A 115343-nucleotide genomic window follows, 5' to 3' on the forward strand; every position below is an offset into this window, starting at 1 on the left:
CCGCCCTGAAGCGTTCGCCCTCGAAATCCAACATTGACCATGATCGCAAGGTCGCATAATCTATGCCGCACCCGCCGTCCCAACCTTCAACTGTCTGTGGGACATTGCCGAGACCCGTGTTGCGCGGGTCTTCGCGCGTCACCTTCAGGTCCGCGCGCGGCAACGTATAGTCGTAATCGACGCTTGTCACCGCGCCCGTGGTCAGCGCATGGGAAACCGACAGGTCGTGGATGTGCTCCTCGTCGATGCGTCGACCGGTCGGCGGCTCGTAGCGGATGGCGGCATAGGCATCACCGAGCGGCTTGAGTGCGCCCATGGTGTCACACAGGACGAGCCGGTGCTTGCCGTCGCTATGTTCGAAGAAATAGAAAATCCCCCATTCTTCCCACAGCCGCTGAAGGAATGTCCAGTCGCTCTCGAAATGCTGCCGCTGGATGTCGCGCTTCGGCCATGTCTTGTTCGGGCGCGGCGTGGTCAGCCGTTTCTCGACGGGGAACGGGTACGCCGAGAGCACCGCATCGGTGATGTCGATCACCGACATGTCCTGGAAGATGCGACAGTCACTGTTCTTCGTGGCCTGCCAGAGCCACGGGCGCAGCGTGAGCGCGTAGACAATCGAGCGACCGTCTTCGCGAAGCATCCGCGCATCGCTCACGATACCGGTGATCTCGCGCGTGCCCGCGCCGATGTTGGCCACGCCCGCGTTACCCGCGAGGCCGGGAATGAAATGCCCCTTGCCCTCCAGCTGGATCGAGACCGTCACCTCGGTCCCGACGAACCTGTCAAGTTCGACGTTCGCCGCGATGCTCTGTGAGAACGCGAGCGCATCGGGCGTCTTCAGCTCGATTGTGTATTCGAACAGCTCGCCGATCGTCTCGCGGCCCGTGAGTTTGACCGGCGTGAGAATCGGCTGGCCGCCATACATCGGCAGCGCCGCGCCGGAAACCGAGAGTGTCCGTGGTGCATCAAACAAGGCCATTCCGGCATCTCCATTGAATCGGTCGGATCATTGACCGTCTGTCATGTATTGGACATGTGACGGATGCCCTTCCTTATTTCCAACCATTAACGTGCAAACAACCTGACAACATCACCAGGAAAACTAGATAAGTGATCGCTACCACAATCTTCTTGAACATATATCCTCACTTCAGTCGCGCTTATGCGCGCACGCCCCACAGTTCGAGTTTGAGCGACGGGAAGTCGCCCGCCACGTGCAGCGCGATCCCGCCGTGGCGCACGACTTCCTCCCAGAGCGGCCCGCCCTGGGTGAGCTCGTAATAGATGTAGCCCGCGTTGAACGGAATCTGCCGGGGCGGCACCGGCAGCGCCTGCAAGCCGATGCCCGGCAGGTGGCTACGCACGAGGCTCGGCAGCTTGTCCGACGGACCGGCCTTCGCCTGCGCGACGAACTGCTGCTGCAGCACGTCCGGCGGCATCGCAGCATGCACGGCCAGCACGAGCGCCGTGAAGCCCTGCATGTCGACCGGATCGACCACCGCGTTACGCATGCCGTGGCCGCGATCCTCCAGCGCGATGCTCTGCGCGCTGCGGACCAGCACCGCATTGAGCAGACGATGCGTGTCGTCGACCACCGGCTTCAGGCACAGGTGCGGCGTCGTGTGCTGATACGGCGGATGCGTGTCGAGCGGCCGACGCGTGTCGGTACGCAGATGCGTCGACAGCTCGCCCGCCATGCTGATCAGTAGCGCGTAGACATCGGCTGGCGATGTAGCCGGCACCCGCAGCAGGTGCTGCAACAACGGCTCGTAACGGTTCAAAATCTGCAGCAGCAGGTAATCAGTGACCGTCGCCGCGCTTGCAGTCGTGTCGTCGGTGCCGGCGAGCCGCTGTGCGAGGGCGTTGGCGCGCAGCCGCGCGAGGTCGTGGATCTTCGTGACCCAGCCCGTTAGCAAATCGCTTGCGCCATAGCCGGACACTGGCGGCACGAGCGTGTCGTCCAGCTCGATGCTGCCGTCCGCGCGGATCGTCTTCACGCGCGTGAGCGCGAGACCGATCCACGCATCGCCCAGTTCCTTTTCGGGCAGCAGGCGCACGCGCAGGCTCGACAACTGCACCGGTTCAGGCGCGAGGCCGATCGAATTCGTGTCGCGCAACTCGGTGTCGAACACCAGATAGCGCGCAAGCGAATCCGCCGTGTTCTCGAAGGTGGTCTCCTCGCAATTCGGCAGCCGCACGGGCACGGCCAGATAGATGACCTGGTCGAGATGTTCCGGCCGGATCGTCAGCGGCGGCGGCAATGGCGTGTTACCCGGCGCATCGAACGGCGTGCCGTCGGCAAACACGCCGACGGCCGACTTGACGATCACCTTGCCAAGCGCCAGCGCCTCGATGTCAAGCGCGAAATGCGTGAAGCCGAAGAAGAACGGCGACAGCGGTGCCGCGCGCATGTGCGCGTACTTCTCGAAATAGCGGTCCTGCTGCTGGAACAGCTGCGGGCGGAAAAACAGCCCTTCCTGCCAGGCGACCTTGGCGTACCAGCTCATGCGGACCTTCCGTTTCGTTGCGCAAAGAGTTTCATTTTTTTGTTTCGGTGATCTTGACGGCGTTCGTCTCGAGATCGATCGTCAGTTTCAGCTTCGGCGTCGAGAAGCTGTACCAAGCCTTGTCCATGGTGACCGGCATCGTGTAGACCGTGCGCCACACCGAATTCGGCAGGTCGCGGTAGGCCGCAATCACGCCGATGGCTGTCGTCGCCGCGTCGGGCCGCCGAACGATCGTCTGATGCTCGCCGGGGCGCAGTTGCAGCTCGTCGCGCTTCACGACGTCGTCGGCCAACACCGTCTTGTCCTGGGTCTGCAGCGTGAAAAAATCGGCTGCCTTGAAGGCGCCGTCGTTCTTCAACTCGTAAATCCGCACCACGATCGGCGCAGCCCGCCCACGGTCGTCCGGATTCACGCCGGGCAGCGCGTTCACGCTCATGTCGAGCCGGATCGGCTCCTTCGGCTTCGGCTCGCCGCTGCCCGCGCAGGCGGAAAGCGCGAGCGCACAGGCGAGCGTGGTGACGGTCGGTATCGGACGCATGCAGAAATGAACCATGATTGACGGCACCGGACGCAACACACCCGGTGGAGGCTATGCCCCTTCACCGAGTGCGTGCGATCCGAGCGATTACGCTTCCTTGTTGCCCTTGATGTCGAAGCTGGCCGTGACCGCGCCGCCACTACCGCCCTGGGCGTTCTGCACGACGTATTCCTGCTTGACCTTCGCGAACGACAGCGACACCGACTCGCGGCTCTTCTCCGCGTCGGTCTTGCTGCCCGACGGCTTCACGCGCGTGACGATCACGTCGCTCATCGTGAGCTTCAGGTATTCGAGCGGATTGCCGCCGGCCTTGCGCATCACGAGCGTCGCCTGGTCGATGTGCTTGCCCGTCAGCGCGTACTTCATCAGGTTCGGACTCGCGCGATCGATGTTGTGCTCGAACGTCAGATCCTTGACGGTCGCCTTGCCGGCGCCGCCACCGCTACCAGCGTGCATCGACGATTCCTGCTGGATTTCCCAGTCCCAGTTCAGAACTTCGATTTCATCCTTGTGCTTGTCGTCAAGCGACTCGCCGTTGATGCCGTCGATTTTCAGGAAGATGTCCTGTGCCATTGCAATGCTCCTTCAGGTGGAAGAGAAGACGCCGAAGTCCGTCCATGCGGCTCAAATGAACTCCGGCGAAACGGGGAAATGCGCGGGAAGCGAATCAGGCTGCTTCCTTGATCGACGGCAGCTTCGTGACGAGCCGCAGCGAGACGGTCAGGCCTTCGAGCTGGAAGTGCGGACGCAGGAAGAATTTCGAGGTGTAGTAACCGGGGTTACCCTCGACCTCTTCCACTATCACTTCGGCGGCTGCGAGCGGCCGGCGCGCCTTCGTCTCCTGCGACGAGTTGACCGGATCGGCGTCGACGTAATGCATGATCCATTCGTTGAGCCAGCGCTGCATGTCCTCGCGCTCCTTGAACGCGCCGATCTTGTCACGCACGATGCACTTCAGGTAGTGCGCGAAGCGCGAGCACGCGAACAGGTACGGCAGGCGCGAGGACAGGTTCGCGTTGGCCGTCGCGTCCGCATCGTCATACTCGGCGGGCTTTTGCAGCGACTGCGCGCCGATGAACGTGGCGTGGTCGGTGTTCTTGCGGTGTACGAGCGGAATGAAGCCGTTCTTCGACAGCTCGGCTTCGCGGCGATCGGAGATCGCGATTTCCGTCGGGCACTTCATGTCGACGCCGCCATCGTCGGTCGGGAACGTATGGCAAGGCAGATTCTCGACCGTGCCGCCCGACTCGACGCCGCGGATCAGCGAACACCAGCCGTACTGCTTGAAGGACCGGTTGATGTTGACGCCCATCGCATACGCGGCATTGGCCCACCCATAGCGGTTGTGGTCTGAGCCGTTGGTGTCTTCCTCGAAATCGAATTCGTCGACCGGGTTCGTCTTCGCGCCATACGGCAGGCGAGCGAGGAAGCGCGGCATCGCCAGACCCACGTAGCGCGCGTCTTCAGTGTTGCGCATCGAGTTCCACGCGGTGTATTCGAGGTTCTGCGTGAAGATCTTCGTCAGATCGCGCGGGTTCGCCAGCTCCTGCCACGATTCCATCTGCAGCACCGAAGGCGCGGCGCCCGTAATGAACGGCGTGTGCGAAGCAGCCGAGACCTTCGCGATCGAACCGAGTAGGTCGACATCAGGAGGTGTATGGTCGAAGTAGTAGTCTGCAACAAGGCACCCATACGGCTCGCCACCGAGCTGGCCGTATTCCTCTTCGTAGACCTGCTTGAAGAGCGGGCTCTGATCCCAGGCAAGGCCCTTGTAGCGGCGCATCGTGCGATGCAACTCGGTCTTCGAGACATCCATGAAACGGATCTTCAGATGCTCGTCGGTCTCGGTGTTCGAAACAAGGTGGTTCAGGCCGCGCCAGGCCGATTCGAGCGCCTGGTAATCCTCGTGGTGCAGGATCAGGTTGATCTGCTCGGAGAGCTTGTGGTCGATCTGCGCAATGATCGCGGCAATGCTCTTGTAGGCATCGTCGCTGATCGTGACCGTCTGAGCCAGCGCCTGCTCGGCGAGCGTCTGGACCGCATGCTCGACGGCTTCACGCGCTTCGTCGGTCTTGGGACGGAATTCTCGCTCCAGCAGTTGCGTGAAATCGGACTGGGTCTGCTGGGTCGTGGACTGGGCCGCAACGGCCCGGGCTTCCTGTTTCGCCATAATGTTCTTCCTGAATCGTTTTGCGGTCAGTTCGCGGTGGTGTCGTCAGTACCCTGGCGTTCAAGCTTCGGTGCAGCCGCCAGCGATTTGAGCAGGGCCGGGTCCTGCAGCAGCTGTGTGACGAGCGTCTCGGCGCCCGACTTGCCGTCCATGTAGGTCTGCAGATTCGCGAGCTGGGTGCGCGCTTCGAGCAGCTGGCGCAGCGGCTCGACCTTGCGCGCGATCGCCGCGGGCGAAAAATCCTCCATGCTCTCGAAGGTCATGTCGACCATCATCTGGCCTTCGCCCGTCAGCGTATTCGGCACGGCGAACGCCACGCGCGGCCGGATCGCTTTCATGCGCTCATCGAAATTGTCGATGTCGATTTCCAGGAAGCGCCGGTCGGTGACAGCCGGTAGCGGCTCGATCGGGTGCTTGCCCGAGAGGTCGGCGAGCACGCCCATCACGAACGGCAGCTCGACCTTCTTCTCCGAGCCATAGACCTCGACGTCGTACTCGATCTGCACACGCGGCGCACGGTTGCGCGCGATGAATTTCTGCGAACTGCTGGAAGCGGACATGAAAGAGGCTCCTGAACGGTGGTCAATGGACGGCGAGCTCAGCGGACCGGCTCGTCTGAATGAAGGGGGATCGCCTCGAACGTGAGCGCGCAAGCCGGTGCGGCAGATGCATCGGACACTGCGATTGCAATGCGCAAGAGCGTGGCTTTCGCGACGAAGGCGTCGAGCCAGAGCGCGGACAGGCGCGGCAGTACGTGCTGCTCGATGAAACCGATCAGTACGCGCGCGCCGGTCTCCTGCACAAGGCACCGGCCAACGACGTAATCGACGACCGCGTCGTCGTATGTGAGCGCGATGTCGTGGCTGTCGGCCATGCGCTTCACAACCCGGCCCAGATGCAGGCGCACGATGCTGGCGAGCGCGTTATCGGCCAGCGGCCGGTACGGCACGACAGCGACGCGCCCGAGGAACGCCGCCGGGAAGGCCTTGAGCAGTTCCGGCGTGAGCGCCTCGCGCAGTCCCTCCAGGTCCGGCGCGAGCGAAGGATCGGCGCACAGGCTCGCGCTCAGATCGGAGCCCACGTTGCTCGTGAGCAGAATCGTCGTGTTGCGGAAATCGATGTAACGGCCGTCGCCATCTTCCATGTAGCCCTTATCGAACACCTGGAAGAACATCTCGTGCACGTCGCGGTGCGCCTTCTCGATCTCATCGAGCAGCACCACCGAATACGGGCGACGGCGCACGGCTTCAGTCAGCACCCCACCCTCGCCGTAACCGACATAGCCGGGCGGCGCACCTTTCAGGCCCGACACCGTGTGGGCTTCCTGATACTCGCTCATGTTGATCGTGATCAGGTTCTGCTCGCCGCCATACAGCGCTTCGGCGAGCGCCAGCGCCGTTTCGGTCTTGCCGACACCGGAGGGACCGGCGAGCAGGAACACGCCCAGCGGCTTCTTCGGGTCCGTGAGACCGGCACGCGCGGTCTGCACGCGCTCGCCGATCTGGCGCAGCGCGTCGGTCTGACCGATCACGCGAGATTCGAGCGTGGCGGGCAGTGTGCGCACGGCCGCCACCTCGTCCGTGACCATGCGGCCCGTTGGAATTCCGGTCCAGTCCGACACGATTTCCGCGACAATGGCCTCGTCGACCTCCGGAAAGACGAGCGGTGCATCGCCCTGCAATTCGGCAAGCTTGCGTTCGAGATCCTGCAACGTCACGACCGAAACCGGCACCCGGTCCGGCCCACCGTCGATCGGCACGATACATTCACGCGCCGCGAGCAGTTCCTGCGCTGCGGCAGCCTGCTCCCGCCAACGGGCCTCAACCGCCACCTCTTCCAAAGCCAGTGCATCCATGCGCGAACGAACGCCTGTCAGCGTCTTGTCGGCATCGAGGCCGATGCGCGCTTCTTGCACGAGCAACGCTTCCTCGGCCCGTGCGGCTGCAAGACGCTGCCGTACATCGTTCAGCTCGCGTGGCGCTGCATGTTGCGACAGCGCGACTCGCGCACATGCGGTGTCGAGCAGGCTGATCGCCTTGTCCGGCAACTGACGCGACGGAATGTAACGGTGCGAGAGCGTGACCGCCGCGCGGATCGCCGCGTCGCGCACCACGACGCCGTGATGCGTCGAAAACGTTTGCACGAGACCGCGCACCATATCGACGGCAGCCGCTTCGGACGGCTCTGCCACCTGCAGGACCTGAAAGCGGCGCGTGAGTGCCGGGTCTTTCTCGATGTGGCGCTTGTACTCCGTCCAGGTCGTCGCGCCTACGGTACGGATTGTGCCGCGCGCCAGCGCGGGCTTCAGCAGGTTTGCCGCGTCACCCGTGCCGGCCTGACCACCCGCCCCGATCAGCGTGTGGATCTCGTCGATGAAGAGGATCACGGGCACAACCGACTTCGCGGCCGCTTCAAGCAGCCCTTTCAGACGCGCTTCGAATTCCCCCTTCATGCTCGCGCCCGCGAGCAATGCGCCGACATCGAGACTCAACAGCCGCACATCGGCCAGTTTCGGCGGCACGTTGCCCGACGCAATGCCATGCGCGAGCCCTTCCACGACGGCGGTCTTGCCGACCCCGGCCTCACCCGTCAGAGCGGGTTGTTCTGCCGGCGGCGCAGCAGCACATCGATCATCGTGCGGATCTCGCGCTCGCGGCCAATCACCGGATCGATCCCGCCATCACGCGCGCGGGCCGTCAAATCGGTACAGTACTGCTCGAGTGAGGCGCCCTTCGATGCAGTGGGCATCGCGCCGGACGCCTCGCCGGGTGTGGCTGCCGAAAAATCACTGTGGTCATAGGGCGCATCGGCGGCTTCGGGGGAGCCGTCGATCCACGCGGGCAGCACGTCGTCCAGTGCGTCGACGGGGATCTTGCCGAACGCCGAAGAAATCGACAGCAGTACGCGCCGCAGTTCGGGCGTCGACACGAGCGCAGCAACGAGCCACGCACCGCGCACACGGCGGTCGCCATGTCTGAGCGTCGCAAGCACCCACGCACGTTCGATGGCCGACTCGATATGCCACGAGAAATCGCTGATCGAGCTGGCGCCAGCGGGCAGCGCCGCGAGCGCCCGTGCGAAGTCGCGATCGAGCACGTCGCGGTCGATGCCCGCGTGCCGCACGATGCGATGCAGATCGCTGTCCGGTTGCTGCAGCAGCTGGTGCAGCCAGTGGATGAGTTCCACGTGCGGGTTGCCCCGCAGCTTGCAGAACTGCGTTGCCGATTCGATGCTGCGGTAAAGCTGAACCCCGAGCTTGCCGAACAGTGCCCGGCGTGAAATCGTCATGCGTACCTTCTTGTTGTCCTTCGGTGTTTTCCTGGCCCCGCCAGAGCGATCAGGAGTCCTATTCAGGCGGCAGATGCGCCAACTCTGCTGGCATGCAATTGCGGCCTTAATCCACTGCCCCGTTTCAAACCGTGAGAACGAGAAAAATCTCCCAAGGCGCGCATTATTCTCACGAATACGCGTCGCCGCCAACTTACGCGCAGAGGCGAATCCGAGTCGAATCGTACCTCACGCCATCACATCCCGACCAATACCCTACTGCAATCATCGGATTCGCCGCCCAGCGAACCATACACAAGCCTTACAACCATCAAGTCATTGTTAATGTTAGGAAATTTAGATTTATTTACAGAAACTTTGACACTTTTTCTGCAAGCACTGATTATCATGATGTTTTATCTTTATTGACTTTTACATTTGACGTTATCTGACATTTATTGACCACAAAAATCCCCTTATCTCAAATTCCTGATAATTCACCACTAGATCAGGATGACTCAACCGGGGGATAGACGGGTCCCTGCGACTCATGTTTAAAATGCGGGCTTCCTGTCACCGGACACCGCCGATGCGCTCCCTACGCCTGCCCTGGCGCCGCCAACCGGAAGTCGCGCACACCGAACCTGTGCTGCGCGACGGGCGCGGGCGACGCTCGGCCAGCATCCCCGAATCCGACCTTCCAGCACGCGAAGCGCCTGACCGTTCGCCAGGCGATGACGCCGTGCTCGGCCTGATCGGCATCGGAAGCATAGACAGCGCCGCGGCGAATGCACGCGCTCCGGCCCCCTGCCCCACCCGGCGACGCCGACAGCGCCGAGGCGCTTGTCGATGCACTGCATGCACAGTACTGGCGCGCCCTTGCCGATCCCCAAGCGTCCCTAAGCGGTTCGTGGGCGCCGCAAGTGGACGAGCCGTCAGCACACGCGGCAACACACGACGCGCCGGACGAGTGGCACGCTCAGGACGTTCATCGCGAATCCTCGTCAATCGAAGCCCTGCTTTCGGGCGAACGCACGCTCGACGATGTGTTCGGCCGGCTGGAAGGCAACCCCGCGCTCGAAGAAGCGTCCGTTCCGGAAGTGCTGCGGCTCTTTGCTCCCCCTGAATATCACGCGGCCGAGGCACGTCGCGCACCTGCCCTGCCGCCTGCGCTCACCCGGCGCGAGCACCACGCGCTGTCGGTCGACAGCCCGCTTGCCGCACCTGCACGTGAGGAAAAAGAATGACCCGGCTGAATGCTTCCGATTCGCCTCACACCCATCGCCTGAGCAACACCCCACTCATCGAGCAGATTGAGCGCATCGAGACGCGCGTGCGCGCCCAGCCGACCACCGCCTCGCATCGCTGGGCGCTGTTCCAGTTGCTGTGCGTGACAGGTGACTGGGCGCGCGCCATGCAGCAATTGCAGACGTGGGCAAAGCTCGACCCGCAGCAGGCACCGACCGCGCAGGCCTGCCGCGACCTGATTCGCGCCGAACGCTGGCGGGCAAGAGTTGTCTCGGGACAGGAACGCCCGGGATTCGTCCACGAACCGGCCGAGTGGGTCAAGGAATTGGTCGGCGCGCTGCGGCTTACGGCAGATGGGCAAAGCGAGGCCGCCGACAAGGCGCGCGAACGGGCGCTGGAGGCGGCGCCGCTCATCGCCGCCCGTACGCCACAGGGAGTCGCGAACTGGATTGCAGATAGCGATTCGCGCTTCGGTCCAGTCTGCGAAGTCATCACGGCGGGGCACTACCGCTGGGTGCCATTCGCCGATCTGGCTGCATGGCGCGTGTCGTCACCTGCGAACCTGATCAATCTCGTCTGGGCACCGTGTGTGCTGACGTTGACCGACGGCAGCGTCGTACGTGGCTTCATGCCTGCGCGCTACCCCGGTTCTGACACTGCTGCCGATACGCTGCGGCTCGGTCGCGAAACGGTCTGGCACGAAGCGGGGCGTACCGCCGTCATCGCCCTCGGACAGAAAACCTGGACGACCGAACAGGGCGACTTCGGTCTGTTCGAGCTGGCCAACACGGAGTTCGGCGCGCACGTATTGCCGATGGCGGCAGACGGCGCGACCACCGAGGAGCAGGTTGATGACCGGGAATAAGAAGCATCCCGCGCCCGTCGACACGCTGGCCGCACGCACACCGCGGCGGGCCAACGCGCACATGATGCCAACACTGCTCGACCGGCTGCGCGATGATGCGCCCTACCGCCCGATCGAAGCGCCCGAGGAATACACGGTGACGCGCAAGCAGATGCGCGACATCGTGCAGCGCGATCTGGCCTATCTGCTCAACACCACGAGCATCGAAGACCAGCTCGATCGCGAGCGCTATCCGCAGGCGGCCGCATCGACGGTCAACTTTGGCGTGCCGCCCCTCGCGGGCACCTTTCTGGCGTCGCGCCAGTGGAACGACATCGAGCGGATGATCCGGCAGGCCATTACCGATTTCGAGCCGCGGCTGATCCCCGATTCGCTGGTGGTGGCGCCCCGTCATGCGCTCGACGCCAGCGACCATCACCACGTCCTCGCGTTCGAGGTGCGCGGCATGGTTCACATGGACCCGTATCCGCTCGAATTCATGGTGCAGAGCTCGCTCGATCTGGAGACGAGCGAGATCCAGATCACCGGCATGCGCGCCAGTTGAACGCGACGCACCACAACGACAACAACGAGACCCATCCGATGGACCCGCGACTGCTCGACTATTACAACCAGGAACTCATCTACATGCGCGAGCTCGCCACAGAGTTCGCGCAGGCGCACCGGAAGATCGCGCGCCGCCTCGGCATGCAGGCGGGCGAAGTGGCCGACCCTTACGTCGAGCGCCTGATCGAGTCGTTCTGCTTCATGGCCGCACGCATGCAGATCAAGCTCGACGCGGAGTTTCCCCGCTTCACGGGGCGGCTCCTGGAAGTGATCTACCCGAACTACGTCGCGCCGACACCGTCGATCGCGGTCGCGCGCCTCTATCCGGGCCGGGCCGAAGGCAATCTCGCCGAGGGGTATCGCATCGCGCGCGGCACGTCGTTCACCGCTCGAGTTCCCGACGGCGAGAAAACCGCTTGCCAGTTCACCAGCGGCCAGGACGTGACGCTGTGGCCGCTCACGATCACCGAAGCTCGCCTGACCGGCATTCCGCCCGACATTCCGGCGCTCGACCGCTATGTGCCACCCGACACGCAGGTGCGTGGCGCACTGCGGTTGCGGCTGTCGACCACCGGCGACATGCGCATCGCGGACCTGAAGGGACTCGACCGGCTGCCCGTGTATCTCTCGGGCGACGAGCAGGTTGCCTCGCACCTGTTCGAGCTGCTGCACGTCGCGGGCGTCGCGTCCGTGATCGCCGCGCCTGGCGAATTTGGTGCACCGGGCCGTCCGCCCGCGGCCGTCACGCAGAGCGCGGTCGAACATGAAGGGTTACGCACCGATCAGAATCTGCTGCCGCTCACCTGGACCAAATTCCATGGGCACAACCTGCTGCATGAGTACTTCGCGTGTCCGGCGCGGTTCTGGTTCTTCGCGTTGAATGGGCTTGCCGAAGGCCTGTCCCGCGTGAACGGTCGCGAAGTCGAAATCGTCGTACTGCTCGACCGGGCGCCGGGCCAACTCGCGAACCTCGTCGACGCGTCGCGCTTTGCGCTCTTCTGTACCCCTGTCATCAATCTCTTCAATAAGCATACTGATCGCATCGAAATCTCGCCGCGCGACACCGAGTTTCATCTGGTGCCCGCACGCCTTGCGCCACTCGACTACGAGGTGTTCTCGGTCGAGACGGTGTACGGACAGGTGGCGGCGACCTCGGATGAACAGGAATTCCGCCCGCTCTACCAGACGCTGAACAACGACGAAGGCAATCACGGGCGGTACTTCTCGACCCGGCGCGAGCGGCGGCTCGTGTCGGATTCGGCGCGCCGTTACGGCACGCGCACACCCTATGTCGGCACCGAAGTGTTTCTGTCGCTCGTCGACCAGCACGAAGCGCCCTATGGCGAAAACATCCGATTTCTGTCGGTCGATGCGCTGCTGACAAACCGCGATCTCGCGACGCTTGTGCCGCGCGACGGCGTGCGGGACCTCGAGACGGCGCAATCCGCGCCTGTCGACAGCATCGGGCTCATTCGCCCGCCGAGTCCACCATTGCCACCGTATGCCGAGCGCGAGATGGCGTGGCGTCTGATCCGCCAGCTCAATTTCAACTACCTGCCGCTCGACGAGCTCGATCACCGTGAGGGCGGCCAGAGCCTGCGCGATCTGCTGCGCCTTTATCTTGCGGACAGCGATACAGGACACAGCCGCCAGGTCGAAAGCCTCGTCGGCGTGAAAACGCGCCCTGTGACGCGCAAGCTGCCGGGTACCGGCCCGATGACCTTCGGGCGCGGCATCGAGTGTGCGCTGACCGTCGACGAGACGGGTTTCTCGGGCGTGAGTCCCTATCTCTTTGGCGTGATCCTCGAGCACTGGCTCGCGCGCCACGTGTCGATCAACAGCTTCACGCAGACCGAGCTGCACTCGATGCAACGCGGCCGCATTGCGCGCTGGCCGGTGCGCACGGGCACCCGCGGAGTCCTGTGATGAAGCGTGCCAGCCTGCCCGCACTAGTGCGCGACAGCACACTCTCGCCCGAGCTGCTCGAACGCCTGCAGGCCGAGCCGTGGCGCTTCGGCTTCCTGTCACTGCTGCGGCGCATTGGCGCAAACGCGGCCATCGATCCGGTCGGCACCGCCCGCCGACCCCAGGCGGAGCCGTTCCGGCTTGGGCAGCAGCCGAGCCTCGCGTTCGCGCCGCGTGAAGTCGCGAGCGTGCAGGAAGCCGCTGGGCGACTCAAGGTGCGGCTGTTCGGTCTCGGCATGCTTGGACCTAACGGGCCGCTGCCGATCCACGTGACTGAGATGGCGAAGGATCGCGAGGATAGTCGCCGCGACATGACGACGGTCGACTTCTTCGACATTTTTCATCACCGGTTCTTCACGCTGTTCTATCGCGCGTGGTCGTCGGCACAGGCGACGGCTGGCCTTGACCGGAAAGACGACGAGCGGTTTTCGTTCTACATCGCAGGCCTCACCGGGCAGGACACGCGTGAAATCGCGGATCGCCCCCTGCCCTCGCATGCCCGTCTGGCGGCGTCGGCTCACCTTGTGCGCGAATCGCGCAATCCGGACGGACTGCGCGCCACGCTTGCACACTACTTCGGCGTGCCGGTCGCGATCGAGGAGAACGTGTTCCACTGGATCGAAATCGATCCGGCCGACCAAGGCCGTATGGGCCGTCCCGGCCCCGCCTCGACGATGGGCCAGGCCGCGATGCTCGGCCGCGTCGCGCCGGATCGTCAGCACCGATTCCGCATCGTTATCGGCCCGGTTGATCTCAATGCGTATCTGCGCTTCACGCCCCAGGGCGAGGATCTTCCGCGGCTCGTCGAATGGGTGCGCGCGTTCGTCGGCTACGAACTGGAATGGGAGCTCGAATTGCGCATCAAGCCCGAGAGCGCGCCGCCGGCGGTGATGGGCGGTCAGCAGCGCATGGGATGGTCCGGCTGGCTGGGCCGCCCGAGTCTGGACAGGCCGATTACCGGTATGCGGTTCGAACCCGAACGCTACGCGAAGTCTTTCAATCGCCGCGACACTGAATCCGAAAATCGACAATGAGCAAAAAAACATCCGCGCAGCGGCTCGAATCCGGCAAGGACCCCATCAAGGGTGCGCCGCATCACGACTGGCTCGCACCTGTAAGCGACGCCGCGCCCTGCGGCTCGGACCTCGAATACGACCACGACTTCGTCGTGTTGTTTGCGAGTGCAGCGCCGAAACAGGACGTGCAGTACGGCGCGTTTGTCGGCGCGCCTGATCCTCTTAACTGGAGCGAAACCGAACGCGACTGCCGACGACTCATGATCCGCACGAAAGACATGCGGGTCGCGGTGCTCTACACGCGGTGCCGTACGCGGCTCGGCGGTGCGGCGGGTCTCGCCGAGGGCACTGGGCTGCTGGCCGCCTGGCTGGAGGCGTTCGCCGCGCACGTGCATCCGCAGCCCGACGTCGACGGCGAGCACGACGCGGCACTCGAAATGCGGATGAATGCGCTGCAGGCGCTCGCCGATCCCGAGGGGTTGCTCGCGGACGTGCGAGAAATCGTCCTCACGAAGTCGACGCTGGCACGACTGCAGGTGCGCGACGTCGAGCGCGCGTTCGCGCATCCGCGCGCCGCCGATGCGCTCGCGCCCGAGTCCGTTGCGCAGCAGTTGCAGGATCTGCGCACGCACCAACCCACAGTCTTGGCGGGCTTCGACGAGGCGGTCGCGAATCTTGCCGCGATCGACGACTGGTGCACCCGTCATCTCGAAGCGTACCAGCCAGACCTGTCGCCGCTGACGCGGCTGCTCGGCAGGTTAGGCGCGCCCGCGCAGGTGACCGCGTCCGAACCGGTCGACGCATGCGCGGAACGCGTTCCTGAAACGGACGAATCACTGGAAAGCGACGCGGCAGCCGTGCCCGAACCGTTAAATGCCGCACCTGTTGCTGTTCCCGAAAGCACGACGGCGCAATCCGGCTCTGCACCGGCTGATCGTCAGGCGGCGCTTGCCATGATCCGCACGGCCCGGACGTGGTTCGAAACGCACGAGCCGAGCAGCCCGATTCCGGTGTTGCTCAGGCATGCCGAGCAGTTCGTCGGCAAGCGCTATGCCGAGATCGTGCGTGCCATTCCCGCAGAGTTGCTGGCTGAATGGGAGCAGGCGGATGGCGCGTCGTGACCGTACGCATGTGGGAAGGAAATTAGCCGATTGCGTTACGAACCCATATTCCACCGGTTGCCGCCATGTAACCGGCTCATTGCCACTTATCTTGAAAGTATGGAGATACGAATGCACATGCAACTGACCCGACTTGCCGTCATAACACTCGCCTCCAGTCTTTTGCTCGCCGCCTGCAACTGGCTGCATCAGGGACCAGGTGCAGCCGATATTGACGGCGCTGTGCGTCGGGCGCTGGATGCGGAAAACAGAGGCGGTCTGAATGCGCTTGCCGGCAGCCCGCTGCCCACATCCGACGGTGTCGCGTCGGTGAAGCCCGATGGCGACTGCGCGAAAACGGGAAGCACAAACGGTGTCGAGGCCTTCACCTGCGGCGTCAGCATCGTCCTGAAGCGTGGTGGGTCCGGCGATGCGGGCACAACCCTTCACGCCGAACTGCAGTTTGCACGCGACAGCGATGGTCACTGGCAGACCTCCGGTGTCGACCGCGCGATTGCGGTCGGCACGGCGACGTCGATTATTGACCAGGCAGGGCGCGCGCTCTCGGGGCAGCCTGCCACGAATCCGCAGTGACGCTCGTCGCAGACGAGAGCATGGTATCCGTTTTGGAGACCATGTGCGGACGATGCCCGTAAAACCCGGCGCGCCCCTGATGCGGGCAACGGGCAGATTGAAAGCAGCCAGATCTTTGGAGAAGAGTTGGCTGCCGCTTGAACAATGACAACCGGTATTGGCCGCATTTGCGCTCGAGGCTGGCATAGGGAGAAACGTGGGATGTTTAAACGCGGGATTGTGTTGGTATTCATGGCGCTTGGCCTGCTCGCCGCCGGCTGCGCGACGGTCGTATCGGATGACTATTCGCCGGAGTTCAGTGGCGATTTCACCGTTACCGATAATTCGGGCGACCAGACCCTGAACCAGAAAGTACTGAAAATCACATTGCATGACGGTTCGGGCAACGTGATTGCAGTGGGCTCGGACAGGCCTGAAGTATGGCTCACCCGATGTCGCTCGCAGATTGGCAGCTTCGGGCACAGCGATGACGGCCATGAAATCCACGAAATGTGGTGTCTTGGTTCAGACAGGTTCAGCTACCTGTTTGTACATGGAAAACCTGGGCTGGAGGTACCGGAAGCGCTGATGATGAAGATGTTCAAGGACAGGCACGATGTGAAGTCCGGTTCCGGCTACGTCCTGCGCCGTTACATCCCCAACATGATCACGGTGACATACGCGCTGGAAAGGCAGGTTCCCCGTGATTAAGGTCTGCCCGCCTCGCCACTCACTGTAGGTATCGGCAATGCCTTGCACAGTGGGAAGAAGCAGATAGCTCGTGAAAGCGCTGCAAGACAAACGTATGCGACGGGACGGAAGACAGGAGCATGAGCGACCAACACTATTCGGCTGGCATCGGCGACCTAAAGCGAATGGTCTGGCGACAGCCGCGCAAGCCGGTTGAGAAAAAAACACCGCGGACAGGGCCGCGCTCGTTGCTGCGCGCGTCGATAGTAGCGATCGTCGTATCAGTGTTTGCCACCTGGGTGTGCCTCGACGCAATATTGAGTGACGCGCCTCGTACGGTTCCCGCCCACCATACCGGGAAGTGACGATGACACGACGAACGATTTCGATGGCGATCGTCTTGATCGTCATGGCTTAGATGCTGCAGTACGGTAGTGGCGCGCGCGCCGAGTACCGTGAGCAATGGATGGGCGCGGAAGAGCTGCAACACGAAACACAACGGCATGCGCCCGCCTCGACCAAAACGCGCAACGCCACGCATGGCCCGGACAGGCAGGCCGATGCGGCAACCGTGGGCTGCCCTCATACGCGGCAGCGCACGCAACCGATGGAAAACGATCCGATCGCGGCATTTGCGGCCCACACGGGAAAAACAGCATGATGAAGTCCTGCCAGACGACCGGCAGGCGAGTCCCGTCGTGACCGACGGTTTCATCGAAACCAGCAAGCCGCGCCCCATGAGCCTTGAACACGAGTCACACGAAAACGAAAAACCGGCTCTGTGCTCCGCGGAAACACGGGTCCGGTATTCGACGACGCTCGATCGCCTTGCTAAACGTTGTGGTTAGCAGCCGGCGACCCTAAGAACATTTCATGGCGCTCGCCACTAAACATTGCTGTCCACTCAATATCACTGCTGTCGCCGTCATGCCGGTACTCCGTCGCGGAGAAGACGATCTGAAAACCATAGTCGTGGCCGAATCGCTTCAACTCGTTGATATACCGGCCCAGGTCGATATCGTGAATTTCGTGCTGCTTGGGCGTGTCGAGAATCAGGAATTGCAGGGGTACCTCGCCGTTGAGTTCCGCCAGAGCCTGAATGACGGCCGCATGGTAGGCGAGGACCACCCGTACTTTCGTGCTGCCTTTGAGTTGGGCCAGTGACTCGGAACCAAACGTTGGTATGAAATCATCCTTGAATCGAATATCGTCCGAGACGTTGCTTGTCTGCAGAATGTCCAGCCACTTCAACAGAGCGTCCTTGATGGCGACGCGAAGCTTCACCACCCCGGGAGTCATCTCAGCGTCACGCGTCAGCGCCTGAACCCTATCGATGGCTTTGTCACGCTGCTCGATCGCCTCGGCGAGTCGCTTGCCCAGCAATTCCGCCCGTTCGATATCGCGTTTTCGCATTTCAAGATCGAGTACTTGGGAGGTCAGCGAATCGAGCGCAGATCGAGTCGCCTGCGCGACTGAGCTGTTCGCCGACGTATCACGCTGATTCTCGAGATCACTGATATGTAATCGGACCTGCTGCTGTTGCTGGAGAAAGGACTCTTTTCGCAGCGCATTGTGAACCGAGATCCGCTCCAGATCCTTGATCTGATCCCGGAGGTACAGCAAGTTCTTTGCGTAAGACTCGGTGCTGAACGCAAACAGTCCGCACCCCTCCACGCCGCAGATCTCGTTGAATGACGCAAATACGCGCTTCGCTTCTTCGTTCAAGTTCAGCGTCGCGACTTCCTCCTCGATCTCCGAGACGATCTGTGCCATGTTGACGCTGCGCTTGTCGATCTCAGCCACCTCAGCCTCAAGATCACGCAGATTCCTGCGTCGTTCTCCAATAAGCTGCTCCAGGGCGGCGACCGCCGCAGTGTTGGTAACTCCGGTCTGTTGCAGGCGGTCCATCTCGGTTCTGAACTTCACCAGCTTGCCCGTCACGTCCTGCAGCGAATCTGGATCGCCAGTCGTGGCTGAGCCGTCGGCCGCTCGGCGCCTGTCCAGCACCGGAGCAAGAATCTTCCGCGGTCCTTCGCTGAACCGAACTGGAACACGCAACGCGGCGCGTCAACGCTGCCACCCTTCATCGCTTGAGCGATGGGCCAAAATCGACAGCGGACAGACCAATGCTCGATGATGGGCTCGGTGATGGGCTGAAAAACAAAAAGCCCCGTAAGTCCTTGAACTTACGGGGCTTTTTCACCGCTTTTGGCGGAGACGGAGGGATTCGAACCCTCGATCCAGGTTTTGGCCCAGATGCTCCCTTAGCAGGGGAGTGCCTTCGACCTCTCGGCCACGTCTCCCAAACTTTCGCTCGCGCAGGGAGTCAGCGCGACGAAGCCAAGATAATAGCGGGCCGAACCGCCAAGGTCAATGTCTGACGAACATTTTTTGTGCCAATTTCGTCATTCACGGAGAATTTTTTCACACGGCCGCACTAACACCACTCACGAACGGGACGCTCCTGTACGCCCCGCCCTTTACATCGAATTACGCCTGATCCAGTTCGAAAGCCTTATGCAGCGCGCGCACGGCGAGCTCCATATACTTTTCGTCGATCAGCACCGAAATCTTGATTTCGGAGGTCGAGATCATCTGAATGTTGATGCCCTCTTCCGACAGCGTGCGGAACATCGTGCTTGCAATGCCCACGTGCGAGCGCATACCGACGCCCACCACCGACACCTTCGACACCTTCGGATCGCCCAGCACCTGCTCGGCTTGCACGTGACCCTTCACCTGATTCGTGAGAATGTCCATGGCGCGCTGATAATCGCCGCGGCCCACGGTAAACGTGAACGCCGTTTTGCCTTCGACGCTCTGGTTCTGGATGATCATGTCGACGTCGATATTCGCGTCTGCCACCGGGCCGAGAATCTGATACGCGATGCCCGGCTTGTCGGGCACACCCATCACGGCAATGCGAGCTTCGTCGCGCTGAAACGCGATGCCCGAGATGACTGCTTTTTCCATAGTCTCGTCTTCTTCAAAAGTAATCAGGGTGCCCGACTTCATTTCAGCGTCGAGCGGGATGAGCGGATCGGTCAGGCTCGACAGCACGCGCGTCTTGACCTGATATTTGCCGGCGAACTCCACCGAGCGGATCTGCAGCACCTTGGAACCCAGGCTTGCCATTTCCAGCATTTCTTCGAACGTCACGCGATCGAGCCGGCGCGCTTCTTCCACCACGCGCGGGTCGGTGGTATACACGCCGTCGACGTCCGTGTAGATCAGGCACTCGTCGGCCTTCAGCGCAGCCGCGACCGCGACCGCCGACGTGTCCGAACCGCCGCGGCCGAGCGTCGTAATGTTGCCCTCCGGGTCGATACCCTGGAAGCCCGTGATCACCACGACCTTGCCCGCTTCGAGATCGCGCAGCACGCGCTCGCCGTCGATTTCGCTGATGCGCGCTTTCGTGAACGCGCTATCCGTTTTGACCGGCACTTGCCAGCCGGCGTAGCTGACCGCGTCGACGCCGGCTTCCTGCAGCGCGATGGCGAGGAGGCCCGAGCTGACCTGCTCGCCGGTCGCGGCGATCATGTCGAGTTCGCGCGGGCTCGGCTGGGTCGTGATCTCTTTCGCGAGGCCGAGCAGGCGGTTTGTTTCGCCGGACATTGCCGACGGCACGACCACCATCTTGTGACCGGCCTTATGCCATTTCGCGACGCGCTTGGCGACGTTCTTGATGCGCTCGACCGAGCCCATCGAAGTGCCGCCGTATTTATGTACGATGAGTGCCATTGTCGTTCTGAACTGAAGGAGAAACCGCGCTGGCGCTTGCGACGACCGCACAAAAGCACAGGGGCGCAACGTCTCGTGAACGGCGGCAAAGTGTGTGGCGGCGTAGATGCAGCGCGTGCAGCACGCGCGGATTTGCCCGTGATTGATCGCTAATGGCTTACCGGAAAACTCGGATCACGATCGGAAAACCGACAAAAGCGACGGCAAAAGCGGGTCGGGCAAACAAGTTAACGTACCTGAAGAGGCGCAAAAAGACAAGCCGCAAAGGCCTCGGCGCCACTCGCGGACCACGCTCGGAACGCCTGTCGGAACTGGGCGGAAGGCGTTATTTGCGGGCACAATCGCACCCTGTTTCGCATGCGGCCAGGTCGCCGCAACGGTAGCCGGCCGGCCGGTCAGGCAATCAGCAGGTCCTCGCGCCACACAATCGTCACACGTGCTTCGTCAGGCGCCGCTGGTGCCGGCAACAGCGCGCGATTCACGCCGAGCAAAGGCACGAACAGCAGCTCATCGCCGAGAAAAAGCAACGGCACGTCGCGCTTCCACGCGGGAATGCCACGCTCCTGAAAAAGGTTCTTCAGCGTTCGACTGCGCGCGCCCGGCGCGGCGCTCGTACGCATGCGCTCGCCGCCCCTGCGCGAACGCGCGCTCAGCACTGCTCGTCGAAGCAGGCTCGCGGGAATCGCGTCGTCAGCCGCGGGGTTGGGCGTGTTGGCGCTGTCGGCCGTGTTTGCGCGGTCCGTGATCGAGGCGTCGACCGGCTGGAAGATGAACGTGCCGCGCCACTGCGGCAAGCGCCAGATCGCTTGGCCTTGCCAGGCCAGTTCGCTGATCTCCCGCTCGGTGAATGCGCTTTCGTCGGCGGGATCGCGGCTGTCGCCCGCTTCCCAATGCACGAGTCCGCGATAGCTGCGCAACGCATGCCCCGCATGGTCGATGCGCAGTCGATGTCCGTCGCCGTCCGCGCCGACTTCACGCAGTTGACGCAGCGCATCGCCAAGACGCGCGCTCGACGCCGCGATAAAGCCTTGCTGGCGCATCCAGTAGCGCAGCAGATTGAGCGCGCGGTCGTCATCGAGCGCGATCAGCGCGTCATGCGCGAGCGCGCGCCCACCGTCGCGCGAGACCGCCTCCAGGTCGATGCGCGCAAGCGCGTCGAGCAAGCGCTGCGCCGCCGCCGCATGCGCCGCCGTCCGCGCCAGCGCATCGCGAAAGCCCGGGAAGTGGACCGTCAACGCGGGCGTGACTTCGTGGCGCAGCGCGTTGCGCGCATAGCGCGTGTCCGCGTTGGATTCGTCGTCGATCCAGTGCAGATGCCGGGCGCTCGCATAATGCTCGATCTGCGCGCGCAGCACATGAAGCAAGGGCCGCACGCGCTTTGCCGCGGCGCCCTCGGGCGAGAGCTCCGGCGCCATTGCCGCGAGGCCCGCCAGGCCCGCGCCGCGCAACAGTTGCAGCAGCACCGTTTCGGCCTGATCGTCCGCGTGCTGCGCGAGCCATAGCGAATGAATGCCGCGCTCCGCGCACAGCGCGTCCAGCGCGCGATAACGCGCGTCGCGGGCGGCGGCCTCGACGCTCACGCCGGCATCGCGCGATACGTCGACGCGACGCGCCGCGAACTCGACGCCACGCTCGCGCGCGAACGCCTCGCAATGGACGAGCCACGCGTCGGCGTTCGGACTCAGGCCGTGATGCACATGAAGCGCCACGCAACGCGACGCCCCGGCGACGCGCGCGGCGGCATCCAGCAATACGCTCGAATCGACACCGCCGCTCAACGCAATGCCGATGCGCGCATCCGCGGAAAGCGCGCGAAGCGCTGCGCCGACCGCCTCGAGAACGAGGCGGTCGGCAGGCGATTTCGCAGTGGAAGTCACGTCGCTAGCGCTGTAGGAACGCGTGTGCGCCGATGGACGAAAGAAAAGGCGCGCGGGCTCAGGCGCCCGGCGTCGTTTCCTTGAACTTGCCGTACGCCATGAGCCGTTCGAAACGGCGCTGACGCAGGTCGTTGATACTCATGCCCTGGAACTGGCGCAGCGAATCGGCGAGCGCGCGGCGCAGCAGCGCAGCCATGCCCTTCGGATCGCGATGCGCGCCGCCGAGCGGCTCGTTGACGATCTTGTCGATGAGACCGAGCGCTTTCAGCCGATGCGCGGTGAGGCCCAGCGCCTCGGCCGCTTCCGGCGCCTTGGCCGCGCTCTTCCACAGAATCGACGCGCAACCTTCCGGTGAAATTACCGAATAGGTCGAGAATTGCAGCATCAGCACACTGTCGCCGACCGCAATGGCCAGCGCGCCGCCCGAACCGCCCTCGCCGATGATCGTCGCGATGAGCGGGGTCTTCAGTTCGGCCATCACATACAGATTGCGGCCGATGGCTTCCGACTGCCCGCGCTCTTCGGCGCCGATGCCCGGGTAGGCGCCCGGCGTGTCGATGAACGTGAAGATCGGCAAGCTGAACTTTTCGGCGAGGCGCATCAGCCGTTCGGCCTTGCGATAGCCTTCGGGACGCGGCATGCCGAAGTTGCGCAGCGCGCGCTCCTTCGTGTCGCGGCCTTTCTGATGACCGATCACCATGCAGGCCTGGCCATTGAATCGCGCCAGACCGCCGACGATGGACAGGTCGTCCGCATAGCTGCGGTCGCCGTGCAATTCGTGAAAGTCGGTGAAGAGCTCGTTCACGTAGTCGAACGTGTACGGGCGCTGCGGATGACGGGCAATTTGCGAAACCTGCCAGGGCGTGAGGTTCGCGTACAGATCTTTCGTGAGCTGCTGGCTTTTCTTGGACAGCCGCTCGATCTCTTCCGAAATATCGACGGCCGAATCGTCCTGCACGAAGCGCAATTCTTCGATCTTCGCTTCGAGTTCAGCGATCGGCTGTTCGAAATCCAGAAAGGTGGTCTTCATTGGTTTTAATCCTTGGACTTACCGGCAGCGCGTATTCTAACCGCGCTCGCCGATGTCTAAACCACTTCGCAACTATCAGAACCTAACGTTTGATAGCCTTGAAAGCGGCAACGCTTCTCTTTTTCAGTAGTCGACCGGCAGCGGGTCGAGGCTACGCCACATATACCAGGTGGCGACGGTGCGCCACGGCTCCCAGTTCGCGGCGACCTCGCGCGCTTCGCTGCGCGTGACCGGCTCGCCGCTGAAGTAATTGACGCTGATGGCGCGAATCAGACCCAGGTCGTCGAGCGGCAGCACGTCCGGACGCGACAGGTTGAAGATGAGGAACATCTCCGCCGTCCAGCGGCCGATGCCGCGAATCTGTGTGAGCTCGGCGATCACCGCCTCGTCTTCCATGGACTGCCACTTGCCGACGTGCAGCGCACCCGACACGAAATGCTGCGCGAGGTCGAGCACATACTCCGCCTTGCGCTTCGAGAGACCGCACGCCGTCAGTTTTTCCTGGCCCAGCTTGATGAACTGCTGCGGCACGAGCTTCGGGCAGGCCGCCGCAACTTTCGTCCACACGGCCTGTGCGGACGCGACCGAAATCTGCTGACCGACCACCGAGCGCGCGAGCGTGACGAACGGATCGCCGCGGCTTAGCAGATGCACCGGGCCGAACTTCGGAATCAGCTTCTTCAGAATGCGGTCGCGCTTGACGAGGTCGGCGCATGCCTTGTCCCAGTAATCGGGACGCGTGGCCTCAGGCGCGAGGCCGGCGATCTGCACCGGCACCGCGACCTCGGTCGCGCTCGCCGCTTCCCCGCCCGCCGGCGAGGAAGCGCGAGTCTTGCGCACGATTTCGCCTTCCTGGCCTTCTTGCGTCTTTGCAACGCGCGCGAGTTCCTGCACGTCGCCTGCGAGTTCGGGAGGCAACGCGCCGTTGCCGCTCGTCGCCTTTGCACGCGCAGCCGTGGGTGACGACGCTTTCGCGCGCTTCGTGGCCGCCGCGCGAGGCGCGAGCACAGGCGCGGATGCGCCGTTCAGCGCGCGCTTGACGGTGCTCTTCTTCGACGCGCCAGCCGCGCTCTTCGCCGCCCCCGCGCCTTTCGACGATGCTGCCTTTACCGCGCCGCTTGCCGTGCGCGCCGACGTTCGAGTCGGCTTTGCCGCGGCTGCCGCGCCTGTTTGAGACGCGGCCCGTTTAGCCGGCGTCTTCGTGGCCGTTGCCATCCTGCCTCCTGCCTGGCGAGTCGTTCAGAGGGAAGTACGAGGTGCGCTCACACGCGCCGCCACTCGGTTAACCCGCCGGGTTTGTCTTCAAGTGCAACGCCGGCCTCGAGCAATTCGGCCCGGATCCGGTCTGCTGCCGCATAGTCCTTCGCCTGCTTCGCGGCCGCGCGCTCGGCGATCTTCGCTTCGATCGCGGCGGGCTCGAGCGCGTCTTCTACCGCCGCGCCCGCTGCCTGCTGCAGGTATGCACGCGGCTCGCGCCCGAGCAGCCCGAGCACCGCGCCCAGCGAGCGCAACTGACGGGCCAGCGCGGGGTCGCGCGTGCGGTTCACTTCTGTTGCCAACTCGAACAACACCGACACCGCAACCGGCGTGTTGAAGTCGTCATTCATGGCTGCCTGGAAACGCTGCGCATGCGCTTCGTTCCAGTCAAGCGCGGCGCCGTCCGGCGCGACGTCCGTGAGCGCCGTATAGAGGCGGCCGAGGGCGTTGCGGGCGTCGTCGATATGCACGTCGCTATAGTTCAGCGGCGAACGGTAATGCGCGCGTGCGATGAAAAACCGCACGACCTCGGCATCGTACTGCGCCAAAACCTCGCGAATCGTAAAGAAATTATTCAACGACTTCGACATCTTCTCATTGTCGATCTGCACATAGCCGTTGTGCATCCAATAATTCACGAAGGGTTGACCGGTCGCAGCTTCGCTTTGCGCGATTTCGTTTTCATGGTGCGGGAACTGCAGATCCTGGCCGCCGCCATGAATGTCGAAATGTTCGCCGAGCAAACTGCAGCCCATGGCCGAGCATTCGATATGCCAACCCGGACGGCCGCGGCCGTACTTCGAATCCCAGCCGGTATCGGCAGGTTCGCCGGCTTTCGACTGCTTCCACAGCACGAAGTCGAGCGGGTCTTCTTTAGCATCGTTCGCGGCGACGCGTTCGCCCGCACGCAGATCTTCGAGCGACTTGCCGGAGAGCTTGCCGTAGCCCGCGAACTTGCGCACCGCGTAGTTCACGTCGCCGTCTTTCGCCTGATACGCGTAGCCGTTCGCCTCGAGCGTCTCGATCATGCCGAGCATCTGCGGGATGAAGTCGGTGGCGCGCGGCTCGATGTCGGGCCGGGCGATGCCGAGCGCGTCCGCATCTTCGTGCAGCGCCGCGATGAAGCGATCGGTCAGCGACTTGATCGTCTCGCCGTTTTCAACGGCACGACGAATGATCTTGTCGTCGATGTCCGTGATATTGCGCACGTACGTCACCTCGTAGCCGAGCGTGCGCAGCCACCGCTGCACGATGTCGAACACGACCATGACACGCGCGTGACCCACGTGACAATAGTCGTACACGGTCATCCCGCAGACGTACATCCGCACGACGCCTGCTTGCAGCGGCACGAAAGTTTGCTTGTCACGCGCGAGCGTGTTGTAGATGCGCAGTGATTCCATAGAGAGCGGTGCGTGGGCCGAAAGAAATCCGCAATGTGTTGCATGCGTGCCGCCCGCGAAGCAAACGGCGCAGACGGACTGTTGCCTGACTCTGCCCGGCTCTGAGCAGACTATTGCCCGGCTGTTGAGACACGCACAGCAGCAAACCGGTGCACCTGGTGCGGCGGTCAGGCTGCTATCAAGGCGGAGACGACCACGAGTGGCGAAAAGACAGCCGGCGGTTCGACGGAACGCGCAGACCTTTTGTTAGAATGGCTCGGAGTATAACATCCAGACCCGAGCCTATGAAACCTTCCAGCGGCCGCGCGCGCAGCGCTGCGACCCTCGGCGCGACGGCGCCTGGTGCCCCGTTTAGTGCCACGTTTGCAGGCACGTTTGCAGCGTTGTCCGGTGCCTCGCGTGCCACCTCGACGCGCGACGTCCCGCAAGGCGCTCGCGGCAACATGGCACGCAGCTTCGCGCGCGCGTTCACGCTGCGTGTCACGGTGGCCCTCGCACTCGGCATGCTGCCGGGCGCCGCCGCCTTCGCGCAGAAAACGCCCACCATGCCGCAAGGTCCGGCCGTGCGCGACAACACGCCGGAAATCGACGCGTCCATCGCGCAGAAAGACTGGCAGGCCTCGCTGACGCAACTCGATGCGCGCATCGCGTCGAATCCGCGCGACGCCCAGGCCAAATTCAAACGCGCCACCGTGCTCGCGCACCTCAATCGCGACGACGAAGCGATCACCGCCTTCACCGAACTCACGCAGCTGTACCCCGAGCTGCCCGAGCCGTACAACAATCTCGCAGCGCTGTACGCGAAGCATGGCCGCTACGTCGAAGCACGCACCGCGCTCGAAACGGCGACCAAGGTCAATCCGGGCTACGGTCTTGCTTTTGAGAACCTCGGCGACCTGTATCTGCGCATGGCCAACGAAGCGTACCGGCGCGCGCAAAGCCTCGGCAAGACCAGTGCCACGACTGCGCAGCGCTTGGCCGACATTCAGAAAATCGTGTCGCCGCCCACGTCGGTCAAAGCGCCTAAACGGGCCGCTGCAGCGCCGGCCAACGCCACGGCCGGCGCCACCGCGGACATGACGCAAACGCCGAACTTCCAGTACGGCGGCGCACCCGGCTCGCTCGCCATGCCGCCTTACATGGCGCCCTCGCACTAACGCCGCCGAACTCGCGGTCACACGTTTTTTCCAACCCTGAGGATCTTCATGAAATGGTTGATGTTGGCGCTCGGCAGCGCCGCCCTGATCGCAAACGCCCCCGCGTTTGCCCAGTCCGGTTCGCAAGCCGCGCATCCGTCCGTCCTCCTCAAGACGTCGGAAGGCGATATTCGCGTCGAGTTGTATCCTGAGAAAGCGCCGAAAACCGTTGCGAACTTTCTCGACTATGTGAAGTCCGGTCAGTACAGCGGCACGATCTTTCATCGCGTGATTCGCGGCTTCATGATTCAGGGCGGCGGCTACACGCAGAGCTTCGCGGAGAAGCCCACGCGCGCGCCGATTCCGCTCGAAAGCCGCAACGGTCTGAAGAACACGGCGGGCACGCTCGCCATGGCGCGCACCAGCGACCCGAATTCGGCCACCGCGCAGTTCTTCATCAACACCGTGGACAACGCCGGCCTCGATTATCCGAACCCGGACGGCAACGGCTACGCCGTGTTCGGCAAGGTCACGAGCGGCATGGACGTGGTGAAGAAGATCGAAGCCACGCCGACCACCACGCGCGGGCCGATGGGCGACGTGCCGCAAAAGCCGATCGTGATCGAATCGGCCACGGTCGTCGGCAGCAAGTGATGCGTAAGCAACGGCAGTCAACAACGCAGTAACTAGCGCAACAGGTCACGCAAGGATAGACGCGTCGAACTCGCGCCACCGCGCGGCCCGCCGTCAATGCATGACAAGCATCGAAGCGCAGCAGGTTCGAAAAGCGCACGACGGCGCGCCGCGTCCTCTCCACCCAACCCGTTCATCAAAGGATTCCATCATGGTTGAACTGCATACGAACCACGGCGTCATCAAACTCGAACTGGACGCCGAGAAAGCGCCGAAGTCGGTTGAGAACTTCCTCAACTACGTGAAGGCCGGCCACTACGACAACACGGTGTTTCACCGCGTGATCGACGGCTTCATGATCCAGGGCGGCGGCTTCGAACCGGGCATGAAGCAGAAGCCGACGGCCGAGCCGATCAACAACGAAGCGAACAACGGCCTGAAGAACGTGAACGGCTCGATCGCGATGGCTCGCACGAACGACCCGCATTCGGCCACCGCGCAATTCTTCATCAACGTGAACGACAACGACTTCCTGAACCACTCGTCGCCCACGCCGCAAGGCTGGGGCTATGCGGTGTTCGGCAAGGTGGTCGAAGGCATGGACATCGTCGAGAAAATCAAGAAGGTCAAGACGGGTTCGAAGGGCTTTCATCAGGACGTGCCGGTCGACGACGTCGTGATCGAAAAGGCCGTGATCGTCGACTGATCGCGCACGCGCCTCGACTGGAAAAACTGAAAGACAGGCACCTTCAATGCTGCAAGAAACGCCGCTGCGAAGCGTCGCCGCGGGCGTGCCTGGCGAGGGCCGACGCCCGCACGCCGCACGCCCGTTCCTGTTCCTCTCCGACATTCATTTGAGCGAGGCGATCCCGCATACGGTCGCCGCGTTCGAACACTTCATTCGCGTCACCGCCGATCAGGCGGATTCGGTTTTCATTCTCGGCGATCTGTTCGAGTACTGGATCGGCGACGACATGCTCGGCGAGCCGTTCGCCGCGCGTATGGCGGCGCTGCTGCACACGCTCGCCGAGCGCGGCATCGCGCTCTACATCATGCACGGCAACCGCGATTTTCTGCTGGGCAAGCGCTTCATGAAAGCGGCCGGCGCGATCTGGCTGCCGGATCCCATCGCGATCACCGCATTCGGCACGCGCATCGCGCTCGCGCACGGCGACCGCTTGTGCACGGCGGACCGCGGTTATCAGATCTTCCGGCGATTCGCGCGCAATCGTCTCGCGCAGATGCTGTTTCTCGCGTCGCCCTTTTCGTGGCGTCAGGCGCTCGCGGAAAACATGCGGGCCAAGAGCGAGGATGGCCGCATGCGCCCCGTTTCGCTGAAGTACGACGTGACGCCGAAAGGCGTCGCCCGATTATTCAAGTGGTCGAAAGCCGCCACGATGATCCACGGGCACACGCACCGCCCCGCGCGTCACCGGGAACCGGGCGGCATACGCTGGGTGCTGCCCGATTGGGATCTCGATCACGGTGAACGGCGCGGCGGCTATCTGCGCATCGACTCTGAAGGAATCCGAGCGTTACCGCTCGATTGAGCTAAAGGATAGGGCCAACTACGGCGCGAGCCACACGAGTCACGCGAGCTACACCAGCCGGCGCGAGCACGACACGACGGCGACTGGCAGCGCGGCCCGTTGCGCCCCACCGCTTCCCCGCGCCACGCATGGCGAGCACGGCGCACGCGCCGCTTCACGCATTCAACGCGCCGCCACGGCCCCGTCCACCTTGCCTGCGATCGCTGCAGACAGGCGGCGCAAATCGAGCAACGCCGCGTCGGCGCCTTGCAGCCCTTCGAGACTCGTGCCGAGATGCTCGAGCGCCATGACGATTTCATCGATGCGCTTGGCCTGCGTCGCCGCGTGATCGATCAGCCCGTGAATGGCGAGCGACACGGGATCGTCTGCATTCGGCGTAATGCCGTATGCGCAGAAGACGCTGCGCTCGCCCGCAAGCTTGCTGGCTTCGCTCTCCCGCGCTCCATGGTTTGCAGCAGCGCGCTCGGCAGTTGCGACGTCCAGAGCGACACTTGCGCGGCCGTTGGCAACCGCGGCCTTCGCCGCGACGGATGCTGCAGCGCCCGAAGCCGCCGGCACGATGATCCGAGCCGGATTGCCGACCGCCGTGCCGCCGGCCGGCACGGGCTTCGTCACGACTGCATTCGAGCCGATCTTCGCATCCGCGCCGACCGTGAACCCGCCGAGCACTTTCGCGCCCGCGCCGACGATCACGCCGCGCTCGAGCGTCGGATGCCGTTTCGCGCCGCGCGTGAGCGACGTGCCGCCGAGCGTGACGCCCTGGTAGATCGTGCAATCGTCGCCGATCTGCGCGGTCTCGCCGATCACGACGCCCATGCCGTGATCGATGAACACGCGGCGCCCCACCGTCGCGCCCGGATGTATTTCGATGCCGGTCATGAAGCGCGCCATCTGCGAAACGAAGCGCGCGAGCCAGCGGCGCCGCGCCTGCCAGCATGCATGCGCGAACCGGTGCAGCACCAACGCGTGCAAGCCCGGATAACACGTGAGCACTTCCCAGGCACTGCGGGCGGCGGGATCGCGCTCGCGGATCGTGGCAATGTCTTCGCGAAGTCTCGTGAACATGGCAGGGACTATGAGATGTGGGGAAAAGCCGCATGCGGGAAGGCCATGCGCGCGTGCAAGGCTGCCGTATAGCAGGTCGGCAGCTTTGCTTAGAACGTTTCGAGGATTGTAGGACGGTTCCCGAAAACCTGCCGGAAGTCCATGTAGCACAAAAGGTCGTCAGGCTAGTCGGCGCCCGCCAGTCCGCCGACAGATGGCCTCGCGACGCGCGGGTATGCGCGCGATTGTGCGCGCGGTTAGGCCCCGTCGTCCTTGCGGCCGGTCTTCAGCAAGATGTGCTTGGCGATGCCACGCACGATGTTCACCTCCTCGCGCTCGAGCCCCGAACGCGCGAAGAGCCGGCGCAAGCGCGACATCAGCTTCTTCGGATTCGCGGGATCGAGAAATTCGAGCGCGACGAGCGCGCGCTCGAGATGCGAGAACATGCTTTCGATCTCATCGCTCGCGGCGCGCGGGCCCGACGGCTCGGCCGGCGCCGCCGCCTGGGGCGCAGGGTTTGCCGGCGCATTGGCCTTTGCGCCGCTCGTCAAATAGATCATGCGCAGCTCGTACGCCAGAACCTGAACCGCCTGGGCGAGATTCAGCGAACTGTAGGCGGGATTGGCCGGAATATGCGCGAGCGCGCTGCACCGCTCCACGTCTTCGTTCGACAGGCCCGTGCGCTCGTTGCCAAAGACGAGCGCGATTTCGCCGTGCAACGCTTCGTCGCGCGCGAGGCTGGCGGCCGCGCGCGGCGTCCATTGCGGCGGACCGTATTCGCGTTGCCGCGCGGTGAGCGCGATCGACCAGTGCACGCCGGAGAGCGCATCGGCGAGCGTGGGCACGATATGCGCGGAGGCGAGGACGTCGTCGGCGCCGCTTGCCATGGCGATCGCTTCGGGATCGCTCTGCACATGCGGCACGCGCGGCGAAACCAGCACGAGCCGCGAAAAGCCCATGGTTTTGAGCGCGCGCGCCGCGGCTCCGACGTTGCCCGGATGGCTCGGCTCGACGAGTACGAAGCGCGTCGAGGTGAAGCCGCCGCGCAAGTCCGCCACGGCGGGATCGGAAGAATGGTGGGTGTGGTCCACGGGGAAAGCTCTGCAAGTCGGAGAACGCGTATGGTAGCGCCAACGCGCGAAGCCGCCGAACTGCGCGCGGTTTTACGCAGATGCGGTGGCACATAAGTGGGCACGAAGAGACGCGCCCGCAGGCGCATGCAAAACCTCAACAGACGCCCTGCCCGGCCCAAACGCTGCCGCGCCCCGCGGACTCGGGTAAAATAGCGCAATTCGCGTCCGGCCCGCGCCGCACTGCCCTGCACTCCGAGCCCGTTCGGTGCCATGCAGGCAATGAGGCCAGGCCGGGCGCCTCGTTCTTATTCAATTCGTCTCCGTTGGCGGAATGCGCGCCGGTCCCGTACCGGGCGAGCGTTCCGTGCTGTTTCCGCGCCTCACCGAGGGCGCCCATCAGCGCGCGTCGCGCTCATTTACCGGCAAGCAGCCGTGCTGCCCCGGCACAAGGATCAGTCCATGCATCCCATGCTCAATATCGCTGTGAAGGCCGCGCGCCGCGCAGCCCAGATCATCAACCGCGCTTCGCTCGACCTCGATCTGATTCAGGTCAGCAAGAAACAGCACAACGACTTCGTCACGGAGATCGACAAAGCGTCTGAAGCGGCCATCATCGACACGCTGAAGACCGCCTATCCCGACCACGCGATCCTCGCCGAAGAGTCCGGCAAATCGGACAACGAGTCCGAGTACCAGTGGATCATCGATCCGCTCGACGGCACGACCAACTTTATTCACGGTTTTCCGTATTACTGCGTATCGATCGCGCTGGCGCACAAAGGCGTCGTGACGCAGGCCGTGGTGTACGACCCGACCCGCAACGACCTCTACACGGCTTCGCGCGGCCGCGGCGCGTTCCTGAACGATCGCCGCATTCGCGTCGCGAAGCGCGACCGTCTCGCCGACGGCCTGATCGGCACCGGCTTTCCGTTCCGCGAGACGGACGGCCTGGAAGCCTACGGCCGCCAGTTCGCCGAAATGACGCAAGCCTGCGCCGGCCTGCGCCGCCCGGGCGCCGCCGCGCTGGATCTGGCCAATGTGGCCGCCGGCCGCATGGACGGCTTCTTCGAGCAGGGCCTGAACCCGTGGGACGTCGCCGCGGGCAGCCTGCTGATCACGGAAGCCGGCGGTCTCGTCGGCAACTACACCGGCGACTCGGACTTCCTGCACGTCGGCGAAGTGGTCGCCGGCAATCCGAAAATCTACGCGCAGATGGTGCCGATCCTCTCGCGTTACAGCCGCACGCGTCAGCAAGCGGCTTGAGGGCGTGCGGCGTGCCGTCGGAGTCGTAGCCGGAGCTTGTCCGGCGCGCGCCGCGGTCTTCCCCTGGCGCATGAGTCTGATGGCACGCGCGTCGGCGGGCATACTGCCCCCGAAGGCGTGCGTCGCCTGCACGCCACCGCGCTCGGCAACGGCGAGCAGAACCGACACATTCGATACAAGCGGCTTCGGCCGCTTTTTCGTTGGCGCGCCAGCATCATGCGAGCGTTCGTGCTACAAAGCAGGAAGCCGCGCCGGCGCATTCTCTTTGCCGGCTGCATTTCGCGTTCCACGCTGCGCCCGCCTGCATGCCTTGCGCAAGTCGGCACAGGCGCCGGCCTCTGCGCTCTGCGCACCTCGTCCCGCGCGCAGCTTCCACTCCGCTTCATGAAAAAAGGCTTCTACACCATCATCGCGGCGCAGTTCATTTCGTCGCTCGCGGACAATGCCCTGCTGATCGCCGCCATTGCGTTGCTATCCGTGATCCGTTCCGCCGCCTGGGTCACGCCCTTGCTGCAGATATTCTTCACGGTCTCGTACGTGCTGCTCGCGCCTTTCGTGGGCGCCTTCGCGGACGCCTTGCAAAAGCGCCATGTGATGTTCATCTCCAACGCGCTGAAGGCGAGCGGCTGCATGATGATGATCGCGGGCGTGCATCCGATAATCGCCTACGGCGTGGTCGGCTTCGGCGCGGCCGCGTATTCGCCGGCGAAATACGGCATTCTCACGGAGCTCCTGCCCGCCGAAAAACTCGTCAAGGCGAATGCGTGGCTGGAATCGGCGACCGTGCTGTCGACGATCGTGGGCACCATGGTGGGCGGCGCACTCATCAGCACATTCGCCGACAGGTTCGTCGCGCACGCGCATCTGCCGCTGATCCGCTCGTCGGCCGATCTCGCGATGTTCGCGGTCATGCTCACCTACGCGATCGCGGCCGCCATCAACATCTTCATTCCCGATACCGGCGCGCGCTATCCGAACCGGCTGTCGGAACCGACGAAGCTCGTCAGCGACTTCTATCACTGCTTTAACGTGCTATGGGCCGACAAGCTCGCGCAGATCGCGTTATGGGTCACGACGCTCATGTGGGGCGGCGCCGTCACCCTGCAATTGCTGGTGTTGAAATGGGCCAACGTGAACCTCGGTCTGTCGCTCTCGAAGGCAGCCGTCATGCAAGGCGTGACCGGCCTCGGCATCGCCGTCGGCGCGGCTGCCGCAGCGGCGCTGATTCCGCTGCGCCGCTCGCTCAGCGTGCTGCCGGTCGGCATTCTGACCGGCGCAGTGGCGATTGCCATGGCCTTCTACAACAAGAACCTCTTTCCGGCAGGCGCCGGCCTTCATATCGGTTCCTATGTCGCGCCGGTCTACATCGTGCTCGCTTATCCGCTGATGATCCTGCTTGGCGGCTTGTCGGGTTTCTTCATCGTGCCGATGAACGCGATTCTTCAGCATCGCGGCGCGACGCTGTTGTCGGCCGGACATTCGATCGCGGTGCAGAATTTCAACCAGAATCTCGCCGTGCTGCTGATGCTGGGCGCGTACGCGCTCCTGCTCACGGCGAAGATGCCGGCGCAGTGGATCATCGTCGTGTTCGGCGTGTTCATCACGTTCATGATGTGGCTCGCAAAACGGCGCAGCGCGGCGAACGAACGCACCTCCAACATGCATGCGCTTCTGGAGGAATGACGGCGGTGAAAGCGCTGCGCAGCGGCTTCGCCACGGACGCGCGGAGTGCAGCGACGCACGGCGGACGGCGACATGACGGCGCGGCGCGCATTGGCCCTCCGGCCAGGGTCCGCTCACCGCGCCGGCGGGTTAAACTCACGCCCTGAACAGCTAAAGCAGAAAGACACCGAGGATGGGCACTCAAACCGCAGCGGCCAGCGAGGTCGCACAACATACTCCCATGATGCAGCAGTACCTGCGCATCAAAGCGGAGCATCCGGGCACGCTGGTGTTCTACCGGATGGGCGACTTCTACGAACTCTTTTTCGACGACGCGGAAAAAGCCGCGCGTCTGCTCGATCTCACGCTCACGCAGCGCGGCGCGTCGGCGGGCAACCCGATCAAGATGGCGGGCGTGCCGCATCACGCGGTCGAGCAGTATCTGGCCAAGCTCGTGAAGCTCGGGGAATCCGTGGCGATTTGCGAACAGATCGGCGACCCGGCCACGTCGAAGGGTCCGGTCGAGCGCAAGGTGGTACGCGTCGTCACGCCGGGCACGCTCACGGACGCCGCGCTGCTGTCCGACAAGAGCGACGTGTTTCTGCTAGCCATGTGCGTCGCGCACAACCGCCGCGGCATCGCGACGAGCGTCGGGCTCGCATGGCTGAATCTCGCAAGCGGCGCCTTGCGGCTCGCCGAAGTCGCGCCCGATCAGGTGGCCGCCGCGCTCGAACGGATCGATCCCGCGGAAATTCTGGTCGCCGACACGGCCGCCGACTCCGCAAGCTGGACGCCGCCCACCGGCGCGCGCGCGCTGACCCGGGTGCCTGCATGGCATTTCGACGTCGCCTCGGGTACGCAGCGCCTGTGCGATCAACTGGAAGTCGCGGGCCTCGACGGCTTCGGCGCGCACTCGCTCACCTGCGCATGCGGCGCGGCGGGCGCGTTGCTGCTGTATGCGGCCGCCACGCAAGGCCAGCAACTGCGGCACGTACGCAGCCTCAAGGTCGAATACGAATCCGAATATATCGGCCTCGACCCCGCCACGCGGCGCAACCTCGAAATCACGCAGACGCTGCGCGGCACGGAGTCGCCCACGCTGTGCTCGTTGCTCGACACCTGCTGCACGACCATGGGCAGCCGTTTGCTGCGTCACTGGCTGCATCATCCGCCGCGCGAATCGGCGGTCGCGCGGTCGCGCCAGCAGGCTATCGGCGCGTTGCTGGAGGCGCCCGCTAGCGCCGATCTCGACTCGCTGCGCGGCGCGTTGCGGCATATCTCGGACATCGAGCGGATCACCGGCCGCCTTGCGCTGCTGTCGGCGCGACCGCGCGATCTGTCGAGCTTGCGCGATACCTTCATCGCGTTGCCGGAACTGCGCGCGAGGCTCGCCGCGGTTTCGTCGAATGCGGAATCGCTCGCCCGCATCGACGCGTCGCTCGAGCCGCCGCAAGCTTGCGTCGAACTGCTCACGCGCGCCATTGCGCCCGAGCCGGCCGCCATGGTGCGCGACGGCGGCGTGATTGCACGCGGCTACGACGCCGAACTCGACGAACTGCGGGATATTTCGGAGAACTGCGGGCAGTTCCTGATCGACCTGGAAACGCGGGAACGCGCGCGCACCGGCATCGGCAATCTGCGGGTCGAGTACAACAAGGTGCACGGCTTCTATATCGAGGTCACGCGCGGCCAGACCGACAAGGTGCCGGACGATTATCGCCGCCGTCAAACCTTGAAGAACGCCGAGCGTTACATCACGCCGGAATTGAAGACGTTCGAAGACAAGGCGTTGTCCGCGCAGGAACGCGCGCTCGCCCGCGAGCGCTCGCTCTACGACGCGCTGCTGCAGGCGCTGTTGCCGTTCATTCCGGACTGCCAGCGCGTCGCGTCGGCGCTCGCGGAGCTCGACCTGCTGGCTGCTTTCGCCGAACGCGCTCGCGCGCTCGACTGGGTCGCACCGAGCTTCTCGCTGGAGGCGGGCATCGAGATCGAGCAGGGCCGGCACCCGGTGGTCGAAGCGCAGGTCGAGCAATTCATCGCTAACGACTGCACGCTCACCGCCGAGCGCAAACTGCTGCTCATCACCGGGCCGAACATGGGCGGTAAATCGACGTTCATGCGCCAGACCGCGCTGATCGCGCTGCTTGCCTACGTGGGAAGCTACGTGCCGGCACGGCGCGCGGCATTCGGCCCGATCGACCGCATTTTCACGCGCATCGGCGCCGCCGACGATCTCGCCGGCGGCCGTTCGACCTTCATGGTCGAGATGACCGAGGCCGCGGCCATTCTGAACGACGCCACGCCGCAAAGCCTCGTGCTGATGGATGAAATCGGCCGGGGCACCTCCACCTTCGACGGCCTCGCGCTCGCATGGGCCATCGCGCGGCATCTGCTCGCGCACAACGGCTGCCACACGCTCTTCGCGACGCACTACTTCGAACTCACGCAGTTGCCGGCGGAATTTCCGCAGGCGGCCAATGTGCATCTGTCGGCGGTCGAACATGGACACGGCATCGTGTTCCTGCATGCCGTCAACGAAGGACCGGCGAATCAGAGCTACGGTTTGCAGGTCGCGCAGCTCGCCGGCGTGCCCAACGCGGTGATCCGCGCGGCGCGCAAGCACCTTGCCTATCTCGAACAGCAGTCGGCGGGGCAACCGGCGCCGCAGCTGGATCTGTTCGCCGCGCCGCCTCCCCTGCTGCTCGAAGATGCGGACGACGAACCGCACACCGCAAATGAGTCGCCGGCCATGCAAGCGCTTGTCGAGCGTCTGCGCGGCATCGATCCGAACGATCTGCGACCGCGCGAAGCGCTCGATCTGCTGTATGAACTGCACGAGCTGGCCGCCGCGCCGGATGCCGATCATTGACGCACGCCGTCTCGTCAAGCGCCCGCGCGGACTCCGCGCGGCACGCATTACTGCCTTCGCGTTAGCGCTCGGCCGCAAGGCGCGCTTCGCGGCCTTGGGCTCGGCCCTTGCTTTGGCCTCATGGTGGGCTGCATTGCCGGCTCATGCGGAAGCGCCCGCCTTCAGCTTCGCCGTCATCGCAAACACGATGCAAAGTCCCGCCGACGAAGCGCCCACGCAGCGGCTCATCGACGCAATCGGCCGCGAGCGAGGCGTGTCCTTCATCGTGTACGACGGCAATCTCAAAGGCGCGAAAGAAGCCTGCCGCGATGCGCTCTATGAACGGCGGCATGCGGTACTCGAGACTTCGCGGCAGGCGCTTTTTTTCGTCCCGGGCCAGCATGACTGGGTCGATTGCGTGAGTGCCCAAGCCGGCGGCTTCGATCCGGTCGAGCGGCTCGACCAGTTGCGCCAGACGCTGCTTGGCGACGCCGATTCGATGGGTCAGAACCCCATTCCGCTGACGCGCGAAAGCGAGGTCTCGCGGTTTCGTCCTTATCGCGAAAACGTGCGCTGGCAGGCGGGCGACACCGTGTTCATCGGGCTGAACGCGCCGAGCCCGAACAATCACTATCTGACCGCGGGTGGCCGCAACGGCGAATTCGAGGACCGCGTCATCGCCAACGCATTCTGGCTCGAGCATGCCGGCGAATATGCGAAGCGCCGCGGCGCACGCGCGATCGTCGTATTCATTCAGGGTGATCCCGATCCGGAGCGCTATGAACGGCCGGAGCGTTTTGCGTGGCTGCGCTTCGCGCGCAATCCGCGCCGCGACGGCTTTCTGGAATTCAAGCGCAGCCTCGTGAAGCTCGCGCAGATCTTCCACGGCCCCGTGCTCGTGATCCATTCCGACGACGAGCGCGCAAGCGCCGGCTTCCTGATCGATCAGCCGTTACGCAATGACAAGGGGAGTCTGGTGACGAACCTCACGCGTATCGCGCTTGCGCCGCATGATCGTCTTAACCAGTGGATTCAGATAGATGTGGACTTCGACAGAAAGCCGCCGTTGCGCGTGACTCTGCGCGATGTGCCGCGGCAAATGCCGATGCCGGCAACGCCGCCTGCATTACAAAGAGACGAGCCGGCCGCCTCGATGCCGGCGGTACCGTCGCTCGGGCCGGCCTCCGAATTGCCGCCGCTGCTTCAGCCGCCCGGTCAGCCGCAACCCGACTCGCAGCCGCTCGAACAATTGCCGCGCATACCCGCCGACCAGGGCGGCGGCGGATACGGGCCGGCGACCGCCGTCCCGCCTGCACAGCGGAATGTGCAGGGGGCGCCGGGAGCCTCGGGGACTTCCGGCGTACCCGCAAGCTCAGTGCAGCGTGGGCCCTGACTTGCCGCCTTCGTCGTCCGCGTCGTCGTCTTCGTCGAGCACTTCGAGACCGTCGGCGCCGTGCGCGTGCTCGTGCTGGATTTCGTCTTCGGTCGCGGGGCGCACGTCTTTCACCGTCAGCGCGAAACGCAGCGCCATGCCGGCGAGCGGGTGGTTGCCGTCGAGCACCACCTTGTCTTCCGCGACGTCGGTGACCACGTAGACGAGCGAATCGAGATCCTCGTCGCCTTCTTCCGGCGTGCCTTCGAACTGCATGCCGACTTCGAGCGGTTCCGGAAAGCGATTGCGCGGCTCGATCTTCACGAGTTCCGGATCGTACTCGCCGAATGCGTCTTGCGGCTCAAGCTGGATCTGGGTCTCGAAGCCGGCCTCGTGGCCGTCGAGCTCTTCCTCGATCTTGGGGAACGTGCCATCATAGCCGCCGTGCAGATAGACCATCGGCTCGTCGCTCTCTTCAATCAGATTGCCCTGCGCATCCGACAGCTTGTAGGCGACCGACACGACGGTGTTCTTTGCGATTTTCATTCGATTCTCCAGAATACAACTCACATTATACGATGCCCAGGCGGCCCACTGACCACCCGGCCGAAGCAGCTTCGGCGGGCCCTTCGACGGGCCATTCGGCGAACCATTCGTCATCGGCTGAAAAGCCGGCTTGCCCGATTCTCGCGCCCTCGCCCGACACGCCCACGCCGCTCCTCGGCAACCTCACGCCGTCGCAATTCATGCGCCGGTATTGGCAGAAAAAGCCCCTGCTGATCCGCCAGGCCATTCCGGACGTCGAGGCGCCGCTCTCGCGCGACGAACTGTTCGAACTGGCGGATCAGGACGATGTCGAGGCGCGCCTCATCACGCACTTTCGCAACAGGTGGCAACTGGAGCACGGCCCATTTGCGCCGGACGAACTGCCCTCGCTGAAGCAACGCACGTGGACCCTCCTCGTGCAGGGCGTCGACCTGCACGACGACCGCGCGCGCGCCCTGCTCGAGCGCTTTCGCTTCGTGCCCGACGCACGTCTGGACGATCTGATGATCTCCTACGCAACCGACGGCGGCGGCGTAGGACCTCACTTTGATTCCTACGATGTGTTTCTTTTGCAAGTAAAAGGCAAGCGGCGCTGGCGGATTAGCGCGCAGAAAGATCTGACGCTGCAGGCAGGCCTGCCGTTGAAAGTTTTACAGAACTTTGCGGCAGAACAAGAGTGGGTACTGGAGCCCGGCGACATGTTGTATCTGCCGCCGCATATCGCTCATGACGGTGTCGCCGAAGGCGAATGCATGACGTGTTCGATCGGTTTTCGTGCGCCGTCGGCGGGTGAGCTCACAGCCCAGTTCCTTTACCATCTCGCCGAACGCGGCGAAGCCAGCGGCCAGGCGGGCGCGCTTTACCGCGACCCTCAGCAACCCGCTGTGGAGCGCCCGGCTGAACTGCCGCCGGCGCTCGTCGAGCGTGTTGGCGCAATCCTTGCTGGAATAACGTGGAATGAGCAGGACATTGCGTCGTTCCTTGGCACGTACCTCAGCGAACCCAAGCCGAGCGTCGTCTTCGATCCGCCGCAACGGCCGCTCAACGAAGCCCGTTTTATCAGTCAGGCATCGAAATCCGGTGTGCGACTGGATCGCAAGACCAATCTGTTGTACAACCGCCGCTTTTTCTTCCTAAACGGAGAGAAAACCTCATTGGATGGTTCGAAAAAGTGGTTGTTTGACCTCGCCGATCACCGGTGTCTGAGTGCGAAACGCTTTGTAACACTCTCGCACGATTCGTCGGTGACAGCACGGCTGCACGAGTGGTATCGTGCGGGCTGGATACGGATAGGCGAGCTTGCCTAGCATCGCGTGTCTGTTATACACAGTACATTGAAATTTTGTATGAGAAAGACAACGTATTGACCCCGGATTTATGGATTGTCAGTACGAAAGTGCATATAATTTCCGCCCAAGCCGTAGGGAAGATTCCTGCTCGTCAAAAGAGCGTCTCCACCAGCGGCCCAGGTCGGTGTTGGAGCACATTACCGGTATTATTTTGCGCTGTTGCTTACCTTTAACCATAAAAGGACGTGATCATGAAGAAATCCCTCCTCGTAGCATCCCTGTTGGCAGCTGTGGCACTGGCTGCATGCAACAAGAGCAACGACCAAGCCGCTGCACCGGCTAGCGACGCAGCTGCCGCTTCGGCACCGGCTGCTGCTGCTTCGGATTCGGCTGCTGCTGCTTCGGGTGCGGCTGCTGCTGCGAGCGACGCTGCTGCTTCGGCTTCGGCCGCTGCTTCGGACGCAGGCGCTGCTGCTTCGGCTGCTGCTCCGGCTTCGGGCGCAAGCCAGTAAGCTGTCGCGTAGGGTTAGCCTTCGGGCGAAAACTGCACCGGGAGATCGTTGCGATTTCCCGGGCGGTAAAGCAAAACGCCACGGACTCACATCCGTGGCGTTTTGCTATTCAGGCGTCGCTTTTTGCGATCCAGGTTGGCGCGATGCCACCGCGGCTATTGAGCCGCGCGCTCTTCAAAAAACTCGCGCACCACGTCGATTTCACGCGTGCGCTTGAACGGCGGCAGGCTCTGCCAGATCCGGCGACCATACGGTTTATCGACAAGACGCGTATCGCAGATCATCAGCACGCCGCGGTCGGTCTCGGCGCGAATCAGTCGCCCTGCGCCCTGCTTTAGCGTGATCACAGCCTGCGGCAACTGATGAATCGCGAACGGGCTCAGACCTTTCTTCGTCAGCGCATCGAGCCGCGCTGACAGAACCGGATCGTCAGGCGGCGCAAACGGCAGCTTGTCGATCACGACGAGCGACAGTGCATCGCCTCGCACGTCGACACCTTCCCAGAAACTCTGACTGCCGACGAGGATCGCGTTACCGTACGCGCGAAATCGATCGAGCAGCTCGGTGCGGCTCGCATCGCCCTGAACGAGCAGCGGATAGTTCCAGCCGCGCGCCTCGACGACATCGCGCAATTTCGCCGAGATGCGGTCCACGGCGCGCAACGTGGTGCACAACATGAAGACGCCGCCGCCCGATGCTTCGATTGCCGGCAAGGCGGCGTCGAACACCGCGTCGGTAAACATCGGCGACGAGGGCTGCGGCAAATTGCGCGGCACATACAAAAGCCCTTGCGACGGATAGTCGAACGGGCTCGGCAGGGTCATCGAACGTTTGGCGTTCAGGCCCATTTGCGCGGCGTAGTGCGTGAAGTCGCCGCGCACGGACAACGTGGCCGACGTGAAGATCCACGCGCGCGGCACGCCGGCGCGCTGCTTGGCGAAGATCGGCGCGACGGAAAGCGGCGTCTCGTGCAACTGCACGGTGTGCGCGAAGACTTCGATCCAGCGCACCTTTTCGTTCGGGTCGGCGCGCTCGCTCTGGCTCTGCGCCGCGCCGCTTTCAGCCGCGTTCACGGTCTCACGCTCGAGCTCGGTGGGCGGCGTCGTCCAGCCGGCCAGCACCGTTTGCAATTCGCGTGCGCGGCGCAGACAGGCGCCGATCGACTCGGCGCGCTCAGCCTGCCCAGAGAGGGCGGACGCGAGCGCGTCCAGCTCGGTTTGGAGTGCTTCGAGCGCCGGGAACAACGGGTGATCGTCGGGCAACTGGCCGATGGACAGGCGCACCGAATCTTCCTTGAACGCGAGCCGCACGTCGCGCGCGGCACGTTCCAGCGTGGCGCCGAGTTTGACCCAATCGACGGCGTCGCGCGCATGGCCCAAACCCTCGGCCACCGAATCGCGCGCGAGCTCGAGAAACTGCGCGGTGGAAAGCGTCTCGCCGAAAAACAGCGTGGCCGTCTCAGGAAGCTGATGGGCTTCGTCGAAGATGATCGTATTGGCAGTAGGCAGCAGCTCGGCCATGCCGGTATCGCGCAGCATGATGTCGGCGAAAAAGAGATGGTGATTCACCACCACGATGTCCGCCTGCTGCGCCTCGCGACGCGCCTGCATCACGAAGCAGTCCTTGTAATGCGGACACTCCTGGCCAAGACAGTTATCGCGCGTCGACGTGACCATCGACCACACCGCCGCGGTTTCGGGCACGCTTGCCAGCTCGGCCTTGTCGCCGGTGCGCGTGATCTTCGCGAAGCGGACGATGTCCTGCAGATACGAGGTTTCCTGGCGCGAAGGCAAGCGGCCGTTATCGGCCGTGCGCTGCAGATAGTAATGACAGAGATAGTTCGCGCGGCCCTTGAGCATGGCCACCGACACAGGCACGGCGAGCGCGTCGCGCACGGTCGGAATATCACGCTGAAAGAGCTGGTCCTGCAGGTGCTTGGTGCCTGTCGACACGATCACCTTGCCGCCCCACAGCATGGCCGGCACGAGGTACGCATAGGTCTTGCCGGTGCCGGTGCCGGCCTCGACGATCAGCGTGTTCTCGCCGCCGTCGAGCGCCTGCGCTTCGTCGGCCTCGGACGGCCGCGCGGCGGTGTCGGCGCCGCCCGTTTGCAGTCGCCGTGCGGGACGCTTTTGCGCCTCGAACATCGCAGGCTCGGGCATCGCGCGGCCCGATGCTTCCATGGCGGCGGCGACGGCGCGCGACATTTCGATTTGCGACGCCCGCGAGCGATAGCCGTCGATCTGCCGGGCGAGCAAGCCGTTGTCGGCGAAAATCTCGTTCAGCTCCGCTGCGCGGCGGGGATCGAGTGACGCACTGAGCGACGCGCTGAGCGCAGACGCGGCAGCACGCGGCGCCGGTGCGCCGGTGTCTGAAGCGTCGTCGGCGCTACGCGCGCGTCGTGGAGTTTCAAGCGGTGAGTTCAAGGCAAGCGTTTCCTGCAAAGTCCGGTTCGCGCGGCGCGCGCCCGGCGCCTGCCAGGCCGCGAACTCAAGCGCGTACGTCCGGTTCGAGCTGCAACTGCAGCAAGATGATGGTGTCCTTGACTTTGAGTTTGCGCTTTTTCAGGCGCCGCAACTCGAAGTCGTCGATGCCGGGCTCATCCGACATTCGGTCGATCAAACGGTCGAGCCCACTGTGTTCCGATTCCAGTTGCAGAATCCGGTCGCGAAGCGTGTCCGCGTTGATGACCTGATGTTGATCCCGCATGCTCGCCTCCGCTCGACTGTAGCGTGGGCTGCATGGTTGCCATGTTCAGCCCGTTGCCTGAGGTTGCTGTCCGGCTCAAAACGCGTTACGGCGACTGTCTGCAATACTGCCTACACTCGCTACGACCTGCACTACCGCGATATTACAACCGCGTACAACCGCGCGCCGCCCTTCGGACGTACCACGTGAGCGCAGCGACAGCCCGACATGAGCCCGGCAGCGCGCGCGGCTGACTACTGTTGCTGCTGTTGCTGCTGTCTCTGCTGCTCTTCCAGCTGCTTCTGCTGCTTCAACTGTTCCTGACGTTTCTGCTCGGCCTTTTCGGCAGCCTGCTTCTGGCGTGCTTCGACGTCCGCTTTGTGTTGAGCCGCTTCGGCCTGTTTCTTTGCGAAGCTCTGCTGCTTCTCGACGCGCTCCTGCGCTTTCTGTGCGCCCTGCCGCCGGGCCTCCTCGAGCTTGCGCTGGAAGTCGCCCTGCTTCTGATCGTACGCCCGCTGATTGGCGGCCGCCTGTGATGGGCTGATGCCGCGCTGCGCCTGATCGATTGCGTGCTGACGCTGCTTTTCCTCGTAGGCTTCGGCGTTGGCACTGCGCTGCGGCGCCTCGGCATTGCGCTGTGCCTGGTCGAGTTCGTGCTGGCGCTGCTTCTCTTCGTATGCCTGTGCGTTACGCGCGTCTTCGGCGGCACGCTGCGGCGCACTCGCCTCGTCCTGGGCGCGCTTGAGCGCCGCCTGTTCGTCGCGCTTGCGGGCGCGCTCCGCGCGCTCCTCGCCGTCAAGCGCAAGCTGCTCCTTGCGAATCTGCGCCTGCACCGTGCGCATTTCGTCGCGCGCCTTGTTCAGACAGTGATTGACGAAAAAATTGCTGTAACAGTTATGCTCGGCGACGCCATAGCGATAATTGTTTTCCTCCGTGCGTTGATCCAGCGCTTTCTGGCGCGCGTCGAATTCGCTGTCGAGGCTTGCCGTGCTTGCAGTCGCATCCGAGGCGGCCTTCGCGTCGGCGCTCGCGCCCTGCGTGCCAGGCTGGGTTGACGCCGCGGACTGCGCCGCAGCAGGCGCCGGCATGACCAGCACCGCCGCCACGACAAATGCCGCGCAACATGCCAGAAACGTGCAGCCTGCCAAAGGCGCGCCAATATCGATATGAGTCGGCTCAGCTCGCCGCGAAGCGGACGACCGGCGCACGGCGAACGGCGGCAAATGTGGCGAGCGGGAGACCGGGCGCGAGCCCTGGCGATTGAACAGAAAGGAGGTTCGCAACGGAATTGGCAACGTGATTAGCAACCGGATTGGCAACGTCAAAGAGGGTCGACGGAACATGCCCGAAATTCTATCACCCCGGCGCGGTTGAGCCCTTTGGCATTTGTGGCAAAATGCCCGGCTCCAGCAATCGGGTCGCAGCGCGCACGCACTGCATGCGCGGCGCCGCCAGGCGCCGCCGGCGCACGGCCCTTGACCGAGTCCGCAGGAAACCCAACAGCTTATGACGGAAACCGTAGCACTCAAGATCGTCCAGCGCATCGCCGCCGAACTGTCCGTCCAGCCGCGCCAGGTCGCGGCCGCGGTGGAACTCCTCGACGAAGGAGCGACTGTTCCGTTCATCGCGCGCTACCGTAAGGAAGTGACCGGCAATCTCGACGACACGCAGTTGCGCAACCTCGAAGAGCGCCTGCTGTATCTGCGCGAGCTGGAAGACCGCCGCGCGGCGATCGTCGCGAGCATCGACGAACAGGGCAAGCTCACCGACGAACTGCGCGCCGCGATTGAAGGCGCCGACAGCAAGCAGGTGCTCGAAGACCTGTATCTCCCGTACAAGCCGAAGCGCCGCACGCGCGCGCAGATCGCCCGCGAAGCCGGCCTGCAGCCGCTCGCCGACGCGCTGCTCGGCAATCCCCTGCTCGACCCGCAAACCGAAGCGGCGGCCTACGTGGACGCCGAGAAAGGCGTTGCCGACGTCAAGGCCGCGCTCGACGGCGCGCGCGACATTCTCTCCGAGCAGTTCGGCGAAACCGCCGAGCTGCTCGGCAAGTTGCGCGATTACCTGTTCAACCAGGGCGTGGTGTCGTCGAAAGTGGTCGAAGGCAAGGAAACCGCTGAAGAAGAAAAATTCCGCGACTACTACGACTACGCGGAAACGCTGCGCACCGTGCCGTCGCATCGCGCGCTCGCGCTGTTCCGCGGCCGCAATGCCGGCGTGCTGATGATCAAGCTCGGCCTCGGCGAAGAACTGGACGCACAGGTGCCGCATCCGGGCGAGGCGCTGATCGCACGTCATTTCGGCATTGCCAATCAGAACCGTCCCGCCGACAAATGGCTCTCGGACGTGTGCCGCTGGTGCTGGCGCGTGAAGGTGCAGCCGCACCTCGAAAACGAGTTGCTGACCAACTTGCGCGACGAAGCCGAGCACGAAGCGATTCGCGTGTTCGCGCGCAATCTGAAGGACCTGTTGCTGGCCGCGCCGGCAGGACCGAAGGCCGTGATCGGCCTCGATCCGGGCTTGCGCACCGGCGTGAAGGTGGCCGTGGTCGACCGTACCGGCAAAGTGCTCGCCACCGACACTATCTACCCGCACGAGCCGCGCCGCGACTGGGACGGCTCCCTCGCCAAACTCGCGCGACTGTGCGCGCAAACGCAGGCCGAACTGATCAGCATCGGCAACGGCACGGCCTCGCGTGAGACGGACAAGCTCGCGAGCGAGCTGATCGCGCGTCATCCGGAACTGAAGCTGCAGAAGATCGTCGTCTCCGAGGCGGGCGCGTCCGTGTACTCGGCGTCGGAACTGGCGGCCAAGGAGTTTCCGGACATGGACGTGTCGCTGCGCGGCGCGGTGTCCATCGCGCGTCGCCTGCAAGACCCGCTCGCGGAGCTCGTGAAGATCGAGCCGAAGGCGATCGGCGTGGGCCAATACCAGCACGACGTCAACCAGCGCGAACTGGCGCGCTCGCTCGACGCCGTGGTCGAGGACTGCGTGAACGCGGTCGGCGTGGATGCGAATACCGCGTCGGTCGCGTTGCTCGCGCGCGTGTCGGGACTCAACGCCACGCTGGCGCGCAACATCGTCGACTATCGCGACGCGAACGGCCCATTCCCGTCGCGCGAGCATCTGCGCAAGGTGCCGCGTCTCGGCGACAAGACATTCGAACAGGCGGCGGGCTTTTTGCGGATCAACAACGGCGAAAATCCGCTCGACCGCTCGTCGGTGCACCCGGAAGCGTATCCGGTCGTCCAGCGGATTCTTGCAAAGATCAACAAGCAGGCCGGCGAGGTGCTCGGCAACCGCGACGCGCTGCGCGGCCTGTCGCCCGCCGAATTCGTCGACGATCGTTTCGGTCTGCCGACGGTGCGCGATATTCTGCTCGAACTGGAAAAGCCGGGCCGCGATCCGCGTCCGGAATTCAAGACCGCGACGTTCCGCGAAGGCGTCGAAAAGGTCAGCGACCTGACGCCCGGCATGGTGCTCGAAGGCGTGGTGACCAACGTGGCCGCATTCGGCGCGTTCATCGACGTGGGCGTGCACCAGGACGGTCTCGTGCACGTGTCGGCCATGTCGACGAAATTCATCAAGGATCCGCACGAGGTCGTGAAGGCCGGGCAGATCGTCAAGGTCAAGGTGCTCGAAGTCGACGTGAAGCGGCAACGTATTGCGCTCACCATGCGTCTTGACGACGAGTTCGGCGCGGCCGCGGCTCGCAGCGGCGGCAGCCAGCAGGATCGCGGCAGCTTCGGCCGTTCGGGCGGCAACGGACGCGGCGCGCCGCAACGCGCGCGCGAACCCGAACCGGGCGGCGCAATGGCCGCGGCGTTTGCCAAGCTCAAGCAGAAGTAAGCAACCTGTGCGTTCGGTGTGTGCAGCAACATCTGCGCATCACCGAACGCAAGCCGTCTCTCATCCATGTGGGAGGAGGCAATAAAAAACCCACGCAACGGCGTGGGTTTTTTACTTGCGGCAGACACGTCGCGATGTCTGCATGCGGCGCACTCGCGGTGCACAAGCGGCGCCGTCAGATTTCGATCTTGGTTCCCAACTCCACCACGCGATTGGCCGGAATGCTGAAGAAGTCGGTCGGCTTCGCGGCGTTCTGATGCATCCACGCGAACACGCGCTCACGCCACACCGACATACCGGGCAATTGGGTGGGCACCACTGTTTCGCGCGCGAGGAAGAACGACGTGTCCATCAGCTCGAACGTCATGTCGTGCGTGCGCGCGATTTCCGTGAGCACGGCCTTCACGTCCGGCGTCTCGTTGAACCCGTAGGCGGCTTTCACCAGATACAGACCGCCGTCGATATTCCTCACCGTCACACGCTCTGCGTCGTTCACATACGGAATGTCGCGCGTGATGAAGGTCAGGAAAATCGTGCGCTCGTGCAGTACTTTGTTGTGCTTGAGGTTGTGCAGCAGGCTGACCGGCACGAGCGAGTCGCTGCCCGTCAGGTAGATCGCGGTGCCGGACACACGGTGCGGCGGATGCGCGAGCAGGCCTTGCAGGAACGGCATCAGCGGAATACCGTCGGCGGCCGTGCGCTCCTTCACGATCATCCTGCCCTTGAACCACGTCATCAGCAGGAAGAACAGCAGCGCGCCGATACCGAGCGGCAGCCAGCCGCCCTCTTCGACCTTCAGCAGATTTGCGCCGAAAAAGCCGAGATCGATCGTCATGAACACGCCGATGATCAGCGCGACGAGAATCTTGTTCCAGTTCCACACCTTCACCATCACGACGCAAGCCAGGATCGTGGTGATGACCATGGTGGCGGTCACGGCAATGCCGTAGGCCGCCGCGAGGTTATCCGAGCTCTTGAACGCAATCACGATGCACAGAATGATGAACAGCAGCATCCAGTTCACCACGGGCACATAGATCTGACCGATAGCCAGCTCGGACGTATGCAGAATCTTCATGCGCGGCACGTAGCCGAGCTGGATCGCCTGGCTCGTCAGCGAATACGCGCCCGAGATCACCGCTTGCGAAGCGATCACGGTGGCGACCGTCGACAGCACCACGAGCGGCAACAACGCCCACTGCGGGGCAAGCAGGAAGAAGGGATTTTCAATCGCTTTCGCGTCGTGCATCAGCAGCGCGCCCTGGCCGAAATAATTCAGCACGAGCGACGGCATGACCAGCACATACCAACCCATGCGAATGGGCTTTGCGCCGAAGTGCCCCATGTCGGCGTACAGCGCCTCGGCGCCCGTCAGCACCAGCACGACGGAGCCCAGCACCACGTAGGCTTGCAGCACGTGCGCCGCCATAAACGTGTACGCGTAATACGGGTTCAGCGCGCGGATCACATTCGGCGATTGCACGATATGCCAGAGCCCGAGCGCGGCCAGCACGACGAACCACACCAGCATGATGGGACCGAACAGCCGGCCGACCGTCGCCGTGCCGTGCCGTTGAATCCAGAACAACAGCACGAGAATGACGATGGTGAGCGGCAACACCAGATGGGACAGATGAGGCGCGGCGATTTCGAGACCCTCGACTGCGGAAATCACGGAAATCGCGGGGGTAATCACCGCGTCGCCATAAAACATGCAGGCGCCGAAGATGCCGAGCATCATCAGCAAGCCGGCCATTTTCGATTTTTCGTCCAGCGAACGCAGCGCCAGCGCCATCAGCGCGAGCACGCCGCCCTCGCCGTTGTTGTCCGCACGCATGACGAACAGCACATACTTGATGCCGACCACGATCACGATCGCCCAGAACAGCAGCGAAATCACGCCCAGGATGGATTGCTCGGTGAGCGGAATGCCGTGCGACGGGCTGAACGCTTCCTTGAGCGCATACAGCGGGCTCGTGCCGATGTCGCCGAACACCACTCCGATCGCGGCCAGCGCGAGGGAAGCCAGCGGCTGTTTGTGCACGTGATTGTTATCTGTCATAAACGCGAGGAAATCCGTTTCCTGGGCGGAAAAAACGACCGCTATTCTAAACCGCCCGTCTGAGGCCGCCCGGCTTGTTGTGGATACACCACGTGGACGGTCCGCGCAGTGTAGCACTGCGATATGGGCGCGTCTGCTGCACAGATTGCTGTGCGTGCAATGTCATGGCGCACCGGCGAAGCGCCGCGCAAGGCGGCTTGCGCATAAAAAAACGGAGCCCAATCGGGCTCCGCTCGGCGTGCGCGCACAACGCATCACTTTTCCGAGGACTCCTGCGCTTGCGCCATGCCGCGCTTGATCCACGCGCCCAGGTTGTGCGGGCGAACCGTGTCCCACTCCTCGAACGGTTGATGAATCCACGGATTGGTCGGCAGATACTGCACGTGATAATCGGGTTTGACCTTGGAACAGCCCTTGTACCAGAGCACCGCCGAACGAACCGCCGTGATGGCCGGATAGCGTTCCTTCAGATGCTGCTGAACACGTGCGAGCGTCACACCCGAATCGACGAGGTCGTCGACCAGCAGGACATTGCCGTGCAGCTCGCCGCGCGTCATCGTAATGTATTGCGCGATGTCGAGCTCGCCCTGCTCCGTGCCGGCTGCTTCGCGATACGAACTCGTGGCGAGTATGGCAAGCGGCAGATCGTAGATGCGCGAAAGCTGGTCGCCCACGCGCAAACCGCCGCGCGCGAGGCACAGGATCTTGTCGAACTTCCAGCCAGACTCATGCACGGCGAGGGCCAGCAATTCGATCAGCCGGTGATATTCGTCCCAGCCGACCCACAGGTTTTTGTCGTCGTTGCGCGGATCTTTCATCGCAATCATGGGTACACCTTGCACCATCGCTTAAGCCTTGAACGGATGACGTAGGAGAATGGTCTCGTCGCGATCCGGACCGGTCGACACCATGTCGATCGGAATGCCCGCCACTTCCTGCACGCGCGACAGATACGCACGCGCGTTCGCCGGCAGCTTGTCCCATTCCTTGATGCCCACGGTGCTTTCCTTCCAGCCCGCGAACGTTTCGTAGACCGGCTCGCAGCGCGCGACTTCCGACGCGCCGCGCGGCAGCAGATCGACGTTCTGGCCGTCGACGGTATAGCCCACGCACAGCTTGACTTCGTCGAGGCCGTCGAGCACATCCAGCTTGGTCATGCATAGGCCCGACACGCCGTTGATCTGGATCGAGCGGCGCAGCGCGGCGACATCGAGCCAGCCGGTGCGGCGCGGACGGCCGGTGACCGAACCGAACTCCTTGCCCACGGTGGCAAGTTCCAGACCGATGGCTTCCTGGCGCGCGGCGTTGTCCGCGTCGTACAGCTCGCTCGGAAACGGGCCCGAACCGACGCGCGTGCAATACGCCTTGGTGATGCCGAGAATGTAGTTGAGCTTTTGCGGACCGACGCCCGCGCCCGCCGTTGCGGCGCCCGCGACGCAGTTGCTCGACGTGACGAACGGATAGGTGCCGTGGTCGATGTCGAGCAGCGTACCTTGCGCGCCTTCGAACAGCAGGTTGCTGCCCGCGGCATTCGCATCGTAGAGACGGCGCGACACGTCCGTGACCATCGGCTTCAGACGGTCGGCGTAGCCCAGCATCGTGTCGAGCGTCTGCTGGAAGTCGACAGCCGCGACGCCCAGGTACTGCGTCAGCACGAAGTTGTGATAGTCGAGGTTTTCGCGCAGGCGCTCTGCAAACGTGGCCGGCTCGAACAGGTCTTGCACGCGCAGACCGCGGCGCGCCACCTTGTCTTCGTAAGCCGGGCCGATGCCGCGGCCGGTCGTACCGATCTTGCTCGCGCCACGGCGCGCTTCGCGGCCCTGGTCGATGGCAATGTGGTATGGCAGGATGAGCGTGGTGGCTTCGGAAATGAAGAGGCGCTTCTGAACGTCCACGCCGGCGGCTTCGAGTTCGCCGATTTCCTTGAACAGCGCTTCCGGCGACAACACGACGCCATTGCCGATGTAGCACGCGACGCCGGGATGCATGATGCCCGACGGAATCAGACGCAAGATGGTTTTCTTGCCGCCGATGATAAGCGTGTGGCCGGCATTGTGACCGCCCTGGAAGCGAACGACGCCTTGAGCGTGGTCCGTCAGCCAGTCGACGATCTTGCCCTTGCCTTCATCACCCCACTGGGTTCCCACGACGACGACGTTACGCCCGGGGTTCACATTCACTGCGCTGGCAGACATGTTGTTTCGTAAGCTGGTTAAAAACGTATTTTACCTATGTTCGCGGACGCTTCCGGAATTTTTCCGTTTCCGCTCAACGGTATGCACGTTATGGTGGGTATGGCAAAAGGCGCGCGGCCAGTCATAGCCGACGGCCGCGCGATGGTCGGCGACGCATACAGGACCGGTACGGCGCCCCTTTAAAGTGCCCGCACAAGAGCCCGCGGGCGGCGCGACCGAAGCACGCTTACGCGCGCGGTTCGACGGTCCATGCGCCGTTGCGCTCGACCAACACGCGGTCGAACGCGAATTCATCCAGATCATGCTCGTGCCCGGGCAGCGCCTGGATCACGACTTCGCCGGCATCGCGCAATGCGGCGACGCTCACGCGCAGCGAGTCGTCGTGCTGCCACGGCGCGAGGATCGCACTGCTGCGCGCCTCCACCGGCGAAATGCGCGCGACTTCGCGCAGGTCGAGCGAGAAGCCCGTCGCCGCCCGTGCGCGGCCGTACGCCTGCCCCACGTGGTCATAACGGCCGCCGCGCGCCACCGCGTTCGGCACGCCGTCGACATACGCGGAGAACATCACGCCGCTGTGATACGCGTAGCCGCGCAGATCGGCTAGATCGATCATGACTTCGGCGCCTTCCACCTGGCTCGCGAGAAACGCGAGGTCGTCGAGCGCACGGGCGATGGCCGGCGCATTCGGCAGGCGCGCGCGCGCCTCGTCGAGCACCGAGGCGTCGCCGTAAAGCGAAGGCAGCGCGCGCAGGGCATCGCGCGTGACGGCCGTGAGGTTCGCGGTCAGTTCGACGAGCCGAGGCACATCCTTGCCGGCCAGCGCGTCGTACAGCGCCTGGCCGAGTTCCGCGGCCGCCGGTTCGGCTTCGATCAATGCCGCGAGCACGCCGGCGTGGCACAAGTCGAGGCGCACTTTGCCGAGTCCGGCGAGGTGCAGCGCATCGAGCATCAGTTGCTGGATTTCGAGGTCGGCTTCGAGACCCGCATGGCCGTAGATTTCCGCGCCGATCTGGATCTGCTCGCGCGTGGCGTGCAAACCGCGCGGGCGCGTATGCGCGACGTTCCCCGCGTAGCAAAGCCGCGTGACGCCCTGGCGGTTCAGCAAATGCGCGTCGATGCGTGCGACCTGCGGCGTGATGTCGGCGCGCAGACCGAGCGTGCGCCCGGACAACTGGTCGACGAGCTTGAAGGTGCGCAGATTCAGATCGTGCCCGCCGCCCGTGAGCAGGGACTCGATGTACTCGAGCAGCGGCGGCATGACCATCTCGTAGCCGTACGAACGAAAGCGATCGAGCAGGCGACGCCGCAATTCTTCGATCTTGCGGGCCTCCGACGGCAGCACGTCGGCAATGTTCTCGGGAAGTAACCAGGTCGACATCGATACAGTCCTACGACGTTGAACGCGGCGGCAGAATGCGCCGGTAATGAGTGTGAATGGCAAGCCAAGGCCTGATTCTGGCGGCTTCGGCAAACGGCGGCCGCCCAACCAGCGGCTCGCCGGAGTCGCCGGCAATCCGCAGCGGTTCCTGTCAAGCCGCGCAGTCGCAGACGGGGAACAGTCGGCCTTGCGGCTCGGGCCCTGCGTCGCTGCGGCGCTCTGCGTCAGGTCACGAAAAACAGCAGAACCAGTCCGAGCAGCATGACGATCAGGCCGCCTATGCGGATCTGATGCGCCGGCCGTTCCGCTATTTTACGGAACGTGTCGCGCCAGGCGCTCGGAAAAACGAATGGGAACATCCCCTCGATAACCAGCATCAACGCGATCGCGAGCAGTAACGAGCCGACTATATCCATGCGAAAGAAGGGGCCGCGATGCGAATGCCGCGGCGTGCCCGGTTATTAGTGTTTGCGCGAGGCCGCGGAAGCGTCCGGGGCTGCGCCGCCGGTCGGACTACGCATGAAGCGGAAGAACTCGCTGCTCGGATCGACCACGATCACGTCGCCGGGCTTAAAGGTGTTCCGGTACGCCTGCATGCTTTGATAAAACTGATAGAACTCCGGGTCGCTGCCGTACGCTTGCGCGGCGATTTCCGCTGCCTTTGCATCGCCCTCGCCCTTGATGGTTTGCGCCTCGCGGTAACCGTCCGCGAGGATGGCCTGCTGCTGGGCGAGCGCGTCCGCCTTGATCTTGTCCGCCTCGGCGGTGCCCTTCGCGCGTTCGTCGGCGGCGATCTGTTCGCGCTCCGCGATCATCCGCTTGTAGACCGAGTCCGCCATGGAGGCCGGGAAATCGACGCGCGTCAATTGAACGTCCACCACCGAGACGCCGAGCGATGCCGCCGTTCTGTCCATCGCGCCGCGCGCCTCGTCGGCGAGTGGCTGCTGTTTGGCGAGCGCGTCGGCAAGCGTGTATTTGCCGAACGCGTCGGTCAACGCGCCCCGCGCGACGAGCGCAAGACGCTCCGGCAGGCTTTGAACGTCGCCCTTCGTTTCAGCGAGCAGCTTGAGCGGATCGGTCACGCGGTACTTGACGACCGGGTTTGCCAGCAATTCGTTTTTGTCCGCGGTGACGTAGCGGTCCTCGTCCGGCGCGTCGAGCGACTGGATGCGGTTGTCGACGAGCGTGACGGTTTGCAAAGGCGGCGGCAACTTCACGTGCAGCCCGGGGCCGAGCAAGGCAGGCGCCGCGTCGCCGCGCGAGGACAGCACGGCCATATGACGCTGGTCGACTACGAATACCATCGACGAAGCGGCGAACAGCAGAATGACAACTGCAATGACGAGCGCAATGATCTTGTTCATGTTGTGCGCTCCTTATTGAACGTCGTCTTCGCGCATACGGCTGCGGAAGGACTCGCGCGAACGCAGCGGATCGCTGCTCGCCGCCGGGCGGCTCGCAGGCGTGGCGGCTGCGGCCGAAGCCGCTCCCGACACCGCCGCAGCTGCGGTGGCAGCCGCCGATCCACCCGCGCCCACGGCGCCGGCATTCGCTGCCTGCGAGGCGCCAGCCGCAGCCGCGCCGGATGCCGCGGTCACAGCCGATGCAGCCGCCGCGGCCGCGGTGGCATCGGCCACGCGCTGACGCGTTTGCTCGACGAGCTTGTCGAGCGGCAGATACAGCACGTTGTTGCCGCCGCGGTTGTCCACAAACACCTTGGTCGTATTCGAATAGATCTGCTGCATGGTTTCCAGATACATGCGCTCGCGAATCACCGCGGGCGCCTTCGAGTACTGCGCATAGACTTCCTTGAAGCGGTCGGCGTCGCCTTGCGCCTGAGCAACCGTCTTGTCGCTGTACTTTTTCGCGTCGTCGATCTGGCGCGCCACATCGGCTTGCGCGCGCGGCAGCAGGTCCTGGGCGTAGGCCTGCGCGTCTCGCTTCGCACGCTCGTTTTCCTGGCGCACCTTGGCGGCCTCGTCGAACGCGGTCTGCACCTGGTCGGGCACCTGCACCGCCTGGATCGTCACGCCGGTGACGGCGAGACCCGACTGATACTGATCGAGCGACTTCTGGATGGCCGCCATCAACTGCTGCCGGATTGCTTCGCGGTCCTGATCAAGAATCTCCTCGCCGCTGCGGGCGCCGACGATGCCGCGCACCGCCGCTTGAGCGGCCTGCATCACGCTCTGATCGGGATCGACGCTGCGAAAAAGGTAATCGGTCGGTTTGCGGATCTGGTACTGCACGGCAAAACGCACGTCGACGATGTCCGCGTCGTGCGTCAGCATGGACGCGTCTTTCACATTCGCCACGCGCACCACGTTGTTGCGGCCGATTTCCACCTGACGAACCTGGCCGATATTGACGAGCTCGTGGGTCTGGAACGGATACGGCAAGCGCCAGTGCACGCCGTGCGCGGCCGTGTAACGATACTGGCCGAACTGCATGACGACGCCGGCCTGGCCGTCCTGCACGACGAACACCCCGCTGCCGAGATAGATGGCGATCAGCACGCCGATCACGATGCCGACGCCGATGCGCGCGCCACGGCCGTTGTCAGGGCGCCCGCCGCCGACGCCGCCGCCCTTGCGGCCGAACATCCGGCTCAAACGACGGTTGAAATCCCGCCACATCTCGTCGAGATCGGGCGGACCTTCACCGTCCTTGGTCTGCGGGCGCTTCGGCTCGACCGGCCGCTGGCGCTCGCCATTGCCGTCGCCACGGCCCCAACGCGGATCGTTCAGTGAAAGCATGGCGCGCATGCGCGGCCAGATACTCCGCTCGTTGTAATCGTTCACCTGTGTTCGTTCACCAGAGTAGACAGCGGGTCAGTGCAGGTCAGTGCAATCGGAACGGGTCAGTGCCCGAGTTCGGGAACCTTGCGGTGCTCGCGTGGTGCTGCCGAGCGGTCTTCTTCCGAGGAGTCCAGCAGCGTGTCGGGAAGAGGTTCGGCAGTCGCGATCTCAGCGACGGCAGCGCGCAATGTATCCAGCCCTTGCCCCGTGCGCGCGCTCAAAAAGACGCGCGAAATATTACCATACTCGTCCCGCTCGACCGCTTCGCCCCGGGCCGCCAACTCGGGCACCGCGTCGATCTTGTTGAATACGAGCACCTGCCGGATCGTGTCCGCACCGATTGCGTGCAATACCTCGTTCACCTGATCGATCTGGTCGAGCCGCACCGCGCTCGACGCATCCACCACATGCAGCAGCAGATCGGCATGAATGGTTTCCTCGAGCGTGGCGCGAAACGCCGCGACCAGTTGGTGCGGCAACTCGCGGATGAAGCCGACCGTGTCGGACACCACCACCTGCCCCGCTTCGTCGCCCAGATACACGCGCCGCGAAGTCGTGTCGAGGGTCGCGAATAGCTGGTCGGCCGCGTACGCCTGCGCCTTCGTGAGCGCATTGAAGAGCGTGGACTTGCCCGCGTTCGTATAGCCGACGAGCGACACCGACATGGTCTGATTGCGCGAGCGCTGGCGGCGCTGCGTGCCATGCTGGCGGCGCAGCTTGTCGAGGCGCGACTTGAGCGCCTTGATGCGCTCGCCGATCAGCCGGCGGTCGGTTTCGAGCTGGGTTTCACCCGGGCCTCGCAGGCCGATACCGCCTTTTTGCCGCTCCAGGTGAGTCCATGCGCGGATCAGCCGCGTGGACAGATACTGCAATTGCGCGAGCTCCACCTGCAGCTTGCCTTCGTGGCTGCGGGCGCGTTGCGCAAAAATATCGAGAATAAGACTCGTGCGGTCGACCACGCGCCGATTAAGCGCCTGCTCCAGATTGCGCTGCTGGGCCGGCGCAAGAGCGTGATTGAAGATGACGAGTTCGATGTCGTTCGCCTCACACGCAAGACGCAGTTCTTCGGCCTTGCCGCTGCCGACGAACATTTTCGCGTCGGGGCTGGCGCGGCGCCCGGTGAGGGTGACTAGAGGATTCGCACCCGCGCTTTGCGCGAGCAGACTGAGTTCTTCGAGGCTGGCTTCGAAATCGATCTTACCGAAGTCGATGCCGACAAGCGCTGCATTGATCAAATTGGAGGGTATCAAAATGAGGCGGCCGGAATGATCGCCGACGGGCGACGCTACGCCGGCCGCGGCGGGGTTAGGACTGTTCGGAATCCGGGTGGAAATTCACCGGACGGGCTGGCACGACAGTCGAGATTGCGTGCTTGTAGACCATCTGGGTGACCGTATTCCTGAGCAACACGACGTACTGGTCGAACGATTCGATGTTCCCTTGAAGCTTGATGCCGTTGACCAGGTAGATCGACACCGGCACATGCTCTTTACGCAGTGCGTTCAAAAACGGGTCTTGTAACAATTGCCCTTTGTTGCTCATAGCAAACTCCGTATTTTTTTGCAGGTTGACTGAATTGACGACAGAAGAAAAAGATATCTGCCGTCAACCGCTACACTATAGCCGATTTTCGTTTTCGCGCGGGGCCCCTGCCGAAGCGGCCAAACCCAACGCACACGCGGGTTTCAGCCTTTGTCCGCGTAAGGGTTCGTCGACGATCTGAACTCTATTCGCAATGGAGTCCCCGTCAGCTTGAAAGTTTCCCGGAAGCGGTTTTCAAGGTAGCGTTTGTACGTTTCGGTGATGGCGTCGAGTGCATTGCCGTGAATCACGATGATCGGCGGATTCTGTCCGCCCTGGTGCGCGTAACGCAATTTCGGCCGTACCGGTCCGCGGCGGCGCGGCTGCTGGAACTCCACCGCCTCGATCAGCGCACGCGTGAGCTTCGGCGTGGGCAGCTTCGACATGGCGGCCGCGTAGGCGTCGTCCACGGAGCGCATCAGCGGGCCAATGCCTGTCTTTTCCGCAGCGGAAATGAAATGGAATTTGGCGAAGTCGAGAAATTTTAGTTTGCGCTCCAGATCTGCTTTCGTGCGCTCGCGCACATGCGAATCCAGCCCGTCCCACTTGTTCACGCCGACCACCAGCGCACGGCCCTGCTCGACCACGAAGCCGGCGATATGCGCGTCCTGGTCCGAAATGTCCTGGCGCGCGTCGAGCAGCAGAATCACGACATTGGCGTCCGAAATCGACTGCAGCGTTTTCACGACCGAGAACTTTTCGATCGCCTCGAACACTTTGCCGCGGCGGCGCAAGCCGGCCGTGTCGATCAGCGTGTAGGGCTTGCCCTGGCGCTCGAAGTCGACGTAAATCGAATCGCGCGTGGTGCCGGGCATATCGAACGCGATCACGCGCTCTTCGCCGACGAGCGCATTGATCAGCGTCGACTTGCCGACGTTCGGCCGGCCGACGATCGCGATCTTGATGCCGTGCGCCGCCTTCTCCTCGTCGCTCTCTTCGGGCTGGCCCGCGTACGCGACGCCGAGCGCCTCGTTGATCATTTCCGTCACGCCGTCGCCGTGCGCAGCGGAAATCGCGCGCGGGTCGCCGAGACCGAGTTCGTAGAAGTCCGCCGCCACCGCGCTGTACTTCATCCCCTCCGCCTTGTTGACGACGAGGAAAATGGGCCGCCCGGTCTTGCGCAGATAGTCGGCAATCACCTTGTCTTGCGGCGCGAGACCATTGCGGCCGTCAACGATGAACACGACGATGTCGGACTCCTCCACCGCCTGGCGCGTCTGGCGCGCCATTTCGTGCAGGATGCCGTCTTTCGCGACGGGTTCGAAACCGCCCGTATCGACGACGAGATAGGGTCGCTCGCCGGTGCGCCCTTCGCCGTAGTGGCGATCTCGGGTCAGGCCGGGCAAGTCGGCGACGAGCGCATCACGCGAGCGCGTGAGACGATTGAACAGCGTGGATTTCCCCACATTGGGGCGCCCGACGAGGGCAATAACGGGTTTCATCAGATGTTGTTCACGGTGAAACGCGGATCGGAATCGACCGTCCGCATGGCGACGCCATTGCGCCGCTATACGGCAGCGTTTGACGCAAATTATCACGAATTCGACCAGTCCCGGCTGCGCTATCCAGCGGCGCGCCGAGGCGGACGGGGGTTTGGCTGGTTGGGCAGCGCCGTCGGGCTGCATGGTTGTGCTGCGTGAGCCCGCCGCTGCTGTCGATCGCTTTTCCGGCGGTTCCTGTCGAAGACCTGCTTTATTAACCGCCTGCTTGAAAGACCGCTTCTCGATCTCGCCGGATCAGCCGGCCCGGCGAAATTCATCTGCTGGTTATGTGGCGCCCCACACGGGCACCGGAAAAACGCGCGTGGCCGGCAAGGCCGGCCAACACGCTCGACGCCGTCGCCGCGAGATTAGCGCGGGCGATAGCCGTACAGATCGCCGTCGCGCGTTTGCACGACAAGTGTCTCGCCGGCCAGCACCGGTGCCGCGGTAATCGCGCTGCCGTCGGTCTTCATGCGGGCGACGAGCGTGCCGTCGTCGCGCGACAGGAAGTGCACGTAGCCCTGATAGTCACCGAGCACCGCCGCGTGACCGAGGATGAACGGCACGCCCAGTTCGCGGTTCTTCAGCTTGTCGTTCTTCCACAGCGGAGCGCCGTTGCTGACGTCGAACGCGGACACGACTGACCAGTCATCCGCCGCGACCACCGCGCGGTCGTCCTGCGCGAGGCCGCTCGCGCTCGAGAACGCTTTTTCCCACAGCGCCCGGCCCGAATTCGCGTCAAAACAGCCAATCTGCCCCTGGAAGGTCACCGCGCACGTTTCCGATCCGACCAGTGTGGGCGGCCCGGTCACGTCGTTGATGCGCTCCACTTCCGTCACGCCCTTCGGGTACGAAACCGGCGTCTGCCAGTAGGCTTCACCGGTTTGCAGATTGATTGCCGAGAACGCGCCGCCGGGGAAACCGGCCAGCACCGCGGCGTCGCCCGCGAACGTCATGCCCGACGACACGCGCAAATTCAGCGGCACCGCGCGGTTACGATAATTCCACTTCTGCTCGCCGGTTTGTGCGTTGAACGCGACGATCTGGCCGTCCACGGTACGCACCACCACGAGACCGTTGCCGACGAGCGGCGGCGAGATGATTTCGCCCGGCGCCTTCGCCGTCCACAGTTGCTTGCCGTCTGCCCCGAGCACGTAGACGTCGCCCTTCAGGCCGCCCACCGCCGTCAACGTGCCGTCGCTGCCCACGCCCGCGGAGATGTCGTCGTGCAGCTTGACTCGCCAGATGTCCTTACCGGTTTGCGCGTCGATCTTCGCGACCGAGCCGTTCGCGCCGGCTGCGTACACCGCGTCGCCAACCGCGACCGGCGAGAACAGATAACGGCCTGCCTTACCGACGCTCGTCTTCCAGGCTTGCTGCACGTCAAGCACGGGCTTGAACTCGGTGAGTGGCGTCGGCACGCGGCGCTCGTCTTTCGTGGATGAGCATGCCGCGAGAGCGAGGACGGTCATCGCACAGACAACGGGCACAGCGTAACGTTTCAGCAGATTCATCGGTGGACGAAGCATTCAGGAAATAGGTTAAAGAAAGGCCGGTTGGTCGTAGCTCGCGGCGCTTAACCGCCCAGCGCGTCCAGCTTGAACTGGATCAGCTGGCGCTCGGAGCTGTCGCTCTTCGGCAGCGACTCGAGCGCGAGTTTGTAGGCCGCGCGCGCGTCGTCGCGCTTGCCCTGGGCGGCGAGCAGATCGCCGCGGCCATTGGCCACGATGCCCTTGAACGCGTCGGACTGCGGCTCGGCGAGCAATGCGAGACCCTGGTCGTAAGCCTTTTCGTCGAGCAGCAGCGAAGCAAGGCGCAGCTTCGCGATCTGCTTGAACTCGTCGTCCTTCGCGTGATCGATGGTCCATTGCAGCTGGGCTTTCGCGCCGGCTTCGTCGCCGGCCGCGTAGAGCGCCTTCGCGGCGCCGAGCGCGGTCATTTGCGCGTACGCCGTGCGGCTGAACTTGTCTTCCATGTCGGCGGCCACGCGGCTCACCTTCGCCTTGTCGCCCGATGCCACGGCCTGCTGCACCTGGTCGTACAGCACGGCGGCTTCCGCCGCCTCGCGCCGCTGCCAGAAGTTCCAGCCGTTCCAGGCGGCTGCGGCGACCAGCACCACCAGCACGATCCACGTGGTTGCATTACCCCACTGCGTCCACCAAGCCTTCAGACTTTCAATCGATTCTTGTTCGTCGTGGTAACTCATTGCCCGGCGATTTCCTCATTCTTGCTACGTGTGCGTGTCATCGCGATCAGTCGTCGCCGTCTTCGGCGGTTGCAACCATCGCATTGATTAGAAATTCGGTCAAGTCTTCGGCGGGCACGTTATGTTGCTCGCTTTTACCGCCGTTAGCGCTCGTGTCGCGCAGCGGTTTAACGCCCACCGTGCCGTTGGCGATTTCGTCTTCGCCGAGCACGACTGCGAATGCGGCGCCGCTCGCGTCGGCGCGCTTCATCTGCGATTTGAAACTTGCCGACTGGCCGTCCGCACTGCAATGGAGGATCACGTCGAGGCCGGTGTCGCGCAGCCGTTCGGCGATGATGAAGGCCTGCTCGCGCGCCGCGTCGCCCTGGTGGACCACATAGACGTCGCAACCTTCGTCTTCCGGCACGAGTTGTTCTTCTTTCAGCAGCTCGAGAATGCGTTCGATGCCCATTGCCCAGCCGCACGCCGCGGTGGCCTTGCCGCCGAGCTGCTCGATCAGCGGATCGTAACGGCCGCCCGCGGCGACGGTGCCCTGCGCGCCGAGCTTGTCCGTCACCCATTCGAACACGGTCAGATTGTAATAATCGAGACCGCGCACGAGACGCGGATTGATCGTGAACGGAATGTTGTTCGCTTTGAGAATGCGCTGCAAACCTTCGAAGTGCGCGCGCGATTCCGCGCCGAGGAAATCGATCAGCTTCGGCGCGTTCTGCGCGACTTCCTGCAGCGCCGGGTTCTTCGTGTCGAGCACGCGCAGCGGGTTCGTGTACAAACGGCGCTTGGCGTCTTCGTCGAGCACGTCCATGTGCTTTTCGAGGTAAGCAATCAGTTCGACGCGATGCGCCGCGCGTTCTTCCGCGAGCCCGAGCGAATTGATTTCGAGCTTGATGCCGGTAAGACCCAGGTCGTCCCACAGCCGCTGGCACATCATGATGATTTCGGCGTCGGCGTCAGGACCGGCAAAGCCGAGCGCTTCCACGCCGACCTGATGGAACTGGCGATAGCGGCCGCGTTGCGGGCGCTCGTGACGGAACATCGGGCCGATGTACCACAAGCGTTTCGGACCGTCGTACAGCATGTTGTGCTCGATCGCCGCGCGCACCACCGCCGCCGTATTTTCGGGGCGCATCGTCAGATTTTCACCGTTCAACGCGTCGGTGAAGCTGTACATCTCTTTCTCGACGATGTCAGTCACTTCGCCGATACCGCGCGTGAACAGCTGCGTATGTTCGACGATCGGCGTACGAATATTCTGGTATCCGTACGAACGCAGCATTGACTTGACGGTGGTCTCGAAAAATTCCCACAGCCCGGCGTCCTGCGGAAGGATGTCGTTCATGCCCTTCACGCCGGACAGCTTGTCGAGCTTTTTCTTCTGTTCAGTCATCTCTATTGAATTGCTGAGGTTGAGTCGAGCGCCTCGGCGCGGCCGTAGCGGCGCTCGACGTAGTCACTCACGATTTGCTGGAATTCTTGCGCAATGTTCTCGCCGCGCAGCGTCTTCACCTTTTCGCCGTCGATGAACACCGGCGCAGCCGGATTTTCACCGGAGCCCGGCAGGCTGATGCCGATGTTCGCCTGCTTCGACTCGCCTGGGCCGTTGACGATGCAACCCATCACCGCGACATGCATTTTTTCGACGCCCGGATACTGGTCGCGCCACACCGGCATTTGCAGGCGCAGATAGGTCTGAATTTGCGATGCCAGTTCCTGGAACAACGTGCTGGTGGTGCGGCCGCAGCCGGGGCACGCGATCACCATCGGCGTGAACGAGCGCAGACCCATGGTCTGCAGGATTTCCTGGCCGACGATCACCTCACCGGTACGCGGCGCGCCCGGTTCGGGCGTGAGCGAAATGCGGATCGTGTCGCCGATGCCCTGCTGCAACAGCACGGACAATGCAGCCGTGGACGCGACGATGCCCTTCGAGCCCATGCCCGCTTCGGTCAAGCCGAGATGGAGCGCGAATTCGCAGCGGCGCGCCAGCTCGCGATAGACCGCGATCAGATCCTGAACGCCGCTCACCTTGCACGACAGAATGATCTTGTTGCGCGAGAGGCCAAGCTCGACCGCGCGCTCCGCAGAGCCGATCGCCGACTGGATGAGCGCTTCGTACATCACGCTCTGCGCTTCCCACGGCGTGGAACGGGCGGCGTTTTCGTCCATCATTTTCGCGAGCAGGTCCTGGTCGAGACTGCCCCAGTTGACGCCGATTCGCACCGGCTTGTCGTACTTGACGGCCGCTTCGATCATCTGCGCGAATTGCGTGTCGCGCTTCGCGCCATGCCCGACGTTGCCCGGGTTGATGCGGTACTTCGATAACGCCTCGGCGCACGCGGGATAGTCGCGCAGCAGCAGGTGGCCGTTGTAATGGAAATCGCCGACGAGCGGCACCGACACGCCCATGCGGTCGAGCTGGTCGCGCACGGCCGGCACCGCTGCAGCCGCCTCCGGTGTGTTGACCGTGATGCGCACCAGTTCCGAACCCGCCTGCGCCAGCTCCTTGATCTGGATGGCGGTGCCGATGGCGTCGGCGGTATCGGTATTCGTCATCGATTGCACGCGCACGGGCGCGTCGCCGCCGATGGTGACGAGCTGGCCGCCCCACCGGACGTCGACCGCATGCGACTTGCGCCGCGGCGCCTGACCGCCGAACACCGGCTCGTTTGACACGATCTTGCTACTGGATTGGGATTGAGCTTCGGATTGCATCGAAAAACCCATTTACGCCGCACGCGCCGCAAAAATGCAGCGCCTGAATTGAAAAAGCGCCGCGGTCCGGTTGGCCGCGGCGCACACCGTCTGTATCAAGGCAACGCGAAGCGCGCCACGTTGCCTTTTGCCGCCGAATATTTCGACGGATCGACCGGCTGGCCGTCGAGCGTAATCGACTCGAGCCCCGCCTTGTTGCCGACCGTGACCTTGAAAGGCGCCTCGCCTGTCACTTCCTTCGTATCGCCTGCATGCACGAGGCCGGAGAACACTTCCTTGCCGTCCTTGCCGCGCACGCTGAACCAGCTATCTTGCGTCACGCGCAGCGCGACGATGGCCGAACCTGCGGCCGGCGCAGCAGCCGGAGCGGAGGCTGCCGCCACTGCGGCCGGCACACTCGCCGCGGGCGCGGCCGGTGTTGCCGTGACCGGCGCAGCGGACGCTGGCGCAGTACCGGCGGCAAGCGGCGCCGGCATGGGTGTCGCGGACGCCGCACCCGGTGCGGCGGCATTCGTCTCCGGCGCAGATGCGGACTCCTGGCCGGCATCCTGAGCCACCGCCTCGGACCCGGCCGCCGCCGTGCCTTGCGCGACGGCGCCGGATGCGCCCGTTGCGCCCCCCACACCGCCATTCGCGCTCGCTTTGAGGCGCGCGAGCCACGCCGTGGAATCGCCGCCATTGGTGTGCCACATGGCAAGCGCAACCACCGCAACGATCACCGCGGCCACGCCCCACAACCACGAGCGGCTTTTTTGCGCGCCGCCGCCGAGCGACAGCGACACGCGCCCGCGCGGCAAATCTTTACCCGACGAGGCCGGCATCGAAAGATCCGGTGCCGGCACGCCCTTCTCGCGACGCAGCGCCTGCGTGAACGGCGTGGGATCGGCGCCGAGCATCTTGGCGTAGCTGCGCACCACGCCCAATGCAAACGTGGTGTCCGGCAAATGGCTGATATCGCCCGATTCGAGCGCGCGCAATTTGGCGGGCGCCACCTTCAGGCGAGCCGACACGTCTTCGATCGACCAGCCCTTCGATTCGCGCAGTTGCGTCAAGCGCGCGCCCACCGCCGCCAGCGAGTCCAGGCCCGGCTGCCCCACAGGCTGCACCGCCGCCCGCGCGACAGATGCCGGGCGGCCTTCGTTCGTGTCTGTGTCCTGCGGCTGCGGGTGCTGCGGCTCACTCATCCCAAATCCTTTCGCGTCGATTCTTTTTTCACTTGTGCGACCGGACCGGTCCAAACCTCATGTCCGAATCGCAGACCGTTTATAACAAAATGCGCGGCCTCTTGTGCCGCTTCCGATCGATTCTGCAAACTTTCTTTTCAATTGCCCGGGGCGCACTACACCTTTGAGCAATCTCCAGCGCGCCGCACGGAAATGCCCGCAGCCCGCCCCTTGCTGCTACACGGCGCGAACCTCGATGATCTTCGCCGCCTTCCCGGTGCGCTCAGCGAGGCGCGTGCGGTCTTTCACCGCACCGGCCAACTGACCGCAGGCAGCGTCGATATCATCGCCGCGTGTTTTACGCACTGTGGTGACGACGCCCGCGTCCATCAACACTTGTGCAAACCGCTTGATCTGTTCCTGCTTCGAGCGCACGAGGCCCGACTCCGGGAACGGGTTAAACGGAATCAGATTGAACTTGCACGGGACGTCGCGAGTGAGCGCGAGCAGTTCGCGCGCTTGCGCTTCGCTGTCGTTCACGCCGTCGAGCATGCAATATTCGAAGGTGATGAAATCGCGCGGCGCGACTTTCAGATAGCGCTGGCAAGCCGCCATCAATTCGCGCAGCGGATACTTCTTATTTAGGGGCACGAGCATGTCGCGCAGCGGATCGCTCGGCGCATGCAGCGACACCGCCAGCGCAACCGGCAGATCGGCGCCGAGCCGGTCCATCATGGGCACGACGCCCGAGGTCGACAACGTGACGCGCCGCCGCGACAGACCGTAGGCGTTGTCGTCGAGCATGAGGCGCATGGCGGGTACGACCGCGTCGTAGTTCAGAAGCGGCTCGCCCATGCCCATCATCACGACGTTTGTGACGACGCGCTCGCCCTTGCCCTCGCCGCCCGTGGCCCGGCCGCCGGCCGCGCCGAGCGACGCGCGCAGCGCGAACTCGGCCATCCGCAACTGGCCGATGATTTCACCGGTTGTGAGATTGCGCGAGAAACCCTGCTTGCCCGTCGAGCAGAAACGGCAGTTCACCGCGCAGCCGGCCTGCGACGACACGCACAGCGTGCCGCGCGTTTCCTCCGGAATGAACACGGTTTCCACTGCGTTGCTGTTGCCGACGTCGATCAGCCACTTGCGCGTGCCGTCGGCGGAAACATGGTCGCTCACGATGCCCGGCATGGTGAGCGTGGCGCGCCCCTTGAGCTTTTCGCGCAAGGACTTCGCGAGATCGGTCATGCCGTCGAAGTCCGCAGCGTTGTACTGGTGGATCCAGCGCTGCAATTGTTTGGCGCGAAACGGCTTCTCGCCCAGGCTTTCGCAATAGGCGACAAGCCCTTGGGCGTCGAGGTCGAGAAGGTTGACGGTGGAACTGCTCGTCATATCGAATCCTGCCATTTCAGTGCGAGACTGCGCTCATGCAACAAGCTGCATGAACGCAAACCGTTCGCGCCCATCCCTGCTGCTTTTACCTTACTACGTTGCGCGGCGATTGGTGTGAATAAAGCCGATTGGCTGCACCGACCGCCGGCGCAATCCAGCATTAGCGCGAATAAACGTTGACTTGCGGGAAGAAGAAGGCGATTTCAACCGCCGCCGTTTCAGCCGCGTCCGAACCGTGCACCGCGTTAGCGTCGATGCTGTCGGCGAAATCCGCACGAATCGTGCCCTTTTCCGCCTTCTTCGGGTCCGTTGCGCCCATCAGGTCGCGGTGCTTCAGGATGGCGTTCTCGCCTTCCAGCACTTGCACGACCACCGGGCCGGAGATCATGAATTCGACCAGGTCCTTGAAGAACGGACGTGCAGCGTGCACCGCGTAGAACTTCTCAGCGTCGGCGCGCGACAGGTGGACCATGCGCGAAGCCACGATCTTCAGGCCGGCGTTTTCGAAACGGCTGTAGATCTGGCCGATCACGTTCTTGGCCACTGCGTCCGGCTTGATAATGGACAGGGTGCGTTCGATCGCCATAAAAACTCCAAAAAATTAAGAGGTTACAGATTCAAATGAATCCGCTATTGTAGCATGTTCCCGTGTATGATTGCGATTGAACCCTTACAGCACTGAAAGACTCCAAGCAGGAGTTTCTGAATACTGGTAGCGTAGGCTCTGTGAGCCCTTTCCACGCATTTTTCGAAGCGTCGGCGGCATTGAAACTCCGGGCCGCCGCACTAATCTTAGGAACGGGTAGTCCGCGAGGGCGGGGAAAGCCTGCGCGGCGCATGCAGGAACGCTGGACAAACCGCTTACACCATCACGCAACACGCTTCTGACGTAAGGAGAGACCATGAACGATCATCCGTATAGCTTTGGCCGCACCGGCGCGGTCAGCACGGTCGAAACGCGTAACCGCGTGCTACGAAACACCTACTGGCTGCTTGCACTGTCCATGATCCCGACCGTGCTCGGTGCCTGGGTGGGTCTCGCCACCGGTTTCTCGCTGTTCGCCGCCACCAGCCCCGCCATGAGCATGCTCGCGTTCTTCGCGATTGCGTTCGGCTTCATGTTCGCGATCGAAAGAACCAAGAACAGCTCCGCCGGCGTGTTCGTCCTGCTCGGCTTCACTTTCTTCATGGGCCTGATGCTGTCGCGCATTCTGGGCTTCGTGCTGGGTTTCTCCAACGGCCCGTCGCTCATCATGCTCGCCTTCGGTGGCACCGGTGTGATCTTCGCCTCCATGGCGACCATCGCCACCGTCAGCAAGCGCGACTTTTCGGGCCTCGGCAAGTGGCTCTTCATGGGCGTGATCGTGCTGCTGCTAGCCTCGGTCGCGAACGTGTTCCTGCACTTGCCGGCGCTGATGCTCACGGTGTCCGTCATGGCGATCGTGATCTTCTCGGCGTACATGCTGTTCGACGTGCAGCGCGTCGTGAACGGCGGCGAGACGAACTACATCACCGCGGCACTCGCCATCTATCTCGACCTGTACAACGTGTTCGTGAACCTGCTGGCGCTGCTCGGCATTTTCGGCGGCAACCGCAACTAAGCTTCATGCAGCACGGCTAGGCACGGCGCTCAACGTGCCGGCCTCGCAAAAAAGCCCATAACGAACAACCGTTATGGGCTTTTTTATTCCCGCCGCTCTAGTCGCAACGGGCCGGCTCAGCAGCGCTCAAAGGCTCAGCCACTCAAATCCTTCAGCCTGCGAGGCAACCACGACGTCGGTCGATGCGGCGCCCAACACGCCCGCCATAGCCGCCTGCGCGAGTTCCGGCAGATTGTTTTGCTGGCTTAGATGCGCCGCAACCAGGTGGCGCAGGCGCGACCGGTCGAGCGAGGCGAGGATTTCCGCCGCGGCGTCGTTGTTCAAATGCCCGTGATTCCCGCCGATGCGCGCCTTCAGCGATTGCGGATAGCGGCTGCCGGCGAGCATGCGCACGTCGTGATTGCATTCGAGCACCAGCGCGTCGCAACCGCTCAACACGGCGCTGATATGCGGCGTGGACGTGCCGACGTCCGTCAGCACGCCAAGGCGGCTCGCGCCATTCGAGAAGACATATTGCAGCGGCTCGCGGGCGTCGTGAGGAACCGTGTAGGGCAGCACGCTCAGATCGCCGATGGCGACTGCTTCGTCGCCCCACAGGACTTGCAGATCGACGGCGGCGTCATCCGCGCCGACCGCGCGCGCCGTGCCCCAGCTCATGTACAGCGGAATCGACCACTTGCGCGCCAGCGTGAGCGCGCTGCCGATGTGGTCGCTGTGTTCGTGCGTAATCAGAATAGCGTCGAGGCCTTCGGCGCTCGAGCCGAGCCGTGCGAGGCGGCGCTCGACTTCCTTCGCCGAAAAACCGCAATCGAGCAGCACGCGTGTGGTGGTCGCGCCGCTTTGCGCCTCCGCCAGCAACGCGTTGCCTTCACTGCCGCTGCCAAGACTTGCGAACCGCACAGCCCGATCAGTTCAGTTGCGCGTGCAGAAGCGTGACGATGCGCTGCGCGTCGGACGAATTGTCGATCTGCCCGTTCGCGTCGAGCACCGCCACTTGCGTCACGGTGTCGCCCTTCGGACGCACGTTGACGAGGAATTCCTGGCCCGGCTTCTTCGCCGAATTGCCGCCGTAGAACAGCTTGCCGAGGAGCCCCTCTTTCTTCAGCTCCTGCATCGAGTCGGCGTAGCGCACGTAGTAAATACCCTTCTCGCGGTCGCGGTTGTCGACGGTGAAGTTCGTGCGATCGAGCGCGAGACCCACGCGCAGCCAGGCGCGGTCGAACGATTCCTGCAGATCGAGCGTGGATGCGCCCGCGCTCTTGTCGAGCGTTGACGGTGCGGTGGCCGGACGCGCTTCCGTCAGCAATTGCTTGGACTGCTTGTCGGTCAGGCCGAATTTCTGCATCAGCTTGGTGAGAAACAGCGCTTCCAACGCGGGATCGCGCGGACGCTCTTCCCAGCGCGACGACGTCTTGTCCTGACCCGTGAGCACTTCTTCCATTGCGCTATGCGTGACGGAAATGTCTGTCGTGTCGGAAGGACCACGCGACACGAGGGTGCGGAAACTGTCACGCGTGCCCGACGAATACGCGAAGTCGATCACTTTGCCCACCGTGCGGCGGAACCAGTCGTCCGGAATGTTGGCGCGGTTCTCCGCCCAGTCGGTCACCATGATGCCGGTAGCCGGCGCATCGGTTTTCAGCGCAAAGCCGTTTTCCTGCCAGAACTCCTGCAGTTGCGGCCACAGTTGTTCCGGCGAGCGGCCGTCGACCACGAGCCAGCGGCGGTCGCCGTCGCGCTCGATATGCATGCCGTACGGGTCTTGCGCGTTCGGCTGGCCTTCCGTCGAATTACCGGCCGCCGTGACCGCACGCTTGGTTGCGCCGCCGAGCGCGAGATTGGCCGGCGGCGCGACGTAACGCTGATCGGTTGCGGTGGTGCTCAGATCGCCGGGAATGGCGAGCGGCGGCGCGCTGCCCGCAGCCTTGTAATTCACGCGATCGGAAGCGAACCAGTCGTTCAGGGTGTCACAGCCGGCGAGCGTCACCAGGGCAAGCGTCAGCGCCGCCATGCGGGTTGCGTGGAGGGAAAGTGCGGAACGTTTCATGAGGTCCTTCGTGATGCTGGAACGCGGTGCCTGGTTCTGTGTGCCGGGAACGTGGGCTGGATCGACGTCGGTTAAGGAAATGCCGGTGACTGGGTGGCGCTGACGGGTACGGCCGTAGCCGCCTAGCCGAGCAGGCCCGCTTCGCGCAGCGCGCCGCGCACCACTTCGTGGTATTGCGCGTCGAGCGGCGTGAGCGGCAGGCGGATCCCGCCCTGCACACGACCCAATTGCTGCAGCGCCCATTTCGCCGGAATCGGATTCGATTCGATGAACAGGTTCTTATGCAGCGACAACAGCTTCAGATGAATCTCACGCGCGGTCTTTGCGTCCGCCGCGAGTGCCGCCTTGCACAGCTCGCTCATGGCGCGCGGCGCGACGTTCGCGGTCACCGAAATATTGCCGTGGCCGCCGAGCAGCATCAGCGCGATCGCCGTAGGATCGTCGCCGCTGTAAATGCCGAAGTGCGCGGGCGCCGACTTGATCAGATGCGCGGCGCGGTCGATGTTGCCGGTCGCTTCCTTCACACCAATGATGCCCGGCACCTGCGCGCAACGCAGAATGGTCTCGTTGCTCATGTCCGCGACCGTGCGGCCCGGCACGTTGTACAGAATCACCGGCAGATCGACCGTTTCGGCGATCTTCACAAAATGGCGATAGATGCCTTCCTGGGTCGGCTTGTTGTAATACGGCACGACCTGCAGCGTCGCGTCCGCGCCGACTTCCTTCGCCTCGCGCGTCAGTTCGATCGCTTCCGCAGTCGAATTGCCGCCCGAGCCGGCGATCACCGGAATGCGGCCCGCCGTGTGCTCGACGGCGGTCTTGACCATCAGCACGTGCTCTTCGACGGACAGCGTTGCCGACTCGCCGCTCGTACCCACCACGACGAGCGCGTTCGTGCCCTCGGCGACATGCCAGTCGATCAGTTTGCGGAATGCCGGCAAGTCGAGGCTGCCGTCTTCGAGCATCGGAGTGATGATGGCAGGAATGCTGCCGCGAATCCGCACTCCGCTGCTGCCGGCCGCATTGTCCGCTTGAGTGCCCGCCGCTTGAGTGCCCGCTTGTGTGACGTTAGTCATGAAAAGCCATGAATTTGATCAGGTAAACCGCGATTGTAGCGGATTAGCCAGCCAACTCGTAACAAGGCGGGGGTGTCGCCTGCGCGGGATTGTCTGAGCGGTCCGCCTCCAGAATGGCGCAGATGCGCTGGACGTAAGCCGGGCGTGGCTGCGCGAGAAAACCGTCCTGAAACGCGACCACCCTCAACTGGCCGCGCACCACCTCGAGCAACTCGCCGGGCGCGAGCAGAAACGCCGGATTAGAAGGCTTGCCGACCGTTTCGTTTCCTTTCGCAAAGGTCTCGTAAACCAGTACGCCGCCGGGCGCGAGGGATTGAATCAGCCTCGCGAAAAGCGGCCGGTGCAAATAGTTGGTGACGACGACGGCCGCGAATGTCGCCTCCGCGGGCAACGGCCATGGCGCGCTCTCGATGTCGGCGACAACCGGTGTGACGAGCGGCTCGTCAGCGAGCGTATTCAGGGCGGCGGCGTCGCGGTCGATTGCCGTCACCGGATGGCCGAGCGACGCAAAAAACCGCGCGTGGCGCCCTGCTCCCGAGGCCACGTCGAGCACCGCGCCCCCCGCCGGGACGAGATGCGCCCAATGGCGCACCCAGCGCGACGGCTCGCCCAATCCATGCACGTTGACTGCGGGGCTGCTCATGACGTGGCGGCGAATGCTCAGTTGTACTTTAGTTGTACGACAGACCCATCGCCTCGCGCACGTCCCGCATGGTTTCCGTGGCGAAGCGGCGCGCCTTGTCGCAGCCGTCGGCGACAATCGCGCGCAGCAGCGACGGGTCGTCCATGTACTTCTGCGCGCGCTCGAGCATGGGCTGCTGTTCGCGCAAAATACCTTCAATCACCGGCTGCTTGCACTCCAGACAGCCGATGCCGGCCGAGCGGCAACCTTTCTGAACCCACTCATGCGTGGTTTCGTCCGTGTAGACCTGGTGCAGTTGCCACACCGGGCACTTGTCCGGGTCGCCCGGGTCCGTGCGGCGCACGCGTGCCGGATCGGTCGGCATGGTGCGCACCTTCTTCGTGATGGTTTCGGCGTCCTCGCGCAGACCGATCGTGTTGCCGTACGACTTCGACATTTTCTGGCCGTCCAGCCCCGGCATACGCGAGGCCTCCGTCAGCATGACCTGCGGCTCGACCAGAATGATCTTGCGCGAGCCTTCCAGGTAGCCGAACAGACGCTCGCGGTCGCTCATCGACAGGCTTTGCGACTCCTGCAACATGGCGCGCGCCTGCTCGAGCGCTTCGTCGTCGCCTTCCTGCTGGTAGGCGTTGCGCAGCTCGTGATACAGCTTGGAGCGCTTGCCGCCGAGCTTCTTCGCGGCTTCGTTCGCTTTTTCCTCGAAGCCCGGCTCGCGGCCATACAGGTAATTGAAACGGCGCGCGATTTCACGCGTCATTTCGACGTGCGGCACCTGATCTTCGCCGACCGGCACGAGCGATGCGCGATACAGCAGAATGTCCGCCGCCATCAGCACCGGATAGCCGAGGAAGCCGTAAGTCGACAGATCTTTCTCCTTCAGCTTCTCGATCTGCTCCTTGTAGGTCGGCACGCGCTCGAGCCAGCCGAGCGGCGTGCTCATGCCGAGCAGCAGCGACAGCTCCGCATGCTCGGGCACGCGGCTCTGAATGAAAAGCGTGGCCTGCGCCGGATCGATGCCCGAGGCGAGCCAGTCGATCAGCACTTCCCAGACGTTTTTCTCGATGACCTCAGGCGTTTCGTAGTGAGTCGTCAGCGCATGCCAGTCGACGACGGCGAAGAAGCACGGGTATTCGGACTGCAGCCGCACCCAGTTTTTCAGCACGCCGTGATAGTGGCCGAGGTGCAGCGACCCGGTGGGCCGCATGCCGGAGAAGATACGGTCTGGGAACATGGTTATTTAGAAAAGCGAAACAAGTGGAGTCAGAATTGCGGTGATGGCGCTGTAACCGAGCGTGACGAGCGGGCTCAGCCAGTAGCGCGTCAGCGTGCCCGTCATGACGAGCGCCATCACGATGAAAAAGCCGTACGGTTCGAGGCGCGACAGCGCGATAGCCTGGCGCGGCGGCAGGAGCGCCATCAGCACACGGCCGCCGTCGAGTGGCGGCAAAGGAAACAGATTGAGCACACCCAGCACGAGGTTGACACCGACGCCCGCGCCCGCCATGCGCGTGAAAAACGGTTCGTCGACAGCAAGGACGGCCAGCGCCACGCCGAACAGCCCCCAGATCAACGCCTGCACGAAGTTGCATGCGGGACCCGCCGCCGCGACCCACAGGCTGCCCCAGCGCGGGTTGCGCAGATTGCCGAAAGCGACCGGCACCGGTTTCGCATAGCCGAACATGAACGCGCCGCTCGTGGCGAAGTACAGGAGCAAGGGAATGGCAATGGTGCCGAGCGGGTCGATGTGCCGCATCGGATTGATGGAAACGCGGCCGAGCACGTAGGCCGTGTTGTCGCCGAGCCAGCGCGCGACGTAACCATGCGCGGCCTCATGCAGCGTGATGGCGAAGATCACCGGCAACGCGTAAACCGCGATGGTTTGTATCAGGGAAGAATCCATAACTCGCTATTGTAACAATGCGATGGCGTGCATCTGTCCGCTTTCGCTCATGCCGTCTCTTCGAGACCGAATGGCGCGAGAGAACCGCGCCCTGCCCGCACCAGCACCGGCTCGTCGCCGCTCAGATCGATCACCGTGGACGGCTCGCACACGCAAGCGCCGCCGTCGATCACCAGATCCAGTTGTTTTTCGAGCCGCGCGCGGATGTCCTCCGGGTCGTTGAGCGGCGCCGTTTCGCCCGGCAGGATCAGCGTGGAGCCAAGGAGCGGCTGACCGAGTTCGCCCAGAATGGCGAGCGTGATGGCGTGGTCCGGCACACGCAGGCCGATTGTCTTGCGCGACGGGTGCGACAGGCGCCGCGGCACTTCCTTCGTTGCCTGCAGCACGAACACATAGGGCCCCGGCGTCACCGATTTGATGAGCCGGTACTGGCGATTGTCCACCATCGCGAAGTTCGCGAGCTCCGACAGATCGCGCACGAGGAGCGACAGCAGCTGCTTCTCGTCAAGCCCGCGAATCCGGCGCAGGCGCTCCACGGCGTTCTTGTCGTCGAGATGACAGGCGAGCGCGTAGCTCGAGTCCGTCGGCAGCGCGACCACGCCGCCGTCGTTGATGATCTGCACGGCCTGCTTGACGAGGCGCGGCTGCGGGTTATCTGGATGAAGCCGGAAGTATTGGGACATGGCGGCTAACGATGACGACGAGAAACAACGTTTGATGGCGCGGTCCGACGCAAAACGACCGCGGACCGTGAGCGTCAGGCGCGGGCACGCCAAAGCGCCGGCTCGCGCGCACGACGTGCCGAAGCGGCACGGCGGGCGTTCACAGCCAGCGTTCCCAGACAGGCTTGAGATCGGAAGGAAGCGGCGGCAGCGTACCGAGCTCGACGCGGCCCTCGCCCGGCGCGTGAAAATCGGAGCCGCGCGACGCCTCGAAACCGAAGCGGCGCGCAACGTCGGCATATTCCCGGTATTGATCGGGCGTATGGCTGCCCGTGACGACTTCGATCGCCTTGCCGCCCAGATCGATGAATTCGCCGAAAAACGCGTCGAATTCGGTCGGCGAGTACGCATAGCGGCCCGGATGCGCGATGATCGCCTCGCCACCCGCTGCCTTGATCCAGCCGACCGCGTCCGCCAGCTTCGACCAGCGGTGCGCCACATAGCCGGGCTTGCCGTCGCCGAGATAGCGGTTGAACACGTCTTGCGTGGAACTGGCGTAACCGCTTTCGACCAGGAAGCGCGCGAAATGCGTGCGCGAAATCATGTCCGGGTTCGACACGTACTTGAGCGCGCCTGCATAGGCGCCGGGAATGCCGAGCGTGGCCAGCTGCTCGCCGATCGCCTCCGCGCGCGCGGCGCGCCCGTTACGCGTGCGCGCGAGCCCGTCGATCAGCACCGAGCTGGCGGGGTCGATGCCAAGCCCGACGATGTGCACCGTCCGCGCCGCCCACGTCACCGAAATTTCCACGCCGCTCAGATAGCGCATGCCGAGCTCCTCGGCGGCCTGACGCGCTTCGTGCTGGCCGCCGAGTTCGTCGTGGTCGGTGAGCGCCCACAATGTCACGCCTCCCGCATGCGCACGGCGCGCGACGTCGGCGGGCGCGAACTGGCCGTCGGAAACGGTGGAGTGGCAGTGAAGGTCGGCGTTCATCATCGTGTGGAGAAAGTTCTGCAGCCATTTTACTGCAACGCAGTAAGTGAACGCAGAGCAATTCTCACGCCGGAACCGCGTGCGCCGGGCCGGCGATCCGGCCCCGGCGCCCTCGCTAAGCGCAGAATCCCTCGATCAGCGCGGCGACCTGTTCGGGCTGGTCGTGGTGCACCATGTGCCCCGCTTCGTCGATGATCTTCTCGCGCCAGTCGGCAAACGCCTGAAAGCGCGCCTTGAATTCGTCGAGCGGAATATCGCCCGCCAGCGCGGCGAGCGTGGGCGAATGGGTGGCTTCCACATGCAGCACTTTCGCGCTCACCTTGCGCCAGACGGCCATCACTTCGTCCAGACGGTACAGCGTCGGCCCGCGCAGTTTATGCGCGGGGTCGGCGAGCAGCATGAAGCCGCCGGCGCCGTCCGGCTTCGACCAGTGCTTCGCCAGGAATTGCGCGCGGGCGGGCGCAAGCCGTGGATTGGTTTTGGTGAGCCGCGCGGCGACGTCGTCGAGGGACGCATAGCGCTTCAGTTGCGGCGGATCGCGCAGCTCGTCGAGCCAGTTTTGCAGCCGTTTGGGCGCCTGTCCGGCGTGCGCGGGCGCCAGCCCGAAACCTTCCAGATCGACCACGCGCCGCACGCGCTGTGCACGCGCGCCCGCATAGAGGCAAACGACGTTCGCGCCGAGACTATGTCCCACCAGGTTGACCTGGCCGGTCGGCGCGTAGTGATCGAGCAGCGCGTCGAGATCGGCGAGGTAATCGTGGAACCAGTAATGGCCCCCGCCGCTTTGCGCGACCGGCCAGTCCGACAGACCGAAGCCGCGCATGTCGGGCGCGATGACCTGCCAGTCGCCGCCGAGCGCATCGACGACGAACTGGAACGACGCCGCCACGTCCATCCAGCCGTGCAGCATGAAGAGCAGCGGCGCATCGGGATTGCCCCAACGCCGCACATGCAGACGGATGCCTCGCACGGGGATGAACTCGGAGCGGGAAATATTCATGGTCGGATGCACGCCAGAAAAAGAATGGTCGTTCGATTATAACGACATAGGCAGACGGCAGTGACGACAGGCGGCAACCCGTCGTCAGTGAGTCAGTCGCGCGGCGACCGGCCGGTCGGCTCAGTGCCCAACCCGACGCCTGCGAGCGCCGCCAGTTCGGCAAGCTCGGCCTCGTCGAAACCTGCGTCGCGGCGCGCCTCGAAATTGAACGGCCCGCGCAGTTTCGGCGCGTGATACTGGTCGGCGAGGCGCGTGTAGGTCGCATGCGGATCCAACCCGCCTTCCTCGCACAGATGACGAAACCAGCGGTTGCCGATCAGCACGTGGCCGATTTCGTCGCGCAGGATCACGTCGAGAATCGCGGCGGACTGACGGTCTCCCGCCTGCTGCAGACGCGCGCGGATAGGCGGTGAGGCATCGAGGCCGCGCGCCTCCAGCGTGCGAGGCACGAGCGCCATGCGCGCGAGCACATCGCCACGCGTGCGCTCGCACATGTCCCACAGGCCGTCGTGGGCGGGAAAGTCCCCGTACGCATGGCCGTATTCCGCGAGCCGCGCGCTCAGCAGCGAGAAGTGATATGCCTCTTCGGCTGCGACCTTCAGCCAGTCGGTGTAGAAGGCGGCGGGCAGGCCGGCGAAGCGCCACACGGCGTCGAGCGCCAGATTGATCGCGTTGAATTCAATATGCGCCAGCGCGTGCAGCAGCACCGCGCGTCCTTGCGGCGACTGCATGCTGCGCCGCCCCAGCTGGCGCGGTTCGACGAGCTCGGGGCGCACGGGCCGCCCAGGCAGTCCTGGTGGCTCTGGCGGCTCGTCGAGCGAGACGTCGGCGAGACACGTCGCGCTGCCGTCGAGCACCGCCGCGTATAACGCTCGCGCGCCGGCTGCCTTCGTCACCGGATCGGTCTCACGCAGCGCGGCGAGCGCCGCCGTGCGTGCGCAACACGGCGCGCCGCTCGCGTCCGGCGCGGGCCCGATGGACGAAGCGGACGGCCCGGAACGCGTGGACGTGGCCGGGAAAGCGGGGGAAACGGCGGACATCATGGAAAGGTGATCGGGCAAGGCAGTGAAACCGACGGGTGTTGAATGGCGCGGACGGCGGGCGCCGAGGCGAGAGGCGTGCGCGCCGAAGCGTTAAGCCCTCACGCCGAAGCACCCACCTCGAACCGCGCTCGCGCGTGACGCAAAGCGGCGCGACGACACAACCGTTTACAATACCCGATTCGACGCTCGCCCGGCCCTTGGGCGCCACCAGGGGCCGCCCAAGGGCCGGGCGAAAACAGGAAAAGCCGTCAAACCAGACACGCCGCGAGCCGTCCGCGCCCGGCGACCGATCCACGAGGAGACAACGTGACCATTTACAAGCTTGGCGACGCTGCACCGAACATCCACGAAAGCGTGTTCGTCGCGGATTCCGCGACCATCATCGGCAACGTGACGCTGGAGGAAAATTCGAGCGTCTGGTTCGGCGCGACGCTGCGCGGCGACAACGAGCCGATCACGCTCGGCGCGGGCAGCAACGTCCAGGAAAACGCGGTCTTGCACACCGATCCCGGCTTTCCGCTGACGATCGAGGCAAACGTGACCGTCGGGCATCAGGTCATGCTGCATGGCTGCACGATCAAGGAAGGCGCGCTGATCGGAATTCAGACGGTGGTCTTGAATGGCGCGGTAATCGGCCGCAACTGTCTGGTCGGAGCGGGCGCCATCGTGACCGAAGGCAAGGTGTTTCCCGATAATTCGCTGATTCTCGGCGCGCCCGCGAAAGTGGTGCGCGAACTGACCGAGGCGGACATCGCCAACATGCGGCGCGGCACGGCAAGTTATGCCGAGCGCCGCGAGTATTTCAAGGCGCAGCTCGTGCGCATCGGCTAAACAGCCGGGCGCGCGGCGCGCACGGTGCGTGCACGGCCTTCGCCGGGGCGCGCCATTCGATAGAGGAAAAGTTGTGAGCGACCAGTTGCAAAAATTCATGTTCAGCGCGGCGCCCGTGCGCGGCGAAATCGTTTCGCTGCGCAATACGTGGCAGGAAGTGCTGACGCGCCGCGAATACCCGGCGCCCGTGCGGACGATTCTCGGCGAGATGATGGCGGCCTGCGCGCTGCTGTCGGCGAATCTGAAGTTCGACGGCACGCTGATCATGCAGATTTTCGGCGACGGCCCCGCCAAGATGCTGGTGGTTCAATGCAGCTCCGACTTGTCGATGCGCGCGACCGCCAAGCTTTCCGGCGACGAAGGCAGCACGATCGGCGAGAGCACCTCGATGGTGGAACTGCTCAACGCAAGCGGCCACGGCCGCTGCGTGATCACACTCGATCCGCGCGACAAGAAACCCGGTCAGCAGCCGTATCAGAGTATCGTGCCGCTCTCGGGCGAAAATGGGCCGCTCAACTCGATGGCGGAAGTGCTCGAGCACTACATGCATCACTCCGAGCAGCTCGATACGCGTCTGTGGCTCGCGGCGAATTCGGAACGCGCGGTCGGCATGCTGCTGCAAAAGCTTCCCGGCGACGGCGGCATCGTCCCGCATCCCGGCGAACTGGACGCCGATACGTGGGAGCGCGTCTGCACGCTCGGCGGCACGCTGTCGCAGGACGAGCTGCTGAAGGAAGAACCGGAAACCGTGTTCCGCCGCCTCTTCTGGCAGGAAAACGTGCAGCACTTCGAGCCGGCCAGCGCGCGCTTCGAATGCACCTGCTCGCGCGAGAAGGTCGGCTCGATGCTGAAGATGCTGGGTCGCGAGGAAGTGGACGGCGTGATCGAAGAACGCGGCCACGTCGAAATCCATTGCGAGTTCTGCAACCAGCGGTACGAGTTCGACCCGGTCGACGTGGCGCAACTTTTTCTCGCCAATGCACTCTCACAAGGAGTCACGCCGGCCGCCGAGCAACGGCACTGATACCGCCGGCGGGCTGACGCTTTGCGCGTTCACCGGGTGCTGGATGAGGCGCCCGGCGTTCGTCCGGGTATCGACGGATCGAGATTCAACATGAGCATGCCCACTTCGTTGCCGCGTCCCGCCCGCGCTTTTGCCGTGTTGACGGCACTCGCGGGCCTCACTGCGTTGAGCGGTTGCATGATGGACCCGCCGGGTCCGTCGCCGATATACAGCCGGCTACCCGCCGACCAGTCGGGCATGGCCAGCACCGCTCAGCCGCTGACGCCTGCCGAGCGCCAGCGGTACGACGCCATCGATCGCCAGGTCATGGCGGAGCAGAACCAGGCGATTGCCGCGGAAAGCGCCGCACAGGCGTGGTCGCGCTATTACAGCCCGCCTGTGCCCGTCACCGTGTACGGCAGCTACTACGGCGGCGGCTGGGGGCATGGCTGGGGCACCGGCGTCGGCTTCGGCTACGGGCCGTACTGGGGCTGGTAGTGAGCTGAGCGGCGCGATGCGGGGTTGGCGGGAGATCGGCGAGGTCCGGGTTTGGCCGGACTTTCGCCGTGTCGTACCTGCTAATGGTACGTGCTAATGGCACCTGTTAATGCAAAAAGGCGCGGTTTGTGAACCGCGCCTTTTTTACGTCCGGTGAGCCGTCTCGCCCGGCCATTGCCGTCGAGGCATTTGCCGGCAACCTCAGTGCGCCGGCTTCTTTTCTTTTGCCGCTTTACCGCCGTGCTTGCGCTCCGGTTTCGCGCGCGACTCCGGATTCGGCACCACATGCAGCGGCGCGGCCGACACCTCGCCGCGAGTCGACGTCGCGGTGGAAGGCGCATTGGCCGTCGGCAACGGTGCATTCGGCGACACGAACTGGACGAACACCTCGCCGTCTTTCACCATGCCCATCTCGTACCGGGCGCGCTCTTCGACGGCAGCCGTGCCGTTCTGCAGATCCTGCACCTCGCCCTGAATGCGCTCGTTGCGCAGCTTGGCGTCGGCGTTCTTTTGCATCTGCTGCGCGAGTTGCTGCTGCAGTTCGTGAACGCGCAACCATCCGCCATGGCCCCACCACAGCGGATACTGGATCAACGCCAGCAGAACGATCAATACAGCAGTGACGAGCCGCATGAAGTAAGCACAATAAATACGCGCCGCCCTGCGCTTTACGCAGGGCGGCGAGGTCAATCAGACACGAGGAAAAACCGGCTCATCGGTCAGTGCAGAAACAGTCTGGTTCTGACCATTCATTAGCGCAGATTGTAGAACGCCGACTTGCCCGGATAGCTGGCGATATCGCCGAGGTCCTCTTCGATACGCAGCAGCTGGTTGTACTTCGAGATACGGTCCGAACGCGACAGCGAGCCCGTCTTGATCTGGCCGGCGTTCAGGCCGACGGCGATATCGGCAATCGTCGAATCTTCCGTTTCGCCCGAGCGGTGCGAGATCACCGCCGTGTAGCCCGCGCGCTTCGCCATTTCGATGGCGGCGAAAGTTTCGGTCAGCGTACCGATCTGGTTGATCTTGATGAGGATCGAGTTCGCGATGCCCTTCTCGATACCTTCCTTCAGAATGCGCGTGTTGGTGACGAAGAGGTCGTCGCCCACCAGCTGGATTTTCTTGCCGAGCTTCTCGGTGAGCAGCTTCCAGCCTTCCCAGTCGCCTTCGTGCATGCCGTCTTCGATCGACACGATCGGGAACTTGTCGGCGAGCGTGGCCAGGTAGTCGGTGAATTCCGCCGACGACAGTTGCAGGCCCTCGCCCGCCAACTGGTACTTGCCGTCGTGGTAGAACTCGCTCGCTGCGCAGTCGAGCGCGAGCAGCACGTCTTCGCCCGCGCGGTAGCCTGCTTTTTCGATGGCTTGCAGGATGGTGGACAGGCATTCGTCGTTGCTGCCGAAGTTCGGTGCGAAACCGCCTTCGTCGCCGACTGCCGTGCTCATGCCGCGGTCCGACAGGATCTTCTTCAGCGCGTGGAAAACTTCTGCGCCGCAGCGCAGTGCTTCGCGGAAGGTCGGCTGGCTGACCGGGACGATCATGAATTCCTGGATGTCCAGACTGTTGTTCGCGTGCGCGCCGCCGTTGACGATGTTCATCATCGGGACCGGCAGTTGCATGGCGCCCGAACCGCCGAAGTAACGGTAGAGCGGCAGGCCGGCTTCTTCTGCGGCGGCCTTCGCGACGGCCATCGACACAGCCAGCATCGCGTTCGCACCGAGGCGCGACTTGTTGTCCGTGCCGTCGAGTTCCAGCAGCGTCTTGTCGAGAAACGCCTGCTCGGAAGCGTCGAGGCCCATGATCGCTTCGGAGATTTCGGTGTTGATGTGCTCGACAGCCTTCAGCACGCCCTTGCCGCTGTAGCGGCCGGTTTCGCCGTCGCGCAGTTCGATTGCTTCGCGCGAGCCGGTGGACGCGCCCGACGGCACCGCGGCGCGGCCCATCGTGCCAGACTCGAGCAGCACGTCGCATTCGACGGTGGGGTTGCCTCGCGAATCGAGAATCTCTCGACCGATGATATCTACGATAGCACTCATGGTTTCCTCAAGAAATGACGATGAATTCTTTGCTGTGACACTGCACCTGGCGCCTCGCGTGGCGTCGGCCGGCCACACCGACAGACCACTTGCGCGCCGATACGTTCGACGACCATTGTGTGCATTTGCCGCGCGCCCGCTGCCGTGACCGGCTCATGCTGCGAGCACGCGGCGCATGCCTGATTCAGTTGAAATCGCTTTCGAGGAACGGCGCGCGCTTCACGGCCTGATCGAGCGTGACGAGCGTTTCCAGCAGATCGGCCATGCGATGCAGCGGCACGGCGTTCGGACCGTCCGACTTCGCTTCTGCCGGATTCGGATGTGTTTCCATGAAGAGCCCTGCCACGCCGACCGCAACGGCCGCCCGCGCGAGCACCGGCACGAACTCGCGCTGACCGCCCGAACTCGTGCCCTGCCCGCCTGGCAACTGCACCGAATGCGTCGCGTCGAACACGACGGGCGCGTTCGTTTCGCGCATGATCGCGAGCGAGCGCATGTCCGACACCAGGTTGTTATAACCGAACGACACGCCGCGTTCGCACGCCATGAAACGGTCTTCGGACAGGCCCGCTTCGCGTGCCGCGTCGCGCGCCTTGTCGATCACGTTCTTCATGTCGTGCGGCGCGAGAAACTGGCCCTTCTTGATGTTGACCGGCTTGCCCGAGCGCGCGCACGCGTGGATGAAGTCCGTTTGACGGCACAGAAAGGCCGGCGTTTGCAGCACGTCGACCACCGAGGCGACCTGTTCGATCTCGTGCTCCGCGTGAACATCCGTCAGCACCGGCAGGCCGAGCTGACGCTTCACTTCCGACAGAATGCGCAAACCTTCGTCCATGCCAAGACCGCGAAACGACTTGCCGCTGCTGCGATTGGCCTTGTCGTACGACGATTTGTAGATGAACGGAATGTTCAGCTTCGCGCAGATTTCCTTCAGGCGGCCTGCCGTGTCGATCGTCATTTGCTCCGATTCGACGACACAGGTGCCCGCGATCAGGAAAAACGGCTTGTCGAGCCCGATTTCGAAATCGCCCAGCTTCATGCTTTCTCCCCGACTTCATTCGCGACGCGCGACTGCTGATGCGCAAGCGCTGCCTCGACGAACGACTTGAACAGCGGATGGCCGTCGCGCGGCGTGGACGTGAATTCCGGGTGGAACTGCACGCCGACGAACCACGGGTGCATGCTGCGCGGCAGTTCCATCATTTCCGGCAGATCTTCACTCGGGGTACGGGCGCTGATGATAAGACCGCCGGCCTCGAGCTGGGGCACGAAGCGGTTATTGACTTCATAACGGTGACGGTGACGCTCGTTCACGTCCTTGCCGTAGATTTCCTCGGCCATCGTGCCGGGCTTGATCGGGCAGCGTTGCGAACCGAGGCGCATCGTGCCGCCGAGATCCGACTCTTCCGTACGCTTTTCGACGCGGCCTTCGCGGTCATACCATTCGGTGATGAGCGCGACCACGCGGTTCGGGGTTTCCTGGTCGAATTCCGTACTGTTCGCGTCTTTCAGGCCTACGACGTCGCGCGCGAATTCGATCACGGCGAGCTGCATGCCGAGGCAGATGCCGAGATACGGCACCTTCGCTTCGCGCGCATAGCGGATGGCGGCGATCTTGCCTTCCGTGCCGCGACGGCCGAAGCCGCCAGGCACGAGCACAGCGTCCAGATGCTTGAGACTTTCGACGCCTTGCGTCTCGATCTCTTCAGAATCGATATATTCGATGTTCACGCGCGTCGCCGTGTGCATGGACGCGTGGCGCAGCGCTTCGATCAGCGACTTGTACGACTCCGTCAGATCGACGTACTTGCCGACCATGCCGATCGTGACTTCGTGTTCGGGGTTTTGCAGCTTTTCGACAAGTTCCGACCACATGGACAGGTCGGCCGCTTTCGGCGTGAGCTTGAGCTCTTCGCAGATGATCGCGTCAAGACCCTGATCGTGCAGCATCTGCGGAATCTTGTAGATGCTGTCCGCGTCCCACACCGAAATGACGGCGTCTTCGGGCACGTTCGAGAACATGGAGATTTTCGCGCGCTCGTCGTCGGGAATGCGGCGGTCGGCGCGGCACAACAGCACATGCGGTGAAATACCGATTTCGCGCAGCTTCTGTACGCTGTGCTGCGTGGGCTTGGTCTTCAGCTCGCCGGCGGTGGCGACCCAGGGCACAAGCGTGAGATGCACGAAGCACGCGCTGTTGCGCCCCATGCGCAGGCTCATTTGACGCGCAGCCTCGAGGAACGGCAGCGATTCGATGTCGCCCACCGTGCCGCCCACTTCGACGATCGCGACGTCCGGCTCGCCGCAGGTGGCCGACGCCGCGCCACGCTCGATGAACGCCTGGATTTCATTCGTGATGTGCGGAATGACCTGGACCGTCTTGCCGAGGTAATCGCCGCGGCGTTCCTTGCGGATCACCGATTCGTAAATCTGGCCCGTGGTGAAATTGTTGGCCTTGCGCATCTTCGTGCTGATGAAGCGCTCATAGTGGCCGAGGTCGAGGTCGGTCTCCGCTCCGTCTTCCGTTACGAACACTTCGCCGTGCTGGAACGGGCTCATCGTGCCGGGGTCGACATTGATGTAGGGATCGAGCTTGAGGAGGGTGACTTTCAGACCGCGCGATTCGAGAATCGCGGCGAGGGAAGCGGCGGCAATACCCTTGCCGAGGGAAGATACTACGCCGCCGGTGACGAAAACATATTTGGTCATCGCTGGATGCTCGCGGGAAAAACGGATTATACCGTAAAGCGGGGCCTCAACCCAGCGAAATGCGAGCAAGCCCGGCGCGCGCATGCGCCGCGCAGACTATGGACAAACCACGGCCAAACTCCACACGATCGCCGCGCGCCGCGTCAGCCGCGCTCGCCCAGTTCGCGCAACATCCGCTGCACCGCGCGCGCGGTTTCGATCGGTTTTTCCATCGGAAAAAGATGGCTGCCCTCGATCCATTCGACGTGACCGCCCGTGGCGCGGCGGGTAGCGCTCAAACCGACTTGGCGGATTTCCTTCGACCGCGTGCCGGCGATGAACCCAACCGGCACCGGCGCGCCGCGCGCGAGCCGCGCGCCGAGCGTGTGCGGCAAGGTCCGGTAGATCTGATATTCGATGCGCCGGTCGAATGCGAGGCTGCGCGAGCCGTCGTGTGCAACCTGCGGAATGCCGAAGTCGATATAGTCGGACAGCATGCGCTCGTCCCAACGCGCGAACGCGGGCTTCGAATGGAAATGCCGCCATGCCTCTTCGCGGCTCGCCCAGTGCGTGCGGCGCGTGCGCGTGGCGGCGGCCGGCGAGAGCCGCTCGTCGAGCCCCGTCCACTGCGACACGCGCAGAATGCTGCTGCGCCAGCCGGCCACCACCGGCGAATCGAGCATCACCACGCCCCTCACCCACTGCGGCTTTTTCAGCGCGGCCATCAGCGAAAGATAGCCGCCGAGCGAATGACCGACGAGCCAGACCGGCTGCTCATAACGGCGCCCGACGTCGTCCAGCAACTGCTCGACCAGATGCGGCCAGTCCTGCGTGACGGGAAAGCGCGGGTCGTGCGCAATGCGTTCGATGTAGCGCACTTCGTAGTCGTCGGAGAGTTCGGCGAAAATAGTCCGGTAAGTCGAGGCCGGAAAGCCGTTCGCGTGCGAAAAGTGAATGATGTTTTTCAACTGCGGTTATCTCCGTTCTGTTGTCGCGCGGCCGCTGAAGCTTTGCGCCTCCTGCAGATGCTCCGCGGCACCCTCGTCGCGACGCCTGCCTGGTGGCTGCGTGGGCAGGCCGCCGCTCTTTTAGCGTCTTCTTTTGTGATGGCTCCGTGTTCACGGGCCGAATCCGCGAACGTGGAACGAGCGTTCAACGGTCCATCCAGTAGCGCCGCTGCGTGTCGCGATAACGCTCGACCGTGAGCGCGGCGCCTCGCGTTTGTGGATCTGCATCCGGGCCTGCCGTTGGACCTCCGGTCAGGCCCGCTTGCGGACCCGCTTGTGACCCCGCGTTGCGATCTCCTCGCGCCGCGAAGTGCGGCTCCACAAGAACGCGCACGGCGCCATCCGCATCGCTCCTGCCCAGCTCGATATGCCGCGCCGTATAACGCGCGAGCACGCCCGCACTGGGATGATGAAACCGGTTGCGATAGCCTACCTGAAATAGCGCGACGAGCGGGTCGATAGAATCGAGGAACGGCTCGGTGGAAGAAGTCTTGCTGCCGTGATGCGGAACCACGAGCACCTGAGCGCGCAGCATCGCGGGATCGCGCGAAAGCAGAATGCGTTCAGTCGGCGCTTCGATGTCCGCGGTCAGAAGAGCGGCCAGGGGTTCGCCCTCGACTTGCGGGTCGCGTGCGGGATTCGCCGCACTGCCCGCTTCGCTAACCGCCGCGTTCCGCGCGCGGGTCGGTCCGTTGGTCGGTGCGTTGCGCGCGCCGTTAATCGCCCCGTCAGTCGGCCCGTCCCCCGCCCGAGGCAACGTGCTCACTCGCAGCACGCAGCAATGCGCGTTCGGCTTGCCTTGCAGCGGCCCCGCGTCGGGCCAGAGCATCGCGAATTCGACGCCGTCCCATTGCCAGCGCTGCCCCGCCGCGCACGGCAACGTGTCTGCGCCGTGTTGCCGCGCATTGGCCCAAAGCGCATTGGCGGGCGCGAGCGCCGCGACCATCTGACGAACCTCGATGGCCTCGAGCACAGCCGGCACGCCGCCTGAGTGATCGGAATCGGCATGACTGACGATGAGCGTATCGAGCACGTTCACGCCCTGTGCGCGCAAAAACGGCACCACCACGCGCTCGCCGGCGTGGGTCGACTCGGGCCCCGGCCCGGCGTCGAACAGCAGTGCATGATGCGCGGTCTCGATGAGCACCGACGTGCCCTGACCGATATCGAGCGCGGTCAGCCGGAAACTGCCGTGCGGCGGGCCCGACGGCGCCGCGGCGACAAGCGGCAGCCACGTGAGCGGCGCCGCCCAGCGCAACGGCCAGCCGCGTGGCGCAAGACACCACAGCACGCCCGCCGCGGCGGCGGCGAGCGTCCATCCGTCCGGTTGCGGCAGCCACCAGAGTGCCCAGCGCGGCCCCGACAGCCATTGCAGCCCCGCCATCATCGCATCGAGCAGACCGTGAGCAAGGCGCAGCGCGAATGCGTCGAGCGGCGCAGGCAACGCGAGACCCGCCAATACCGACGGCGTGACGAGCACGCTCACCCACGGAATCGCGAACGCATTCGCGAGCGGGCCGATCAACGGAATTTGCGCGAACCAGTAAACGGTCAGCGGCGCGAGCGCCAGCGTGACGGCGAGCTGCACGTGGGCAGCGCCGTGCAGCCGCTCGCCGAAAGCGCGCAGGCGCCGCGCAGCAGCAGCGCGCAGGCGCGACCAGCGTGAAGCGCGGCCCGCCCCGAGGCCGCTCGCCTCGTCGATCTCGTCGGTGTGCTGCTCATGGTCCTGGATACGCGGCCGTCCCGACGTAGCGTAAAGAATGGCCGCGACCGCGCAAAACGACAACCAGAATCCCGCCGACACCACCGCCCAGGGGTCGATCAGCAACACGAGCCCGAGCGCCCACGCCAGGACGGCCGAGCGCGGCACATTGCGCCCGCTCACATAGGCAAGCGCGACCACGCTCGCCATCCACAGCGCGCGCTGCACCGGCACATTGAAGCCGGCGAGCGCGGCGTGCAGTGCGGCGAACAGCACGCCGCCCGTCACCGCGACGATCTGCGCGGGCAGCCGCAACGGCCAGTTGCGGCCGAGCCATCCAGACCGTCGCCAGAAGGTGCCGAAAAGCCATGCGGCGAGGCCCGCGGCAAAGCCGATATGCAAGCCCGAAATCGCCACCAGATGGCTCGTGCCGGTCGCGCGCATCAGTTGCCAGTCGGCGGCGCTGATTTCGTCCTGAGCGCCGATCGCCAGCGCGACGACGATACCGCGATGCGGCGCACTCGCGAGCACCTTGTCGATTCGCGCACGCAGCGCCGCGCGCCAGCGGTCGACGCTCACGCCGATTCCGTGCGCGCCTCCCGCCAGCCGCGCCGACTGTGCTGGCGCACTCACATAGCCGGTGGCCCGCACGTCGCGGGCGAGCAAAGCGGCTTCCGCGTCGCGCAGCCCGAAATTGGCATTGCCGTGCGGCCGTTTCAGACGCACACGCAAACGCCAGCGCTCGCCCGGTTCGAGCGGCGGCGGGGCTTCGTCCGCTATCCATGCAAGCTGGACGACGCGCGGCAAGCCGGCCCGCGCGGCGGGCGCGAGACCCGAGTCGGGCGGGTCGAAAGACTCGACGTCGAAGAAAAAGCGCGCGCCTTTCTCGTCGCGCGCAGGCAGACCCTTGATCGTGCCTGTGACGTCGAGGTCGCGCCCCTCCCACGCGAGCGGCAAGCTGGACGCGAGCCTCGCTTCGGCACGCGAGGCGGCATAACCGAAACCCGCGCACCACGCCGCGCAGCAAAGCGCGCCCCAACCCGCGAAGCCACGCCAGTGTCGCAACCCCTCATGTAAAGGCGCGCCTTGCTCCTCGCCCCAGACAAGGCAGCGGCCACGCAAGCCCCAGACAGCGACGGCCGACGCCGCACCGCCCAACACGACAAGCGCGCACCAGCCGCCCAAGCCAGGCAGCGCCGCCTGCCGCTGCAGCCACACCACGCCCAACGTAAATCCACCCCACCATGCGCGCATCCGCCCTCCGCCCGCCCTCCGCCCGCCCTCCGCCCGCCATGCGCCGGCGAAACCGCGGACATCGCCCGGCGCACAGCGCACCGCGCGCGAAGCGCGAGCGTCGCCCGGGCGTGGATCCCGCCCGGCGCGAACCACTCAGATCAACCGGAACGATTATGCAGACGAAAGGGCGAGCCGCGGCAGCGCGGCGAGCGCGTTAGCCGTTGTGCCTAGGGCGGCTTCGTCGACGGCCATGCCGCGCAATTGCGCGAGGCCCGCGCCGATGCCCGGAATCTGCTCGGGCGAGTTGCGCTGTTTGTAGATCCACGCAGGCGGGATGTCGGGCGCGTCGGTTTCGACCACGAGCGCGTCGAAGGGCAACTGTTCGGCCAGCCGGCGAATCTGCCGCGCGCGCTCGAACGTCAGATTGCCGCCGAAGCCGAGGTGCATGCCCTGATCGATATACGCCTGCGCCTGCTGGAAGCTGCCGTTGAACGCATGCGCAATGCCGCGGTGAATCTGATGGCGGCGCAAGCCTTTGATCACCTGATCCTGCGATTTGCGCACGTGGCAGATCACCGGCAGATCGAATTCCCGCGCGATTTCCAGCTGGCCGTTGTAGAAGAACTGCTGCCGCGCGTCGTCGAGGCCGTCGACGAAATAGTCCAGACCGATTTCGCCGATGCCCACAAAGCGCGGATCGTCGAGACTCGCTTCGACTTCCACGCGCAGCAGATCGAGGTCGTGTTCCTGCGCGGCAGGCGTGAAGAGCGGATGAATACCGAGCGCGTACGCACCACCCTCGAAGCTGTGCGCAAGTTCGCGCACGGTCGCGAAGTTCTGCCGCCCGATCGCCGGAATCACGATACGCCCGACACCCGCGCCGTGCGCCGCCGCCGCGACGTGCTCGCGGTCGGCGTCGAATTCAGACGCGTCGAGATGGCAGTGCGTATCGATCCACATGACTTGCCTCGTTATCAGAGCGGATTTGGCGAGCGGATGGCCGCCGTAGAAGCAAGGAAGCACAGCTCGCGCCTGCGTATGCCGCCGGCAGCCTCACTGCCTCGCGGTCACACCGGCACGGGCGGCTCTTCGTACAGAACGCCGTCGCGCAAGCGCATGATGCGATCGCAGCGCCCCGCCAGTTCCGGGTCGTGCGTGACGATCACAAAGCTCGTTTCGAGCGTTCGCGACAGTTCGAGCATCAGATTGAAGACCGTGTCGGCCGTGCTGCCGTCGAGGTTGCCGGTCGGTTCGTCGGCGAGCACGCAGGCCGGTTTGGTGACGAGCGCCCGCGCAATCGCCACGCGCTGACGCTCGCCGCCCGACAGCTCGCCCGGCCGATGCTTCGCGCGATGCGCCATGCCGACCCGCTCCAGCACCGCGAGCGCCTCGCGGCGCGAGGCTTCCGTCGTCATGCGGCGGATGCGCAGCGGCATCGCGACGTTATCGAGCGCGGAAAACTCCGGCAGCAGATGATGAAACTGATACACGAAGCCGAGCGCGCGATTGCGCAGGTCGTTGCGTTCGCGCTCGGAGAGTTGCGTGAACGGCTTACCCATCACCGAGACATGGCCTGCGCTCGGTTCGTCGAGACCGCCGAGCACGTGCAGCAGCGTGCTCTTGCCCGAACCCGACGCGCCGACGATCGCGAGCTTCTCGCCGCGCCGCACGCTCAGTTGCGTGTTGTTGAGCACCTGGACGTTCAGCCCGCCCTGCATGAAGGACTTCGAAATGCCGGTCGCTTCCAGCACGTAGGGATGCGGCGTCATTTCCTGAGCGGCCATGGATAAAGTTGCGGAACGGTCATTCATAGCGCAGCGCCTCCGCAGGACGGACCCTGGCGCCGCGCCAGCTGGGGTAAAGCGTCGCCACCGCCGACATCAGGAAGGCAATGATGCCGATGCGCGCGACGTCGGCCGGAATCAGCTCGGACGGCAGCTCGCTGATGAAATACACGGAAGGCGGCAGGAACTGCACGCCGAGCGCATGCTCGATCATCGGCACGAGCCATGGAATGCTCCACGCGATCAGGCAACCGAGCGCGACGCCCGTTGCCGTGCCGATAAAACCGATCGTCACGCCCTGCACGACGAAGATCTTCATGATCGAGCGCGGCTGCGCGCCCAACGTGCGCAAAATCGCGATGTCGGCCTGCTTGTTGGTCACCGTCATCACGAGCGACGACACCAGATTGAACGCCGCCACCGCGATGATCAGCGTGAGGATGATGAACATCATGCGTTTTTCGATCTGCACGGCCGAGAACCAGGTCTTGTTCTGCTGCGTCCAGTCGCGGATATACAGGTCGCCCGACAACGTGCGCGCGAGCTGATGCGCGACTTCGGGCGCCCGCTGCATGTCGACGAGCCGCAGGCGCACGCCGGTCGGCGCGGGCAGCCGGAACAACGCCTGCGCGTCCTTGATGTTGATGAGCGCAAGCGTGCTGTCGTACTCGTAATGCCCGGATTCGAAAATGCCCACCACCGTGAACTGCTTCAGGCGCGGCAGCATGCCGGCCGGCGTAATGGTGCCTTCGGGCGCGACGAGGGTGATCTTGTCGTTGACGGCCACGCCGAGATTGGTCGCGAGATCCGCGCCCAGCACGATGCCGAACTCGCCCGGCACGAGATTGGTCAGCTTGCCGCCTTTCATTTCCTTGCCGATGTCCGACACCTGCGGCTCGAGCGTCGGTTCGACGCCGCGCAGCGCGACGCCGCTCACCGCATCCTGACGCGTGAGCAGCGCCTGCGCTTCGACGTAGGGCGCGGCGCCGATCACTTCCTTGTTCTGGCGCGCTTCCTGGGCGGTGAGCTGCCAGTTGGGCATCGAGCCCGTCGGCGAAAAAATTTCGACGTGGGCGAGCACCGACAGCATGCGGTCGCGCACTTCCTTCTGGAAGCCGTTCATCACCGAGAGCACGACGATCAGCGCCGCCACGCCGAGCGCGATGCCCGACATGGACACGAGCGCGATGAACGAAATGAAGCCGTTGCCGGTCGTGCGTTTGCCGGCGCGCGTGTAGCGCCAGCCGATCTGCCATTCGTAGGGAAATTTCAAGCGAGTCCTTTTCTGCGTTCTTCGACCACCCAGACCGCCGTGCCGCGGCTGCGGGCTTCTGGCGAGCTGCTGGCGGGTGCATCCGGCGCCCGACGTGTCCTGATACGTGTCCTGATCATTGGTGTCGCGGCACTCCGGATGGTTCCGGCCAGGCAGCGCCGTTCAAGCCCGTCCAGACGATTGCCGATGCCGCCACCGTCAACCAAGCGCGAAGTTTGCCATACAATGCCGCGCCGCCGCGTAAAGAGGAGACCGCTGGGACCGGCGGACCCAATGACGGCAGGTGGTGGCTGCCCGCGCAGTCCCCCGCCACGCGCTCACGGTCGGCGCGCTGCCCCACGCAGTCCCTCGCCACGCGACCTGCCACCGGGCGGCACCATGCAGGCGGCGTGCGCCGCGCCGCTTCGATCGAAACCGCCGCGCGCTTTGCCCTACAATGCGCAGCATCATGCACGCCAACCGCCTCCATCTTCTGCTTCCTTTCGCGCTGCCCGCCGCAGCCGACGCCGCCACCGCCCTCCACGACATTCGCAGTCCCGCTCTCGACCGGCTGATCGCACGCGCGACGCTGGCGGAACGCGTGATCGGCGAGGATTTCCAGCGCACGCTGCCGCACGAACGCTGGATCGCGCGCCAGTTCGGCGCTTTATCCGCCGGCTCCGCCGCAGCCCCCGCAGCCGCCGCAGCCGCCGACGAAGCGCCGCTCGCGCCGTACATGCTGCGCGCCGACGGCGGCCAGCCCGGCGACGCGACCTGGGCCTGCGTGCAGCCCGTGCACGTGCGCATCGCACATGATCATCTCGTGCTGATCGACCCGGCATCGCTCGACCTGTCCGATGAAGAAGCGAGCGCGCTCCTCGCGGTGGCGCGTCCGCTGATCGAAGAGCTGGGCGTGCGCATCGAGGCGCCGAAGCCCACGCGCTGGTATCTGTCGGGCGAAGGTTTCGGCACGCTCGCGGGCGCTTCGCCGTTGCGCGCGAGCGGCCGCAACATCGAAATCTGGCTGCCGCACGAAGCGCATTCCGGCGAGCGTTCGCGCGCGTGGATGAAACTGCAGAACGAAGTGCAGATGGCGTGGTTCCAGCACCCCGTTAATGAAGCGCGCGAGGCGCGCGGCCTGCCGGCCGTCAATTCGATCTGGTTTCATGCGCAAGGCGCGGCGCGGCCGGTGCACAGCCCGTTTGCGCGCGTGTTCTCCGACGCCGCTGCCACACGCGGCCTCGCGATGACGGCCGGCGTCCAGAACGCCGCCCCGCCGGCGTCGTTCGGCGCGCTCGTCAGTCAACCGGGCGGCGCGGATGCGGCAAGCGGCTCGTCACACAGCACGCTCGTCGAACTGGATCCCTTTTCCGCGCCTTTCATCGAGCAGGATTGGGCGCGCTGGAACGCGTCGTTCGCGGCGCTCGAGGACGACTGGTTCGCCCCGGCGCTCGCGGCGCTCGAATCCGGCGCGCTCGCCGAACTCGGCCTGACGCTGTGCGGCGACACCGGCTCGGTCACGCTTGCGATCACGCGCGGCGACCTGCGCAAATTCTGGCGGCGGCGCGTGCTGGCCTCGCTTTTCATCGAATGACCCAACGTATGACCGACCTGACTCACGGCCTCCCAGCATGACCCGAATCGTTACGCGCGCCTGTTCTCCCGCCGACGCCGAAGTCCTCGTGCGCCACGGCCTGCATCCGGTGCTCGCGCGCCTCTATGCGGCGCGCGGCGTGTGCCTGCCCGACGAAATCGAAACCGGTCTCGCGCGCCTCGTGCCGCCCGCCGCGCTCAAAGGTTGCGACGAGGCCGCCGTGCTGCTTGCCGACGCGATCGAGCAAAAACGCCGCATGCTGGTGGTCGCCGACTACGATTGCGACGGCGCCACCGCCTGCGCGGTCGCGGTGCGGGGGCTGCGCATGTTCGGCGGGCAGATCGACTATCTCGTGCCGAATCGCTTCGAATACGGCTACGGCCTCACGCCGGAGATCGTCGCGCTGGCCGCGCAGCGCGCGTCGGGCAAGCCGGAACTGCTGATTACCGTGGACAACGGCATTGCGAGCGTGGAAGGCGTGGAGGCGGCCAACGCACTCGGCATCGACGTGCTCGTCACCGATCACCACCTGCCCGGCGACCAGTTGCCGGCGGCGCGCGCCATCGTCAATCCGAACCAGCCGGGCTGCGAGTTCCCGAGCAAGTGCATAGCGGGCGTCGGCGTGATGTTTTACGTGCTGCTCGCGTTGCGCGCGGAACTGCGCCGGCGCGGCGCGTTTGGCGACGCGTTCCCCGAGCCGCGTCTGGACGGCCTGCTCGATCTGGTCGCGCTCGGCACCGTCGCCGATGTGGTCAAGCTCGACGGCAACAACCGCGTGCTCGTCGCGCAAGGGCTGCAGCGCATCCGCAAAGGCAAGATGCAGCCGGGCATTGCCGCCCTCTTTCGCGCGGCGGCACGCGACGCGCGCAACGCGTCCGGCTTCGACCTCGGCTTTGCGCTCGGCCCGCGGCTGAACGCGGCGGGACGCCTGTCGGACATGTCGCTCGGCATCGAATGCTTGACCACCGACGACGTCGGCCGCGCATGGGAACTCGCGCAGCAGCTCGACACGATGAACCGCGAGCGCCGCGAAATCGAAGCCGGCATGCAGCAGCAGGCGCTCGACGACCTCTCGTCGATCGACCCCGACGGCGCCACCACCATCACGCTCTTCAACCCGGCGTGGCATCAAGGGGTGATCGGCATCGTCGCGGGACGGCTGAAGGAGAAGTTCCACCGCCCCGCGTTCACCTTCGCGCTCGCCGACGACAGCGGCCGGCTCGTCAAGGGCTCCGGGCGCTCGATCGCGGGCTTTCATCTGCGCGATGCACTCGATCTCATTTCGAAGCGCGAACCTGGCCTGATCGTCAAGTTCGGCGGCCACGCAATGGCCGCGGGTCTCACGCTCGCCACCGCGGACGTGCCGCGCTTCACGGCCGCGTTCGAAGCGGTCGGCCGCGAGTGGCTGACGGACGACGCGCTCTCGCGCACCGTCGAGACCGACGGCGAGCTCGAAGACGCCTACTTCACGCCGCAGTTCGTCGAAATGCTGGATGCGGCCGTTTGGGGCCAAGGCTTTCCGGCGCCGGTGTTTTCGGGCGAATTCGATGTCGCCTCGCAGGCGCTAGTGAAGGACAAGCACCTCAAGCTGCAGCTCATGCGCGGGCGCCAGCGCTTTAACGCGATCTGGTTCAATCACACGGACACGCTGCCCGCGCGCACCACGGTTGCATACCGGCTCGCGAGCGACACATGGAACGGCGTCTCGCGCGTGCAGCTGATCGTCGAACACGCGGCAAGCTAGAGCGCTCGCGGCAAGCCGCCCGCCGCCGCGCGCGAAAACTGCGCGCGGCGTCGAAAATCTCCGCAAAATCAACCCCAAACACGCGCCGGATCGCCGACAGGCCTGCGGCGCGGCACGCCGATCGGCTATAATTTCCCCTTTTTACGAAGCCACACAAGATCGACATGGAAGCGGAACGTCTCAACGCGATCGAAGCCTCTCTGGCGGACCTGCGCACGCGCGCGGCCGACCTACGGGGGTATCTTTGACTACGACGACAAGTCACGTCGTCTGATCGAAGTCAACCGGGAACTCGAAGACCCGGACGTCTGGAACGACTCGAAACACGCCCAGGCGCTCGGCCGGGAAAAGAAACTGCTCGACGACACCGTCGGCAAACTCACCTCGCTTCACAACGACCTGCGCGACGCGCAAGACCTGTTCGAGATGGCGCGTGAAGAAGGCGACGACGAAACGCTCGTCGCCTGCGAAGCGGACGCGCAAGCGCTCGAGCAGCGCGTCGCCGACATGGAATTTCGCCGCATGTTCGCGAATCCCGCCGACCCGAACAACGCGTTCCTCGACATCCAGGCCGGCGCGGGCGGCACCGAGGCGTGCGACTGGGCGTCCATGCTGCTGCGCCAGTATCTGCGCTACTGCGAACGCAAGGGCTTCAAGACGGAAGTGCTCGAACAGACGGACGGCGACGTCGCCGGCATCAAGAACGCCACCATCAAGATCGAAGGCGAATATGCGTACGGTTTCCTGCGCACCGAGACCGGCGTGCACCGGCTCGTGCGCAAGTCGCCGTTCGACTCGTCGGGCGGACGCCATACGTCGTTCTCGTCGGTGTTCGTGTATCCGGAAATCGACGATTCGATCGAAGTGGACATCAACCCGGCCGATCTGCGTATCGACACGTACCGCGCGTCCGGCGCGGGCGGTCAGCACATCAACAAGACCGATTCCGCGGTGCGTATCACGCACATGCCGTCGGGCATCGTCGTGCAGTGCCAGAACGACCGCTCGCAGCACCGCAACCGCGCCGAAGCCATGGCCATGCTGAAGTCGCGCCTGTACGAAGCGGAAATCCGCAAACGTCAGGCCGAGCAGGACAAGCTCGAAGCGGGCAAGACGGACGTGGGCTGGGGTCACCAGATCCGCTCGTACGTGCTCGACAACAGCCGCATCAAGGATCTGCGCACAAACGTCGAAATCAGCAATACGAAGAGCGTGCTCGACGGCGATCTCGATCCGTTTATCAGCGCGAGCCTGAAGCAAGGCGTCTAAGCGACAACCGGCGCGGCACGCCTGCCGCGCCGCATCTTTTATTGCCTGAGGTTTTTCGCCGACGGGCTGTTCGCAAGCGGCTCAACCCACGCGGACCACGAACACCAAGACCATCATGAACGAACCGATCCAACCGAACCTCGTGCCCGAGGCGGACGACAACAAGATCATCGCGGAGCGCCGCGAAAAGCTGCGCGAGCTGCGCGAGCAAGGCGTCGCCTATCCGAACGACTTCCGCCCCACGCATCACGCGGAAGATCTGCAGGCGCAGTTCGAGCACACCGACAAGGAAACGCTCGAAGCCACTCCGCTCGAAGTCGCAATTGCCGGCCGCATGATGCTCAAGCGCGTGATGGGCAAGGCGAGCTTTGCGACCGTGCGCGACGCCTCGGGTCAGATCCAGTTCTTCATCACGCCCGCCGACGTCGGCCAGGACACGTACGACGCCTTCAAGAAGTGGGACATGGGCGATATCGTCGCGGCGCGCGGCGTGCTGTTTCGCACCAACAAGGGCGAGCTGTCGGTGCGTTGCACGGAACTGCGTCTGTTGTCGAAGTCACTGCGTCCGCTGCCGGACAAGTTCCACGGACTGTCGGACCAGGAAATGAAATATCGGCAACGTTATGTCGATCTGATCGTCACGCCGGAAACGCGCAAGACTTTCGTCGCGCGCACGAAGGCTATTTCATCGATCCGCAAATTCATGGCGGATGCCGGCTTCATGGAAGTCGAAACGCCGATGCTCCACCCTATTCCCGGCGGCGCGGCGGCCAAGCCGTTCACCACGCACCACAATGCGCTCGACATGCAGATGTTCCTGCGCATCGCGCCGGAGCTATATCTGAAGCGCCTCGTGGTCGGCGGCTTCGAGCGCGTGTTCGAGATCAATCGTAACTTCCGCAATGAGGGCGTCTCGGTGCGCCACAATCCGGAATTCACGATGATCGAGTTCTATGCGGCCTACACCGACTACAAATGGCTGATGGACTTCACGGAACAGTTGATCCGCCAGGCCGCCATCGACGCATTGGGCACCGCGACCATCACGTATCAGGGGCGCGAGCTGGATCTGGCGAAGCCGTTCCACCGTCTGACCATCACGCAAGCCATTCAGAAATACGCGCCGCAATACACGAACGAGCAGTTGGCCGACAGCGCGTTCCTGCGCACCGAGCTCAAGAAGTTCGGCGTGGATGCGTCGCAGCCGCAGTTCCTGAACGCGGGCGTGGGTTCGCTGCAACTCGCGCTGTTCGAAGAGACCGCCGAGTCCCAACTGTGGGAGCCGACGTACATCATCGACTATCCGGTCGAGGTCTCGCCGCTCGCACGTGCGTCGGACAAGGTGGCAGGCATTACCGAGCGCTTCGAGCTGTTCATTACGGGCCGTGAGATCGCGAACGGCTTCTCGGAACTGAACGATCCGGAAGACCAGGCGGCGCGCTTCAAGAAGCAGGTCGACCAGAAAGATGCCGGCGACGAGGAAGCCATGTTCTACGACGCGGACTACATCCGCGCGCTCGAATACGGCATGCCGCCGGCGGGCGGCTGCGGCATCGGCATCGACCGTCTGGTGATGATGCTCACCGACAGCCCGAGCATCCGCGACGTCATTCTCTTTCCGCATCTGCGTCGCGAAGACTGAACGCCCCGCGGTTTTCGCGGTTCTCAGAAGAACGCCCGGCTCGCCATGCCGGGCGTTGTCTTTTGCACGTCCGCACTTGGGGCGCTGCGAACCGGCATCGCCTGCTTTGTAACCATCGGTAAAAACCACCCGCGAGCAACCGCGCCTAGCGTGAGCTTTCCGGCAAATCGTTACAATTCGAAACGTCTTCCGGATCGAATTCCGCGAGACTGGGTCTCATTAAAAGTCACTCTGCCGAAGACGGAGGTCCTATGAACAACCCCAACACGCAACCCGCCACGCAAGCTGCCCCGACCACGCCGGCGCCGCCCTCCCAGCGGCGGCTTCACCCGCTCGTCGCGACGGCCGCGGGCGCCGTGCTCGTCGCGAGCCTCGTCGCCACGGCGGCGGTCACCGGCATGTTCCCGAAGGCGTCCAGCACCGGCGAGCCGAGCAATCAGACGCAAGCGGCGCAGGTTGTGCCGCAGACCAGCCAGCAACCGGTTGTGGATTCGGCTGCGCCCGCTAACCTCGCGGCGCAGCAAAGCTCGCAGCAGTATTCGCAGCAAGCGGCACAACCAGCCGCACAACAAACCGCACAGCCGGCAGAACCGGAACCGCAGCCGCAACGCGCGCCGGCTGCCGCCCCGGCGCAGCAGTACGCCCAACAGCAATACGCGCCGCAGCAACCGGCGCAACCGGCGCCTCAATACGCTCAGCAACAACCCGTGCAGGCGGCACATTGCTCGACGTGCGGTACGGTCGTGGGCATCTCTGCCGTGCGGCAGGAAGGCCACGGCACGGGCATCGGCGCGGTGGGCGGCGCGGTGGCGGGCGGCGTGGTCGGCAATCAGTTCGGCAGCGGCAATGGCCGCACGGCCATGACGCTGCTCGGCGCGCTCGGCGGCGGGCTTGCCGGCAATTCGGTGGAAAAGCATCTGCGCAGCACGACGTCGTATTCGGTGCGGGTGCGGATGGAAAACGGCAAGACGCGCTACTTCACCTATCACGAAGCGCCGCCGTTCCAGCAAGGCCAGCGCGTTCGCGTGCAAAACGGCTCGCTGGTCGCCGACTGAGCGCGGCTTTTAACGCCGGCGCGCATAAAAAAGGCGATTCCAATGGAATCGCCTTTTTCTTGAAAGCCTGGGCACGCGCAGGCGCCGACTTGCACACTCAGTAATCCGCGTCTTCGATCCATGCAGCCTGAATCGCTTCGAGGATTTTTTCGTTCGACCGGTTGGGGTCGTCGTCGAATCCTTCGAGTTCCGTCACCCAGCGGTGCAGGTCCGTGAAGCGCACCTGCTGCGGATCGACGTCCTGATGCTTGTCGGTCAGGGCCATCGCGATGTCTTGCGTATCGGTCCACTTCATGGCTGCGTCCTCCTGTTAGTGGTTTTCCTTCGCGTGATTGATCGAGTAACGCGGGATTTCGACGACGAGATCCTGGTCCGCCGGCACGATCGCCTGGCACGACAGACGCGAAGCCGGTTCGAGCCCCCACGCCTTGTCCAGCAGATCGTCCTCGTCTTCCTCGGACGGCGTCAAGGCGGCGAAACCCTCACGCACGATCACGTGACAGGTCGTGCACGCGCACGACTTCTCGCAGGCGTGCTCGATTTCAATGCCGTTATCGAGCAGATTGTCGCAGATGCTCTTGCCGGGCACGGCATCGATCACCGCGCCTTCCGGGCACAGTTCGACGTGAGGCAGCACAACGATTTGAGGCATACGTTTTCCGTTTGGGTCTGAGGCGCGGCCTCAAACAGGCATCGCACCATTTTACTGGCGACGCGCGGCGTTTTTAAGTCCGCGCGTCTTCGAGTTCGCGCAAGTTTGCGAGCGTCAGATCTCGTCGAGCTTGCGGCCGGCGAGCGCGCGGCGAATGCCCTTGTTCATGCGGCGAGCGGCGAATTCGTCGGTGCCTTCGGCGAGCTTTTTGGTGGCCGCTTCGATCGCGCCGGCGTCGTCGCTTTGCGCCACGTCGCGCAAGCCGTTCAGCAGCGCGTCCAGATCGGCGCGTTCGCTGTCGTCGAGCAGTTCGGCGTCGGCGGCGAGCGCCGCGTCGGTCGCCTCGATCAGGCGCCGCGCCTCAACTTGCGCCTCACGCAGCGCGCGGGCGCGCATGTCCACTTCGGCGGTCGAGAAGCTGTCCTCCAGCATGCGGGCGATGTCGTCGTCAGCGAGACCGTACGACGGCTTCACGACCACCGACGCCTCCACGCCCGAGCCCAGCTCCCGCGCGAACACGGACAGCAGGCCGTCCGCATCCACCTGATAGGTCACGCGGATGCGCGCGGCGCCCGCCGCCATCGGCGGAATGCCGCGCAGCTCGAAGCGCGCGAGCGAGCGGCAGTCGCTGACGAGCTCGCGCTCGCCTTGCACGACGTGGATCGCCATCGCCGTCTGGCCGTCCTTGAAGGTGGTGAAATCCTGCGCGCGCGCGACCGGAATGGTCGAGTTGCGCGGAATGATTTTCTCGGTCAGGCCGCCCATCGTCTCCACGCCGAGCGAGAGCGGGATCACGTCGAGCAGCAGCCAGTCGTCGCCGTCCGCGCCGCGGTTGCCCGCGAGCAGGTCCGCCTGGATCGCCGCGCCCAGCGCGACGACCTGATCGGGGTCGAGATTGGTGAGCGGCGGCTGGCCGAAGAACGCTTCGACCGCGCGGCGGATCACCGGCATGCGCGTCGCGCCGCCGACCAGCACCACGCCCTTGATCTCCTTCGTCGTGACCTTGGCGTCGCGCAGCGCTTTCTTCGTCGGGCCGAACGTGCGTTGCACGAGCGACTGCGTGACGGCCTCGAAAGTCGCCTCGTCAATCGTCAGATCGAGCTTCACGCCGTTGGAAAGCGTCACGGCGAGGGTAGCCTCGCGCACGTCCGACAGCGCCTCCTTGATCGTGCGCACGCTGTCAAGCAGCAGCCGCACGTCTTCCGGAGCGAGCGAATGCGGCGCGATGCCCGCCTGCTGAAGCACGTGGCGATACAACGCGTGGTCGAAATCGTCGCCGCCGAGCGCCGAGTCGCCGCCCGCCGCCAGCACTTCGAACACGCCCTTGGTGAGCTTGAGGATCGACAGGTCGAAGGTGCCGCCGCCCAGGTCGTAGACGGCGTACAGGCCTTCCGAGCCGTTGTCGAGGCCATAGGCGATGGCCGCCGCGGTCGGCTCGTTCAGAAGGCGCAGCACGTTCAGGCCGGCGAGGCGCGCGGCGTCCTTGGTCGCCTGGCGCTGCGCTTCGTCGAAGTAGGCCGGCACGGTGATCACCGCGCCGACCAGCTCGTCGCCGAGCGTGTCTTCGGCGCGCTGGCGCAGCGTCGCGAGAATTTCCGCCGACACTTCGACCGGGCTCTTCACGCCGTCGACGGTGCGGATCTGCACCATGCCGGGCGCGTCGACGAAATCGTACGGCGCGTTTTCGGCGCCTTCCACTTCCGCCTTGCCGCGGCCCATGAACCGCTTGACCGACACGATCGTATTGCGCGGATCGCTCGCCGCCTCGGCCTTGGCCGTGCGGCCGATGCGCCGGCCGCCGTTCTCGAGGTAGCGCACCACCGAGGGCAGCAGCACGTGGCCGTCCTCGTCGGGCAGCACGTCGGGCACGCCGCTGCGCACGGCGGCGACGAGAGAGTTGGTCGTGCCGAGATCGATACCGACCGCCAGACGCCGCTGGTGGGGCGCCGGCGCCATGCCGGGTTCGGAGATTTGCAGTAAGGCCATCTGGATCTTCTCGAAGCCGCGAGGCCCCGTCCTGAATTTTGCGTTGCTGGATGTAATGCCAAAGCCGCAGTCAAAGCCACGCGCGCGCTCGCGGAAGCGCTGCGCCGACCGGCGTTCGCCTAGCTCTCGAGCCGCTCGATCTGCGAGCCGGTTTCCGACGCCACCCGCTCGATGAACATCAACTGCCGCACGGCCTCGCCCGCCGCCTGGTTCGCGCCGCTGTCGAGCAACGCGCTGAGCTTCTCGAAACGCACGCGCTCTTCATCGCGCAGTTCCGCGAGCAACGCGTCGAGCGCATCGACGTTTTTCGCCGCCGCGGCGTCTTCGATGCTTTCGCGCCATTCCATCTGCTGCATCAGAAACGCCGGCTCCATGGCCGTGTTGTCGTGCGCGCCGATGTCGATGCCGCGCAGATGCAACAGATAGGTCGCGCGCTTGAGCGGATCGCGCAGCGTCTGATACGCCTCGTTCGCGCGCGTCGCCCATTGCATCGCGATACGTTTTTGCGCGTCGCCGGCCGCGGCGAAGCGATCGGGATGCACTTGCGCCTGCACCGAGCGATACGCGTGATCGAGCGCGGCCGGATCGAGCGCGAATTGCGCCGGCAGACCAAAGAGGTCGAAGTGGCTATCGTTTAGCGAGGCCATCGAGTGAGAAATTTTCCATTCCTTCAGAAAACGCGCGCCAGTGCGCGTCGGTGCAATACCGGCCTGCCATGTCGCGCGGCAAACTAAAAAGGCGGCCCGCGCCGCCTTTGGTCCGCTGCACGCGGAGGTGTCCCGTTAGACGCGGAACGACTCGCCGCAACCGCACTCGTCCTTCACGTTCGGATTGTTGAACTTGAAGCCCTCGTTCAGACCTTCGCGCGCGAAATCGAGCTCGGTTCCGTCGATATAAGCGAGGCTCTTCGGGTCGACAACGATCTTCACGCCGTTGCATTCGAACACCTGGTCCTCGGGCGCGAGTTCGTCCACATATTCGAGCTTGTAGGCCAAGCCGGAGCAGCCGGTGGTGCGCACGCCAAGACGCAGGCCCACGCCTTTGCCGCGACGGGTCAGATACTTCTGCACGTGCTGTGCTGCCTTTTCGGTCAACGTAATTGCCATAGCGTTTCTCATTGCGCGGTGCATGCGAATGCACCGCTACCCTGCCTGCATCAAATATCGCTCGCGCCTGACGGTGCCTTCGCGTCAACCGCGTGGCACCGCGCGCTTTCCTTCGGTTTCACCGACCGCTCGTCGACGCCCAGCCTCAGGCGTGCTGCTTGTCGCTTTCTGCAACCGCTTCGCCGTGACGCTGCTTGTAGTCGGCGACCGCTGCCTTGATCGCGTCTTCCGCGAGAATCGAGCAGTGGATCTTTACCGGCGGCAGCGCGAGTTCCTCGGCGATCTGCGTGTTCTTGATCGACATCGCTTCGTCGAGCGTCTTGCCCTTCACCCACTCGGTGACGAGCGAGCTCGACGCAATCGCCGAACCGCAGCCGTACGTCTTGAACTTCGCGTCTTCGATGATGCCGTCCGCGCCCACGCGGATCTGCAGCTTCATCACGTCGCCACAGGCGGGCGCGCCGACCATGCCGGTGCCGACCGCGTCGTCGTCCTTCGAGAACGAGCCGACATTGCGCGGGTTTTCGTAGTGGTCCAGAACCTTGTCGCTATAAGCCATGATCAAACTCCTTGATTCGTTTCAATCTGCGTGTTTCGTTGATTGCGCAATTCCGTGCGCGATAGTTTCGACGACCCGGCGCGTCAGTGCGCTGCCCACTGGATGGTCGAAATATCAATGCCGTCCTGATGCATTTCCCACAGCGGCGACAGATCGCGCAGCTTGGCAATTTTCGTCTTCAGCAGATTGATCACGTAGTCCACGTCCTGCTCGGTCGTGAAGCGGCCCACCGTGAAGCGGATCGAGCTGTGCGCGAGTTCGTCGTTACGCCCGAGTGCGCGCAATACATACGACGGTTCGAGCGACGCCGACGTGCACGCCGAACCCGACGACACTGCCACGTCCTTCACCGCCATGATCAGCGATTCGCCTTCGACGAAATTGAAGCTGATGTTCAGGTTGTGCGGCACACGCTTTTCCATGTCGCCGTTCACATACACTTCTTCGATCTCCGACAGGCCGCGCAGCAAACGGTCGCGCAGCATGCGAATGCGCTCGTTTTCGGTGGCCATTTCTTCGCGCGCGATGCGAAACGCCTCGCCCATGCCGACGATCTGGTGCGTGGCCAGCGTGCCCGAACGCATGCCGCGCTCGTGACCGCCGCCGTGCATCTGCGCTTCGATGCGCACGCGCGGCTTGCGGCGCACGTACAGCGCGCCGATGCCCTTCGGACCATACGTCTTGTGCGCCGAGAAGGACATGAGGTCGACCTTCAGCTTTTGCAGATCGATATCGATCTTGCCGGTGGCCTGCGCCGCGTCCACGTGGAAAATGATGCCCTTTTCGCGGGTGATGTCGCCGATCGCCTCGATGTCCTGAATCACGCCGATTTCGTTGTTCACCGACATGACCGACACGAGAATCGTGTCCGGGCGGATCGCCGCCTTGAACTTTTCCAGGTCGATCAGACCGTCTTCCTTCACGTCCAGATAGGTGACTTCGAAGCCTTCGCGCTCCAGCTCGCGGCAGGTGTCGAGCACGGCCTTGTGCTCGGTCTTCACCGTGATGATGTGCTTGCCCTTGCTCTTGTAAAAGTGCGCCGCGCCCTTGATGGCGAGGTTGTCCGACTCCGTCGCGCCCGAGGTCCAGATGATTTCGCGCGGATCGGCGTTCACCAGCGCCGCGACGTTCTCGCGCGCTTCCTCGACCGCGCGCTCCGCCGTCCAGCCATACGAATGGCTGCGCGACGCGGGGTTGCCGAACTGCTCGCGCAGATACGGAATCATCTTGTCCACCACGCGCGGATCGACCGGGGTCGTGGCGCTGTAGTCCATGTAAATGGGCAGGTGGGGAATCTCGTTGTTCATCTATCGCTCCGGGGGACGTCGTGTGCTCTGGCTTCTGAATTCGTTCGCGCTGCGGTCATGCCGCGCCGCGTCTTACGAACCGGCCATATTGAAAACGGAATTGGGACCTTTCGGCGCGACGCGGACCGGCTCCACCGCCGGCGCCTCGCTGCGCCTGTCGCGCAAAACCGCGGGTGCGCCTTCGCGCGAACGCTGCTGATCGACCAGATCTTTCAGCGAGACCGAATCCAGGTACTCGACCATTTTCTGGTTCAGCGTGGACCACAGCTCATGGGTCATGCAATGGCCGTCGTGCTGCTTCGTGCCTTCGCACGAGCCCTTGCCGCCGCATTGCGTGGCGTCGAGCGGCTCGTCCACCGCAATGATGATGTCGGCCACCGTCACGTCTTCGGGACGGCGCGCGAGATTGTAGCCGCCGCCCGGTCCGCGCACGGACTCGACGATTTCATGACGACGCAGCTTGCCAAACAGCTGCTCGAGGTACGACAGGGAGATGTGTTGGCGCTGGCTGATACCCGCAAGCGTCACCGGGCCCTGCTCCTGGCGCAAAGCCAGGTCGATCATCGCCGTGACGGCGAACCGGCCTTTCGTGGTGAGTCTCATATGTATGGGGAACCGCTATTCTCGACAAGTTTTGTCAAGTATAAATACATGAGCGATTTAGTCAAGTATCCCTGCCGCGATTCGGGTCATTGCCTTGCACGCCGCGGCGCCCTTTGCAGCGGCGCGGACAACCTAGCCCATCAATTGGGGGCGGAGTGCCGCGATGAGGCCGCGGCAGGCCGCCTCGCACTGGTCCAGTACCTGTTCGAAACCTTCCGCGCCGCCGAAATAGGGATCGACGACCTCGCGGGCGCCGCTCCAGCGCTCGTCGCTTTCCGGCACGAACTCCATCAGAAGGCGGATCTTGTCCTGCTGCTCCGGCGGGCACACGAGCCGCAGCGCGGCGACGTTCTTGTCGTCCATCGCGATCAGCAGGTCGAAGCGGTCGAAGTCGATGTCCGCGATCTGGCGCCCCCGCAGCGCCGCGAGGTCATACCCGCGGCCACGTGCGGCGTGCTGCGCGCGCTCGTCCGGTGGCTGGCCGATATGCCAGTCGCCGGTGCCGGCCGAGTCGATCAGAATGCGCTCCGCAAGCTTCGCTTCTTCGACGAGACGGCGCATCACGCCTTCCGCGGTCGGCGAACGGCAGATGTTCCCGAGGCAGACAAAGCAGATGGACACAGTTTTCATCGAAGGCTTCTTGTCGCGCTCTGGCGCGCAGTGAAGTGCGAAGGACGGCAACAACGCGACGTCCGCCGCGCGGTGCCGCGATTATACAAAGGCGCGCAAAATCGCGCCGGACGGGCTGCGCGGCATTCACCGCGGGCTGCGGCGGTTTGGGGCTCCGACGAATTCACGACGCTTGCGGCAGCGGCAGCGCCGTAACCGCGCGCAACGGCTTTGCCGCGGCGGATGAGGCATCGTCGATCATGCCGTACGATACCGCCCGCGCGAGTTCCGCGGTCAATTGGTCGGCGGCGAGCGGAGCCTGCGCGCCGCGCGCCGCGACGTCGTCGGAAATCTGCAGATACCCTGCCGCCGCGAGTCCCGCGACGAGTGCGAGAGGCCAGTACACCGCTATTGTCTTTTTCATGATGTCGTTCTTCCAGAGGATGGCTAGCCAGCTCATCGCTCACTATGCCCATCACGAATGCTATAGAAAACGACAATCAGGAAAAACCCGCTGCGGCGCGAAACAGCGTTGCCTCAAATGGAACAGTGAGGGATGCGAGCCGCATGGGCGCCCGGCCCCGCTCTGCCTGGCACGAAAAATAAGTCCTTACAAAAGCATACAAAGCTCGCGCGACAGATGCGCATAATTGCGGTCTCATAGCTATGAAACCTTCTGCCTCGGGCTTGAAATGAAACGCTTTGCACCCCTTGCCGGTGTTGCCGCCGCCGCAGTCACTGCTCTGCTGGGCGGCTGTGCCGTCTATCCGGACGGCACCCCAATGTACAGCAACGGCTACAGCACGTACGACAGCTACGACGCGTACGGCGTGCCGGTCGTCCCGCAGACCAACGTCTATATGGGCTATAGCAATTATTACGGTCCCGGCTATTACGACGGTCCGGGGCACTACTACGGGCCGGGTCCGGGGTATCGGGGCTATCCGGGGCGCCCGTATCACGACGGGGACAACGGCAATCGCGGCGGAAACGGCGGCTGGCATGGTCAGCCGAGCGGCGGTCCACCGCCGCAGGGCGCGGTGGCGGGTCCACGCGGACCCAGCGGATCGAATGCACCGCGGCCGGGCGCCGCACCTCCGCCGGCGCCGGCACCCGCGCCGCAGGCGGGCGGGGGTGGCGGCAGCCGCGGCGGTGGTGCTCCGGTGGCAAGAGGGTATCCGAATCGGCCCTCGGGCGGACCGACGGATCATTGAGACGGCGCTTCAGTGGCGTGCAGCAGACGCGTGCTGTAGTGGCGCACGGCGCTGTGCATCGAGGCGCGTACCAAGGCAAAGTTCGCGACACTCCTAGCAAGACCGCCGCAGTTGCGCCCACCAGCCGGCCCTCAGTTTCAGCCAATATGGCTGCGCTGAGCGGCGTATAACTCCCTGAACGTGCGGCCCACCGGCGCGGGCATGTCGCGCGTGTCGGTCCAGCCGGCGCCGCCCAAAGGCAGCTTCGCAATCGAACGGCTTTTGCCGCCCATGCGCTCCAGCACCCTGACGGCGAGCTTCGTGACAAGCGCATAAGCGTCCGGATGCATCGCCAGAAAGCCCCATACGGCGAGGCCGGCCCGCTCCTTCCATGGACGCAGCCGCCGTTCGACCTGCTTCTCGCGCAACTTGCGCAGCAGGTCGGATAACGGAATGCCCACCGGACACACGCTGTTGCACTCGCCGCATAGGGTGGCCGCTTGCGGCAGGTCCAGCGCCTTGTCCAGTCCGACATAGCTCGGCGTCAACACAGAGCCCATCGGGCCCGGATACACCCAGCCATAAGCGTGGCCGCCCACCTTCTGATATACCGGGCAATGATTCATGCACGCGCCGCAGCGGATACAGCGCAGCATCTCCTGAAAATCACCGCCGATGAGCCCGGTGCGCCCGCCGTCGACGAGCACCACATACATATGCTCCGGCCCGTCCTGGTCGCCCTCGCCTCGCGGGCCGGTCAGCACGGAAAAATAGTTGGACGTGGTCTGACCCGTCGCCGAGCGCGGCAACAGGCGCATGGCTGTCGCAAGGTCCTCGAGCGTGGGCAACACTTTCTCGATGCCCGTCACGGCAACATTCACGCGCGGCATGACCGTGCACATGCCTTCGTTGCCCTCGTTGGTGACGAGCACGACGGAGCCGGTCTCCGCGATCACGAAGTTGCCGCCCGTCACGCCCATGTCCGCGCTCATGAAGTGCGGCCGCAGCACCTGCCGCGCTTCGAGCGTCATGTCCGGAATCTCGGTGAGACGCGGCCGGCCATGCGTTTTGGCGAAGAGGTCGGCAATCTCGTCCTTATCCTTATGGACGACCGGCGCGATGATGTGGCTCGGCGGCTCGTTGCCGTTGATCTGCAGAATGTATTCGCCGAGATCGGTCTCGATGGATTGCACGCCCAGTTGCCCGAGCACTTCGTTCAGGCGCATTTCCTCGGTGACCATCGATTTCGTCTTGATCACCTTCCTGACCTCGTGCCGGCGGGCAATGTCGCCGACGAGCCGCGCGGCTTCCTGCGTGGTCTCCGCAAACAGCACCGTAACGCCGCGCCGGGTCGCTTCGCGCTCGAAGGTCTCGAGCCACACGTCCAGGTTTTCCAGCGCGCGGTTACGGCGCTCCTTGAGCGCGGCGCGCGTGGCCGGGAAGTCGATGGCCGTCAGCGCCGCGGCGCGCGCCGACACGAACTTCGTGGAAAGCTTGGTCAGGTTCTGCTGCAGCCGCTGGTCGGCAAGCTTCTGACCGGCGCGCGCCTTGAACTGCATCGATTGGATTTGCATGGCGATTCCCTCACACGTCGCCGGCCAGCACCTGCGCGATATGCAGCACGCGCGTGGCGGTATCGCCGGTGCGCCTCAGGCGCCCTTCTATATTGAGCATGCAGCCGAGATCGCCGAGCACCACCGCGCCGGCGCCGCTCTCGCGGATGTTGGCGCATTTTTCGTCGACGATCGCCGTGGAAATGTCGCCGTACTTGACCGCAAAGGTGCCGCCGAAGCCGCAGCAATGCTCGCAGCCCTTCATTTCCGTCACCGCCACGCCCACCTGCGCGAGCAGTTCGCGCGGCTGCGCCTTCACGCCAAGCTCGCGCAGCCCGGAACACGAATCGTGATAGGTCACCTTGTCGGAGAACTCGCCCGGCTGCAACTGCACCTTCGCCACGTTGACAAGGAAGTCGGTCAGCTCGAAGACCTTGGCGCGCAACCGGCCGAAGCGGTTCATCAGCTCGGGATCGTCGGCGAAAAGATCGCCGTAATGCGCGCGAATCATGCCGCCGCACGAGCCTGACGGCACCACGACATAGTCGAACTGCTCGAACTCGCGCAGGGTTTTCTCGGCCAGGTCGCGGGCAATGCGCCGCTCGCCCGAGTTGTACGCGGGCTGGCCGCAGCAGGTTTGCGCAGGCGGCACCACCACATCAAAACCGGCGCCTTCGAGCAGCTTGATCACCGAAAAACCGATTTCGGGCCGCATCAGGTCGATCAGGCAGGTGACGAACAATCCGACTCGCATGAGCCCTCCTCCGGGAAAACGTCCCTGATTATCCGCTGTTTGGCGCACAATACCAACGCCCGGAAGGCATAGGACGAATGCGCGTGCAAATTCGAGGCGCGGCTCCAACTGCGTTCGCTTTTTTCACGATACGAGATACAATCAATTTTCCGCTGTTTGACGCGTCAATTGATCCCTCTTATGAGCGACACGAACCCGGATCCCAAAACCTCGATCCAGGTGATCGAACGCATGATGCGCCTGCTCGACGCACTCGCGGCGCATAGCGACCCGGTCAGCCTGAAAGAACTCGCCATCCGCACGGAGCTGCATCCGTCCACCGCGCACCGTATCCTGAACGATATGGTGATGTGCCGCCTCGTCGACCGCTCCGATCCCGGTACCTACCGGCTCGGCATGCGCCTGCTCGAACTCGGCAATCTCGTGAAGGCGCGGCTGTCCGTGCGCGACGCAGCGCTTACGCCGATGCGCGAGCTGCATCGCCAGACGGGCCAGACCGTGAACCTCTCGGTGCGTCAGGGCGACGAAATCGTCTACATCGAACGCGCCTATTCCGAGCGTTCGGGCATGCAGGTGGTGCGGGCTATCGGCGGGCGGGCGCCGCTGCATCTGACCTCGGTGGGCAAACTCTTTCTCGCCGCCGACGAATCCACCCGCGTGCGCGCCTACGCAACGCGCACGGGCCTCTCGGGCCACACGCAAAACAGCATCACCGATCTCGCCAAGCTCGAGCGCGAACTGTCGCATGTGCGCCAGCAAGCCTGCGCGCGCGATAACGAGGAGCTGGAGCTGGGCGTGCGCTGCATCGCCGCGGGCATTTACGACGACACCGGCAAGCTGGTCGCCGGTTTGTCGCTCTCGGCGCCCGCTGACCGCCTGCAGGATTCCTGGCTCGGTCAGCTCAGCCAGACCGCGCTGGTCATTTCGGAGGCGCTAGGCTATCGGCCGCAAGCTTCGCAGGATCATGGCCGGCATCATCCGAATTCGCACGCGTGACGCGTGAGGCGCACGGCAAATCGCAGCGCCTGAGAAGCAAAAAGCCCCGCGTATGCGGGGCTTTTTATTTGCCGCGGCGGCCTTAGACAAGCGACCGCGCGCGCAACACGTCAGCACGCGTTCAGGTGCCCGGGCCGCTCGCATCGGCGCTCGTAATACGCGGCTGATCGCCACCGTTGTCGAGCCACGTGCGCAGGCGCGTCGCATCCGCGAAACGCGAGTACTTGCCCGACGAATCGAGCAGCACCATCACCATCGGCCGGCCGTGAATGTTGGCTTGCATCACAAGGCATTCACCCGCTTCGTTGATGAAGCCGGTCTTTTGCAGGCCGATGTCCCACGTCGGGTTGCGCACCAGCGCATTCGTGCTGTTGTACGCCAGCGTGCGCTTGCCGGTGTAGACCTCGTAGCTGTGATCCGTCGAGAACTTGCGAATCAACGGATACTGATACGCCGCGTTCACCATCTTCACGAGATCGCGCGCGCTCGACACGTTCTGGCTCGTCAAACCGGTCGGGTTTTCAAAGTGCGTGTCGGTCATGCCGAGTTGCCGCGCTTTGGCGTTCATCGCCGCGAGGAAAGCCGGGCGGCCGCCCGGGTAGTAGCGCGACAGCGCCGCCGCGGCGCGGTTTTCCGACGCCATCAGCGCGATATGCAGCATGTCTTCGCGCGAGAGCACCGAGCCGACCGACAGGCGCGAGCCGGTGTTCTTCTCGTAGTCGCGGTCTTCGTCCGTCACTTCGAGCTGGTCGGACATCGGCTCTTTCGAATCGAGCACGACCATCGCGGTCATCAGCTTGGTGATGGACGCGATGGGCACGACGGCGCGCGAGTTCTTGTCGAAGAGCGGCTCGCCGGTGTTCTGGTCGACCACGTACGCGACGCTCGAGCGCAACATCAGCGCGTCGGGCGTCTCGTGAAGGCCGAACGCCTGGCCGACGCTCGGCTGGCGCGGCTCATACGCGACGCGCCGCATCACCGAGTGATGACGGCCGTTCGAGGTATAGGTCACGCGCTTGCGCTTGACGCTCGCGCGGGGCGCGTCGTCTTCCGCGGCTGCGCTCTTCGCGACCTGGCCGGCTTTCGCAGCCTTGCCCGATACCTTGGCGGCAGCGGCGGGCTTCTTGCCGGCCTTGGCGTGCTTCGAGGTTTTTGCGGCTGCGGCCGGTGTCGCGGCAAAAGTGCTCACTGGCGTGGCAAGCGCCGCCGCAAGGACCATGGAGGCGGCTACCGACAGCGCGGTGCTGCGCGCCGCGCCGTGGATCACTTTCAGCGACGAAAACATGTCGGTTTTCATGGGTGTTCTGTAGGGAGCGGCGAGAGGTTTCCGCAAGTGTAGTAAAACAACGAAAAATTAGCAATTTGAAGCACTTATGGGCGCTCCTTAAACCAGCTTGTAAGCTCCGATCGCAAAAACGCAAATAAGTGCCGCGCCTCGATCGATAAAAACAATCAAAGCGCTGTGCCTCGCCGCAACCGCCACCCTCGAAGGGGTGCGGTCCCTTCAGCATAACGGCAATATCGAGACAACCTTGATGAGGGGAAACACGACTCCCGCGCGAACCGATGTCCCGCGCGGCGCGCGCCGGGCCGGCAATCCCGGCGGCGCGCGCGATGTTAAACACCCGCTGCAATCCGCAGACGCGCATTCGACTCGCATCGTCGATTAACGTTCCGTGACACTTTATGGTTTACATCAATTCGCTTCGGCGCCGACCTTTTGTTAAATAGACACCCGCGAGTTTTTTTGCGGCGCAGTGCGGCGAGGCAAAAAATGCGTCGACGACCAGGAATAAACTACCGTTTCCCGCTTTGACGCCTCACCGCGACGGTCAATTCTGCCGCGTCACGCCCGTGTCATGCACTTCGCATAAGCTATTGTTTTCTAAGCGGTTTCTTAAAATTGTGCAATGCACAAAAACGCTTGACATTCTTGCGCGTCATCCTAAAATAGAACCCATTGCTGCGATGCACAATACATCGCGGTCCGGGCAGACGAATTTGTGCGTCTCGCCACCACCCAATGCGGTCCGCAAAGATCGGCCGCGATCCAGGAGCGTAAACCATGACTCTGCTGACCCCCGAGCAATTTGCTGCAGCCCAGAAAGCCAACTTTGAAACGCTGTTCGGCCTGACCACCAAGGCATTCGAAGGCGTCGAAAAGCTCGTCGAACTGAACCTGCAAGTCGTGAAATCGACGCTCGCGGAAAGCCAGGAAAATGCCCAGCGCGCGCTGTCGGTGAAAGACGCGCAAGAGCTGCTGGCACTGCAAGCTAGCCTCGCCCAGCCGGTCGCTGAAAAGGCGCTGTCGTATGGCCGTCACGTGTACGAAATCGTCTCGGCCACGCAAGGCGAGTTCGCCCGCGTAGCGGAAGCGCAATTCGAAGAGCAGAACCGCAAGGTCCAGTCGCTCGTCGAAAACGTCGCGAAGAATGCACCGGCCGGTTCGGAAACCGCCGTCGCCGTGATCAAGTCGGCCATCACCGCCGCCAACACGACGTACGAAACGGTTCACAAGGCCACCAAGCAGGCTGTCGAAATCGCCGAAAGCAATTTCAATGCAGCCGCTACGGCCGCATCGAAGGCAGCTTCGCAAGCCGCTGCACAAGCATCGCGCTCGGCCAAGAAGCCGGTCTAAGTTTCCGGTTCTCTTGTGAGGCCTCGCTTGCGGGGCCTCGCCTCAAGCCAGATTCAGGCATCGTCCACGCCGGCCCAGCTTCCCGCTGCGCCGGCGTTGTTGTAAGCAACAGCGTCGTGCCTTTGCCGCTCGCACGGTTCCAATTGGCCGAACGCTCCGATACGTCGAACGGCGTATCGTTTGCCCGGCGAAGCGCCGGGATTTTTTTGTGCCGCGCTTTGTGGCGTGTTTTGCGTCGCTTGCCGCTGGACGCTTCGCGGGGCGCTTTCAGCTTCTCACAATGCTTGTCAGGCGGGGCTCGCTGCTCGCCTGCAATCCTGCGGCACACAGATCCCGCTCGTTGTTGCATATAAAAACGGCGCGCCCCGCAAAGGGCGCACCGTTTTCTTCAGCGCCATCCGCACGGATGCGGATGAGCCACACGCGTTACTTCTTTTTCTGCGGCGGCAAGTCGGTGCACACGCCTTCGTACAACTCGGCAGCCATACCGATCGATTCGCCGAGCGTCGGGTGCGGGTGGATCGTCTTGCCGATATCCGTTGCGTCCGCACCCATTTCGACGGCGAGGCACACTTCGCTGATCAGATCGCCCGCATTCAGACCGACGATACCGCCGCCGATCACGCGATGCGTTTCCTCGTCGAACAGCAGCTTGGTGAAGCCTTCGTCGCGCCCGTTGGCAATGGCGCGGCCCGAAGCGGCCCACGGGAACACCGCCTTGCCGTACTTGATGCCGGCCGCCTTCAGCTGGTCTTCCGTCTTGCCGGCCCACGCCACTTCAGGATCGGTGTAAGCCACCGACGGAATCTGGATTGCGTCGAAGTACGCCTTCTCGCCGTGCGCCGCTTCCGCCGCGACGTGGCCTTCGTGCACGGCCTTGTGCGCGAGCATCGGCTGACCGACGATATCGCCGATCGCGAAGATGTGCGGCACGTTCGTGCGCATCTGCTTGTCGACGTCGATGAAACCGCGGTCCGTCACGGCCACGCCGGCCTTCTCCGCGCCGATCTTCTTGCCGTTCGGCGTGCGGCCGACCGCTACCAGCACGAGGTCGTAGCGCTGCGCTTCGGCCGGAGCCTTTTCGCCTTCGAACGACACGTAGATGCCGTCCTCTTTCGCTTCCGCCGCCGTGGTTTTGGTCTTCAGCATGACGTTCGCGAAACGCTTGCTGTTGTACTTTTCCCAGACCTTCACGAGGTCGCGGTCGGCGCCGGCCATCAGGCCGTCGAGCATTTCCACGACGTCGATCTGCGCGCCAAGCGTCGCGTACACCGTCGCCATTTCGAGCCCGATGATGCCGCCGCCGATCACCAGCATGCGCTGAGGAATCTGACGCAGCTCGAGCGCGCCGGTCGAATCCACCACGCGCGGGTCTTCCGGAATGAACGGCAGCTTCACCGCCTCGGAACCCGCGGCGATGATCGCCTGCTTGAACCTGACAACCTTTTTGCCGCCTTCGGTCTGCACTTCCATGTGGTTCGGATCGACGAACGCGCCGGTACCCGTTACCACTTCCACCTTGCGCGCCTTGGCCATGCCGGCGAGACCGCCGGTCAGCTTTTTGACCACGCCCGACTTGAAATCGCGCAGCTTGTCGAGATCGATCTGCGGCTTACCGAACGTGATGCCGTGCGAGCCGAGCGTCTCGGCTTCGTCGATCACGAGCGCGGTGTGCAGCAGCGCCTTGGACGGAATACAACCCACGTTCAGACACACGCCGCCCAGCGTCGAATACCGTTCGACGAGCACGGTCTTCATGCCGAGATCGGCGGAACGGAAAGCGGCCGAATAGCCGCCCGGGCCCGAGCCGAGCACGAGCATGTCGCATTCGATGTCCGCGCTGCCGGAGAAACTGCCCGCTTGCGGCGCGGGCGCGGCGGCCTTCGGTGCGGGCGCCGGAGCCGGAGCCGGCGCAGCGGCCTTGGGCGCTTCCTTCGCGGGCGCGGCTGCGCCCGACGTTTCGACGAGCGCGATGACGGTACCTTGCGAGACCTTGTCGCCGGCCTTGATGCGGACTTCCTTGACGGTGCCGGCGGTATCGCTCGGCACTTCCATGGAGGCCTTATCGGACTCGAGCGTCAGCAGCGACTGTTCCTGTTCGATCGTGTCGCCCGGTTTGATATTGACTTCGATGACATCGACGTCCTTGAAGTCGCCGATATCCGGCACTTTTACTTCGACGAGACTCATAGCGTCCCCTTCTTGTGTTGATGGTGGTGCACAAAGAACCCGTATCCTTCCGCCGAAAAGCTGGCAGCGCGGCGGACAGAATCACCCTTTGCCGTCCGCCCAAGCACGCGCCCTTCTTTCGCTTACTTTTCTTTGGAAGACGCCCGCAGGAAGTACCCTTGGAGTGCAAAGAAAAGTAAGTGCCGCCCCGCACAGGGGCAGCGCTAATGGACCGACGTGAAAACAGGTTCTACAGAAGCGCGCGGATCACCGCCAAACACCCAGCAGCGCCCCGCGCAAAAAACACCACAATCAAAGAATCACACGCCGAAAATCGGCAAGAATCGACCCAAGATACGCATTGAACCGCGCAGCCTCAGCACCGTCGATCACACGATGGTCGTACGACAGCGACAGCGGCAGCGTCAGACGCGGCACGAACTGCTTGCCGTCCCACACCGGCTTCATCGCGCCGCGCGACAAACCGAGAATCGCGACTTCGGGTGCGTTGATGATCGGCGTGAAGTTCGTGCCGCCAATGCCGCCCAGCGACGAAATCGAGAAGCAGCCGCCTTGCATCTGATCGGGCTTGAGCTTGCCTTCGCGCGCAGCCTTCGACAGGTCGGTCATTTCCTTCGCGATCTCGACGAGGCCCTTCTTGTCCGCGTCGCGAATCACCGGAACGACGAGA

Annotated in this window: 101 protein-coding genes, 1 tRNA gene and 1 pseudogene (1 of these 103 running past the window's edge); 32 read left to right on the forward strand and 71 right to left on the reverse strand. The window is 64.1% G+C overall.

The window, feature by feature from the left end:
* From HV711_RS20405 to tssH, 7 genes and pseudogenes are all read right to left on the reverse strand, one after another.
* Nucleotides 1-979: type VI secretion system Vgr family protein (locus HV711_RS20405; RefSeq protein ID WP_175145222.1), on the reverse strand; the 979-nt coding region annotated here is incomplete at its 3' end.
* Between the two features lie 181 nt (nucleotides 980-1160).
* On the reverse strand, nucleotides 1161-2507 hold the full coding sequence (gene tssK, locus HV711_RS20410) for a type VI secretion system baseplate subunit TssK (protein WP_035477815.1): 1347 nt from the start codon (nucleotides 2505-2507) through the stop codon (nucleotides 1161-1163).
* A gap of 31 nt (nucleotides 2508-2538) precedes the next feature.
* Complete coding sequence (gene tssJ, locus HV711_RS20415; protein WP_035477872.1) at nucleotides 2539-3045, reverse strand: type VI secretion system lipoprotein TssJ; 507 nt, start codon at nucleotides 3043-3045, stop codon at nucleotides 2539-2541.
* Between the two features lie 87 nt (nucleotides 3046-3132).
* Nucleotides 3133-3618, reverse strand: coding sequence for an Hcp family type VI secretion system effector (locus HV711_RS20420; protein ID WP_035477812.1), 486 nt, complete (start codon nucleotides 3616-3618; stop codon nucleotides 3133-3135).
* A 94-nt stretch (nucleotides 3619-3712) separates the two neighbouring features.
* Nucleotides 3713-5215, reverse strand: a complete 1503-nt coding sequence (gene tssC / locus HV711_RS20425; RefSeq protein WP_035477811.1) for a type VI secretion system contractile sheath large subunit — start codon at nucleotides 5213-5215, stop codon at nucleotides 3713-3715.
* 26 nt (nucleotides 5216-5241) lie between these two features.
* A complete protein-coding gene (gene tssB, locus HV711_RS20430; protein WP_035477809.1) occupies nucleotides 5242-5775 on the reverse strand; it encodes a type VI secretion system contractile sheath small subunit in 534 nt (177 codons plus the stop codon).
* 38 nt (nucleotides 5776-5813) lie between these two features.
* Nucleotides 5814-8503, reverse strand: a pseudogene (gene tssH / locus HV711_RS20435) (type VI secretion system ATPase TssH).
* A gap of 767 nt (nucleotides 8504-9270) precedes the next feature.
* On the opposite strand from tssH, the gene HV711_RS20440 reads away from it, so the two are divergent.
* From HV711_RS20440 to HV711_RS20480, 9 genes are all read left to right on the forward strand, one after another.
* Nucleotides 9271-9729, forward strand: coding sequence for a TagK domain-containing protein (locus HV711_RS20440; protein WP_051223922.1), 459 nt, complete (start codon nucleotides 9271-9273; stop codon nucleotides 9727-9729).
* Complete coding sequence (locus tag HV711_RS20445) at nucleotides 9726-10595, forward strand: type VI secretion system accessory protein TagJ (RefSeq protein WP_035477807.1); 870 nt, start codon at nucleotides 9726-9728, stop codon at nucleotides 10593-10595. Before HV711_RS20440 ends, HV711_RS20445 begins: the two co-directional genes overlap by 4 nt.
* Nucleotides 10582-11139 carry a type VI secretion system baseplate subunit TssE gene (gene tssE, locus HV711_RS20450; protein WP_035477805.1) on the forward strand — a complete coding sequence of 186 codons (558 nt, stop codon included), beginning with the start codon at nucleotides 10582-10584 and terminating at the stop codon, nucleotides 11137-11139. The genes HV711_RS20445 and tssE overlap by 14 nt, the downstream gene beginning before the upstream one ends.
* Before the next feature lie 38 nt (nucleotides 11140-11177).
* Complete coding sequence (gene tssF, locus HV711_RS20455) at nucleotides 11178-13067, forward strand: type VI secretion system baseplate subunit TssF (RefSeq protein WP_035477870.1); 1890 nt, start codon at nucleotides 11178-11180, stop codon at nucleotides 13065-13067.
* Nucleotides 13067-14140 (forward strand): type VI secretion system baseplate subunit TssG, encoded by a 1074-nt coding sequence (gene tssG / locus HV711_RS20460; protein ID WP_035477803.1) that lies wholly within the window; start codon nucleotides 13067-13069, stop codon nucleotides 14138-14140. Before tssF ends, tssG begins: the two co-directional genes overlap by 1 nt.
* The gene (locus HV711_RS20465) at nucleotides 14137-15243 is read left to right on the forward strand and encodes a type VI secretion system protein TssA (RefSeq protein ID WP_035477802.1); all 1107 of its coding nucleotides are present in this window, start codon (nucleotides 14137-14139) and stop codon (nucleotides 15241-15243) included. The genes tssG and HV711_RS20465 overlap by 4 nt, the downstream gene beginning before the upstream one ends.
* Before the next feature lie 111 nt (nucleotides 15244-15354).
* Nucleotides 15355-15816 (forward strand): hypothetical protein, encoded by a 462-nt coding sequence (locus tag HV711_RS20470; protein WP_244142687.1) that lies wholly within the window; start codon nucleotides 15355-15357, stop codon nucleotides 15814-15816.
* 201 nt (nucleotides 15817-16017) lie between these two features.
* On the forward strand, nucleotides 16018-16506 hold the full coding sequence (locus HV711_RS20475) for a hypothetical protein (RefSeq protein ID WP_035477799.1): 489 nt from the start codon (nucleotides 16018-16020) through the stop codon (nucleotides 16504-16506).
* A gap of 445 nt (nucleotides 16507-16951) precedes the next feature.
* On the forward strand, nucleotides 16952-17146 hold the full coding sequence (locus HV711_RS20480) for a hypothetical protein (RefSeq protein ID WP_175145224.1): 195 nt from the start codon (nucleotides 16952-16954) through the stop codon (nucleotides 17144-17146).
* 170 nt (nucleotides 17147-17316) lie between these two features.
* Here the strand turns inward: HV711_RS20480 and HV711_RS20485 are convergent, their stop codons facing one another.
* The 7 genes from HV711_RS20485 to cysS all read right to left on the reverse strand — a co-directional run bounded on the left by HV711_RS20485 (nucleotide 17317) and on the right by cysS (nucleotide 25793).
* On the reverse strand, nucleotides 17317-18543 hold the full coding sequence (locus HV711_RS20485) for a hypothetical protein (RefSeq protein ID WP_175145226.1): 1227 nt from the start codon (nucleotides 18541-18543) through the stop codon (nucleotides 17317-17319).
* A gap of 151 nt (nucleotides 18544-18694) precedes the next feature.
* Nucleotides 18695-18788: transfer RNA gene (locus HV711_RS20490), tRNA-Ser, on the reverse strand.
* A gap of 187 nt (nucleotides 18789-18975) precedes the next feature.
* Nucleotides 18976-20226 carry an aspartate kinase gene (locus tag HV711_RS20495; protein WP_013588854.1) on the reverse strand — a complete coding sequence of 417 codons (1251 nt, stop codon included), beginning with the start codon at nucleotides 20224-20226 and terminating at the stop codon, nucleotides 18976-18978.
* A gap of 395 nt (nucleotides 20227-20621) precedes the next feature.
* Nucleotides 20622-22103 carry a tRNA lysidine(34) synthetase TilS gene (gene tilS, locus HV711_RS20500; protein ID WP_035477794.1) on the reverse strand — a complete coding sequence of 494 codons (1482 nt, stop codon included), beginning with the start codon at nucleotides 22101-22103 and terminating at the stop codon, nucleotides 20622-20624.
* 58 nt (nucleotides 22104-22161) lie between these two features.
* Complete coding sequence (locus tag HV711_RS20505; RefSeq protein ID WP_015003135.1) at nucleotides 22162-23133, reverse strand: acetyl-CoA carboxylase carboxyltransferase subunit alpha; 972 nt, start codon at nucleotides 23131-23133, stop codon at nucleotides 22162-22164.
* Nucleotides 23134-23256: 123 nt separating this feature from the next.
* Nucleotides 23257-24348 carry a DNA-3-methyladenine glycosylase family protein gene (locus HV711_RS20510; RefSeq protein ID WP_028363388.1) on the reverse strand — a complete coding sequence of 364 codons (1092 nt, stop codon included), beginning with the start codon at nucleotides 24346-24348 and terminating at the stop codon, nucleotides 23257-23259.
* A gap of 47 nt (nucleotides 24349-24395) precedes the next feature.
* Nucleotides 24396-25793, reverse strand: a complete 1398-nt coding sequence (cysS, locus tag HV711_RS20515) for a cysteine--tRNA ligase (RefSeq protein WP_035477791.1) — start codon at nucleotides 25791-25793, stop codon at nucleotides 24396-24398.
* A 284-nt stretch (nucleotides 25794-26077) separates the two neighbouring features.
* Between cysS and HV711_RS20520 the strand changes: the two genes are divergently transcribed.
* From HV711_RS20520 to HV711_RS20535, 4 genes are all read left to right on the forward strand, one after another.
* Nucleotides 26078-26950, forward strand: coding sequence for a tetratricopeptide repeat protein (locus HV711_RS20520; RefSeq protein WP_035477789.1), 873 nt, complete (start codon nucleotides 26078-26080; stop codon nucleotides 26948-26950).
* A 48-nt stretch (nucleotides 26951-26998) separates the two neighbouring features.
* Nucleotides 26999-27583 (forward strand): peptidylprolyl isomerase, encoded by a 585-nt coding sequence (locus HV711_RS20525; RefSeq protein WP_013588860.1) that lies wholly within the window; start codon nucleotides 26999-27001, stop codon nucleotides 27581-27583.
* A 190-nt stretch (nucleotides 27584-27773) separates the two neighbouring features.
* Nucleotides 27774-28268: a peptidylprolyl isomerase gene (locus HV711_RS20530; RefSeq protein WP_013588861.1), complete on the forward strand. Its 495-nt coding sequence runs from the start codon at nucleotides 27774-27776 to the stop codon at nucleotides 28266-28268.
* A gap of 46 nt (nucleotides 28269-28314) precedes the next feature.
* On the forward strand, nucleotides 28315-29112 hold the full coding sequence (locus HV711_RS20535; RefSeq protein ID WP_013588862.1) for a UDP-2,3-diacylglucosamine diphosphatase: 798 nt from the start codon (nucleotides 28315-28317) through the stop codon (nucleotides 29110-29112).
* Between the two features lie 162 nt (nucleotides 29113-29274).
* On the opposite strand, the gene cysE is transcribed toward HV711_RS20535, so the two are convergent.
* Nucleotides 29275-30177 (reverse strand): serine O-acetyltransferase, encoded by a 903-nt coding sequence (cysE, locus tag HV711_RS20540; protein WP_035477787.1) that lies wholly within the window; start codon nucleotides 30175-30177, stop codon nucleotides 29275-29277.
* 236 nt (nucleotides 30178-30413) lie between these two features.
* On the reverse strand, nucleotides 30414-31247 hold the full coding sequence (locus HV711_RS20545; RefSeq protein ID WP_013588864.1) for an RNA methyltransferase: 834 nt from the start codon (nucleotides 31245-31247) through the stop codon (nucleotides 30414-30416).
* Between the two features lie 441 nt (nucleotides 31248-31688).
* On the opposite strand from HV711_RS20545, the gene HV711_RS20550 reads away from it, so the two are divergent.
* The 4 genes from HV711_RS20550 to HV711_RS20565 all read left to right on the forward strand — a co-directional run bounded on the left by HV711_RS20550 (nucleotide 31689) and on the right by HV711_RS20565 (nucleotide 38395).
* On the forward strand, nucleotides 31689-32492 hold the full coding sequence (locus HV711_RS20550; RefSeq protein WP_013588865.1) for an inositol monophosphatase family protein: 804 nt from the start codon (nucleotides 31689-31691) through the stop codon (nucleotides 32490-32492).
* Nucleotides 32493-32876: 384 nt separating this feature from the next.
* On the forward strand, nucleotides 32877-34175 hold the full coding sequence (gene lplT / locus HV711_RS20555) for a lysophospholipid transporter LplT (protein WP_035477862.1): 1299 nt from the start codon (nucleotides 32877-32879) through the stop codon (nucleotides 34173-34175).
* A gap of 172 nt (nucleotides 34176-34347) precedes the next feature.
* Nucleotides 34348-37023, forward strand: a complete 2676-nt coding sequence (gene mutS / locus HV711_RS20560; protein ID WP_013588867.1) for a DNA mismatch repair protein MutS — start codon at nucleotides 34348-34350, stop codon at nucleotides 37021-37023.
* Nucleotides 37010-38395 (forward strand): hypothetical protein, encoded by a 1386-nt coding sequence (locus tag HV711_RS20565; RefSeq protein WP_035477860.1) that lies wholly within the window; start codon nucleotides 37010-37012, stop codon nucleotides 38393-38395. The genes mutS and HV711_RS20565 overlap by 14 nt, the downstream gene beginning before the upstream one ends.
* Here HV711_RS20565 and HV711_RS20570 read toward each other — a convergent pair.
* On the reverse strand, nucleotides 38375-38920 hold the full coding sequence (locus HV711_RS20570) for an FKBP-type peptidyl-prolyl cis-trans isomerase (protein ID WP_013588869.1): 546 nt from the start codon (nucleotides 38918-38920) through the stop codon (nucleotides 38375-38377). The genes HV711_RS20565 and HV711_RS20570 overlap by 21 nt on opposite strands.
* A 32-nt stretch (nucleotides 38921-38952) precedes the next feature.
* Here HV711_RS20570 and HV711_RS20575 point away from each other — a divergent pair, with 32 nt between their 5' ends.
* Both HV711_RS20575 and HV711_RS33530 read left to right on the forward strand, forming a co-directional pair.
* Nucleotides 38953-40227 carry a cupin domain-containing protein gene (locus HV711_RS20575; protein ID WP_035477785.1) on the forward strand — a complete coding sequence of 425 codons (1275 nt, stop codon included), beginning with the start codon at nucleotides 38953-38955 and terminating at the stop codon, nucleotides 40225-40227.
* A 233-nt stretch (nucleotides 40228-40460) separates the two neighbouring features.
* Nucleotides 40461-40721 (forward strand): hypothetical protein, encoded by a 261-nt coding sequence (locus HV711_RS33530; protein WP_081588221.1) that lies wholly within the window; start codon nucleotides 40461-40463, stop codon nucleotides 40719-40721.
* A 155-nt stretch (nucleotides 40722-40876) separates the two neighbouring features.
* Here HV711_RS33530 and yoaA read toward each other — a convergent pair whose 3' ends face one another.
* From yoaA to HV711_RS20595, 3 genes are all read right to left on the reverse strand, one after another.
* On the reverse strand, nucleotides 40877-43147 hold the full coding sequence (yoaA, locus tag HV711_RS20585; RefSeq protein WP_028363395.1) for a DNA repair helicase YoaA: 2271 nt from the start codon (nucleotides 43145-43147) through the stop codon (nucleotides 40877-40879).
* Between the two features lie 64 nt (nucleotides 43148-43211).
* Complete coding sequence (locus HV711_RS20590) at nucleotides 43212-43430, reverse strand: DUF465 domain-containing protein (RefSeq protein WP_013588872.1); 219 nt, start codon at nucleotides 43428-43430, stop codon at nucleotides 43212-43214.
* 233 nt (nucleotides 43431-43663) lie between these two features.
* Nucleotides 43664-44752: a lipoprotein gene (locus HV711_RS20595; RefSeq protein WP_035477783.1), complete on the reverse strand. Its 1089-nt coding sequence runs from the start codon at nucleotides 44750-44752 to the stop codon at nucleotides 43664-43666.
* Nucleotides 44753-44915: 163 nt separating this feature from the next.
* Between HV711_RS20595 and HV711_RS20600 the strand changes: the two genes are divergently transcribed.
* On the forward strand, nucleotides 44916-47258 hold the full coding sequence (locus HV711_RS20600) for a Tex family protein (RefSeq protein ID WP_028363397.1): 2343 nt from the start codon (nucleotides 44916-44918) through the stop codon (nucleotides 47256-47258).
* 175 nt (nucleotides 47259-47433) lie between these two features.
* On the opposite strand, the gene HV711_RS20605 is transcribed toward HV711_RS20600, so the two are convergent.
* The 17 genes from HV711_RS20605 to ndk all read right to left on the reverse strand — a co-directional run bounded on the left by HV711_RS20605 (nucleotide 47434) and on the right by ndk (nucleotide 66809).
* Nucleotides 47434-49320 carry a potassium transporter Kup gene (locus HV711_RS20605; protein ID WP_035477780.1) on the reverse strand — a complete coding sequence of 629 codons (1887 nt, stop codon included), beginning with the start codon at nucleotides 49318-49320 and terminating at the stop codon, nucleotides 47434-47436.
* Nucleotides 49321-49574: 254 nt separating this feature from the next.
* On the reverse strand, nucleotides 49575-50165 hold the full coding sequence (locus HV711_RS20610; RefSeq protein WP_013588876.1) for a phosphoribosyltransferase: 591 nt from the start codon (nucleotides 50163-50165) through the stop codon (nucleotides 49575-49577).
* A gap of 3 nt (nucleotides 50166-50168) precedes the next feature.
* Nucleotides 50169-51515 (reverse strand): adenylosuccinate synthase, encoded by a 1347-nt coding sequence (locus HV711_RS20615; RefSeq protein ID WP_013588877.1) that lies wholly within the window; start codon nucleotides 51513-51515, stop codon nucleotides 50169-50171.
* Between the two features lie 226 nt (nucleotides 51516-51741).
* Nucleotides 51742-52893, reverse strand: a complete 1152-nt coding sequence (locus HV711_RS20620) for an ATP phosphoribosyltransferase regulatory subunit (RefSeq protein WP_028363398.1) — start codon at nucleotides 52891-52893, stop codon at nucleotides 51742-51744.
* A 224-nt stretch (nucleotides 52894-53117) separates the two neighbouring features.
* A complete protein-coding gene (locus tag HV711_RS20625; RefSeq protein ID WP_013588879.1) occupies nucleotides 53118-53309 on the reverse strand; it encodes a DUF2065 domain-containing protein in 192 nt (63 codons plus the stop codon).
* Nucleotides 53310-53354: 45 nt separating this feature from the next.
* Nucleotides 53355-54257, reverse strand: a complete 903-nt coding sequence (gene hflC, locus HV711_RS20630) for a protease modulator HflC (RefSeq protein WP_035477778.1) — start codon at nucleotides 54255-54257, stop codon at nucleotides 53355-53357.
* A gap of 12 nt (nucleotides 54258-54269) precedes the next feature.
* Complete coding sequence (gene hflK / locus HV711_RS20635) at nucleotides 54270-55694, reverse strand: FtsH protease activity modulator HflK (RefSeq protein WP_035477777.1); 1425 nt, start codon at nucleotides 55692-55694, stop codon at nucleotides 54270-54272.
* Between the two features lie 59 nt (nucleotides 55695-55753).
* Entirely contained in the window at nucleotides 55754-56941 is a 1188-nt protein-coding gene (gene hflX / locus HV711_RS20640) for a GTPase HflX (protein WP_156946676.1), read from the reverse strand.
* Between the two features lie 55 nt (nucleotides 56942-56996).
* Nucleotides 56997-57233 carry an RNA chaperone Hfq gene (hfq, locus tag HV711_RS20645; RefSeq protein WP_006051315.1) on the reverse strand — a complete coding sequence of 79 codons (237 nt, stop codon included), beginning with the start codon at nucleotides 57231-57233 and terminating at the stop codon, nucleotides 56997-56999.
* A 143-nt stretch (nucleotides 57234-57376) separates the two neighbouring features.
* Entirely contained in the window at nucleotides 57377-58714 is a 1338-nt protein-coding gene (gene der, locus HV711_RS20650) for a ribosome biogenesis GTPase Der (RefSeq protein ID WP_013588883.1), read from the reverse strand.
* 407 nt (nucleotides 58715-59121) lie between these two features.
* Nucleotides 59122-60267, reverse strand: a complete 1146-nt coding sequence (gene bamB / locus HV711_RS20655) for an outer membrane protein assembly factor BamB (protein WP_013588884.1) — start codon at nucleotides 60265-60267, stop codon at nucleotides 59122-59124.
* A 62-nt stretch (nucleotides 60268-60329) separates the two neighbouring features.
* Nucleotides 60330-60959 carry a YfgM family protein gene (locus tag HV711_RS20660; RefSeq protein WP_028363404.1) on the reverse strand — a complete coding sequence of 210 codons (630 nt, stop codon included), beginning with the start codon at nucleotides 60957-60959 and terminating at the stop codon, nucleotides 60330-60332.
* Between the two features lie 46 nt (nucleotides 60960-61005).
* The gene (gene hisS / locus HV711_RS20665) at nucleotides 61006-62346 is read right to left on the reverse strand and encodes a histidine--tRNA ligase (protein WP_013588886.1); all 1341 of its coding nucleotides are present in this window, start codon (nucleotides 62344-62346) and stop codon (nucleotides 61006-61008) included.
* Between the two features lie 2 nt (nucleotides 62347-62348).
* Nucleotides 62349-63683: a flavodoxin-dependent (E)-4-hydroxy-3-methylbut-2-enyl-diphosphate synthase gene (ispG, locus tag HV711_RS20670; protein ID WP_013588887.1), complete on the reverse strand. Its 1335-nt coding sequence runs from the start codon at nucleotides 63681-63683 to the stop codon at nucleotides 62349-62351.
* Between the two features lie 83 nt (nucleotides 63684-63766).
* Complete coding sequence (locus HV711_RS20675) at nucleotides 63767-64855, reverse strand: helix-turn-helix domain-containing protein (protein WP_035477776.1); 1089 nt, start codon at nucleotides 64853-64855, stop codon at nucleotides 63767-63769.
* A 216-nt stretch (nucleotides 64856-65071) separates the two neighbouring features.
* Nucleotides 65072-66223: a dual-specificity RNA methyltransferase RlmN gene (rlmN, locus tag HV711_RS20680; protein ID WP_013588889.1), complete on the reverse strand. Its 1152-nt coding sequence runs from the start codon at nucleotides 66221-66223 to the stop codon at nucleotides 65072-65074.
* 160 nt (nucleotides 66224-66383) lie between these two features.
* On the reverse strand, nucleotides 66384-66809 hold the full coding sequence (ndk, locus tag HV711_RS20685) for a nucleoside-diphosphate kinase (RefSeq protein ID WP_013338797.1): 426 nt from the start codon (nucleotides 66807-66809) through the stop codon (nucleotides 66384-66386).
* 316 nt (nucleotides 66810-67125) lie between these two features.
* On the opposite strand from ndk, the gene HV711_RS20690 reads away from it, so the two are divergent.
* Nucleotides 67126-67824 carry a Bax inhibitor-1/YccA family protein gene (locus HV711_RS20690; protein ID WP_013588890.1) on the forward strand — a complete coding sequence of 233 codons (699 nt, stop codon included), beginning with the start codon at nucleotides 67126-67128 and terminating at the stop codon, nucleotides 67822-67824.
* A gap of 126 nt (nucleotides 67825-67950) precedes the next feature.
* Here HV711_RS20690 and HV711_RS20695 read toward each other — a convergent pair whose 3' ends face one another.
* From HV711_RS20695 to HV711_RS20740, 10 genes are all read right to left on the reverse strand, one after another.
* Nucleotides 67951-68724, reverse strand: coding sequence for an MBL fold metallo-hydrolase (locus HV711_RS20695; protein WP_035477775.1), 774 nt, complete (start codon nucleotides 68722-68724; stop codon nucleotides 67951-67953).
* A gap of 7 nt (nucleotides 68725-68731) precedes the next feature.
* Nucleotides 68732-69871 (reverse strand): NlpB/DapX family lipoprotein, encoded by a 1140-nt coding sequence (gene bamC / locus HV711_RS20700; protein ID WP_013588892.1) that lies wholly within the window; start codon nucleotides 69869-69871, stop codon nucleotides 68732-68734.
* Between the two features lie 122 nt (nucleotides 69872-69993).
* Nucleotides 69994-70947, reverse strand: coding sequence for a 4-hydroxy-tetrahydrodipicolinate synthase (gene dapA / locus HV711_RS20705; protein WP_028363407.1), 954 nt, complete (start codon nucleotides 70945-70947; stop codon nucleotides 69994-69996).
* A gap of 43 nt (nucleotides 70948-70990) precedes the next feature.
* Nucleotides 70991-71590, reverse strand: a complete 600-nt coding sequence (locus HV711_RS20710; protein ID WP_035477774.1) for a class I SAM-dependent methyltransferase — start codon at nucleotides 71588-71590, stop codon at nucleotides 70991-70993.
* Nucleotides 71591-71618: 28 nt separating this feature from the next.
* Nucleotides 71619-72821, reverse strand: coding sequence for a tryptophan--tRNA ligase (locus HV711_RS20715; RefSeq protein ID WP_013588895.1), 1203 nt, complete (start codon nucleotides 72819-72821; stop codon nucleotides 71619-71621).
* A gap of 6 nt (nucleotides 72822-72827) precedes the next feature.
* Nucleotides 72828-73490, reverse strand: coding sequence for a site-2 protease family protein (locus HV711_RS20720; RefSeq protein WP_013588896.1), 663 nt, complete (start codon nucleotides 73488-73490; stop codon nucleotides 72828-72830).
* A gap of 47 nt (nucleotides 73491-73537) precedes the next feature.
* Nucleotides 73538-74173, reverse strand: coding sequence for an L-threonylcarbamoyladenylate synthase (locus HV711_RS20725; RefSeq protein ID WP_035477854.1), 636 nt, complete (start codon nucleotides 74171-74173; stop codon nucleotides 73538-73540).
* Nucleotides 74174-74312: 139 nt separating this feature from the next.
* Nucleotides 74313-75143, reverse strand: a complete 831-nt coding sequence (locus HV711_RS20730) for a 3',5'-nucleoside bisphosphate phosphatase (protein ID WP_028363410.1) — start codon at nucleotides 75141-75143, stop codon at nucleotides 74313-74315.
* Between the two features lie 115 nt (nucleotides 75144-75258).
* Nucleotides 75259-76143, reverse strand: coding sequence for an alpha/beta fold hydrolase (locus tag HV711_RS20735; protein ID WP_035477772.1), 885 nt, complete (start codon nucleotides 76141-76143; stop codon nucleotides 75259-75261).
* Nucleotides 76144-76235: 92 nt separating this feature from the next.
* Nucleotides 76236-77186 (reverse strand): ferritin-like domain-containing protein, encoded by a 951-nt coding sequence (locus HV711_RS20740; RefSeq protein ID WP_035477770.1) that lies wholly within the window; start codon nucleotides 77184-77186, stop codon nucleotides 76236-76238.
* A 306-nt stretch (nucleotides 77187-77492) separates the two neighbouring features.
* On the opposite strand from HV711_RS20740, the gene HV711_RS20745 reads away from it, so the two are divergent.
* The 3 genes from HV711_RS20745 to HV711_RS20755 all read left to right on the forward strand — a co-directional run bounded on the left by HV711_RS20745 (nucleotide 77493) and on the right by HV711_RS20755 (nucleotide 79518).
* Entirely contained in the window at nucleotides 77493-78017 is a 525-nt protein-coding gene (locus HV711_RS20745) for a gamma carbonic anhydrase family protein (RefSeq protein ID WP_035477769.1), read from the forward strand.
* Nucleotides 78018-78090: 73 nt separating this feature from the next.
* Nucleotides 78091-79041 (forward strand): Hsp33 family molecular chaperone HslO, encoded by a 951-nt coding sequence (gene hslO, locus HV711_RS20750; RefSeq protein ID WP_013588902.1) that lies wholly within the window; start codon nucleotides 78091-78093, stop codon nucleotides 79039-79041.
* 90 nt (nucleotides 79042-79131) lie between these two features.
* Complete coding sequence (locus tag HV711_RS20755; protein ID WP_013588903.1) at nucleotides 79132-79518, forward strand: hypothetical protein; 387 nt, start codon at nucleotides 79132-79134, stop codon at nucleotides 79516-79518.
* A 201-nt stretch (nucleotides 79519-79719) separates the two neighbouring features.
* On the opposite strand, the gene ftsB is transcribed toward HV711_RS20755, so the two are convergent.
* The 9 genes from ftsB to HV711_RS20800 all read right to left on the reverse strand — a co-directional run bounded on the left by ftsB (nucleotide 79720) and on the right by HV711_RS20800 (nucleotide 91244).
* Nucleotides 79720-80151: a cell division protein FtsB gene (gene ftsB / locus HV711_RS20760; RefSeq protein WP_013588904.1), complete on the reverse strand. Its 432-nt coding sequence runs from the start codon at nucleotides 80149-80151 to the stop codon at nucleotides 79720-79722.
* A gap of 119 nt (nucleotides 80152-80270) precedes the next feature.
* On the reverse strand, nucleotides 80271-81554 hold the full coding sequence (gene eno / locus HV711_RS20765; RefSeq protein WP_013588905.1) for a phosphopyruvate hydratase: 1284 nt from the start codon (nucleotides 81552-81554) through the stop codon (nucleotides 80271-80273).
* A gap of 184 nt (nucleotides 81555-81738) precedes the next feature.
* Nucleotides 81739-82593 (reverse strand): 3-deoxy-8-phosphooctulonate synthase, encoded by an 855-nt coding sequence (gene kdsA, locus HV711_RS20770; protein ID WP_013588906.1) that lies wholly within the window; start codon nucleotides 82591-82593, stop codon nucleotides 81739-81741.
* The gene (pyrG, locus tag HV711_RS20775; protein WP_013588907.1) at nucleotides 82590-84263 is read right to left on the reverse strand and encodes a CTP synthase; all 1674 of its coding nucleotides are present in this window, start codon (nucleotides 84261-84263) and stop codon (nucleotides 82590-82592) included. Before pyrG ends, kdsA begins: the two co-directional genes overlap by 4 nt.
* Before the next feature lie 143 nt (nucleotides 84264-84406).
* Complete coding sequence (locus HV711_RS20780; protein ID WP_028363415.1) at nucleotides 84407-85210, reverse strand: alpha/beta fold hydrolase; 804 nt, start codon at nucleotides 85208-85210, stop codon at nucleotides 84407-84409.
* Between the two features lie 184 nt (nucleotides 85211-85394).
* The gene (locus HV711_RS20785) at nucleotides 85395-88205 is read right to left on the reverse strand and encodes a DNA internalization-related competence protein ComEC/Rec2 (protein ID WP_035477767.1); all 2811 of its coding nucleotides are present in this window, start codon (nucleotides 88203-88205) and stop codon (nucleotides 85395-85397) included.
* Nucleotides 88206-88358: 153 nt separating this feature from the next.
* Nucleotides 88359-89147, reverse strand: a complete 789-nt coding sequence (locus tag HV711_RS20790) for a TatD family hydrolase (protein WP_035477766.1) — start codon at nucleotides 89145-89147, stop codon at nucleotides 88359-88361.
* A 107-nt stretch (nucleotides 89148-89254) separates the two neighbouring features.
* Complete coding sequence (gene lolD / locus HV711_RS20795; RefSeq protein ID WP_035477764.1) at nucleotides 89255-89998, reverse strand: lipoprotein-releasing ABC transporter ATP-binding protein LolD; 744 nt, start codon at nucleotides 89996-89998, stop codon at nucleotides 89255-89257.
* The gene (locus tag HV711_RS20800) at nucleotides 89991-91244 is read right to left on the reverse strand and encodes a lipoprotein-releasing ABC transporter permease subunit (RefSeq protein ID WP_013588912.1); all 1254 of its coding nucleotides are present in this window, start codon (nucleotides 91242-91244) and stop codon (nucleotides 89991-89993) included. The genes lolD and HV711_RS20800 overlap by 8 nt, the downstream gene beginning before the upstream one ends.
* Before the next feature lie 436 nt (nucleotides 91245-91680).
* On the opposite strand from HV711_RS20800, the gene HV711_RS20805 reads away from it, so the two are divergent.
* The 5 genes from HV711_RS20805 (at nucleotide 91681) to HV711_RS20825 (ending at nucleotide 98527) form a co-directional block, all read left to right on the forward strand.
* Complete coding sequence (locus tag HV711_RS20805) at nucleotides 91681-92817, forward strand: hypothetical protein (RefSeq protein ID WP_035477762.1); 1137 nt, start codon at nucleotides 91681-91683, stop codon at nucleotides 92815-92817.
* Between the two features lie 37 nt (nucleotides 92818-92854).
* A complete protein-coding gene (gene recJ, locus HV711_RS20810) occupies nucleotides 92855-94561 on the forward strand; it encodes a single-stranded-DNA-specific exonuclease RecJ (protein ID WP_035477761.1) in 1707 nt (568 codons plus the stop codon).
* Nucleotides 94562-94725: 164 nt separating this feature from the next.
* Nucleotides 94726-95830, forward strand: a protein-coding gene (prfB, locus tag HV711_RS20815) for a peptide chain release factor 2 (RefSeq protein ID WP_013588915.1) whose coding sequence is annotated in 2 segments (ribosomal slippage) — nucleotides 94726-94806 and nucleotides 94808-95830 — 1104 coding nt in all. Because the reading frame shifts where the segments join, the coding sequence is not laid out codon by codon here.
* 115 nt (nucleotides 95831-95945) lie between these two features.
* Nucleotides 95946-97472, forward strand: coding sequence for a lysine--tRNA ligase (lysS, locus tag HV711_RS20820; protein WP_035477759.1), 1527 nt, complete (start codon nucleotides 95946-95948; stop codon nucleotides 97470-97472).
* A 251-nt stretch (nucleotides 97473-97723) separates the two neighbouring features.
* Nucleotides 97724-98527 carry a glycine zipper 2TM domain-containing protein gene (locus HV711_RS20825; RefSeq protein WP_035477757.1) on the forward strand — a complete coding sequence of 268 codons (804 nt, stop codon included), beginning with the start codon at nucleotides 97724-97726 and terminating at the stop codon, nucleotides 98525-98527.
* A 97-nt stretch (nucleotides 98528-98624) separates the two neighbouring features.
* Here HV711_RS20825 and iscX read toward each other — a convergent pair whose 3' ends face one another.
* The 10 genes from iscX to HV711_RS20875 form a co-directional block, all read right to left on the reverse strand.
* Nucleotides 98625-98822, reverse strand: a complete 198-nt coding sequence (iscX, locus tag HV711_RS20830) for a Fe-S cluster assembly protein IscX (protein WP_013588918.1) — start codon at nucleotides 98820-98822, stop codon at nucleotides 98625-98627.
* Nucleotides 98823-98837: 15 nt separating this feature from the next.
* Nucleotides 98838-99179 carry an ISC system 2Fe-2S type ferredoxin gene (gene fdx / locus HV711_RS20835; protein WP_013588919.1) on the reverse strand — a complete coding sequence of 114 codons (342 nt, stop codon included), beginning with the start codon at nucleotides 99177-99179 and terminating at the stop codon, nucleotides 98838-98840.
* Between the two features lie 114 nt (nucleotides 99180-99293).
* Nucleotides 99294-101165: a Fe-S protein assembly chaperone HscA gene (gene hscA, locus HV711_RS20840; RefSeq protein ID WP_035477756.1), complete on the reverse strand. Its 1872-nt coding sequence runs from the start codon at nucleotides 101163-101165 to the stop codon at nucleotides 99294-99296.
* Nucleotides 101166-101284: 119 nt separating this feature from the next.
* A complete protein-coding gene (gene hscB / locus HV711_RS20845; protein ID WP_035477754.1) occupies nucleotides 101285-101812 on the reverse strand; it encodes a Fe-S protein assembly co-chaperone HscB in 528 nt (175 codons plus the stop codon).
* Nucleotides 101813-101947: 135 nt separating this feature from the next.
* Nucleotides 101948-102271, reverse strand: coding sequence for an iron-sulfur cluster assembly protein IscA (iscA, locus tag HV711_RS20850; protein WP_013588922.1), 324 nt, complete (start codon nucleotides 102269-102271; stop codon nucleotides 101948-101950).
* A gap of 145 nt (nucleotides 102272-102416) precedes the next feature.
* A complete protein-coding gene (gene iscU, locus HV711_RS20855) occupies nucleotides 102417-102830 on the reverse strand; it encodes a Fe-S cluster assembly scaffold IscU (RefSeq protein WP_013588923.1) in 414 nt (137 codons plus the stop codon).
* Between the two features lie 83 nt (nucleotides 102831-102913).
* Nucleotides 102914-104137, reverse strand: coding sequence for an IscS subfamily cysteine desulfurase (locus tag HV711_RS20860; protein ID WP_013588924.1), 1224 nt, complete (start codon nucleotides 104135-104137; stop codon nucleotides 102914-102916).
* A gap of 72 nt (nucleotides 104138-104209) precedes the next feature.
* Nucleotides 104210-104740 carry a Fe-S cluster assembly transcriptional regulator IscR gene (gene iscR, locus HV711_RS20865; RefSeq protein WP_013338762.1) on the reverse strand — a complete coding sequence of 177 codons (531 nt, stop codon included), beginning with the start codon at nucleotides 104738-104740 and terminating at the stop codon, nucleotides 104210-104212.
* Between the two features lie 132 nt (nucleotides 104741-104872).
* Nucleotides 104873-105370: a low molecular weight protein-tyrosine-phosphatase gene (locus HV711_RS20870; RefSeq protein WP_013588925.1), complete on the reverse strand. Its 498-nt coding sequence runs from the start codon at nucleotides 105368-105370 to the stop codon at nucleotides 104873-104875.
* 163 nt (nucleotides 105371-105533) lie between these two features.
* Complete coding sequence (locus HV711_RS20875; protein ID WP_013588926.1) at nucleotides 105534-105773, reverse strand: hypothetical protein; 240 nt, start codon at nucleotides 105771-105773, stop codon at nucleotides 105534-105536.
* A gap of 268 nt (nucleotides 105774-106041) precedes the next feature.
* Between HV711_RS20875 and HV711_RS20880 the strand changes: the two genes are divergently transcribed.
* Nucleotides 106042-106563, forward strand: a complete 522-nt coding sequence (locus tag HV711_RS20880) for a hypothetical protein (protein WP_028363435.1) — start codon at nucleotides 106042-106044, stop codon at nucleotides 106561-106563.
* Between the two features lie 137 nt (nucleotides 106564-106700).
* Here the strand turns inward: HV711_RS20880 and HV711_RS20885 are convergent, their stop codons facing one another.
* Together HV711_RS20885 and HV711_RS20890 are read right to left on the reverse strand one after the other, a co-directional pair.
* Nucleotides 106701-108116 (reverse strand): lactate utilization protein B, encoded by a 1416-nt coding sequence (locus HV711_RS20885; protein ID WP_035477752.1) that lies wholly within the window; start codon nucleotides 108114-108116, stop codon nucleotides 106701-106703.
* Between the two features lie 10 nt (nucleotides 108117-108126).
* Complete coding sequence (locus HV711_RS20890) at nucleotides 108127-108849, reverse strand: (Fe-S)-binding protein (RefSeq protein ID WP_013588929.1); 723 nt, start codon at nucleotides 108847-108849, stop codon at nucleotides 108127-108129.
* 180 nt (nucleotides 108850-109029) lie between these two features.
* On the opposite strand from HV711_RS20890, the gene HV711_RS20895 reads away from it, so the two are divergent.
* Entirely contained in the window at nucleotides 109030-109845 is an 816-nt protein-coding gene (locus HV711_RS20895) for an IclR family transcriptional regulator (protein WP_013588930.1), read from the forward strand.
* Nucleotides 109846-109966: 121 nt separating this feature from the next.
* Here HV711_RS20895 and pbpG read toward each other — a convergent pair whose 3' ends face one another.
* A complete protein-coding gene (gene pbpG, locus HV711_RS20900; RefSeq protein ID WP_028363438.1) occupies nucleotides 109967-111142 on the reverse strand; it encodes a D-alanyl-D-alanine endopeptidase in 1176 nt (391 codons plus the stop codon).
* A 768-nt stretch (nucleotides 111143-111910) separates the two neighbouring features.
* On the opposite strand from pbpG, the gene HV711_RS20905 reads away from it, so the two are divergent.
* On the forward strand, nucleotides 111911-112483 hold the full coding sequence (locus HV711_RS20905) for a phasin family protein (RefSeq protein WP_006051259.1): 573 nt from the start codon (nucleotides 111911-111913) through the stop codon (nucleotides 112481-112483).
* 426 nt (nucleotides 112484-112909) lie between these two features.
* On the opposite strand, the gene lpdA is transcribed toward HV711_RS20905, so the two are convergent.
* Both lpdA and aceF read right to left on the reverse strand, forming a co-directional pair.
* The gene (gene lpdA / locus HV711_RS20910; protein WP_035477751.1) at nucleotides 112910-114673 is read right to left on the reverse strand and encodes a dihydrolipoyl dehydrogenase; all 1764 of its coding nucleotides are present in this window, start codon (nucleotides 114671-114673) and stop codon (nucleotides 112910-112912) included.
* A gap of 291 nt (nucleotides 114674-114964) precedes the next feature.
* Nucleotides 114965-115343 carry part of the coding region annotated (aceF, locus tag HV711_RS20915) for a dihydrolipoyllysine-residue acetyltransferase (protein WP_175145230.1) on the reverse strand (this coding region is incomplete at its 5' end). Its footprint extends 1049 nt past the window's final position, so 379 of the 1428 annotated nt are shown.

This window comes from Paraburkholderia phenoliruptrix, from assembly GCF_902859825.1.
In the GTDB taxonomy this organism is placed as follows: Bacteria; Pseudomonadota; Gammaproteobacteria; order Burkholderiales; family Burkholderiaceae; genus Paraburkholderia; species Paraburkholderia phenoliruptrix.

Excerpts from the sequence above, each read along its gene's own strand:
- tssK (WP_035477815.1), bottom strand. The coding sequence starts at position 2,507 with ATGAGCTGGTACGCCAAGGTCGCCTGGCAGGAAGGGCTGTTTTTCCGC.
- tssJ (WP_035477872.1), bottom strand. The coding sequence starts at position 3,045 with ATGCGTCCGATACCGACCGTCACCACGCTCGCCTGTGCGCTCGCGCTT.
- HV711_RS20420 (WP_035477812.1), bottom strand. The coding sequence starts at position 3,618 with ATGGCACAGGACATCTTCCTGAAAATCGACGGCATCAACGGCGAGTCG.
- tssC (WP_035477811.1), bottom strand. The coding sequence starts at position 5,215 with ATGGCGAAACAGGAAGCCCGGGCCGTTGCGGCCCAGTCCACGACCCAG.
- tssB (WP_035477809.1), bottom strand. The coding sequence starts at position 5,775 with ATGTCCGCTTCCAGCAGTTCGCAGAAATTCATCGCGCGCAACCGTGCG.
- HV711_RS20440 (WP_051223922.1), top strand. The coding sequence starts at position 9,271 with ATGCACGCGCTCCGGCCCCCTGCCCCACCCGGCGACGCCGACAGCGCC.
- HV711_RS20445 (WP_035477807.1), top strand. The coding sequence starts at position 9,726 with ATGACCCGGCTGAATGCTTCCGATTCGCCTCACACCCATCGCCTGAGC.
- tssE (WP_035477805.1), top strand. The coding sequence starts at position 10,582 with ATGACCGGGAATAAGAAGCATCCCGCGCCCGTCGACACGCTGGCCGCA.
- tssF (WP_035477870.1), top strand. The coding sequence starts at position 11,178 with ATGGACCCGCGACTGCTCGACTATTACAACCAGGAACTCATCTACATG.
- tssG (WP_035477803.1), top strand. The coding sequence starts at position 13,067 with ATGAAGCGTGCCAGCCTGCCCGCACTAGTGCGCGACAGCACACTCTCG.
- HV711_RS20465 (WP_035477802.1), top strand. The coding sequence starts at position 14,137 with ATGAGCAAAAAAACATCCGCGCAGCGGCTCGAATCCGGCAAGGACCCC.
- HV711_RS20470 (WP_244142687.1), top strand. The coding sequence starts at position 15,355 with ATGCACATGCAACTGACCCGACTTGCCGTCATAACACTCGCCTCCAGT.
- HV711_RS20475 (WP_035477799.1), top strand. The coding sequence starts at position 16,018 with ATGTTTAAACGCGGGATTGTGTTGGTATTCATGGCGCTTGGCCTGCTC.
- HV711_RS20480 (WP_175145224.1), top strand. The coding sequence starts at position 16,952 with ATGGGCGCGGAAGAGCTGCAACACGAAACACAACGGCATGCGCCCGCC.
- HV711_RS20495 (WP_013588854.1), bottom strand. The coding sequence starts at position 20,226 with ATGGCACTCATCGTACATAAATACGGCGGCACTTCGATGGGCTCGGTC.
- HV711_RS20505 (WP_015003135.1), bottom strand. The coding sequence starts at position 23,133 with ATGAAGACCACCTTTCTGGATTTCGAACAGCCGATCGCTGAACTCGAA.
- HV711_RS20510 (WP_028363388.1), bottom strand. The coding sequence starts at position 24,348 with ATGGCAACGGCCACGAAGACGCCGGCTAAACGGGCCGCGTCTCAAACA.
- cysS (WP_035477791.1), bottom strand. The coding sequence starts at position 25,793 with ATGGAATCACTGCGCATCTACAACACGCTCGCGCGTGACAAGCAAACT.
- HV711_RS20520 (WP_035477789.1), top strand. The coding sequence starts at position 26,078 with ATGAAACCTTCCAGCGGCCGCGCGCGCAGCGCTGCGACCCTCGGCGCG.
- HV711_RS20525 (WP_013588860.1), top strand. The coding sequence starts at position 26,999 with ATGAAATGGTTGATGTTGGCGCTCGGCAGCGCCGCCCTGATCGCAAAC.
- HV711_RS20530 (WP_013588861.1), top strand. The coding sequence starts at position 27,774 with ATGGTTGAACTGCATACGAACCACGGCGTCATCAAACTCGAACTGGAC.
- HV711_RS20535 (WP_013588862.1), top strand. The coding sequence starts at position 28,315 with ATGCTGCAAGAAACGCCGCTGCGAAGCGTCGCCGCGGGCGTGCCTGGC.
- cysE (WP_035477787.1), bottom strand. The coding sequence starts at position 30,177 with ATGTTCACGAGACTTCGCGAAGACATTGCCACGATCCGCGAGCGCGAT.
- HV711_RS20550 (WP_013588865.1), top strand. The coding sequence starts at position 31,689 with ATGCATCCCATGCTCAATATCGCTGTGAAGGCCGCGCGCCGCGCAGCC.
- lplT (WP_035477862.1), top strand. The coding sequence starts at position 32,877 with ATGAAAAAAGGCTTCTACACCATCATCGCGGCGCAGTTCATTTCGTCG.
- mutS (WP_013588867.1), top strand. The coding sequence starts at position 34,348 with ATGGGCACTCAAACCGCAGCGGCCAGCGAGGTCGCACAACATACTCCC.
- HV711_RS20565 (WP_035477860.1), top strand. The coding sequence starts at position 37,010 with ATGCCGATCATTGACGCACGCCGTCTCGTCAAGCGCCCGCGCGGACTC.
- HV711_RS20570 (WP_013588869.1), bottom strand. The coding sequence starts at position 38,920 with ATGAAAATCGCAAAGAACACCGTCGTGTCGGTCGCCTACAAGCTGTCG.
- HV711_RS20575 (WP_035477785.1), top strand. The coding sequence starts at position 38,953 with ATGCCCAGGCGGCCCACTGACCACCCGGCCGAAGCAGCTTCGGCGGGC.
- HV711_RS33530 (WP_081588221.1), top strand. The coding sequence starts at position 40,461 with ATGAAGAAATCCCTCCTCGTAGCATCCCTGTTGGCAGCTGTGGCACTG.
- HV711_RS20590 (WP_013588872.1), bottom strand. The coding sequence starts at position 43,430 with ATGCGGGATCAACATCAGGTCATCAACGCGGACACGCTTCGCGACCGG.
- HV711_RS20595 (WP_035477783.1), bottom strand. The coding sequence starts at position 44,752 with ATGTTCCGTCGACCCTCTTTGACGTTGCCAATCCGGTTGCTAATCACG.
- HV711_RS20600 (WP_028363397.1), top strand. The coding sequence starts at position 44,916 with ATGACGGAAACCGTAGCACTCAAGATCGTCCAGCGCATCGCCGCCGAA.
- HV711_RS20605 (WP_035477780.1), bottom strand. The coding sequence starts at position 49,320 with ATGACAGATAACAATCACGTGCACAAACAGCCGCTGGCTTCCCTCGCG.
- HV711_RS20610 (WP_013588876.1), bottom strand. The coding sequence starts at position 50,165 with ATGGTGCAAGGTGTACCCATGATTGCGATGAAAGATCCGCGCAACGAC.
- HV711_RS20615 (WP_013588877.1), bottom strand. The coding sequence starts at position 51,515 with ATGTCTGCCAGCGCAGTGAATGTGAACCCCGGGCGTAACGTCGTCGTC.
- HV711_RS20620 (WP_028363398.1), bottom strand. The coding sequence starts at position 52,893 with ATGTCGACCTGGTTACTTCCCGAGAACATTGCCGACGTGCTGCCGTCG.
- HV711_RS20625 (WP_013588879.1), bottom strand. The coding sequence starts at position 53,309 with ATGGATATAGTCGGCTCGTTACTGCTCGCGATCGCGTTGATGCTGGTT.
- hflC (WP_035477778.1), bottom strand. The coding sequence starts at position 54,257 with ATGAACAAGATCATTGCGCTCGTCATTGCAGTTGTCATTCTGCTGTTC.
- hfq (WP_006051315.1), bottom strand. The coding sequence starts at position 57,233 with ATGAGCAACAAAGGGCAATTGTTACAAGACCCGTTTTTGAACGCACTG.
- der (WP_013588883.1), bottom strand. The coding sequence starts at position 58,714 with ATGAAACCCGTTATTGCCCTCGTCGGGCGCCCCAATGTGGGGAAATCC.
- bamB (WP_013588884.1), bottom strand. The coding sequence starts at position 60,267 with ATGAATCTGCTGAAACGTTACGCTGTGCCCGTTGTCTGTGCGATGACC.
- HV711_RS20660 (WP_028363404.1), bottom strand. The coding sequence starts at position 60,959 with ATGAGTTACCACGACGAACAAGAATCGATTGAAAGTCTGAAGGCTTGG.
- hisS (WP_013588886.1), bottom strand. The coding sequence starts at position 62,346 with ATGACTGAACAGAAGAAAAAGCTCGACAAGCTGTCCGGCGTGAAGGGC.
- ispG (WP_013588887.1), bottom strand. The coding sequence starts at position 63,683 with ATGGGTTTTTCGATGCAATCCGAAGCTCAATCCCAATCCAGTAGCAAG.
- HV711_RS20675 (WP_035477776.1), bottom strand. The coding sequence starts at position 64,855 with ATGAGTGAGCCGCAGCACCCGCAGCCGCAGGACACAGACACGAACGAA.
- rlmN (WP_013588889.1), bottom strand. The coding sequence starts at position 66,223 with ATGACGAGCAGTTCCACCGTCAACCTTCTCGACCTCGACGCCCAAGGG.
- ndk (WP_013338797.1), bottom strand. The coding sequence starts at position 66,809 with ATGGCGATCGAACGCACCCTGTCCATTATCAAGCCGGACGCAGTGGCC.
- HV711_RS20690 (WP_013588890.1), top strand. The coding sequence starts at position 67,126 with ATGAACGATCATCCGTATAGCTTTGGCCGCACCGGCGCGGTCAGCACG.
- bamC (WP_013588892.1), bottom strand. The coding sequence starts at position 69,871 with ATGAAACGTTCCGCACTTTCCCTCCACGCAACCCGCATGGCGGCGCTG.
- dapA (WP_028363407.1), bottom strand. The coding sequence starts at position 70,947 with ATGACTAACGTCACACAAGCGGGCACTCAAGCGGCGGGCACTCAAGCG.
- HV711_RS20710 (WP_035477774.1), bottom strand. The coding sequence starts at position 71,590 with ATGAGCAGCCCCGCAGTCAACGTGCATGGATTGGGCGAGCCGTCGCGC.
- HV711_RS20715 (WP_013588895.1), bottom strand. The coding sequence starts at position 72,821 with ATGTTCCCAGACCGTATCTTCTCCGGCATGCGGCCCACCGGGTCGCTG.
- HV711_RS20720 (WP_013588896.1), bottom strand. The coding sequence starts at position 73,490 with ATGGATTCTTCCCTGATACAAACCATCGCGGTTTACGCGTTGCCGGTG.
- HV711_RS20725 (WP_035477854.1), bottom strand. The coding sequence starts at position 74,173 with ATGTCCCAATACTTCCGGCTTCATCCAGATAACCCGCAGCCGCGCCTC.
- HV711_RS20730 (WP_028363410.1), bottom strand. The coding sequence starts at position 75,143 with ATGAACGCCGACCTTCACTGCCACTCCACCGTTTCCGACGGCCAGTTC.
- HV711_RS20735 (WP_035477772.1), bottom strand. The coding sequence starts at position 76,143 with ATGAATATTTCCCGCTCCGAGTTCATCCCCGTGCGAGGCATCCGTCTG.
- HV711_RS20740 (WP_035477770.1), bottom strand. The coding sequence starts at position 77,186 with ATGATGTCCGCCGTTTCCCCCGCTTTCCCGGCCACGTCCACGCGTTCC.
- HV711_RS20755 (WP_013588903.1), top strand. The coding sequence starts at position 79,132 with ATGAGCATGCCCACTTCGTTGCCGCGTCCCGCCCGCGCTTTTGCCGTG.
- ftsB (WP_013588904.1), bottom strand. The coding sequence starts at position 80,151 with ATGCGGCTCGTCACTGCTGTATTGATCGTTCTGCTGGCGTTGATCCAG.
- eno (WP_013588905.1), bottom strand. The coding sequence starts at position 81,554 with ATGAGTGCTATCGTAGATATCATCGGTCGAGAGATTCTCGATTCGCGA.
- kdsA (WP_013588906.1), bottom strand. The coding sequence starts at position 82,593 with ATGAAGCTGGGCGATTTCGAAATCGGGCTCGACAAGCCGTTTTTCCTG.
- pyrG (WP_013588907.1), bottom strand. The coding sequence starts at position 84,263 with ATGACCAAATATGTTTTCGTCACCGGCGGCGTAGTATCTTCCCTCGGC.
- HV711_RS20785 (WP_035477767.1), bottom strand. The coding sequence starts at position 88,205 with ATGCGCGCATGGTGGGGTGGATTTACGTTGGGCGTGGTGTGGCTGCAG.
- HV711_RS20790 (WP_035477766.1), bottom strand. The coding sequence starts at position 89,147 with ATGTGGATCGATACGCACTGCCATCTCGACGCGTCTGAATTCGACGCC.
- lolD (WP_035477764.1), bottom strand. The coding sequence starts at position 89,998 with ATGAATGACCGTTCCGCAACTTTATCCATGGCCGCTCAGGAAATGACG.
- HV711_RS20805 (WP_035477762.1), top strand. The coding sequence starts at position 91,681 with ATGCGCAGCATCATGCACGCCAACCGCCTCCATCTTCTGCTTCCTTTC.
- recJ (WP_035477761.1), top strand. The coding sequence starts at position 92,855 with ATGACCCGAATCGTTACGCGCGCCTGTTCTCCCGCCGACGCCGAAGTC.
- lysS (WP_035477759.1), top strand. The coding sequence starts at position 95,946 with ATGAACGAACCGATCCAACCGAACCTCGTGCCCGAGGCGGACGACAAC.
- HV711_RS20825 (WP_035477757.1), top strand. The coding sequence starts at position 97,724 with ATGAACAACCCCAACACGCAACCCGCCACGCAAGCTGCCCCGACCACG.
- iscX (WP_013588918.1), bottom strand. The coding sequence starts at position 98,822 with ATGAAGTGGACCGATACGCAAGACATCGCGATGGCCCTGACCGACAAG.
- fdx (WP_013588919.1), bottom strand. The coding sequence starts at position 99,179 with ATGCCTCAAATCGTTGTGCTGCCTCACGTCGAACTGTGCCCGGAAGGC.
- hscA (WP_035477756.1), bottom strand. The coding sequence starts at position 101,165 with ATGGCCTTACTGCAAATCTCCGAACCCGGCATGGCGCCGGCGCCCCAC.
- hscB (WP_035477754.1), bottom strand. The coding sequence starts at position 101,812 with ATGGCCTCGCTAAACGATAGCCACTTCGACCTCTTTGGTCTGCCGGCG.
- iscA (WP_013588922.1), bottom strand. The coding sequence starts at position 102,271 with ATGGCAATTACGTTGACCGAAAAGGCAGCACAGCACGTGCAGAAGTAT.
- iscU (WP_013588923.1), bottom strand. The coding sequence starts at position 102,830 with ATGGCTTATAGCGACAAGGTTCTGGACCACTACGAAAACCCGCGCAAT.
- HV711_RS20860 (WP_013588924.1), bottom strand. The coding sequence starts at position 104,137 with ATGAACAACGAGATTCCCCACCTGCCCATTTACATGGACTACAGCGCC.
- iscR (WP_013338762.1), bottom strand. The coding sequence starts at position 104,740 with ATGAGACTCACCACGAAAGGCCGGTTCGCCGTCACGGCGATGATCGAC.
- HV711_RS20870 (WP_013588925.1), bottom strand. The coding sequence starts at position 105,370 with ATGAAAACTGTGTCCATCTGCTTTGTCTGCCTCGGGAACATCTGCCGT.
- HV711_RS20875 (WP_013588926.1), bottom strand. The coding sequence starts at position 105,773 with ATGAAAAAGACAATAGCGGTGTACTGGCCTCTCGCACTCGTCGCGGGA.
- HV711_RS20880 (WP_028363435.1), top strand. The coding sequence starts at position 106,042 with ATGAAACGCTTTGCACCCCTTGCCGGTGTTGCCGCCGCCGCAGTCACT.
- HV711_RS20885 (WP_035477752.1), bottom strand. The coding sequence starts at position 108,116 with ATGCAAATCCAATCGATGCAGTTCAAGGCGCGCGCCGGTCAGAAGCTT.
- HV711_RS20890 (WP_013588929.1), bottom strand. The coding sequence starts at position 108,849 with ATGCGAGTCGGATTGTTCGTCACCTGCCTGATCGACCTGATGCGGCCC.
- HV711_RS20895 (WP_013588930.1), top strand. The coding sequence starts at position 109,030 with ATGAGCGACACGAACCCGGATCCCAAAACCTCGATCCAGGTGATCGAA.
- pbpG (WP_028363438.1), bottom strand. The coding sequence starts at position 111,142 with ATGAAAACCGACATGTTTTCGTCGCTGAAAGTGATCCACGGCGCGGCG.
- HV711_RS20905 (WP_006051259.1), top strand. The coding sequence starts at position 111,911 with ATGACTCTGCTGACCCCCGAGCAATTTGCTGCAGCCCAGAAAGCCAAC.
- lpdA (WP_035477751.1), bottom strand. The coding sequence starts at position 114,673 with ATGAGTCTCGTCGAAGTAAAAGTGCCGGATATCGGCGACTTCAAGGAC.